The sequence below is a fragment of the Streptomyces sp. NPDC004609 genome (assembly GCF_042873655.1).
Lineage (GTDB): Bacteria > Actinomycetota > Actinomycetes > Streptomycetales > Streptomycetaceae > Streptomyces.
Window position 1 is genome coordinate 57,672 of record NZ_JBIALS010000024.1, and the last position, 84,065, is coordinate 141,736.

At 70.8% G+C, this 84,065-nt stretch carries 61 protein-coding genes, 1 tRNA gene and 1 pseudogene (1 of these 63 only partly in view); 24 read left to right on the forward strand and 39 right to left on the reverse strand.

The window, feature by feature from the left end; translation table 11 throughout:
* A protein-coding gene (locus ACFYT4_RS23215) for a TetR/AcrR family transcriptional regulator (protein ID WP_389272104.1) crosses the window boundary here: on the reverse strand, positions 1 to 236 show its 5' end (the start). The gene continues 391 nt to the left of window position 1, outside the view; only the first 236 of its 627 coding nucleotides appear in the window; it begins with the start codon at positions 234 to 236; its stop codon lies beyond the left edge, outside the window.
* A gap of 118 nt (positions 237 to 354) precedes the next feature.
* Here ACFYT4_RS23215 and ACFYT4_RS23220 point away from each other — a divergent pair, with 118 nt between their 5' ends.
* Positions 355 to 1,908: an MFS transporter gene (locus ACFYT4_RS23220; RefSeq protein WP_389272107.1), complete on the forward strand. Its 1,554-nt coding sequence runs from the start codon at positions 355 to 357 to the stop codon at positions 1,906 to 1,908.
* A 255-nt stretch (positions 1,909 to 2,163) separates the two neighbouring features.
* Here the strand turns inward: ACFYT4_RS23220 and ACFYT4_RS23225 are convergent, their stop codons facing one another.
* The 3 genes from ACFYT4_RS23225 to ACFYT4_RS23235 all read right to left on the reverse strand — a co-directional run bounded on the left by ACFYT4_RS23225 (position 2,164) and on the right by ACFYT4_RS23235 (position 4,534).
* Entirely contained in the window at positions 2,164 to 3,072 is a 909-nt protein-coding gene (locus tag ACFYT4_RS23225; RefSeq protein ID WP_389272110.1) for an ADP-ribosylglycohydrolase family protein, read from the reverse strand.
* Positions 3,073 to 3,084: 12 nt separating this feature from the next.
* Complete coding sequence (locus ACFYT4_RS23230; protein WP_389272112.1) at positions 3,085 to 3,744, reverse strand: histidine phosphatase family protein; 660 nt, start codon at positions 3,742 to 3,744, stop codon at positions 3,085 to 3,087.
* Between the two features lie 184 nt (positions 3,745 to 3,928).
* Positions 3,929 to 4,534: a YdbC family protein gene (locus ACFYT4_RS23235; RefSeq protein WP_389272115.1), complete on the reverse strand. Its 606-nt coding sequence runs from the start codon at positions 4,532 to 4,534 to the stop codon at positions 3,929 to 3,931.
* Positions 4,535 to 4,738: 204 nt separating this feature from the next.
* On the opposite strand from ACFYT4_RS23235, the gene ACFYT4_RS23240 reads away from it, so the two are divergent.
* Positions 4,739 to 5,263: a TerD family protein gene (locus ACFYT4_RS23240; protein ID WP_389272118.1), complete on the forward strand. Its 525-nt coding sequence runs from the start codon at positions 4,739 to 4,741 to the stop codon at positions 5,261 to 5,263.
* A 150-nt stretch (positions 5,264 to 5,413) separates the two neighbouring features.
* A complete protein-coding gene (locus ACFYT4_RS23245) occupies positions 5,414 to 6,328 on the forward strand; it encodes an ankyrin repeat domain-containing protein (RefSeq protein WP_389272274.1) in 915 nt (304 codons plus the stop codon).
* A gap of 331 nt (positions 6,329 to 6,659) precedes the next feature.
* Here ACFYT4_RS23245 and ACFYT4_RS23250 read toward each other — a convergent pair whose 3' ends face one another.
* Together ACFYT4_RS23250 and nrdR are read right to left on the reverse strand one after the other, a co-directional pair.
* Positions 6,660 to 9,548 carry a vitamin B12-dependent ribonucleotide reductase gene (locus ACFYT4_RS23250; RefSeq protein ID WP_389272121.1) on the reverse strand — a complete coding sequence of 963 codons (2,889 nt, stop codon included), beginning with the start codon at positions 9,546 to 9,548 and terminating at the stop codon, positions 6,660 to 6,662.
* 170 nt (positions 9,549 to 9,718) lie between these two features.
* Entirely contained in the window at positions 9,719 to 10,228 is a 510-nt protein-coding gene (gene nrdR, locus ACFYT4_RS23255; protein ID WP_389272124.1) for a transcriptional regulator NrdR, read from the reverse strand.
* A 674-nt stretch (positions 10,229 to 10,902) separates the two neighbouring features.
* Here nrdR and lexA point away from each other — a divergent pair.
* Positions 10,903 to 11,697 carry a transcriptional repressor LexA gene (lexA, locus tag ACFYT4_RS23260; protein ID WP_389272127.1) on the forward strand — a complete coding sequence of 265 codons (795 nt, stop codon included), beginning with the start codon at positions 10,903 to 10,905 and terminating at the stop codon, positions 11,695 to 11,697.
* A 198-nt stretch (positions 11,698 to 11,895) separates the two neighbouring features.
* Here the strand turns inward: lexA and ACFYT4_RS23265 are convergent, their stop codons facing one another.
* The 5 genes from ACFYT4_RS23265 to ACFYT4_RS23285 all read right to left on the reverse strand — a co-directional run bounded on the left by ACFYT4_RS23265 (position 11,896) and on the right by ACFYT4_RS23285 (position 20,229).
* The gene (locus ACFYT4_RS23265; RefSeq protein WP_389272130.1) at positions 11,896 to 13,866 is read right to left on the reverse strand and encodes an ATP-dependent DNA helicase; all 1,971 of its coding nucleotides are present in this window, start codon (positions 13,864 to 13,866) and stop codon (positions 11,896 to 11,898) included.
* A gap of 57 nt (positions 13,867 to 13,923) precedes the next feature.
* Complete coding sequence (locus tag ACFYT4_RS23270) at positions 13,924 to 15,792, reverse strand: IucA/IucC family protein (protein WP_389272133.1); 1,869 nt, start codon at positions 15,790 to 15,792, stop codon at positions 13,924 to 13,926.
* Positions 15,793 to 15,851: 59 nt separating this feature from the next.
* Positions 15,852 to 16,637 (reverse strand): GNAT family N-acetyltransferase, encoded by a 786-nt coding sequence (locus ACFYT4_RS23275; RefSeq protein WP_389272136.1) that lies wholly within the window; start codon positions 16,635 to 16,637, stop codon positions 15,852 to 15,854.
* A 153-nt stretch (positions 16,638 to 16,790) separates the two neighbouring features.
* Positions 16,791 to 18,731 (reverse strand): IucA/IucC family protein, encoded by a 1,941-nt coding sequence (locus ACFYT4_RS23280; RefSeq protein ID WP_389272139.1) that lies wholly within the window; start codon positions 18,729 to 18,731, stop codon positions 16,791 to 16,793.
* A gap of 142 nt (positions 18,732 to 18,873) precedes the next feature.
* Positions 18,874 to 20,229, reverse strand: coding sequence for a diaminobutyrate--2-oxoglutarate transaminase family protein (locus ACFYT4_RS23285; protein WP_389272142.1), 1,356 nt, complete (start codon positions 20,227 to 20,229; stop codon positions 18,874 to 18,876).
* A 370-nt stretch (positions 20,230 to 20,599) separates the two neighbouring features.
* On the opposite strand from ACFYT4_RS23285, the gene ACFYT4_RS23290 reads away from it, so the two are divergent.
* On the forward strand, positions 20,600 to 21,775 hold the full coding sequence (locus ACFYT4_RS23290) for a hypothetical protein (RefSeq protein ID WP_389272145.1): 1,176 nt from the start codon (positions 20,600 to 20,602) through the stop codon (positions 21,773 to 21,775).
* Positions 21,776 to 22,040: 265 nt separating this feature from the next.
* Here the strand turns inward: ACFYT4_RS23290 and hflX are convergent, their stop codons facing one another.
* The 6 genes from hflX to miaA all read right to left on the reverse strand — a co-directional run bounded on the left by hflX (position 22,041) and on the right by miaA (position 30,390).
* Positions 22,041 to 23,546 (reverse strand): GTPase HflX, encoded by a 1,506-nt coding sequence (hflX, locus tag ACFYT4_RS23295; protein WP_389272148.1) that lies wholly within the window; start codon positions 23,544 to 23,546, stop codon positions 22,041 to 22,043.
* A gap of 218 nt (positions 23,547 to 23,764) precedes the next feature.
* On the reverse strand, positions 23,765 to 25,420 hold the full coding sequence (locus ACFYT4_RS23300; RefSeq protein WP_389272151.1) for a M1 family metallopeptidase: 1,656 nt from the start codon (positions 25,418 to 25,420) through the stop codon (positions 23,765 to 23,767).
* Positions 25,421 to 25,486: 66 nt separating this feature from the next.
* Complete coding sequence (locus tag ACFYT4_RS23305) at positions 25,487 to 27,697, reverse strand: RelA/SpoT family protein (RefSeq protein WP_389272154.1); 2,211 nt, start codon at positions 27,695 to 27,697, stop codon at positions 25,487 to 25,489.
* A gap of 142 nt (positions 27,698 to 27,839) precedes the next feature.
* Positions 27,840 to 28,775: a diaminopimelate epimerase gene (dapF, locus tag ACFYT4_RS23310; RefSeq protein WP_389272157.1), complete on the reverse strand. Its 936-nt coding sequence runs from the start codon at positions 28,773 to 28,775 to the stop codon at positions 27,840 to 27,842.
* A 130-nt stretch (positions 28,776 to 28,905) separates the two neighbouring features.
* The gene (locus ACFYT4_RS23315; RefSeq protein ID WP_389272277.1) at positions 28,906 to 29,346 is read right to left on the reverse strand and encodes a hypothetical protein; all 441 of its coding nucleotides are present in this window, start codon (positions 29,344 to 29,346) and stop codon (positions 28,906 to 28,908) included.
* A 105-nt stretch (positions 29,347 to 29,451) separates the two neighbouring features.
* Positions 29,452 to 30,390, reverse strand: a complete 939-nt coding sequence (gene miaA / locus ACFYT4_RS23320; RefSeq protein ID WP_389272160.1) for a tRNA (adenosine(37)-N6)-dimethylallyltransferase MiaA — start codon at positions 30,388 to 30,390, stop codon at positions 29,452 to 29,454.
* Positions 30,391 to 30,572: 182 nt separating this feature from the next.
* Here miaA and ACFYT4_RS23325 point away from each other — a divergent pair, with 182 nt between their 5' ends.
* Together ACFYT4_RS23325 and ACFYT4_RS23330 are read left to right on the forward strand one after the other, a co-directional pair.
* Positions 30,573 to 30,779, forward strand: coding sequence for a gliding motility protein (locus tag ACFYT4_RS23325; protein ID WP_389272163.1), 207 nt, complete (start codon positions 30,573 to 30,575; stop codon positions 30,777 to 30,779).
* 54 nt (positions 30,780 to 30,833) lie between these two features.
* On the forward strand, positions 30,834 to 31,091 hold the full coding sequence (locus ACFYT4_RS23330; protein ID WP_389272166.1) for an antitoxin: 258 nt from the start codon (positions 30,834 to 30,836) through the stop codon (positions 31,089 to 31,091).
* Between the two features lie 347 nt (positions 31,092 to 31,438).
* Here ACFYT4_RS23330 and ACFYT4_RS23335 read toward each other — a convergent pair whose 3' ends face one another.
* Together ACFYT4_RS23335 and miaB are read right to left on the reverse strand one after the other, a co-directional pair.
* Complete coding sequence (locus tag ACFYT4_RS23335) at positions 31,439 to 32,143, reverse strand: class III extradiol dioxygenase subunit B-like domain-containing protein (RefSeq protein ID WP_389272169.1); 705 nt, start codon at positions 32,141 to 32,143, stop codon at positions 31,439 to 31,441.
* Between the two features lie 207 nt (positions 32,144 to 32,350).
* Positions 32,351 to 33,871 (reverse strand): tRNA (N6-isopentenyl adenosine(37)-C2)-methylthiotransferase MiaB, encoded by a 1,521-nt coding sequence (miaB, locus tag ACFYT4_RS23340; RefSeq protein WP_389272172.1) that lies wholly within the window; start codon positions 33,869 to 33,871, stop codon positions 32,351 to 32,353.
* Positions 33,872 to 34,065: 194 nt separating this feature from the next.
* On the opposite strand from miaB, the gene ACFYT4_RS23345 reads away from it, so the two are divergent.
* Complete coding sequence (locus tag ACFYT4_RS23345) at positions 34,066 to 35,064, forward strand: TAXI family TRAP transporter solute-binding subunit (RefSeq protein ID WP_389272175.1); 999 nt, start codon at positions 34,066 to 34,068, stop codon at positions 35,062 to 35,064.
* A gap of 224 nt (positions 35,065 to 35,288) precedes the next feature.
* On the opposite strand, the gene ACFYT4_RS23350 is transcribed toward ACFYT4_RS23345, so the two are convergent.
* Positions 35,289 to 36,701: a sensor histidine kinase gene (locus tag ACFYT4_RS23350; RefSeq protein WP_389272179.1), complete on the reverse strand. Its 1,413-nt coding sequence runs from the start codon at positions 36,699 to 36,701 to the stop codon at positions 35,289 to 35,291.
* Between the two features lie 9 nt (positions 36,702 to 36,710).
* A complete protein-coding gene (locus tag ACFYT4_RS23355; RefSeq protein WP_389272182.1) occupies positions 36,711 to 37,415 on the reverse strand; it encodes a response regulator transcription factor in 705 nt (234 codons plus the stop codon).
* Positions 37,416 to 37,688: 273 nt separating this feature from the next.
* Between ACFYT4_RS23355 and ACFYT4_RS23360 the strand changes: the two genes are divergently transcribed.
* The 8 genes from ACFYT4_RS23360 to ACFYT4_RS23395 all read left to right on the forward strand — a co-directional run bounded on the left by ACFYT4_RS23360 (position 37,689) and on the right by ACFYT4_RS23395 (position 44,205).
* Positions 37,689 to 38,474, forward strand: a complete 786-nt coding sequence (locus ACFYT4_RS23360; RefSeq protein WP_389272185.1) for an amino acid ABC transporter ATP-binding protein — start codon at positions 37,689 to 37,691, stop codon at positions 38,472 to 38,474.
* 60 nt (positions 38,475 to 38,534) lie between these two features.
* Positions 38,535 to 39,362 carry a glutamate ABC transporter substrate-binding protein gene (locus ACFYT4_RS23365; protein ID WP_389272188.1) on the forward strand — a complete coding sequence of 276 codons (828 nt, stop codon included), beginning with the start codon at positions 38,535 to 38,537 and terminating at the stop codon, positions 39,360 to 39,362.
* Positions 39,363 to 39,437: 75 nt separating this feature from the next.
* Positions 39,438 to 40,112, forward strand: coding sequence for an amino acid ABC transporter permease (locus ACFYT4_RS23370; protein WP_389272191.1), 675 nt, complete (start codon positions 39,438 to 39,440; stop codon positions 40,110 to 40,112).
* Positions 40,109 to 40,984 carry an amino acid ABC transporter permease gene (locus ACFYT4_RS23375; protein WP_389272194.1) on the forward strand — a complete coding sequence of 292 codons (876 nt, stop codon included), beginning with the start codon at positions 40,109 to 40,111 and terminating at the stop codon, positions 40,982 to 40,984. Before ACFYT4_RS23370 ends, ACFYT4_RS23375 begins: the two co-directional genes overlap by 4 nt.
* A 503-nt stretch (positions 40,985 to 41,487) precedes the next feature.
* Entirely contained in the window at positions 41,488 to 43,083 is a 1,596-nt protein-coding gene (locus tag ACFYT4_RS23380; RefSeq protein ID WP_389272197.1) for an FAD-dependent monooxygenase, read from the forward strand.
* Between the two features lie 47 nt (positions 43,084 to 43,130).
* Positions 43,131 to 43,202 (forward strand): putative leader peptide, encoded by a 72-nt coding sequence (locus ACFYT4_RS23385; protein WP_310851512.1) that lies wholly within the window; start codon positions 43,131 to 43,133, stop codon positions 43,200 to 43,202.
* Between the two features lie 71 nt (positions 43,203 to 43,273).
* Entirely contained in the window at positions 43,274 to 43,822 is a 549-nt protein-coding gene (locus ACFYT4_RS23390; protein ID WP_389272200.1) for a cysteine dioxygenase, read from the forward strand.
* Complete coding sequence (locus ACFYT4_RS23395) at positions 43,819 to 44,205, forward strand: rhodanese-like domain-containing protein (protein WP_389272203.1); 387 nt, start codon at positions 43,819 to 43,821, stop codon at positions 44,203 to 44,205. The genes ACFYT4_RS23390 and ACFYT4_RS23395 overlap by 4 nt, the downstream gene beginning before the upstream one ends.
* A 184-nt stretch (positions 44,206 to 44,389) precedes the next feature.
* On the opposite strand, the gene recX is transcribed toward ACFYT4_RS23395, so the two are convergent.
* Together recX and recA are read right to left on the reverse strand one after the other, a co-directional pair.
* Complete coding sequence (gene recX, locus ACFYT4_RS23400) at positions 44,390 to 44,956, reverse strand: recombination regulator RecX (RefSeq protein WP_389272206.1); 567 nt, start codon at positions 44,954 to 44,956, stop codon at positions 44,390 to 44,392.
* Between the two features lie 2 nt (positions 44,957 to 44,958).
* Positions 44,959 to 46,086 carry a recombinase RecA gene (gene recA / locus ACFYT4_RS23405; RefSeq protein WP_389272209.1) on the reverse strand — a complete coding sequence of 376 codons (1,128 nt, stop codon included), beginning with the start codon at positions 46,084 to 46,086 and terminating at the stop codon, positions 44,959 to 44,961.
* Positions 46,087 to 46,579: 493 nt separating this feature from the next.
* Between recA and ACFYT4_RS23410 the strand changes: the two genes are divergently transcribed.
* Positions 46,580 to 48,448 carry an HSP90 family protein gene (locus ACFYT4_RS23410; protein ID WP_389272212.1) on the forward strand — a complete coding sequence of 623 codons (1,869 nt, stop codon included), beginning with the start codon at positions 46,580 to 46,582 and terminating at the stop codon, positions 48,446 to 48,448.
* Positions 48,445 to 51,591, forward strand: coding sequence for a hypothetical protein (locus tag ACFYT4_RS23415; protein ID WP_389272215.1), 3,147 nt, complete (start codon positions 48,445 to 48,447; stop codon positions 51,589 to 51,591). The genes ACFYT4_RS23410 and ACFYT4_RS23415 overlap by 4 nt, the downstream gene beginning before the upstream one ends.
* Before the next feature lie 180 nt (positions 51,592 to 51,771).
* On the opposite strand, the gene ACFYT4_RS23420 is transcribed toward ACFYT4_RS23415, so the two are convergent.
* Entirely contained in the window at positions 51,772 to 52,974 is a 1,203-nt protein-coding gene (locus ACFYT4_RS23420; protein WP_389272280.1) for an AI-2E family transporter, read from the reverse strand.
* A gap of 412 nt (positions 52,975 to 53,386) precedes the next feature.
* Complete coding sequence (locus ACFYT4_RS23425; protein WP_389272218.1) at positions 53,387 to 53,581, reverse strand: DUF3046 domain-containing protein; 195 nt, start codon at positions 53,579 to 53,581, stop codon at positions 53,387 to 53,389.
* A 78-nt stretch (positions 53,582 to 53,659) separates the two neighbouring features.
* Between ACFYT4_RS23425 and ACFYT4_RS23430 the strand changes: the two genes are divergently transcribed.
* A complete protein-coding gene (locus ACFYT4_RS23430; RefSeq protein WP_389272221.1) occupies positions 53,660 to 54,589 on the forward strand; it encodes a hypothetical protein in 930 nt (309 codons plus the stop codon).
* A 13-nt stretch (positions 54,590 to 54,602) separates the two neighbouring features.
* Here the strand turns inward: ACFYT4_RS23430 and ACFYT4_RS23435 are convergent, their stop codons facing one another.
* The 3 genes from ACFYT4_RS23435 to ACFYT4_RS23445 all read right to left on the reverse strand — a co-directional run bounded on the left by ACFYT4_RS23435 (position 54,603) and on the right by ACFYT4_RS23445 (position 57,261).
* A complete protein-coding gene (locus ACFYT4_RS23435) occupies positions 54,603 to 54,911 on the reverse strand; it encodes an AzlD domain-containing protein (protein WP_389272224.1) in 309 nt (102 codons plus the stop codon).
* A complete protein-coding gene (locus ACFYT4_RS23440) occupies positions 54,908 to 55,840 on the reverse strand; it encodes an AzlC family ABC transporter permease (RefSeq protein ID WP_389272226.1) in 933 nt (310 codons plus the stop codon). Before ACFYT4_RS23440 ends, ACFYT4_RS23435 begins: the two co-directional genes overlap by 4 nt.
* Positions 55,841 to 56,418: 578 nt before the next feature.
* Positions 56,419 to 57,261 carry an AraC family transcriptional regulator gene (locus tag ACFYT4_RS23445; protein ID WP_389272229.1) on the reverse strand — a complete coding sequence of 281 codons (843 nt, stop codon included), beginning with the start codon at positions 57,259 to 57,261 and terminating at the stop codon, positions 56,419 to 56,421.
* A 108-nt stretch (positions 57,262 to 57,369) separates the two neighbouring features.
* Here ACFYT4_RS23445 and ACFYT4_RS23450 point away from each other — a divergent pair, with 108 nt between their 5' ends.
* From ACFYT4_RS23450 to ACFYT4_RS23460, 3 genes are all read left to right on the forward strand, one after another.
* On the forward strand, positions 57,370 to 62,028 hold the full coding sequence (locus tag ACFYT4_RS23450; protein ID WP_389272232.1) for an ATP-dependent helicase: 4,659 nt from the start codon (positions 57,370 to 57,372) through the stop codon (positions 62,026 to 62,028).
* A 168-nt stretch (positions 62,029 to 62,196) separates the two neighbouring features.
* Positions 62,197 to 63,009 carry an Fpg/Nei family DNA glycosylase gene (locus ACFYT4_RS23455; RefSeq protein WP_389272235.1) on the forward strand — a complete coding sequence of 271 codons (813 nt, stop codon included), beginning with the start codon at positions 62,197 to 62,199 and terminating at the stop codon, positions 63,007 to 63,009.
* 139 nt (positions 63,010 to 63,148) lie between these two features.
* On the forward strand, positions 63,149 to 63,922 hold the full coding sequence (locus ACFYT4_RS23460; RefSeq protein WP_389272238.1) for an SDR family NAD(P)-dependent oxidoreductase: 774 nt from the start codon (positions 63,149 to 63,151) through the stop codon (positions 63,920 to 63,922).
* On the opposite strand, the gene ACFYT4_RS23465 is transcribed toward ACFYT4_RS23460, so the two are convergent.
* Positions 63,885 to 64,169: a hypothetical protein gene (locus tag ACFYT4_RS23465; protein WP_389272241.1), complete on the reverse strand. Its 285-nt coding sequence runs from the start codon at positions 64,167 to 64,169 to the stop codon at positions 63,885 to 63,887. The two genes, ACFYT4_RS23460 and ACFYT4_RS23465, sit on opposite strands and share 38 nt — an antisense overlap.
* Before the next feature lie 652 nt (positions 64,170 to 64,821).
* On the opposite strand from ACFYT4_RS23465, the gene ACFYT4_RS23470 reads away from it, so the two are divergent.
* Positions 64,822 to 65,247 carry a hypothetical protein gene (locus tag ACFYT4_RS23470; protein WP_389272244.1) on the forward strand — a complete coding sequence of 142 codons (426 nt, stop codon included), beginning with the start codon at positions 64,822 to 64,824 and terminating at the stop codon, positions 65,245 to 65,247.
* A gap of 351 nt (positions 65,248 to 65,598) precedes the next feature.
* Here the strand turns inward: ACFYT4_RS23470 and ACFYT4_RS23475 are convergent, their stop codons facing one another.
* The 9 genes and pseudogenes from ACFYT4_RS23475 to ACFYT4_RS23515 all read right to left on the reverse strand — a co-directional run bounded on the left by ACFYT4_RS23475 (position 65,599) and on the right by ACFYT4_RS23515 (position 80,811).
* On the reverse strand, positions 65,599 to 66,069 hold the full coding sequence (locus ACFYT4_RS23475; RefSeq protein ID WP_389272246.1) for a Dps family protein: 471 nt from the start codon (positions 66,067 to 66,069) through the stop codon (positions 65,599 to 65,601).
* A gap of 550 nt (positions 66,070 to 66,619) precedes the next feature.
* Complete coding sequence (locus tag ACFYT4_RS23480) at positions 66,620 to 67,003, reverse strand: helix-turn-helix domain-containing protein (RefSeq protein WP_019889909.1); 384 nt, start codon at positions 67,001 to 67,003, stop codon at positions 66,620 to 66,622.
* A 109-nt stretch (positions 67,004 to 67,112) separates the two neighbouring features.
* Positions 67,113 to 67,634, reverse strand: a complete 522-nt coding sequence (locus ACFYT4_RS23485; protein WP_389272249.1) for a CinA family protein — start codon at positions 67,632 to 67,634, stop codon at positions 67,113 to 67,115.
* Positions 67,631 to 68,296 (reverse strand): CDP-diacylglycerol--glycerol-3-phosphate 3-phosphatidyltransferase, encoded by a 666-nt coding sequence (gene pgsA / locus ACFYT4_RS23490; RefSeq protein WP_389272252.1) that lies wholly within the window; start codon positions 68,294 to 68,296, stop codon positions 67,631 to 67,633. The genes ACFYT4_RS23485 and pgsA overlap by 4 nt, the downstream gene beginning before the upstream one ends.
* A 215-nt stretch (positions 68,297 to 68,511) precedes the next feature.
* Positions 68,512 to 69,978: pseudogene (gene rimO / locus ACFYT4_RS23495) on the reverse strand (30S ribosomal protein S12 methylthiotransferase RimO); the annotation flags it as partial.
* Between the two features lie 119 nt (positions 69,979 to 70,097).
* Positions 70,098 to 70,931: a helix-turn-helix domain-containing protein gene (locus ACFYT4_RS23500; protein WP_389272283.1), complete on the reverse strand. Its 834-nt coding sequence runs from the start codon at positions 70,929 to 70,931 to the stop codon at positions 70,098 to 70,100.
* 351 nt (positions 70,932 to 71,282) lie between these two features.
* Positions 71,283 to 74,054 carry a DNA translocase FtsK gene (locus ACFYT4_RS23505; RefSeq protein ID WP_389272255.1) on the reverse strand — a complete coding sequence of 924 codons (2,772 nt, stop codon included), beginning with the start codon at positions 74,052 to 74,054 and terminating at the stop codon, positions 71,283 to 71,285.
* 320 nt (positions 74,055 to 74,374) lie between these two features.
* Complete coding sequence (locus ACFYT4_RS23510; protein WP_389272257.1) at positions 74,375 to 75,058, reverse strand: two-component system response regulator; 684 nt, start codon at positions 75,056 to 75,058, stop codon at positions 74,375 to 74,377.
* A 275-nt stretch (positions 75,059 to 75,333) separates the two neighbouring features.
* Entirely contained in the window at positions 75,334 to 80,811 is a 5,478-nt protein-coding gene (locus ACFYT4_RS23515; protein ID WP_389272260.1) for a HAMP domain-containing protein, read from the reverse strand.
* A gap of 270 nt (positions 80,812 to 81,081) precedes the next feature.
* Between ACFYT4_RS23515 and ACFYT4_RS23520 the strand changes: the two genes are divergently transcribed.
* On the forward strand, positions 81,082 to 83,736 hold the full coding sequence (locus tag ACFYT4_RS23520) for a SpoIIE family protein phosphatase (RefSeq protein WP_389272263.1): 2,655 nt from the start codon (positions 81,082 to 81,084) through the stop codon (positions 83,734 to 83,736).
* 51 nt (positions 83,737 to 83,787) lie between these two features.
* On the opposite strand, the gene ACFYT4_RS23525 is transcribed toward ACFYT4_RS23520, so the two are convergent.
* Positions 83,788 to 83,860, reverse strand: a tRNA-Thr gene (locus ACFYT4_RS23525).
* Positions 83,861 to 84,065 lie beyond the last annotated feature (205 nt).

The following is an 84,065-nucleotide window of genomic DNA, read 5'->3' on the forward strand; positions in this document are numbered from 1 at the left end:
AGCCCGGCCCGCAGAGCATCGGCGACGAGATCGCCCTTCGACGGCCAGCGCCGGTAGACGGCGGCTTTCCCTGTCTGCGCCTGCGCCGCAACACCTTCCATGGTGAGCCCGTTCCAGCCGACCGTGCTCAACTGCTCCAGGGCGGCCTCAAGAATCGCACGCTCCAGCACCGGCCCTCGGCGGCGCGGCGCGGCCGGGGAACCCGCACCTGCGGCCTTCCAGCGCGAATTGACCATCGTCTTCTCTCCGTTGGGGACGGTTTTTCAGTGAACGCTTGCGTTCACTGAAGGGGGCTCTCTACGGTTGACAGGTCGGTGAACGCCTCCGTTCACTAAAACCGTGTGGGGGACCTCCGTGACAACCTCTCAGTTAACAACTCCGAGCAAACCAGGGGCAGCCCGCAGACAGGGACGCCCGGGTGTCGCGCTCGCCGTGATCGCCGCGCTGCAGCTCATGGTGGTCCTCGACACCACTATCGTGAACATCGCGCTCCCCCATATCCAGGGAGCACTCGAGTTCACCACGACCCAACTGTCCTGGGTGGTCAACGCCTACACACTGACCTTCGGCGGCCTCCTGCTGCTCGGCGGCAGAGCGGGCGACATCCTGGGCCGCCGCCGGGTCTTCATCTTCGGTGTGCTGCTGTTCACCTTCGCCTCGCTGCTGTGCGGTATCGCTCAGGAGCCGTGGCAGATGCTCGCGGCCCGTGCTCTCCAGGGCGTCGGAGGAGCGATCGCGTCCCCGACGGCTCTCGCGCTGATCACCACGACCTTCCGCGAAGGCCCGGAGCGCAACCGCGCCTTCGGCATCTTCGCAGCGGTCTCGGCCAGCGGCGCCGCCATCGGACTCCTGGCGGGCGGCATGCTCACCGAGTGGCTGGACTGGCGCTGGGTGTTCTATGTGAACCTGCCGATCGGCATCCTGATCGCCGTCCTCGCACCGATGTTCATCAATGAGTCCGAGCGCAACTCGGGCCGTTTCGACATCGTGGGCGCGCTGACGTCGACCGTGGGCATGGCAGCCCTGGTCTACGGCTTCATCCGCGCGGCCGAGGACAGTTGGAGCGACGGGCTCGCCCTGGCCGCCTTCGGCGTCGCCGTCGTGCTGCTCACCGCCTTCGTCCTGGTGGAACGCAGAGCGCGGGAGCCGATCACCCCACTGCGGATGTTCGCCGACCGCAACCGCTCGGGCACCTATCTGATCATGATGAGCCTCGCCGCGGCGATGTTCGGCATGTTCTTCTTCATCGTGCTGTTCGTACAGAACGTCCTGGGCTACAGCCCCATCAGTTCCGGGCTCGCGTTCCTGCCGGTCACGGCGATGATCGTAACCGCGGCCGGGCTCTCGTCCATGCTGCTCCCGGTGCTGGGTCCCAAACCCTTCCTGGCGTCCGGCGCGGTCCTCACCGGTGTGGGAATGGCGTGGCTGACGAATCTGCGGCCCGACAGCTCATACCTGAGCGGGGTGCTGGGACCGATGCTGTTCTTCGGCTTCGGCATGGGGCTGGTCTTCGTGACGGCGACGCTCACGGCTGTCTCGGGGGTGGCCCAGCACGAGTCGGGCGCGGCCTCCAGTCTGCTCAACGCGACACAGATGGTCGGAGGTTCCCTGGGCCTGTCGATTCTGATGACCGTCTTCAGCACCGCGGGCCGGGAGGAAACGGAACGGCAGCTCCCGTCGTTCCTCGCGGAATCCACACCGGCACAGAAGGCCGCCTTCGCCGAGACGGGGCAACTGCCGCCTCCCTGGGGACACCAGGTGCTCGCCGAGAGCATCGCGACCGCGTTCTGGGCAGGTGTGGGGCTCGTCGGCCTCGCCGTCGTCACGGCCCTGTTCGTCATCCGCGTCCGCAAGAGCGACCTCGATGCGCTCAGCGGCGGAACCGGGCCCGGCGGCCACGTCGCCTGATTCAGCGGTAAGGGCCGTGTTCCAGGCGCGCGGCCCTTACTCACGCAGGGAACAGTCGTTGATCACGACCGGTCCGGCGTCGCGCCCGAAAGGCCGTCGAAGCGCTCACGGCCACGCTCGGCACATGCCACCTGCCCGTCGGGGGAAGAGCGCGGCGAGCGGGACGCCTGCACGGCGGGAGCCCGTACCCACCGCACCGGATACGCACGGGGTCCACTGCCATCCGCACAGGATGCCCCTCGCCCCGGCCCACGGTCAGTGCGTGCCCCGCCCCAACCAGGCCGGCAAGTCCTCCGTCCGCTCCAGCCACCCGGCCGGAGGCCCACCCGCCTTGCCGGCCGCGATCACTCCGCAGGCAATGGCGCAGGTGGTGTCGACATCCCCGCCCACCTGCGCGGTCGTCCAGAAACCCCGCTCGAAGTCGTCGAGCGACCTGGCCGCGGACCACAGCGCGAACGGCACCGTGTCGTGAGCGCTCGTCCGCCGCCCACTGCCGAGAACGGCGGCGACGGTTCCCGCGTCGTCGTAGTCGAGCATGTCCCGCGCCCGCCGGAGCCCGGCGCCCACCGCGCTGCGCGGCACGAGCGCGACGACACCGTCGAGCAGCTCGCCGGGTCCGGGCGGGCCCGCCGGATCGGCGGCCAGCGCGGCCGCGGCCGCCACCGCCATCGCACCCACCACAGCCTCGCGGTGCTGATGCGTGGTGTACGAGGAGATCTCGGCCTGATGTGTGGCCTGCTCGGGGTCATCCGCGTACCAGGCACCGAGAGGGGCGATGCGCATCGCGGATCCGTTGCCCCAGGACCCCTGCCCCTGGAAGAGTTCCGCGGCGAGTTCTCGCCAGTCGCTCCCTTCCCTGACCAGGCGGAGCATACGGTTGACCGCAGGGCCGTAACCACGGTCGAAATCGTGGTGGTCGGCGAAGGAGCGGGCCAGCGCGTCCTGGTCCACCCGGCCGTGATCGGCCAGCACGGCCAACACGGAGCAGGCCATTTCGGTGTCGTCGGTCCACTGCCAGGTGCCCGTCGGCAGCTCACGCCGCTTCAGAAGGGGGTAATGCGACGGTACGAAGAACTGGGAGCCCAAGGCGTCTCCCACGGACAGTCCTCGCAGGCTGCCCAGGGCGCGTTCGAAGCGCCGGTCGCGAGTGGATTCAGCGGTCATCTTGCTGCCACTCTATCCGGTGACGCCGTACGGTTCGGGGGTGCGCCAGCGTTCGAACGGCCGGTCAAGGGTGTAGCGCCCGTCCTCGCCGAGCTCCAGCATCCGGATCTCCCCGTTGCCCGGGTTGGAGAGCGACTCGAAGTCCGCGACCGTCCAGTGGAACCAGCGCATACAGAACAGCCGCATGGTCAGTCCATGGGTCACCAGCAGCACATTCGGCGGATGGTCGGGCGACTCGAAGCTCCGGTGGAGGCTCTCCAGGAAAGCCCCGACCCTGTCGTACACATCGGCTCCGGACTCGCCCTGGGCGAAGCGGTAGAAGAAGTGCCCGTACGCGTCGCGATAGGTCTTCTGCAGCTCCACGTCGTTCTTGTCCTGCCAGTTTCCCCAGTCCTGCTCACGCAGGCGCGGCTCCTCCCGTACCCGCACGAGCGCGGGATCGAGGCCGAAGGCCCGGAAGGTGTCATGGGTCCGCCGGTAGGGAGAGACATAGACACTGACGCGCTCCCGCCCGAACAGCTCGCGCAGCCGTGCCCCGGCTTCCTCGGCCTGGGCTCGCCCGGCGCCGGTCAGCCTCAGGGCATGGTCGGGCTCGCGCTCGTACACGGTGTCGTCGGCGTTCCCCTCCGACTCTCCATGCCGGACGAGAACGATGCGTCGCGGTCTGGCCATACCTCGACCCTAGATCGAGCCGCATCCGGACGGGCGGCCGGAGCGCGCCCATACGCTGTAGAAGACCGGTGACATGCAGCACACCGGCGTCGTCCGGAGCGAACGACGCCCGGCACGGAGGTATGAGCCCCGTCCCGGCCGCTGGGGGACGGCCCCCCGGAGACCCCCTGCCGTGAATTGAGGTTCAGACCGTCCACGAGGGTTCGAGCTGCACCACGTCACCGGCGAGCGCCGCGACATCGGCCTCGGTCTGCGCACGGACGAGCAGACGTTCCACCCGCTCATGCCGGTACTTGCCGTGCTCGGCCTCGGACTGCCACATCGACATCACCAGGAACTCGTTCTCCGGCGCTTCACCGAAGAGTCCGCGCACCATGCCCGGCGATCCGGCCATCGCCGGATTCCACACCTTCGCCTGCATGAGCGCATAGTGCTCGACCCGGTCCTCACGGACCTTGCAGTGCGCGACCCGGACCACGTCGACTCCGGTGAACCGTGGTTCGAACCCCGTCTTCACATCGAATCGATGGTCGAACAGCTTGACCTGAATGTCCTTGTACGTTCCCGATTGGCCGGCCGCGAGCCGGTCATGGGACCGTGCCATGAAGGAGTCGTAGAACGCCCTGCTCTCCCAGAAGGCGAAGACATGGGCGACATGAGGCCGCGCCTTGCTCCATCCACCGCCCTGCCCCCGAAATCCCGGCTCACCCAGCAGCCCCGCCCATTTCCGCTGCCCCCGCTCGAACCCATGACGGTCCACCACGGTGCAGCGAATCCACTTGACCAGCACCGCGCTATCGTACGGCCCGGAACGTGGCCCCCGTCACTGTCCTGACGAGTGCACTCTTCACGGCGTCCGGAATCAGCAACCTCCACTTGAGAAGTGACCGGGCGCGCGGTGGCGTACACCGGACATCTCCTCGCGGCGCCCCCCGCACAGCGGATACGGTCAATCGACGGAGAACTCCTGGCAGTTACGGGGAAGGGAAAACTGGTGAGCAGCCTGAACAAGGGCGTCGGCACAGTGGAAGTGGCCCTCAGCTGGGATCCGAGCCCACTGGGCGAGGCACCCCACGACCTCGACATAGTCGCGGCGACCTACCGGACGGACGCCCGCTCCGGTGCCCCGGCGTACGTCGTCCACTTCGACAGCCGGTCACCCGACGGCACGATCACCCTGACCAGGGACAGCAAGACGGGGCAGGGATTCGGTTCGGACGAGGTCCTGAAGCTGGAGTTCCACCGGCTCTCGTCCGAGTACGGGCGGGTCGTGATCGGTGTTGTCATCCAGCAGCGAGACGGCCGCCGAGTGTTCAGCGATGTGGCGAACCCCCTGGTCAAAGTAGTGGAGGGACACACAGAGCTACGGAAGAACGATTTCTCGGAGGTAGCGGGGGCGACTGCGGCAGTCATAGGCGAGTTCGTGCGCTCCGAGTCGGGCGGCTGGCAGTTCAGCGAACTCGTCCGCGGATTCGACGCCGATCCCGGAGTCTTCATAGACCTGATGGGCCGCGACTGAGCACGGACGGTCCCGGCCCCTCGCAGAAGGATCACGAGAGCGGGGCGATGGGCGGGGTCGTCCGGATCGGCGGCGGTGGCCGGATCGGCGTGGGAGGGCTCGGTGACGCATCAGGACGACGGCTGGGCAGGTGTGGGCTGGGAAGGCTGGATGGACCACGACGGCATCCGGCGGCGCCTCGATCAGGGTGCCGATCCAGAGGTGTGGGGCGGAGGGCGACCCCTCCACCGGGCAGCGGCCCTCGGCTCGCCGGAGGTCGTCACGGAGCTGGCCGGACGCGTTGCGGACCCGGACGCCCTCGAAAACGGGGCCACGGCCCTGTGGGAAGCCGTCCTGTCCAACAGACCGGACAACGCGCGGGCACTCGCCGCAGCCGGAGCGGATCCCTGGCGGCCCTTGATCGGCGGCTGGTCACCGGGGCGGCTCAGCTTGGCCGGACCGACACCGGACCTGTTCCAGGTGCCTGAGGGCGAGCGCGGTCTGAGCGAGGCGGAACGCGCGGCGGTACAGGAGGCCCGGCGGCTCGTCGCGGCGCTGGGGAACATCCACTACGAGGGCACCGGGCTGGCGTGCGTGGCCGGGATCGACGCCGAGGAAGCGACGAGCCGCCTGGCGGCGACGCCGGCAAGCGACGAGGAAATGGAGGAACTGCTGAGGGATCCGTACGCCTGCGAACTGGACCAGGGCCTGCGGGTCGTCGGCGTGACGACCGTGCCGGGCGGTTGCGTCGTCACCCAGCCGTGGGGCTATGCGCCGTCGATGCCGGGTGTGCTGACCCGGCTGTCCGCCGGCACCGTCTGCTACGGCCTGTACGCCAACGCCAAGAGCGGCAACCAGGGCAGCGTCGCCCGTAACGGGGCCGTCGAAGGCTGGGACCTCTCCCCGGGCGCCGAGCCGGACCAGGGGGACGGCCCCGAGGAAGTGCTGGCCTCGTACCTCTACCAGTACCACGCGGTGGCGTACTCGTGTGCCTTCGCGGGCCTGCGACCGACCGATGCGCGCGCCGTCGTGGGGCCGCCCGACCTGTGGGTCGAGCTACCGCAGCGGGACTACTGGGCCCAGTGACGCCAGGGCCGTCACGAGCAGTCGGCGCCGATGACCCGAGGGGATTCTTGCCCACTGACGCGGGGCGGCCGTTGACAACGTTCCTGCCTTCCAACGATCGCCCGGTCTCCCTGCAAGGCCGGGCGGTCGTCGTTCCGGGACCATGCTCTGCCGGAACGATCTCCTCCCGCCTCCTCGGGGCGATGCGCGACCCCCGCCGTGGCTGTGGCTGGCCCGCCACCGTCCACGCGCGGGGAGGGGCGTCGGCCCTCGGCCGACGCCCCTCCCTTCAGAGATCACGCTTCGGGTTCAGCTGCGCCGGGTCCCGCATCCGGCGCCGTTCCGCCCGGTCTCAGCTGCAACCGCTGGTCGAGCCACAGCCCTCGCAGATGTAGCAGGAGCCCGCCCGCTGCATCTTCGTACCGCAGGAGAAGCACAGCGGAGCGTCGGCGCTGATGCCCAGCTGCATCTCGACCAGCTCGGCCGACGTGTGCGCCTGCTGGGGGGCGGGAACCGCCGCCGGCTGAGGGGTGGCCGCCGGGATCTCCTGCCGGCGCGGGGCGGACTGGGCGAGACCCTCGACGTCCACCTCGTCATCGTCCATGGACTGTTCGTACGAACCGGTCTCCAGGTGACGCTGGCGCTCCTCGGCCGAGTGGATGCCGAGGGCGGAGCGGGTCTCGAAGGGCAGGAAGTCCAGGGCCAGACGGCGGAAGATGTAGTCGACGATCGACTGCGCCATCCGCACATCCGGGTCGTCGGTCATTCCGGCCGGCTCGAAGCGCATGTTCGTGAACTTCGAGACGTACGTCTCCAGCGGTACGCCGTACTGCAGGCCGACCGAGACCGCGATCGAGAACGCGTCCATCATGCCCGCGAGGGTGGAGCCCTGCTTGGACATCTTCAGGAAGACCTCGCCGAGACCGTCGTCCGGGTAGGAGTTGGCGGTCATGTAGCCCTCGGCGCCGCCCACCGTGAAGGAGGTGGTGATGCCGGGACGGCCCTTCGGGAGACGCTTGCGGACGGGCCGGTACTCGACGACCTTCTCGACCGCGGCCCGGATGGTGTCCTCGGCCTTCTCCGTGATCTCCGCCTTCTCCTTCTCCTTGGTCTTCGCGGAGAGGGGCTGGCCGACCTTGCAGTTGTCGCGGTAGATCGCGAGCGCCTTGATGCCCATCTTCCAGGCTTCAAAGTAGATCTCCTCGACCTCTTCGACGGTCGCCGACTCCGGCATGTTGACCGTCTTGGAGAGCGCGCCGGAGATCCACGGCTGGATGGCGGCCATCATGCGGACGTGGCCCATCGCGGAGATGGAGCGCTCGCCCATGGCGCAGTCGAAGACCTCGTATTGCTCGGTCTTCAGCCCCGGCGCGTCGATCACATTGCCGTGCTCGGCGATGTGGGCGACGATCGCCTCGATCTGCTCGGGCTGGTAGCCGAGGCGGCGCAGCGCCTGCGGAACCGTGCCGTTGACGATCTGCATCGAACCGCCGCCGACCAGCTTCTTGAACTTGACCAAGGCGAGGTCGGGCTCCAGGCCGGTGGTGTCGCAGGACATCGCGAGACCGATGGTGCCGGTCGGCGCGATGACGGACGCCTGGGCATTGCGGAAACCGTTCTTCTCACCAAGGCGGAGCACATCCTGCCACGCCTCGGTGGCGGCGGCCCAGATCGGGGTGTCCAGGTCGTCGACGCGGATAGCGGCGGCATTGGCGTCGGAGTGCTGCTTCATGACGCGGTTGTGGGGGGAGGCGTTGCGGGCGTAACCGTCGTAGGGACCGACGACCGCGGCCAGCTCGGCGGAGCGCTTGTACGACCTGCCGGTCATCAGCGAGGTGATGGCGCCGGCCAGGGCCCGGCCGCCGTCGCTGTCGTACGCGTGGCCCGTGGCCATCAGCAGAGCGCCGAGGTTGGCGTAGCCGATGCCCAGCTGACGGAAGGCGCGGGTGTTCTCACCGATCTTCCGGGTCGGGAAGTCCGCGAAGCAGATGGAGATGTCCATCGCCGTGATGACCAGCTCGACGACCTGCGCGAAGCGCTCGACGTCGAAGGACTGGTGGCCCTCGCCGTCGTCCTTGAGGAACTTCATGAGGTTCAGCGAGGCGAGGTTGCAGGACGTGTTGTCCAGGTGCATGTACTCGCTGCACGGGTTCGAGCCGTTGATCCGCCCGGACTCGGGGCAGGTGTGCCAGTGGTTGATGGTGTCGTCGTACTGGATGCCGGGGTCGGCGCAGGCCCAGGCGGCCTCGGCCATCTTGCGGAAGAGGGCCTTGGCGTCGACCTCCTCGATCACGTCACCGGTCATCCGGGCCCGCAGTCCGAACTTCGAGCCCGATTCCACGGCCTTCATGAACTCGTCGTTCACACGGACCGAGTTGTTGGCGTTCTGGTACTGGACGGACGTGATGTCGTCACCGCCCAGGTCCATGTCGAAGCCCGCGTCCCGCAGCGCGCGGATCTTCTCCTCTTCCTTCACCTTGGTCTCGATGAAGCCCTCGATGTCCGGGTGGTCGACGTCGAGGATGACCATCTTGGCGGCACGGCGGGTGGCGCCACCGGACTTGATCGTTCCTGCAGAGGCGTCGGCCCCGCGCATGAAGGAAACCGGCCCGGAGGCATTGCCACCGGAGGAGAGCAGTTCCTTGGAGGAACGGATCCGGGAGAGGTTCAGGCCGGCGCCGGAGCCGCCCTTGAAGATCATGCCCTCTTCCTTGTACCAGTCGAGGATCGACTCCATGGAGTCGTCGACGGACAGGATGAAACATGCCGAGACCTGCTGCGGCTGAGGCGTGCCGACGTTGAACCACACCGGCGAGTTGAAGCTGAAGATCTGGTGCAGGAGGGCGTACGCCAGCTCGTGCTCGAAGATCTCGGCGTCGGCGGGCGAGGCGAAGTACTTGTGGTCCTCCCCGGCCTTCCGGTACGTCTTCACGATCCGGTCGATCAGCTGCTTCAGACCGGTCTCGCGCTGAGGCGTGCCGACGGCCCCCCGGAAGTACTTACTGGTGACGATGTTGACCGCGTTCACCGACCAGAAGTCGGGGAACTCGACGCCACGCTGCTCGAAATTGACCGAGCCGTCGCGCCAATTGGTCATGACGACGTCACGGCGTTCCCAGACCACCTCGTCGTACGGATGCACGCCGGGGGTGGTGTGGATGCGCTCGATACGCAGGCCCTTGCTCGCCTTGGCTCCCTTGGCGCGGGCCCCCCGTGCCGGACCGCTCGTCGTCTCTGTCATGCCGCCTCCCATATACGGGCAAAAACGCCCTGAAGTGCCCAGATCTTCCCGTGGCACGATCTCTGTGTGATGCCGCGGACGCCCCACAGCGCCCGTGACAGATGTGGTTGCCGCCCGACTGCCGACCGGAGATCCGGCCGGGCGGGCCCGCGCCGCCCCTTCGGGGTCGCTCAGTCGGCGGCGGTGGCGGGAACGGGGACCTCTTGGGCCCCGCCGGTCCCGCTCTCTGCGGGCAGCCGTTGCACGCGGAGCTCCGCGATGGCCGCCTCGAAGTCTTCGAGTGAGTCGAATGCCCGATACACGGACGCGAAGCGCAGGTAGGCGACGAGGTCGAGTTCCTGCAGAGGGCCGAGTATGGCCAGACCCACGTCGTGGGTGGTCAGCTCGGCGCTGCCGGTGGCACGCACCGCCTCTTCGACCCGCTGGCCGAGCTGGGCGAGGGCGTCCTCGGTGACCGGCCGCCCCTGGCACGCCTTGCGGACGCCGGAGATGACCTTGGTACGGCTGAAGGGCTCGGTCACACCGCTGCGCTTGATCACCATCAGCGAGGCGGTTTCCACCGTCGTGAAGCGGCGCGCGCAGTCGGGACACTGCCGACGGCGCCGGATCGACGTTCCGTCGTCGGTGGTGCGACTGTCGACGACGCGGCTGTCGGGGTGCCTGCAGAAGGGGCAGTGCATGGTTCCCAACCCTCCCTCATGGCACGACTGAATAGCCCCGACATAGCTGTCGAAGCCCTCCGAAGCAGCCCCAAGCATAGGCGATGACCACGATCCCGAAAGACCGGGGACCACAACTTCTGGGCGGCACTCACAATCCAACCACTAGATCTGGGGTTTGCGCGCGCTTTCGACCCTGAAGCGTGTCGTGGCGCCCGGCTCCGGATCGCGGACGGCGCACGGGCGGTGACGCCATGGAGCCGAGGGCCGGAACGGGTACGGGGACACCGCACCGCACCGCGCCCACGGCGGGTCAACCATGCCAGGGGGGACGGCTACGACAGTACGGGAAACACCCGGTTCCTCGGATTCTCGGGCTCCGGATGCGAGACTGGATCAACGGGACGGTACATGGACCCGGAGGCCACCGGCCCTCGGACGGCCGGGCACCTGCCGCTCCGTACAGAGGTCCGAGCAGTCACCCGGCCACCTCGGCCGGGAGGACCATCCCGTGACGGCCGCCGGCCCGTGCGCCTGTCCCGCGGTTCACCTTGCCGTGGGACCCTCACCGCATACACCCAAACGCATGTCCACGTAAAGCAATCCTTGATTTTTCACTCGAACGTGTGTTTGGCGCAACCTTTCGAAACCAACTACCGTTGTCCAGCCAGGGAGACCATTCGAGAGGGGCCGACGTGACCACCACCGCAGACAGTGCCATCATCACTGCCCAGGACCGCTCCCAGAACCGATTCGAGCCGGGGCACGCCATGAAAGACGCAGCCACGACCCCCGACGGGGCCGAGCCTTCCCGGCCCACGCGGTCGCTGCCCGGACGGCCTCCAGGCATCCGGGCGGACAGCACCGGGCTCACGGATCGGCAGCGGCGCGTCATCGAGGTGATCCGTGACTCCGTGCAGCGCCGGGGGTACCCGCCGTCGATGCGCGAGATCGGCCAGGCCGTGGGGCTGTCCAGCACCTCCTCGGTCGCCCACCAGCTGATGGCGCTCGAGCGCAAGGGCTTCCTGCGCCGCGATCCGCACCGGCCCCGGGCGTACGAGGTGCGCGGTTCCGACCAGCCCAGCACCCAGCCGACCGACACCACCGGCAAGCCCGCTGCCTCGTACGTACCACTGGTCGGCAGGATCGCGGCCGGCGGCCCGATCCTCGCCGAGGAGTCGGTCGAGGACGTCTTCCCCCTCCCCCGGCAGCTGGTCGGCGACGGGGAGCTGTTCGTTCTGAAGGTCGTGGGCGATTCGATGATCGAGGCCGCGATCTGCGACGGCGACTGGGTGACCGTGCGCCGCCAGCCCGTCGCTGAGAACGGGGACATCGTGGCCGCCATGCTGGACGGCGAGGCCACGGTCAAGCGCTTCAAGCGCGAGAACGGGCATGTGTGGCTACTCCCCCACAATGCCGCCTACCAGCCGATCCCCGGCGATGAGGCGACCATCCTCGGCAAGGTCGTCGCGGTGCTCCGGCGGGTGTGACCCACACCGTCGGCCCTGGCCGGCCCCGGGACCCACTGCGCCGGTCCCGGGGCCCTGTCGTATCCGCCCGCCCCGCCAGGGACGGGCAGGCATCCAGCCCGGCAATGCCACACAGCGCCTCCTTGCTCGCGCGCCCGCTTCTCCAGGCCCGAAGCACCGGTCCGAAGAAGCGGGCGATCGTCCGCGCGCCGTCAGCTGCTATGTGCCGTCCGCCTTCGCGGCGGCATCGATCGCGGCCAGTGAGCGGCGCACCTGGTTGCGGTCCGTGGTGTACCAGAAATCCGGCAGCGAGGCCCGCAGATAGCTCCCGTAGCGAGCGTTGGCCAGCCTCGGGTCGAGGACGGCGACCACCCCCCGATCGCCCGTCGCCCGTACCAGCCGCCCCGCGCCCTGGGCCATCAGCAGCGCGGCATGCGTCGCCGCGACCGCCATGAAGCCATTGCCCCCGGCCTCCTCCACCGCTTTCTGCCGGGCACTCATCAGCGGATCGTCGGGCCTCGGGAACGGAATCCGGTCCATCACCACCAGCTGACAGCTGGGACCGGGCACATCCACTCCCTGCCACAGGGAGAGCGTGCCGAAGAGGCAGGTCCCCGGGTCCGCGGCGAAGGCCTTGATCAGCTCACCCAGTGTCTCCTCGCCCTGCAGGAGAATGGGGTTCTCAAGCCTGCCCCGTAGTTCCTCGGCAGCCGCCTGAGCGGCCCTCATGGAGGAGAACAGCCCGAGCGTACGGCCGCCGGACGCCTCCACCAGCTCGGTCAGCTCGTCCATCATGTCGCCCCGCGACCCTTCACGGCCGGGAGTCGACAGATGGCGGGCGACGTACAGAATCCCCTGCTTCGGGTAGTCGAACGGGGAACCGACGTCGAGCCCCTTCCACCGCGGGATGTCGTCACCCTCGGTCCCCTCCGGGGACAGTCCCAGCGAAGCACCCACACCGTTGAAGTCCCCGCCGAGCTTGAGGGTCGCGGACGTCAGCACCACGGAGCGGTCGGTGAACAGCTTCTCCCGCAGCAGCCCCGAGACGGTCATCGGAGCCACCCTCAGCGAGGCGCCGAAGCGGTCGTGGCGCTCGTACCAGACGACGTCGTACTCGGACCCCTGGGTGATGCGTTCCGTCACGTCGTGGATGCTCTCGACGGAGGCCAGCGCCTGCTTGCGTACGGCGTCCTCGTCCTGGACGGACTTGTCGCGGGTGGAGCCGAGGGCCGAGATGACCGTGCGGGAGGCGTCCCGCAGCGCCAGGAGGGCATAGCCGAGGTCCTCGGGGATCTCCTCCAGCCGACCTGGGAGTGCCAGCTCCATGACCCGCTCGAAGGTCTCGGTGGCCGTCTGCAGGGAGTCGGCCGCCTTCTCGTTGACCAGCTTGGCGGCCCGTCGCACCGCGCGGTTGACCTGGCCCGGTGTGAGTTCGCCCGTCGCGGCGCCGGTGACCCGGGAGACCAGCTCATGGGCTTCGTCGATCACCAGGACCTCGTGCGGCGGGAGCACGGGGGCGCCCTCGATCGCGTCGATGGCGAGCAACGCGTGGTTGGTGACGACGACGTCGGAGAGCTTGGCCCGCTCCCTGGCCATCTCGGCGAAGCACTCCGCACCGTACTGACACTTGCTCGCCCCGAGGCACTCACGGGACGAGACCGAGACCTGGGCCCATGCACGGTCCGAGACTCCCGGCGTCAGCGCGTCGCGGTCGCCCGTCTCCGTCTCGTCCGCCCAGTCCCGCATCCGCAGCAGGTCCTGACCGAGTTTGCTCGTCGGCGCCGCGGCCTCGAACGGGTCGAAGAGCCCGTCCTCCTCTTCCTGGGGAACACCCTCGTGCAGCCGGTGCAGGCAGAGATAGTTGGACCGGCCCTTGAGCATGGCGAACTCCGGGCGGCGGCGCAGCAGCGGATGCAGCGACTCGACCGTACGCGGCAGGTCGCGCTCGACCAGCTGGCGCTGAAGGGCCAGGGTCGCCGTCGCGATGACGACTCGCTCTCCGTGCGCCAGCGCCGGCACCAGATAGCCGAGGGACTTTCCGGTGCCTGTACCGGCCTGGACGAGCAGGTGCGATCCGTCGTCGACGGCCTCGGCCACGGCCTCGGCCATGCTGACCTGACCTGGCCGTTCCACCCCGCCGACGGCGGTGACGGCGGCATGGAGAAGTTCGGGGAGGGTTGGCTTCGTCATAGGCCGACAACCCTACGGCTCAGCACTGACAATCCGATCCGATCACGCCAGATCCCCTCACGCCAGCGGATTGCGTACGGTGCCGTGGACGGCCGCGTGCGGGCGCCGGGGCCGGTCGCGGTAACCGTCCAGATGCAGTCGGTTACGGTTCAGACACAGCCGCTCGATGCGCGGAACAAGCAGGTCGAATGTCTCATAACGGCCCTTGAGCTCCGGAAAGCGTGCCTGGTACCGGAGGATCTCGGCCCGTACGAGCGACCAGAACACCACCTCCCGCACCCCGAGCTGCTCCTCGCACAGCGGTGCCAGATAGCGGAACACCCCGATGAAGAGTCCGGAGTGGATGAACTGCGTGAGGAAGGAAGGTTCCTCCGTGAGCAGCACCGCGCGCACGTCGTCGGGCATGGTTCCGTGCTCGGGCAGCGGACGGGCGCTGACGTTGACGTCGTCGACGAAGTCCTTGATCGCGAGGCGCACGGGCACGTCGTTGTCGTCGTAGACGACGATGGCGTTCTCGCCGTGAGGGGAGAACACCGTGCCGTAGCGGTAGAGGAAGTGCAGCAGGGGCGGGAGGACGGCTGCCAGGAGGTGCCGGAGCCAGACGTCGGGCGCCAGACGGGAGCGGCTGACCAGCTCTGCTGTGAAGGCGCGGCCCCCGGGATCGGTGTGCAGCAGCGCCGCGAGGGTCCGGGCCCGCTCCCCGGGGGCGAGACGGGGTTCCAGCGGCTCGCGCCAGATCGCGCCGAGGAGTTCCTTGTACTGGTACGGCACCTCGGGAAGGCGGTCGTACAGCGGGTGCTCGACGGTGACCGACGCGACTTCCCCGAGGAGAATCATCCCGCACTCGTCGCGCAGGAAGGGATCCTCGTCGCGCAGGCCGTGCATCCACGCGGTGACGGCGGGTGCGGCGAGGGTGCGTTCGGTGGGGAGGCCCCGCCACACCAGGGTGTTGAGGATGGAGAGCGGCAGCTTGACGGTGTGCCGGTCGGGGCGGTCCAGGTTGAGGAATGTCCGGATGGACTGCTGTGGCAGGCGCAGATCCCCGTCGGTGGGCAGGGGGACGATGTCGTCGCGGGCGACGGCGGGTGCGAACAGCGGGAGCAGGACCTCGTCCCACTGCCAGGGGTGTACGGGTAGGAGGAGATACCCGTCGGGGTCGAGCCCTTTGGAGCGCAGGGACGCGGAGAAGGACGCGTGTACGGGGGCGCTCAGCTCCCGGGCGTAGAGGTCAGCGGCGGTGGCGAGGGCGGGGACGCCGCGGTAGACGGCGAGGCCGGAGCGGACCGCGATCCAGGGGAGCGCGACCGGTGTGCGGGCCTCGGGTGCCCAGGTGGCGGCGTCCGTGGCGGAGAAGCCGACGCGGCCCTTGTTCAGTACGAGCCAGGGGTGGCCGTTCTGGTGGCCCTCCAGCTCCGCGTAGCCGAGGTCGGCGAGTTCCGCGGCGGTCAGCGCGGTGTGGTCGAGACCGGTGTCGGCGATGAGGGTGACAGTCAGTTCCCTGAGCAGATGGCCGAGGGTGGCGCCGTCGAGGCCGAGGAGCCGGCGGGCGCGGACGACGAAGTCCAGCGGGTCGCCGTAGGGGCGGCCGTCGCGGCGGACGGAGCCGGGGACGACACGCCAGCCGCCATACGCTCCGCGGCGGGCGAGGAAGGCCAGGTAGGTCTCGGCGTCGTCGAGTTCGAGGGTGTAGGTGTGGGCGGCGGATCGGCTGCTGGTACCCGGGGCGGGAGTCCGGTCGGCCCCGGCCGTGCCGCCGGGATCGACGCGGACGGGTTCGATGATCTCCTCGTACGCGAACTCACCGATGATCTTGGCGAGCAGGCGGCCCGCCGCCCGGTCCCAGATCCGGGCGCTCAGGCCGGGCGGCGTGTACAGAGCCGGGATGTGGTGCTCGTCGGAGTCGTGAGGGGGAGGGGATTTCGGCACGGGGACTCCTTGAGTGGAACCGATGCGGGGCGAGCGGTGTATGTAGGGCAGCGGGTGGTTCACAGCACGTTCCGGAGCGTGCGGTCGCGGACCATGAGAGCGGCTCGTCTGCCGGGGAGGTCCAGTTCGGCGGAGAAGCGGTATCCACCGCTCAGGAAGGCGGCGATGGAGGGGGTGTTGCGCAGGTCCGGTTCCGCGATCACGCGTGTGCAGCGCGGGCGCTTGTCGAGTACAAGATCGGCGACGGCTCCGAGCAGGGCGGAGCCGATGCCGCGGCCACGGTCGGCGACGCCGCCGATCAGGAGGTGAATGCCTGTGTCATGGGGGCGGGCGGGGTAGTGGCGTGCCAGGGGATCGAGATCGGCACGGTAGATCTCGAAGTAGCCGAGAGGGGTGCCGTCGAGCAAGCCCAGGCAGGGGACGCTGCGGCCGTCGCCGTCGAGTTGGGCGCGGAGATGGGCGGCGGTGACGGAGTCGGGTCCCGCCAGCTCCCAGAAGGCGGCCACGGCGGGGTCGTTCATCCAGCGGCTGATCAGCGGCAGGTCACGGTCGACGTGTACGGGGACGAGCTGGAAGGCTCCCGCCGCCGTGGGGGTGGGCCCCCATCGGGCGATGTCGTCCAGCAGTGCGCCGTGGGCGGAGCCGCTTCGGGAGGCCGGGGTGCCGGGTGGCTCGGTGTCCCGGAACCGGACGGGGAATTCCTCTGGGAGCCGGAGCTCCAGGGTGTCCTCGGCCTCCGAGGCCACGGTGCCACGGTGGTCCCCGGCATGCCCGGGGGCGGCGCCCTGGGCGCGCGGAGGGACGGAACCGGGTGGAGCGCCGGGGCTCACATCGGTGGGAGGCATGTGCGCACTCCTCTCTCACGGGGTCTGCGGGTGGTGGCTCACACCTGAGGTGACGGGCTGCACCAAGCGGAGGGAAAGGACGGAAGGCGACGGAAGCGAAGGAAGGGAACGAAGCGCGACGGAAGGCGACGGAAGGAATCGGAGGAGGCCGGTTCAGGAGTGGAGGGGGTTGGTGATGGTGACGTAGACGGACTGGGTGTCGACCGGGCCGACGAGTTCGTCGAGGCCGCGCAGCCGGGTGAGAAGGTTGGCCTTGCAGCGCAGGGTGGGTGCTTCCAGGAGCAGGGCGGGGAGCGGGGAGCCCAGGCGCGCCGCGGACGCGAGAAACCGCCGGCAGGCGGCGATGAGTACGCGCTCGTCGGCGAGGCGCTGTGCCCCGAAGGCTCCGATCAGGCCGAGCACGTTGTTGATGCCGAGGTAGTAGGCGAACCGCTCGTCGGTGACCTCGTCGGAGACGAAGGTGTCGCTGAGTGAGCCGATGCCGGGAAGGCGGTGTTCGAGTTCCGCGCGACGGGACTCGCGGAAGTAGTAGCCCTGGTTGTCCCGGTAGCGGCCGCCGGCGGGCCAGCCGTCGGGGTCGAGGAGTACCAGCGTGTTCTGCTGGTGTGCTTCGAGGGCGACGCCCGCGATGGCGTCCAGCCGCAGGACGGGGCGTACAACCTGGTCGAGGTAGCGCAGGAACCACTCGGTGGCGACGGCTCCGATCGGCCGGCCCGTGCGTGCGGCCAGGTGGGTCACGATGTCGGCGAGGCGTGAGTGCATGTCGTCGCGGCCGGGCCAGGGCCGGAGCGCGGTCAGTCCCGCGATGCAGACGGCGTCGTCCCGCGCGCCGAACGGATTGTGGCGCAGGACCACATCGAGTCCGGTCACCGGCTCGGGGGCGCCGCCCTCGGCCGTCCCGTCGCCGGCGGGGTTGTCGACGGCGAGCCAGGCGGGGTCGCGGACGATGTCGAAGCCGGGGTGGGCCGCGCGCCACTGTTCGGCGAGGCCGGTCCGCAGCAGGCGGTGGACCTCGACACCGCGGTGGAGTTCCTTGCGGAGGTTCTCACGACGGGAGTTGGTGATGCGTACACCGAGGGAGAGTTTGAGCATGGCGGGTGCGCCCGGGCGGTGCACGGTCCGGACGGAGGAGGTGGGATACCAGAGGTCACCGTGCGGACCGAGGTCGTGGAGCAGCCCCGCGTCGAGGAGGGACGCGACGGCGGGCCGGTGCCGCAGCTCTCGGGCCTGCCAGGGGTGCAGGGGAAGGGCGACGGTACGGGCGGGGCACGGAAGGTCCCCGGCGAGCCGGGCGGTGAGCTGCTCGGCGGGCAGGACTCGGCCCTGTTCGGTCCAGGCCGACTCGGTGGCCAGGACGGACCGGTCGACCGCCATCCAGTGCAGGGGGAAGGAGCCGTACAACTCCGGGGCGTAGCGCCGGGCCTCGGACTCGGAGAGCCCTTCGCGGCTCTTGGGCGTGGGATGCAGGGGGTGGCCGAGCAGGAGGGACTGCTCGGCGGTGAGAAAGAGGTCCGCCTCGGGCGAGGGTCCGGGATGGGTACGGCGTTCGGCGATGAAGGCGGCCGTATGACGTACGGAGTCGGCGACCCGGCCGACGAGGTCGGTTCCCGCGCTCTGTCCGGCCTCCCGGCTGATGAGGGCCGCGACCGTCACGGCATCGGCGGCGGGTGCGTCGCGCAGCGCCTCCTCCAGTACCGGTGCGCCGAAGCGGTGCCAGCCGCCGGTCGACCAGTAGCGGACGGGGACGAGCAGCGCCGTGCCGCTGGTGTGCAGCGGGATGCGGAGGGTCGGCCCGTAGGGCCGGTCGATGCCGTTCTCCCGCACCCAGCAGCGCAGCAGGTTCTCGACGGCTGCCGCGTCCGCGGCACGGTGGGGGTCCGGATGGTCGAGAAGCTCGCCCGCCGGGGCTTGCGAGCCCGGGATCGCCATGGGGGGGCGCTGTTCACCGTGGGTCCCCGTGTGCTGGCGCGGCACCGTCGGCGCACCGGCCGTAGCGGGGCCGTGGGTCTGGCCCTGGCTTCGGTCGTGGGCCGCCGGGCTGTGGGCGCCGACGGCCCGGGACGCGTCGGGTGCGGGGGTGGGGGTGGCGTTCACGGAGAGCTTCCTTGTTGTGTGTGGATCACGGAGGGGCCGGCTGCTGTCATCGCCGCTTCGGCCCCGCCGGGCGTAAGGGGTGATCGGATCAGCCGCGCCGGACGCGTCCGGCGCGACGATGGCTCCGGCCGCGCCGGGCCCGTCAGCGCTTCGGCCGGGTGGAGCGTTCGGCCGCGGCCAGAGCGTCGGCGAAGCGGTCGAGGACGGCCGCGGCCTGTTCATCGGTGAGCGTGAGAGGCGGAAGGAGGCGTACGACAGCGGAGTGGCGTCCGCCGAGTTCGACGATCAGCCCGCGGTCCAGGCACTCCTGCCGGACGGCGGAGGCCAGCTGGGGCGCGGGCGGCGGGATCGGAGGATCGGCCGGTTCGGCGAAGGGATCGACGAGTTCGACGCCGAGCATGAGGCCCCGGCCCCGTACGTCGCCGACGACGGGGTGTGCCGCTGCCAGTGCCCGCAGTTGGCCCAGCATCCTGGCGCCGAGGGTCGCGGCGCGTGCGGCGAGCCCCTGAGTGCGTACGAAGGCGAGAGTGGCGGCACCGGCCGCCATGGCGAGCTGGTTCCCGCGGAAGGTGCCGGCGTGGGCACCGGGCTGCCAGGCGTCGAGTTCGGACCTGTAGACGATCACCGCGAGGGGAAGGGAGCCGCCGATCGCCTTGGACAGCACCATCACATCGGGCACGATCCCGCTCTGTTCCACGGCCCAGAAGGTGCCGGTGCGTCCGACCCCGGTCTGCACCTCGTCGGCGATCAGGGGGATCGCGCGGTCGGCGGTGATCCGCCGCATCCGGCGCAGCCAGGTGTCGGGGGCCGGGAAGACGCCGCCCTCCCCCTGCACCGGTTCGAGGATCATCCCGGCCGGCGCGGGGACCCCGCTCTTTGGGTCGTCCAGGAGGTTCTCGGTCCAGCGCGCACCCAGTTCGGCACCGCGCTCGCCGCCCACGCCGAACGGGCAGCGGTAGTCCTGCGGGAACGGCAGCCGGGTCACACGGACGTCGGTGGCGCCGCCCGAGGCGTCGAGGGCGCCCGCCGTCATGCCGTGGTACGCGCCGGTGAAGGCGAGGAGCCCACGGCGCCCGGTCGCCGTGCGGACGAGCTTGAGCGCCGCTTCGACGGCGTCGGTGCCCGCCGGTCCGCAGAACTGGATCCGTGCGTCATCGGCGAAGGCCGGGGGCAGGGTGGCGTACAGCTCGGTCGTGAAGGCGTCCTTCACCGGAGTGGCCAGGTCCAGGACGTGCAGGGGTGCCCCGGAGTCGACGACTTTTCTGATCGCTTCGAGCACCACCGGGTGGTTGTGTCCGAGGGCGAGCGTCCCCGCGCCGGAGAGACAGTCCAGATACCGGCGTCCGTCGGCGCCCTCGATCGTGAGCCCCTTCGCCCGTACGGGAACGATGGGCAGCGCGCGGGCGTAGGTCCGGGCGGCGGACTCGCGCAGCGACTGGCGCAGCAGGATCCCCTCATGCGTGGACGGCGGCGCGGGAGCAGGTTCGGTCACGGCCACGGCTGTTGGACCTCCAGCGGTAACTGTTGCGCTGTAACAGGTGCGTCGCACATCGGTACGGCGTCCCCCAAGCCGCCCTCCCGGGCTGCACGCTGTCTCTGCGACTCCCGTATCCCCGTACCTACCAACGACGGTGGACGCCGGGGATCACGGGCGCGGAAAAGATCGTTCCCGGCGGCGGAGCCGTGGCTGCCGCGGAACCGACGAGCCGCCGGGAACCGTCCCCATCAGCACCGGAACAGTGGGGGGCCTCGTCCGGGAAGTGCTCGGGCTTGTAGGGTTCCCGGCGGTTCCGGCAGTTGCGCGGTCAACCAGTGCGGTTCCACCGTTCAGAAGCTCAGAAGCACCGATGTCCCAGGGGGATCACGACATGCGACCCATTCGCCCAATGCTGGCGGCGGCTTCCATGGCCGCTGTACTCGCGCTGACGGCCACCGCCTGCGGTCCGAGCGAGGACAACGCGGGCGACAAGCCGAGCGCCCCCGCGAGCCTGCCCACCGACGGCGGGATCACGATCCCGGACGACATCAAGGACAGGCTCAAGGAGCACGGGATCGATCTGGACAAGTGGCGCAACGGCGAGTGGAAGAACTGGGACCGGGAGAAGTGGCTCCGCGAGGCCACGGACTACATCAACCCGATCATCGAGGGCCTGTGGGACCCGGACCGGATGCGGGACGCCGAGAAGCCCCCGGAGCAGCCGGTCGACAACGACATATCCGGTGACGAGGCTGTCACCGACCCGACGCCCGCCGCTGTCGAGGCACAGCCGGTGAAGGCTCCGTACCGGACGAACGCCCCGGCGGCGGGGAAGGTCTTCTTCGACGGCCCCCAGGGCTCGATGGTCTGTTCGGCAACCGTCGTCCAGGACCCGGCCAACCCGGGCAAGTCCAACATGGTGTGGACGGCGGGCCACTGCGTCCACGCGGGCAAGAAGGGCGGCTGGTACCGCAACATCGCCTTTGTTCCCTCGTACAACGACACCGCCAGGCCCACCGCGCAGTTGGAGGGCGCGCCCAAGGAGGAGATCGCTCCGCACGGCGTGTGGTGGGGCGACTGGGCACAGACGTCGGACCAGTGGATCAACCAGGGTGCGCCGACCGGTGGCCAGGGCGCTCCCTATGACTTCGCCGTGATCCATGTCACTCCCGAGAAGGGCGGTTCGGGCAAGTCACTGGAGGAGACGGTCGGTTCGGCGCTCCCGGTGGACTTCAACGCCCCGGCGGCACCGGAGATCGACAGCATGAGCGCGACCGGCTACCCGGCCGCGCCGCCGTTCGACGGCCAGCGGATGTTCCAGTGCGGGGACAAGCCCGGACGCCTCTCCGTCACGGCCGATCAGCCGACGATGTACCGCATCGGCTGCACCATGACCGGCGGATCGTCCGGCGGCGGCTGGGTGGCCAAGGGCCAGGACGGCAAGCCCGCCCTGGTGTCCAACACCTCGATCGGCCCGGTCTCCGCCGGCTGGCTCGCCGGACCGCGCCTCGGCCCGGAGGCCAAGGGCATCTACGACGCCGTCAGCAAGAAGTTCGCGGGCCGGTAGCCCGCCGGGCGGTTCACCGGGCACCTTCCTTCGGGTCCCGTGCAGGACGCCTCGGGGCGGACCGGCACGGGACCCGGACATGCGCGAGGTCCACCCAGCGATCGGGGCGGGGCAGGCGCCCCCGGCAGATGTCCCGGCACAGCACAGCGCCCGCCCCTCACCTGGAGGAACGGACGCAGTGGTGTCGTTCGGAACCGCGCCGGGCACGGAAGGAAACCCGTCACCCGGCGCGGTTCGCGCATTCAGTACCCGCCGTACGGACCCGTCAGCCGGCCACCGGAAGATACGGCGCCAGCGCGGCGGCCAGCTCAGAATGGACACGCGCCTTGAGCAGGGTGCCCTCCGTGGTGTGTTCTTCGGAGAGAACCTCGCCGTCGGCATGCACCCGCGAGACCAGTCCGCCCTGGGTGTACGGAACGAGAGCCTCGATCTCGACCTCGGGCCGGGGCAGTTCGACATCGATGAGCGCGAGCAGTTCGTCGATGCCCTGGCCGGTCCGCGCCGATACCGCGATCGCGTGCCGCTCGATGCGCAGCAGCCGCTGGAGCACCACAGGGTCGGCCGCGTCCGCCTTGTTGATCACCACGATCTCGGGCACGTTCACCGCGCCCACATCGCGGATGACCTCGCGCACGGCGGCCAGCTGCTCTTCCGGCGCGGGATGGGCACCGTCCACGACATGCAGGATCAGATCGGAGTCCCCGACCTCCTCCATGGTGGAGCGGAACGCCTCGACCAGGTGGTGCGGCAGATGCCGCACGAACCCGACGGTGTCGGCCAGGGTGTAGAGACGGCCGCTCGGCGTCTCGGCCCGGCGGACGGTCGGGTCCAGGGTGGCGAACAGCGCGTTCTCCACAAGGACTCCGGCGCCGGTCAGGCGGTTGAGGAGCGAGGACTTTCCGGCGTTGGTGTACCCGGCGATCGCGACCGACGGCACCTTGTTGCGCCGGCGCTCCTGCCGTTTGATCTCACGGCCGGTCTTCATCTCCGCGATCTCCCGGCGCATCTTCGCCATCTTCTCGCGGATCCGCCGCCGGTCCGTCTCGATCTTGGTCTCACCGGGTCCTCGGGTGGCCATCCCGCCACTGCCGCCGCCACCCATCTGCCGGGACAGCGACTGGCCCCAGCCGCGCAGCCTCGGCAGCATGTACTGCATCTGCGCGAGTGCGACCTGCGCCTTGCCCTCTCGGGACTTGGCGTGCTGGGCGAAGATGTCGAGGATCAGGGCGGTGCGGTCGACCACCTTGACCTTGACGACGTCCTCAAGGTGGATCAGCTGGCCGGGGCTCAGCTCTCCGTCGCACACGACGGTGTCGGCGCCGGATTCGAGGACGATGTCCCGCAGCTCCTGCGCCTTGCCCGAACCGATGTAGGTGGCCGGGTCCGGCTTGTCACGGCGCTGGATGACGCCGTCGAGCACCAGCGCGCCCGCCGTCTCGGCGAGGGCCGCGAGCTCCGCGAGGGAATTCTCCGCGTCCTGCGCCGTCCCCGAGGTCCAAACGCCGACCAGCACCACACGCTCCAGGCGCAGCTGTCGGTACTCGACCTCGGTGACGTCCTCGAGCTCGGTGGAGAGGCCCGCCACGCGCCGCAGCGCGGCACGCTCGGAGCGGTCGAACTGATCGCCGTCCCGCTCTCCGTCGATCTCGTTGCTCCAGGCGACGTCCTCTTCCATCAGGGCATCGGCCCGAAGGCTCTCGGTGCGCGTCTCGGCGAAGCTCTGCTTGTCGAAGCTCTGCTCGTCCTGGGAAGGGGATGAAGAGGAGGTCATTGGATCCTTACGTCGATGGGAGATCTGCACTGCCGGTCGCGCCGGAGGAAGCAGCCTCCGGAACGGCCTTCTTCCGTCACAACGTGTGACGGTCCGGAATGATTCCCGTATCGCGTGCGCGATGCTGTCGCACCTCGTACGAGGCGGAAACCCGGCACCGGACTGCATCGCCCGACATCTCGATGGTCGCACGGTGCCGCCGGGGCCGTCATCCCGGTTTACGAGGCCGGGGACGTCCGCCCGCCGCGCTCCGCGGCCCCCGCTCCACCGGCCTTCGGCACCTCGGCCCACCGGCCCTTGCGGACCTCGTCCTGCAGCCGCCCCGGAGCCTTGGCCCCGGCTCTCGGGGCGGTGCTCCGCCAGTCCGGATGGCCGGGCATCGGCGGCGTGCGCTCCTCGTACAGCCACGCCCGGAGGAAGGCCGTGAGGTCGCGTCCCGCGATCCGGGAGGCGAGTCGTGTGAAGTCCGCCGTGCTCGCCGTCCCGTCGCGGTACTCCCGCACCCAGGCCCGCTGCAACCGGTCGAACGCTTCCGTTCCGATCGTCTGCCGCAGCGCGTACAGGACGAGCGCGGAGCCGTCGTACACCACCGGCCGGAAGAGGCTGATCTTCTGCCCCGGCGCCGGGGGCTTCGGGGCCGCGGGCGGGCCGCCGTCGGCTCGCCACTGGTCGGAGCGCCGGTACGCCTCACGCATCCGCCACTGAAGGGTGTAGCCGTCGTTCTCCTCGGCGTGGAGGGCCTCGTACCAGGTGGCGTGTCCCTCGTTCAGCCACAGATCCGACCAGGAACGGGGGGAGACGCTGTTGCCGAACCACTGGTGGGCCAGCTCGTGGACCATGATCGAGTCGACGTACCACTCGGGGAGGGACGCACTGGTGAAGAGGGGGCGCTCGAACAGGGACAGGGTCTGCGTCTCCAGCTCGAAACCGGTACGGGCGTCGGCGACGAGCACTCCGTACGTCTCGAACGGGTAGCGGCCCACCTTCCGCTCCAGCCACTCCAGCTGGGCCGGTGTCTTCCTCAGCCAGGGTTCCAGCAAGGCGGTGTCCTCGGCCGGGACCACATCGCGCACGGGGAGCCCGCGGGGGCCCTCGCGGGTGAGGACGGCGGAGCGGCCGATGGAGACCTGGGCGAGTTCGGTGGCCATGGGGTGACGGGTGCGGTACGCCCAGGTGGTGGTCGCACCGTTCCGCTTCCGCCACTTCCGTACGCCGTTGGCCACGGCGGTCAGCTCGCTGGGGGCGGTGATACGGAAGGTGAAGTACGCCTTGTCCGCGGGGTGGTCGTTGGACGGGAAGACCCGGTGAGCGGCGTCGGCCTGGTTCGCCATGGCGAGCCCGTCACCGGTCCGCAGCCAGCCGCCGGCTTCGTTCGTGCCCCGGGGGTCGCTGGTGTGCTCGACGGTGATGCGCGCGCGTGAGCCGCGCGGGAGGGTGATGACCGGCCGCACCACCAGATCCTCCCCCGCGGTCGCGAAGCCGGCGCGGATTCCGTTCACCCTGACCGTGCGTACCGTGCCGTGGGTGAAGTCCAGGTTGATCCGTTCCAGCCGTTCGGTCAGGCGCGCGTCGATCGTGGTCACGGCGTCCAGGGGCGTGGTGTTGCTGCCGTGGTAGGTGAGGTCGATGTCGTAGGCCAGGACGTCGTATCCGGGATTGCCGAGCTGGGGGAAGAGCGGGTCGCCGATGCCGAGTGCGGTCGGTGCGGGCGGCGGCGGGGCCGCGGCGACGAGGACGGCGGACGCGAGAGCGAGCAGGGCCGCGCGCAGCGGACGCCGTCGCCCACCGCGACGCGCGGGGAGAGGCGGCTGAGAGCCCTGCGGGGGCTCGGGCCGTGTGCGCGAGACGGAGGGAGCGGGGGGTTCGGGCAGCATGCACTACCGCTATCAGCGCGCCACGGCGCCGGACCCGGCGGCGCGCGCCGTACCACCCGAACGAGGTCAGCCGGTGGCCGCTGGATGCTGGGTGCGGCTGACGTCGTACACCCCCGGCACATCGCGCATGGCACGCATCAGCGAGGGAAGCCCGGCCGCGTCCGGGAGTTGCAGGGTGTACGTGTGCCGTACGCGCTGTTCGCTGGGCGGTTCGACGGTGGCCGAGACGACGGCCGCGCCCTTGGCGGCGATGGCCTCGGTGAGATCGGCGAGCAGTCTGGGACGGCCGAACGACTCGGCGACCAGGGTCACCCGGCAGCCGGCGGCGTCCCCCCAGCGCACCGGGACCGGCTCGCGTTCAAGGGACTTCATCCGGGAGGCGGCGGGGCACTCCTCGCGGTGCACGGTCACCACGCCGCCGCGTACCGCGAAGCCGGTGACCGGGTCGGGCGGCACGGGCGTACAGCACCCGGCGAGCCGTACGGTCGCGTCGGGCACGTCGACGACGGCGTTGGCGGTGCTGGGACGACCGGCGGCGACGGGGGCGGGCCTGCGGCGCGTCACCGCCGGCACGTCCTCCCCCGCCGGGTTGGCGTCGAGCCACGCCGTGATGGCGATGCGCGCGGCGGGCGTACGGGCGTGGTCGAGCCAGTCGGGCGACGGCCCGGAGACGGTGCCGGGGTTGCCCTGCGAGCCCTCGCCGTCAAACGGGGGCCGGGCCTCGTGGGCGCCGCTGCGGTTGCCGGAGGCGTGCCGGGGGCTCTCGTTCCGGGGGCCGGGGCCCTCGTGGGTGGTCCGCGCGTCGTTCGCGAGCAGCAGATGGACGGTGTCGCCGTCCTTGAGGACGGTGCTCAGCGTCGCCAGGCGGCCGTTGACACGGGCGCCGATGCAGGCGTGGGCCAGTTCGCCGTACTGCGCGTAGGCGGCGTCGACACAGCTCGCGCCGGCGGGCAGCCCGAGCATCCGGCCGTCGGCGCGGAAGACGGTGATCTCGCGGTCCTGTGCGAGATCGGCGCGCAGCGACGTCCAGAAGGTGTCGGAGTCGGGGGTGGACTCCTGCCACTCCAGCAGGCGGGAGAGCCAGCCGGGCCGTGTCGGGTCGGCGCGTTCGCCGTCGGCGGGCTCGGCCCCGGCGCCTTCCGCGGGCGGGTACGGATTGCCGAGCGCGATCACTCCGGCCTCGGCGACCTTGTGCATCTGGTGGGTCCGGATGAGGACCTCGGCGACCGCGCCGTCCGGCCCGGCGACGGCGGTGTGCAGCGACTGGTACAGATTGAACTTGGGTGCGGCGATGAAGTCCTTGAACTCGGAGATCACCGGTGTGAAGCAGGTGTGCAGCTCGCCGAGCACCCCGTAGCAGTCGGCGTCCTCGCCGACCAGGACGAGCAGCCGCCCGAAGTCGGTGCCGCGCAGTTCGCCGCGCTTTTGGCTGACGCGGTGCACGGAGACGAAGTGCCGGGGCCTGATCAGGACTTCGGCGGTGATTCGGGCGTCCCTCAGCACCGCCCGGAAGCGTTCGGCCGTGGAGTCGAGCGCGGCGTCCGCCGTGGTGTTCCCGGCGATCAGGGCGCGGGTGCGCTCGTACTCCTCGGGATGGAGGATCGCGAAGACGAGGTCCTCCAGCTCGGTCTTGAGCGCCTGTACGCCGAGCCGTTCGGCGAGCGGAATGAGGACCTCGCGGGTGACCTTGGCGATACGGACCTGTTTCTCGGGGCGCATCACCCCGAGGGTGCGCATGTTGTGCAGCCGGTCGGCGAGCTTGATGGACATCACACGGACGTCGTTGCCGGTGGCGACGAGCATCTTGCGGAAGGTCTCGGGCTCGGCCGCCGCGCCGTAGTCGACCTTCTCCAGCTTGGTGACCCCGTCGACCAGATACGCGACTTCGGCCCCGAACTCGGTCTTGACCTGTTCGAGCGTCACTTCGGTGTCCTCGACGGTGTCGTGGAGGAGTGACGCGGTCAGGGTCGTGGTCTCCGCGCCCAGTTCGGCGAGGATCAGGGTCACGGCGAGCGGGTGGGTGATGTACGGCTCGCCGCTCTTGCGGAACTGCCCCCGATGGGACGTCTCCGCGAGGACGTACGCCTTGTGCAGGGTCGCGAGATCCGCGTCGGGGTGGTGCGCCCGGTGGACGTCGGCGACATGTCCGATCGCGTCGGGGAGACGGTCCCGGCCTGCCGGGCCGAGGAGCGCGGCGCGGCCCAGCCTGCGGAGGTCGATCCTGGGACGGCCGCGTCTGCGGCTGTGGGCACCAGGGTTGGCGGCCTCTGCACTCATGGGGCACCTCCGGGCGGCATTCGACCGGCGGTGGGAAGAGCAGGTGTGCCCTCCGGGCCGGTGCTTGATGCTACCGAGCCCACCACGTGGAGCAGTCCGGCTCTCGCCGAGCGTGAACCGGATCACCCATTCGAGCGAAGCTCTATCCGGTGGCGGTTCCGGAGTGCGCGAGAAGGGCAGGCGCGAGGTGACCCTCCGCGACGATGACCGCCGGTCCCGTCATCTCGATCCCGCCGTCGGGCCGTTCCGTGATCACCAGCCGTCCGCCGGGCAGATCCACGGTGTACGTGACGGGGGTGCCGGTCGCCGAGGGGTCGGTACCGTCCCTGCGGGCCGCGGCGACGGCCACGGCACACGCGCCCGTGCCGCAGGAGCGCGTCTCGCCCGAGCCCCTTTCGTGGACCCGCATGGCGACATGGCGCTCGCCGCGGTCGACGACGAACTCGATGTTGACTCCGTCCGGGTAGACGGCCGTCGGGGTGAAGGAGGGCTCGGAGCGCAGATCGCCCGCGTGGTCCAGGTCGTCGACGAACACGACCGCGTGCGGGTTGCCCATGCCGACATTGCGCGCGGGCCAGGCGCGGCCGTCCACGGTGACGGTGACGCTCTCCCCGGGGAGGGTGGCGCGGCCCATGAAGACGGTGATGTCGCCGTCCTCCTCAGGCGTCGCGCTCTTCGCCAGGTGCACCTTCTTCACGCCGCCGCGGGTGGCCACGGCCAGATCACCGGCCCCGGTGTGGCCCGCGCGCTGGAGGTAGCGGGCGAAGACGCGGACGCCGTTGCCGCACATCTCGGCGATCGATCCGTCCGCGTTCCGGTAGTCCATGAACCACTCGGCCTCGTCCGCCATGGCCCGGGCCTCCGGGTGCGCCGCGGACCGGACGACATGCAGCAGACCGTCGCCGCCGATGCCCGCGCGCCGGTCGCAGAGCCGGGCGACGGCGGAGGCGGACAGGTCCAGGCCGTTGTCGGGGTCGGGGACGATCACGAAGTCGTTCTCGGTGCCGTGGCCCTTGAGGAAGGCGACGGCACCGGTCGACGCGGTCGGTGAGGACTGTGCGGTGGTCACGTCGTCCATCGTACGAGGAGGGTCCGACAGCGGCCCCCGCACCGCGACGGGGACCGCGGGTGGCCGACCGGCCGACGGCGCCCTGTGCCGGGGGGTGACGGGGCATCCGGCGAAGGAACGCACGGGCGGGTGCGGGACGTCAGCGGAGGCGGGCCACGCGCCAGACGGCCAGGGCGACGATCAGGAGGCCCACCCCGACGTAGAGGGCGAGAACACGCCAGTCCGGACGCTCCCCGGAGCCGCGTGCCGGCAGGCCCGGCCAGGTGTGGCCCACGCGGCGGGCGGCCATCACGCCCCAGCCGGCGGCACAGCAGCTGATCAGCAGGCCCAGCATGGCGACGACGGCGCCGCCGTCACCCGTACCGAAGGCGAGGGGGAATGCGAACATCAGGGAACCGACCGCGGCGAGCGTCACAATGGGCGCGAGCTGCCAGATCCGCAGCCTGCGGGCGGGACGCAGCTCGACCTCGACCTCGTCCGTCAGCAGGTCCTGGTCGTCCGGGCCGTCCGGGCTCAGACGGGCCAGACCGTCCACGGCGTCCCGTGGCTGCTGCTCGGTGTCGTGAGGGCCGGCCTCCATCGCCACGCGCCCTCCCAACTCGGACTCCACGTCGATCGATGCTCGATGATGGCACGGTCGGGGGCGCCTGATTGACGGGCATGGCGTCCCGATGCCATCACGTGATCAGGCTGTAACCGCTCGTTCGATCAACGTCAGCGCCAGTCGCGGAAGTTCCCCGCGGTCCGCGACCGCCCCACTCAACCAATGCACCCGCGGATCGCGTCTGAACCACGAATCCTGACGGCGCGCGAAGCGCTTGGTGGCACGGACGGTCTCGTCGCGCGCCTCCTGCTCGGTGCACTCCCCCGCGAGCGCTGTGAGGACCTGCTGGTAGCCGAGGGCGCGTGATGCCGTACGCCCCTCGCGCAACCCCCGCGCCTCCAGGGCACGCACTTCGTCGACGAGCCCCGCCTCCCACATCCGGTCGACACGCCGGGCGATGCGCTCGTCGAGCTCGGGGCGGGCGACATCGACGCCGATCTGGACCGTGTCGTAGACGGCGTCGTGGCCGGGGAGATTGGCGGTGAAGGGCTTGCCGGTGATCTCGATCACTTCCAGCGCCCGGACGATCCGGCGCCCGTTGCCGGGCAGGATCGCGCGGCCGGCCTCGGGGTCGGCCGCTGTGAGGCGCGCGTGCAGAGCCCCCGAGCCTTCGGTGACGAGTTCCGCCTCCAGCCGGGCGCGGACGGCGGGGTCGGTGCCGGGGAATTCGAGGGCGTCGATGGCGCCGCGTACGTAGAGCCCCGAGCCGCCGACGAGGACCGGTGTACGGCCTTCGGCGAGGAGCCGGTCGATCTCGGCCCGGGCGAGTCTCTGGTACTCGGCGACGCTGGCCGTCTCCGTGACGTCCCAGATGTCGAGGAGGTGGTGCGGGACGCCACCTCGCTCCCCGGGCGTCAGCTTGGCGGTGCCGATGTCCATCCCCCGGTACAGCTGCATGGAGTCGGCGTTGACGACTTCACCGCCCAGCTGCTGGGCGAGGAAGACACCCAGATCGGACTTTCCGGCCGCTGTGGGGCCGACGACGGCGATGACCCGCGGAGCGGGAGCTGCACTTCTCACCGTCCCAGTCTCCCAAACCCCCGGAGGTGTCCCCGAACGAGCGAGGTGACGGCGGAGCGGGGGCTTCGTTGCCTGTTCCGAGGTTTCGCGCGCCGGTTTCGGACCGGCGTTCCCGGGGAGACGCAACAGGGCGCACCGGGCGGCGCGGAACTTCGGCCGCACGAGTACGCTATGGAGTAAATATGGGCGTTTTCTCATGGTTCAGCCGTAAGTCCCGGGCGACGGTCGAGGCATCGGCCGACACCGGAAGCGGCGAAACGGCCGCGGCTCCCGAGGCCACGGAGGCCGAGGGTGTCGTGGCCGCGGTCGCCGAGGGCGTGGAGATTCCCCGGCAGCAGTCGGCCGGGGACGCCGCGGACAGCGAGACCGGAGAGGGCGCCCGAAAGTAGTAGGTACGGGTGGCAGCCGCCGGTTGCCGCCGTCGCCACGAGGGAAGGTGGCCCATGGGTCTCATGGACACGCTGAAGGCCAAGCTCGCCCCGGCCAAGGACAAGGTCTCCGACCTCGCGCAGCAGCACGGGGGCAAGATCGAGAGCGGTCTGGACAAGGCAGCGAAGGCGGTCGACTCGCGGACCAAGGGCAAGTACAGCGGGAAGATCGAGTCCGGTACCGGCAAGGCCAAGGAGGCACTGGACCGCATCGCCCACAAGGACGACGGCGGCACCCCGCCGCCTCCCGCCTCGCCGCCTCCCGCCGCCTGAGCGGAGCCGCGGCACAGCGCCGGACGGCCACGGAACACCTGGTTCCGTGGCCGTCCGGCGTATGCGGCCCGGTACCGGTCCCGGGCCCGCCCGGTCCACCCCGAAGTCGTGCCCGGCGTATTCCGCCGAGGCGGCGGGTTCCGTGAGCACGGCAGCCGCTGTGGCCGTGGCGGCTGGGGTCTTTGGTTTGGGATCGGGCCGGGTGGGGAGAGCCCCCACCCCGGCCCAAGGGCCGTGGGGGCCATCAGCAACCGACGACAACGCAGCAGGACGCCCATGCCCGCAGGGCTACGGGGACACGTGCGGTGCCAGGGCACGCAAGCCCGGCGGGATCCGGACGGGAGGCCCTAGGACCAGGCGGCCACGAAGTAGCCGACGCCGTAAGGAGCGCCCTCGTAGAGAAGACGGCCGGTGAGCCCCGCGCCCTCGGCGGCCCCGGCCAGCACCTGCCAGGGGGCCCGGCCCGCTGCCTTCAGTTCGTCCGCCGGCGACACATCAAGGCCCGCGAGTGTTCCGATGTCGGCGTTCCCCAGGGCTCGGGCCGCCAGCGCGTCGAAGCCCGCGGCGCGCTCGTCCAGGTAGCCCGGGGCCTTGAATGTGCGGCAGGCGCTGCCGTCGCCCATGGCGAGCAGCGCCACCCGGTCGGCCCGCCCGGCGATCTCCCGGCCCGTTTCCCGGCAGAGCGCGGGCGCGAGCGATTCGGCGATCCCCAGGCCCTCCGCCGGGGAGCCCCAGCGGCCGCGGTCGAGCAGCCACGCCCCGACGGCGAGGGACGGCGGCAGCTGCCGTTCCGTGCGCCCCCCGGCCCCGAGGCGTACCTCCAGATCGACGCCGAACCCCCGGAACGAACCCGTCGCTCCGGCCGGGTGCGCGCCGCGCTCCTTCTGCCCGGCGGGCCCGACCACGACGAGCAGATCGGGCCGTGCGGCGGCGAGCACCGCGAGCGCGTCGGAGCATGCGGTCCGCGCCGCGTCGAGTTCGGGCGCGGCACCTGCTGCGACCTCGGGCACGAGCAGAGGCGGACAGGGGCACACGGCGGCGGCGACAAGCATGATCGTCACCCTAATGCGTGATCGGCGGCCCGACGCGGATGCGACGGCCCGGGGAAGGGAACGGGGGACGGCAGGCGGAATGCTGACGGTGGGCTTACGGACCACAGCCGGGACCCGCGCGGGAGGCGGGACCCGGCGGTCCGGGCCACGACCGCGTCCGCGGCCGATCCTGGACCGGGATCGCCCGCGGAAGGCCCCGGTGAACCGTCAGTCGCAGCCGCAGCCGGGAGTGGTCGTGGCGGGCAGCGGAGCCGGGACGCCGATCTTCGGCAGACCCAGCAGGACTCCGGTGGGCTTAGCGGCCTCCGCCGCGTTCCGCTTCTCCCAGGCATCGCCCGCGCGGGTTCGGCGTACCGACGTCGTCGTGCCCTCCGCCAGCAGATGGTGCGGCGCCGCGTAGGTGATCTCGACGGTCACCACGTCGCCCGGCCGCACCTCGTCGGCCGGCTTGGTGAAGTGGACCAGGCGGTTGTCGGGCGCGCGGCCGGACAGACGGTGGGTGGTGCCGTCCTTGCGGCCCTCGCCCTCGGCGACCATGACTTCCAGGGTGCGGCCGACCTGCTTCTTGTTCTCGTCCCAGGAGATCTCCTCCTGGAGGGCGACCAGCCGCTCGTAACGCGCCTGTACGACCTCCTTCGGGATCTGGCCCTCCATGGTCGCGGCCGGGGTGCCGGGGCGCTTGGAGTACTGGAACGTGAAGGCGTTCGCGAAGCGGGCCTCACGGACCGTGTGCATCGTCTGCTCGAAGTCCTCCTCGGTCTCGCCGGGGAAGCCCACGATGACGTCGGTCGAGATCGCGGCGTGCGGGATCGCGGCGCGCACCTTCCGGATGATTCCGAGGAATCGCTCCTGGCGGTAGGAACGGCGCATCGCCTTCAGGACGGTGTCCGAACCTGACTGGAGCGGCATGTGCAGCTGGGGCATCACATTCGGCGTCTCGGCCATCGCGGCGATGACGTCGTCGGTGAAGTCGCGGGGGTGCGGGGAGGTGAAGCGGACGCGCTCCAGACCGTCGATCCGCCCGCAGGCCCGCAGCAGCTTGCCGAATGCCTCGCGGTCGCCGATGTCGGAGCCGTACGCGTTCACGTTCTGGCCGAGCAGGGTGATCTCGGAGACGCCCTCGTCGACGAGGGCCTCGATCTCGGCCAGGATGTCGCCGGGGCGCCGGTCCTTCTCCTTGCCGCGCAGCGCGGGCACGATGCAGAAGGTGCAGGTGTTGTTGCAGCCGACGGAGATGGAGACCCATGCGGCGTACGCGGACTCCCGGCGGGTCGGCAGGGTCGACGGGAACGCCTCCAGCGACTCCGCGATCTCGACCTGAGCCTCCTCCTGAACGCGGGCGCGCTCCAGCAGGACGGGCAGCTTGCCGATGTTGTGCGTGCCGAAGACGACGTCGACCCAGGGCGCGCGCGTGACGATGGTGTCGCGGTCCTTCTGGGCGAGGCAGCCGCCGACGGCGATCTGCATGCCGGGCCGCCTGGTCTTCATGGGGGCGAGCCGTCCGAGGTTGCCGTACAGCTTGTTGTCGGCGTTCTCGCGGACCGCGCAGGTGTTGAAGACGACGACGTCGGCGTCACCGTCGGCGCCCTCGGGGGCGCGGACGTACCCGGCAGTCTCCAGCAGGCCCGAGAGGCGTTCGGAATCATGGACGTTCATCTGGCACCCGTAGGTGCGCACCTCGTACGTTCGCTTGACGTCCACTGCTCCGCTCCGGTCCCTGCTGCTCATGCATCAAGAGTAGGCGGTGGTACGAGTGCCTCCGGCCCGGTACCCCGGACCCGTATCCACGGGGGCGATCGGGCCGGTGGCCGCGGCCCGGTTCCGCGAGAAGGGAGCAGGTGTTCGGAGGACACGGTTCCACCTGTGGCGTCCACTGGACAGGGCCTGGCCAGCACAGTGAGCGGACTGGCAGGATCGCAAACATGTTCCAGGCCCTGACCCGCATCAGCCGCCGTCGCACCCTCACCGGGGCCACGGCGCTCGTCGTGGTGCTCGGCCTGCTCGGGTGGTGGATCCTGCCCCTCGGGGACTCCGCGCCCCGCGGCCGGATCACCTTCAGCACAGGCGTCCAGAACGGTGTGTACCAGCGGTACGGGGTTCTGCTGGAGGAGGCCCTCGCCCGCGATCTGCCGGATGTCGACATAGACCTGCGGCAGAGTGAGGGCTCGCAGGAGAATCTGGCCCGGGTGGCCTCGGGCGAGGCCGATTTCACCATCGCCACCGCCGACGCCGTGGCGAAGTACCAGCTGGAGGGCAAGCCGGGGGCCGATCGCCTGAGGGGCTGCGCGCGGCTGTACGACGACTATGTGCAGCTGGTGGTACCCCGGGACTCACGGGTGCAGAGAGTCAAGGACCTGCGCGGCAAGAAGGTCGGCGTCGGGCAGGAGGGGTCCGGCGTCCGGATCATCGCCGAGCGGCTGCTCATCGCCGCGGGGCTCGACCCGGACAAGGACGTCACACCCGTGCCCCTGGGGATAGACACCGTCCCTGACCGGCTGGAGCAGGGCAGGCTCGACGCCTTCTTCTGGTCGGGCGGGCTGCCGACCAGCGCCGTCGAAAGGCTGTCGGAGCGTTTTGCGATACGGCTGGTGCCGCTGGAGTCCGGATTGGTGAAGGAGGTGCACACTACGAGCGACGCGACGAACTACTACCGTCTGGCCGTGATGCCGCCCGACGCCTATGTCCAGGTGCAGAGCGGTCTCCCGGTGGCGACGATGGCCGTGGCCAATCTGCTGGTGACCACGGACACCATGGACAAGGCGATGGTCGAGGGCTTCACCCGGACCGTGATCAAGAGCAGGGACCGAATAGGCCGCACGGTCCACCCGGCCCAGCTGGTGGACCTGCGGACCGCGATCTATACGGCACCGCTTCCCCTGCACAAAGGGGCGAAGCGCTACTACAGCTCGGTCAAGCCGTAGACGGCGGACTTCCGCCCCCGGCGGTGACGAGTCCCGCGGCCCGCACCGGGCCGCGGTCCCGATGCCGGACCCGTGGCCTGCGCCGACCGGTGGTCCCCGTGCCCGGCCGGAGCCCGCAGGTTCGCATGACTCATGGCGGGCGGCCACCGGTGGCGGCGCGTCGGCAGGCCGGTGCGTCACGACGGGAGGGGACCGTGACCAGACTTCAGGGGGCGCTGGACCGTTCAGTCCGCGCGGGGCAGCGCCGCCGGGGGTGTACGGGGGACGCTGAGGGTCACCGTCAGGCCCCGCGGCTCATGGTGGTCGTACGAGATCGTGCCGCCACCCGCCGAAAGGAGGGCACGGGAGATGGAGAGGCCGAGTCCGGAGCCCTTGACGTTCTGGTGGCGGCCACTGCGCCAGAAGCGGTCGCCGATGCGGACCAGTTCCTCGTCCGACAGCCCGGGGCCGCCGTCGGTGATCACAATCGTGGAGGTGTTGCCGTGGGAGGCGACCGCGACGGTCACCACCTCGTCCGGCGGGGTGAACTTGAGCGCGTTGTCGACGACGGCGTCCAGTGCGCTGGAGAGGGCGATCGGATCCACCCACGCGGTGACGGCGGAGGTGTTCCCGGTGAGCCGGACACCCTTCTCCTCGGCGAGGGGACGCCAGGCCGCGACGCGCTCGGCGGCCAACTCGCCGATGTCGGTGAGTTCGAGGGCAGCGGAGGTGTGCTCGGCCAGCGCCAGGTCGAGCAGATCGTCGAGGACCTGGCTCAGGCGTTTCCCCTCGGTGCGGACGGAGGCGATCTCCTCATTGCCGTCGGGCAGTTCGAGCGCGAGGAGTTCGATACGCAGCAGCAGAGCGGCCAGGGGGTTGCGGAGCTGATGGGAGGCATCGGCGACAAAGGCCCGCTGCTGCTCCAGCACCTCTTCGACGTTGTCGGCCATCTCGTTGAAGGAACGGGCCAGGCGCCGCAGCTCCGGAGGGCCGCCGGCCACCGCGACCCGCGAGTTCAGCTGTCCGGTCGCGATGTCGTGGGTGGCCGCGTCCAGGACACGTACGGGCCGCAGCACCCAGCCGGTGAGCCGGAAGGCCGCGCCCACGGCGAGCAGCATCGCCGCGCTCTCCCCCGCCGCGATCAGCAGCCAGCCTCTCAGGACCCCGGCCCGCAGCTGCCCGGTGGGCGAGTCGGTGAGGACGACGGCGACGACGTCCCCGTCCCGGACGACGGGCGAGGCGACGACGAGGCGGCCGTCGTCCTGCCAGGGCCAGACCTGCGGCGGATCCTGGCTGCGCCGTCCCGACAGGGCTTCCCTGAATGCCTGCCGGCCGGCGCCGCCCAGGGGCACGGTCCAGTTCTCGGGGGACCGGGCCATGAAGCGCCGGCCGTCGCGGTAGAAGACGCCCGCGTTGATGCCGTAGGTGTCGTGGTACCGGTTGAGCTGGTCCTTGAGCGTGGAGCCCCGCTCATTGATCCTGCCCGGTTCCTCGGTGACGAACTGCGCGAGTGCGGCGAACCGTACGGTGTCGTCGATCCGGTCGACGACCACTTTCTGCTGGTGCGCGGCGGCAATGCTCACGGCGAGCGGGAAGCCCAGGGCGAGCAGTACCCCCGCCATGAGGACGATGAGCAGCGGGAGAAGTCGGGTACGCACAGGGGCCGGTCACGCGCTCGGCACGACGAGCCGGTAGCCGACACCGCGCACGGTCTCGATCAGCGCGGGCATCCGCAGTTTGGAGCGCAGGGAGGCCACATGGACCTCCAGAGTGCGGCCGGTCCCTTCCCAGCTGGTGCGCCACACCTCGCTGATGATCTGCTCCCGGCGGAAGACGACCCCCGGCCGCTGGGCGAGCAGCGCCAGGAGATCGAACTCCTTGCGCGTCAGCTGCACATCGTCACCGCCGACGCTGACGCGCCGGGTGGGCAGCTCGATGATCATCGGGCCGAGCCGCAGCGAGTGGTCCGGGGCAGCGGCCTGCGTCTCCTCGTTGTGGGAGGTCCGGCGGGCGACCGCGTGGATACGGGCCAGCAGCTCACCGGTGTCGTACGGCTTGACCACATAGTCGTCGGCACCGAGGTTGAGGCCGTGGATCCGGGACCGTACGTCGGACCGCGCGGTCACCATGATCACGGGCGTCGATGTGATCTTGCGGAGTTTTCCGCACACCTGATAGCCGTCCTGATCGGGCAGCCCCAGATCGAGCAGCACGACTCCGAAGGGCGCCTTGCCCGGGTGCGCGGCGGGCAGCACGGCGTGCAGCGCCTCCTCCCCGTTGCGGGCGTGCACCACCTCGAACCCGTGCCGGGCGAGCACCGCGGACAGGGCTGCGGCGACATGGTCGTCGTCCTCGACGAGCAGCAGTCTCATGGCCCCCCTCCGGTGGTGTGGTCCTGCTCGGTGATCGGCGTACCCACTCCGGCGTACCACGGCATCTAGGCCGATTTCCCACCGGGCAGTCAAGAGGGATTCAGCCCCTCCCGGCTTCCGTTATCCACCCGGTACTACACCCCTCAAACCCCTTCACGGAAAGTACCCGCCAGAGGCCGGATCGTTATCCTCAAGTTCCGCTCAGATGTAATGACGCTGGTCGCACCGCGTCACTAAGGTCCTCCCAATCGAGGAGGACGGAGCTGTAGGCCGATGAGCGGAGTATCAGTGTCCAAGGCCGTCGGGGATGCCGTTCCCCCCGCGGGCGACCTGGTCGTACTGAGCAACGTCAACAAGCACTTCGGCGCGCTGCATGTGCTCCAGGACATCGATCTGACCATCGCCAGAGGCGAGGTCGTGGTCGTCATCGGGCCCTCCGGGTCGGGTAAGTCCACGCTGTGCCGCACCATCAACCGCCTGGAGACGATCGACTCCGGTGCCATCTCCATCGATGGAAAGCCGCTTCCCCAGGAGGGCCGCGAACTCGCCAGGCTGCGCGCTGATGTCGGCATGGTCTTCCAGTCGTTCAACCTCTTCGCGCACAAGACCGTGCTGGAGAACGTCACCCTGGGCCAGGTCAAGGTCCGCAAGACCGACCGAAAGGCCGCCGAGCAGAAGGCGCGCAAGCTGCTCGACCGGGTCGGCGTCGGTTCACAGGCCGACAAGTATCCGGCCCAGCTCTCCGGCGGTCAGCAGCAGCGTGTGGCGATCGCACGGGCACTGGCGATGGACCCCAAGGTCATCCTTTTCGACGAACCCACCTCGGCACTCGACCCCGAAATGATCAACGAGGTTCTCGAGGTCATGCAGCAACTGGCGCGGGACGGAATGACGATGGTCGTCGTCACCCATGAGATGGGATTCGCCCGTTCCGCCGCGAACCGCGTGGTCTTCATGGCCGACGGCCGGATCGTCGAAGAGGCCACGCCCGACGCGTTCTTCAGCAACCCGCGCAGCGACCGGGCCAAGGACTTCCTGTCGAAGATCCTCCACCACTGACGTAGGGGCCGGTGCCACCGGCCGGCGTATCGGCGAACCACGACACAAGGGATGTTCCCCATGAAGCTTCTCAAGGTATCTGCGGCCGTCGCCTCGGTTCTGACCCTCTCTCTGGCCGCCACGGCGTGCGGCAAGAGCGACGACGGCGGCAGCGGTGGCGACAAGATCACCATCGGCATCAAGTTCGACCAGCCGGGCGTCGGACTGAAGACACAGGACGGCAAGTACACCGGCTTCGACGTCGACGTCGCCACCTACGTCGCCAAGGAACTGGGCTACGAGGCCGGGGACATCGTCTGGAAGCAGACGCCCAGCGCCGCGCGCGAAACCATGATCGCGGACGGCGATGTCAAGTTCATCGCCGCCAGCTACTCGATCAATGACAAGCGCAAGGCGAAGGTCGACTTCGCCGGTCCCTACTTCCTGGCCCATCAGGACCTGTTGCTCCGCGCCGACGAGACCTCCATCACCAAGGCCGGGGACCTCAACAGCAAGAAGCTCTGTTCGGTGACCGGCTCCACCTCGGCGCAGAACATCAAGGACGAGCTCGCACCCAAGGCGGACCTCCAGGAGCTCGGCGGCTACTCCGAGTGCCTGAACGGTCTGGAGAACAAGGCCGTCGACGCCCTGACCACGGACGACTCCATCCTGGCCGGATACGCCTCTCAGAAGGAGCACCAGGGCAAGTTCAAGCTCGCCGGGCTCAAGCTGAGCGACGAGAACTACGGCATCGGTCTCAAGAAGGGCGACAAGGAACTCCGGGACAAGATCAACAAAGCCCTGGAGAAGATGAAGTCGGACGGCTCCTGGGAGAAGTTCGTCAAGGCCAACTTCGGGCCGGCCAACTACAAGTACGAGCCCGCGCCGGCGATCACCGAGACCAGCTGACACCAGCGGTGACGTGTCACCGGCCCCGGCCGGTGACACGCGCCACGATCCGACCAGGAGAGATCGCGGGTCAACGTGTTCGATTTCCTTGATTCCGGGCAGTACGACCTGCTCGACGCGTTCTGGGTGACGGTCAAGCTCACCCTCTACTCGGCCATAGGCTCCCTGATCTGGGGGACGCTGCTGGCCGGCATGCGAGTCGGCCCCGTCCCGGTGATGCGGGCCTTCGCGACCGGCTACATCAACGTCGTCCGCAACACCCCTCTGACAGTCGTCATCGTCGCCTGCTGGCTGGGCCTCAACCAGACACTGGGGATCACGCTCGGCGGTGGCACCTTCAAGGACATGGGCTTCCGGATGGCCGTCTTCGGCCTCGTCGCCTACACCGGCACCTTCGTCTGCGAGGCACTGCGCTCCGGCATCAACACCGTTCCGGTCGGCCAGGCGGAGGCCGCCCGCGCGCTGGGGCTCAGTTTCCCGCAGGTGCTCACGCTGATCGTGCTCCCCCAGGCGTTCCGCTCCGTCGTGGCCCCGCTGGCGAATGTCCTGATCGCCCTGACCAAGAACACCACGATCGCCTCGGCGATCGGTGTGGCGGAGGCGTCGGCTCTGATGAAGACCATGGTCGAGAACGAGGCGGACGCGCTCTTCGCCGTCTTTGCGGTCTTCGCCTTCGGATTCATCGTTCTGACCCTTCCGACGGGCCTGTTGCTCGGCTGGGTCTCCAAGCGTGTGGCGGTGAAGCGATGACCTCCGTTCTGTACGACGAGCCGGGGCCCCGGGCCAAGCGGCGGAACCATCTGTACACCGTGCTGTTCCTCGTGGTCTTCGCGCTGACCGCATGGTGGGTGTTCAACGCCATGTCCGACAAGGGCCAGCTGGAATCGGACAAGTGGAGTCCCTTCGTCACGGACTCGAAGGTGTGGACCACCTTCCTGCTGCCGGGGCTCTGGGAGACGGTCAAGGCGGCCGCTCTCGCCGTCGTCATCGCCCTGCCGCTCGGCGCGGCACTCGGGATCGGCCGGCTCTCCGACCACGCCTGGGTCCGGGTACCCGTCGGGGCCGTGGTCGAGTTCTTCCGCGCCATTCCGGTACTGCTGCTGATGGTGTTCGCCAGCGCGGCGTTCGTGCAGTTCACCGACATCGAGTCGGACGTCCGCCCGATGTACGCCGTGATCACCGGACTGGTCCTCTACAACGCGTCCGTGATCGCCGAAATCGTACGGGCGGGAATCCTCTCCCTCCCGAACGGCCAGTCGGACGCCGCGAAGGCGATCGGCATGCGCAAGGGCCAGACGATGTCGTACGTCCTGCTGCCGCAGGCCGTCACCGCGATGCTGCCCGCGCTGGTCAGCCAGTTGGTGGTCATCGTCAAGGACACGGCCCTCGGTGGCGCGATCCTCGGCTTCTCCGAACTGCTGTACCAGAACCGCGCGATCACCGCCAACTACGGCGCCAACACCATCGCCACGCTCACGGTGATCGCGTTGATCTACATCGCCCTCAACTTCGTGCTCACCGGGTTCGCGAGCTGGCTGGAAGGCCGGATACGGCGGGCGAAGAAGAGCACGGGGGCGATCGTCGACATCGAGGAGATGGAGTCGGGCATCAGCAAGGTCTGACGAAGGTCCCCGGCGCGGAGCCCCGGACGACCGGCCGACGGGACTTCTCTTCCGGCCGATCGAGGTTGGCGGCGAACCGGCGGAGGCTTCCCGGCCGGTGACGGTTTCGCGGACCGGTCGTGGCGGGCCCTCCGGCCCCGCCGGACGGCAACAGACACTCCGGTCCGCGGGTGACCACGGCAGGCACCCCGGGCAGCCGGAGGCCGTGGCGAGTACGCCGGCCAGAAGGAGGCGGTGGCGCATCGGCGCCACCGCCTCCTTCTGCGCCCGGCGTGGCACCCCTGCCGCGCTCCCCCGCCCGTCTACGCTCTCCCTCCCACCCCTTTTCCGCCTCTTTCCTCCACCCAACCGCCCCATTTCGCTTCGGCCGGATCAGTGGCCGCCATGCCACTCCCGCGTCACTTGACGCAGGCACCCCCAGTCGGTTGCATACGTTCTGTGATCGCGTACCGGGGCTCCACCGCACCCAGCCGTACGACCGTCCGAGCCCGAGGAGTCACGCCGTGGACCCGGTGATCGTCATCGGCGCCGGTCCGGTCGGACTCGCGCTCTCGCTCGCCCTCGCCCAGCAGAGCGTGCCCTCCGTCGTGCTCGACGAGAGCGGCGGAAGGGACGAACCGAGGCCCGCCCGCACGGTGGTGCTCCGCCCGGACACGGCGGCCCTGGTGGAGCGGCTGGGCTGCACCACGGTGCGTGACGAAGGGGCCCGCTGGACAGGCTGGCGCTCCCTGCGGCGCAAGCAGGAGGTACGGCAGCAGGCACTGGGCGCCGACACCGTGCCGTCCCCCCTGCACATCCCCCAGCACGCCCTGACCCGTGGGCTGAGGGACGCGGTCGCCACCCAGCCGTTGATCGAACTGGTCACCGAGAGCCGGCTGGACTCCCTGGAGCAGGACGCCGACGGAGTCACCGCCCACACCCGCGGCCCGAGGGCGACCTGGTGGCGCGGCAGCCATCTGGTGGGCTGCGACGGCGCTCGTTCGACGGTCCGCAAGCTCCTCGGTATCCGCTTTCCCGGGCGGACGGCCGTGGAACGGCATGCCGTCGCGACCCTGCGGACCGAACTCCCCTGGCCCGACGAAGCGTTGCTGCACCGACAGCCGCCGTGGCGCTCGGGCGGCGAGGAGGCCACGGCACGGCCCCTCCCCGACGACGTGTGGCGGCTGGACTGGCTGCTGCCGGCCGGGGGCGAGCTGGTCACTCCCGACTCCCTGGTGGCCCGCGTCCGCGACACCCTGGCCGGCTGGTGCGACGGCACACCTCCCTATGAACTCCTCGACACCGGCGTCTACACGGTCCACCACCGTCTCGCGCGGCGCTGGCGCGTGGACCGGGCCTTCCTCGCGGGCGACGCGGCCCATCTGCTCGGCGCGCTCGGCACACAGGGGCTCGACGAGGGCCTGCGCGACGCCGACAACCTGGCGTGGAAGCTCGCCCTCGCCTGGCACCACGGTGGGTCCCCCACCCTGCTCGACAGCTACCAGGCCGAGCGCCGGGCCTGTGTGGCGGCCCGGCTGCGCGCCGCCGACCAGGCGCTGCCGATACTGCGCGGCGGCAGCGCCCTGCGCACCTACCTGCCGGGCGCGACGCGCGGGCACGACACCCTCCTCGCCGACGGCCATCTGGGGCAGGGCCCCCTGGGCGCGCCCCCCGTCTACGCGCACTCCCCCCTCGCACCCGAATACGCCCCCTCGCAGACAGCCGTCGGCACGGAGGCGGGCGCTCCGGTCGAGGACGTACGGGTGACGGCACCCGACGGGACGAGCGCCCGGCTGCGGGACCGGCTGGGGCAGGGCCGGTTGCTGGTCCTGCTGGTCGCGCCCGGCACGGGGGTGTGGGACCGCCGGCACTGGCAGAGCGCGGGGGTGATGCCGAGACTGGCGGCGGCGGTGTCCGCGCTGCCGGTACGCGCCGAGTTGCTGGTGACGGAGAACTACCCGGGCGCACCCGCGCACGCGGTCCTGCTCGTACGCCCGGACGGGCACCTCGTCGCCGCGTTCAGCGGTGTACGGCCCGCGGAGTTGTACGCGGCGGCCGACGCGGCGCGCGGCGGCGCGCCCTCCTCGGCGCGCAGTGACCGTACCGCGGACGTCAATTGACCACGGAGAGTCCCCGTGGTGTACTCCGGAGCGTGACCGACACCGATGTGCGCCTGTGGCGGAGGGTCCATATGGATCTCCTCCGCTACGCGGGCTGCGTGTGTCGACCGTCCTGCTGAATTCGCCCCTTCCCCGCGCCGCCACCTGCCGTGACCGCGCGCGCCCCAGCGAACTTCCAGGACGGTTCTCCATGTCCCCATCTGTCTTCCCGTCTCCCGGCACGTCCGCCGCGTCTTCTCCGGCCGCGTCACCGACCGCGGCCGAACTGCTCGACTTCGTACGGGAGGCCGCGGCCGACGCCGAGTTGGTCGCCTCCCTTCCCCTCGATCCCGAGGGCCGCACCTGGGTACGCCTCGAAGGGCCGGGCGGCAGTGAGGCGTGGCTGATCGGCTGGCCGCCCGGGACGGGCACCGGCTGGCACGACCACGCCGAGTCCCTGGGCGCGTTCGCCGCGGCGGCGGGCGAGTTGACCGAGAACTCCCTCTCCGTACGGCTGCCCGCGAGTGGCTGGAAGACCCTCGAACTGCACGAGGACCTGGACCGCGAGCGGCGGGTGGCGGCGGGCCAGGGCCGCGCGTTCGGCAGGCACCATGTGCACGAGGTGCTGAACGAGTCAACCTCCGAACACGCCGTATCGGTCCACGCCTACTACCCGCCGCTGCCGCTGATCCGGCGCTTCAGCCGGACCGGTGCGGTGCTCCGTTTCGAGCAGGTCGAGCGTCCGGAGGACTGGCAGTGAGCGAGCCGATCGGAATCGACGAACTCCTGGAGCAGGTCCGCGGGGAGCTGGACCGAATAGGGCCCGTGCAGGCATTCGGCGAGGCCGCCGACGGAGCCCTTCTCGTGGACATCCGCTACGCGGCCCTGCGCGAGCGCGACGGTCTGATCCCCGGCGCCCTGGTCGTGGAGCGCAATGAACTGGAGTGGCGGCTGGATCCACTGGGCAGTCATCGCGCTCCGGAGGCGGTCGGCCATGACCTCCGCGTCGTGGTCGTCTGCAACGAGGGCTACGCCTCCTCCCTGGCGGCCGCCTCCCTTCGCCGGCTGGGGCTGCACCGTGCGACCGATCTCATCGGCGGCTTCCAGGCATGGAAGGCGGCGGGTCTTCCGACACAGGGCTGAGCCGACCGCGTACCGCCGTCGGGCGGTTGGGGCCTCGGTGCTGGTCGGTGACAACTCCTCGACGCAGCACCCGCCGGTGCCAGCCGGAGCGGGCACCCGGCATGTGCTCCGGGCGGGGAGCAGACGCTTCGGGCAGGGGCGGAGGGCCCGCCCGGAGGGTGTGCCCGGCCGCCCCGCGGCGTCCCTAGAAACCTTCGGGTATGTCCTCCATGTCCTCCCCCTCTTCCTCCAGCGCCCGTCTGACCACGCGGAGGGCCATCCCCTCCCCGTATCCCTTGCGGGCGAGCATTCCCGCGAGCCGGCGGATGCGGCGGTCGCGGTCGAGGCCGCGGGTGGCGGGGAGTCTGCGGGCAACGAGCGCGCGGGCGGTCTCCTCCTCGCGCTCGGAGTCCAGTCGCTCGACCGCCTCGTCGATCAGGGCCGCGTCCACGCCCTTGGTCCGCAGCTCGCGCGCCAGCGCGCGTCTGGCGAGGCCCCGGCCGTGGTGCCGGGACTCCACCCACGCACCGGCGAAGGCCGCGTCGTCGATGAGACCCACGTCCTCGAAGCGGGAGAGGATCTCCTCGGCGACCTCCTCGGGGATCTCCCGCTTGCGGAGCGCGTCCGCGAGCTGCTTGCGGGTGCGCGGGGTGCCGGTGAGCAGGCGCAGGCAGATCGCCCGCGCCCGCTCCGCCGGATCCTGGGGCGACAGCTCCTTCCCGGCCCTCGACGGGTCGGAGCTGTCGCCCGGCCATTCGGTGCGCCGGGCCATCGTCAGCTCTTGGTCGCCGCCGCCTTGGCCACCTTGGCCTTGCCGGCGGGCGCGGGCACGGACTTCGCCGGCTCATCGGCGGGAGCCGCGGCACCCTCCGCGTCGGCCCCCGGCTCGGCGGCCGGAGTCTCCACCTTGACGCCCACGCCCAGCTTGTCCTTGATCTTCTTCTCGATCTCATCGGCGAGATCGGGATTGTCCTTCAGGAAGTTGCGCGCGTTCTCCTTGCCCTGGCCGAGCTGGTCGCCCTCATACGTGTACCAAGCACCGGCCTTGCGGACGAAGCCGTGCTCCACACCCATGTCGATCAGACCGCCCTCGCGGCTGATGCCCTGTCCGTACAGGATGTCGAACTCGGCCTGCTTGAAGGGCGGCGCGACCTTGTTCTTGACGACCTTCACACGCGTGCGGTTGCCGACCGCGTCGGTGCCGTCTTTCAGGGTCTCGATACGACGGATGTCCAGACGCACCGAGGCATAGAACTTGAGCGCGCGGCCACCGGTCGTGGTCTCGGGCGAGCCGAACATCACGCCGATCTTCTCGCGGAGCTGGTTGATGAAGATCGCGGTGGTCTTCGACTGGTTCAGAGCGCTGGTGATCTTCCGGAGCGCCTGGCTCATCAGCCGCGCCTGAAGACCGACGTGCGAGTCGCCCATCTCCCCCTCGATCTCCGCCCGCGGCACCAGTGCGGCGACGGAGTCGATGACGATCAGGTCGAGCGCGCCGGAGCGGACCAGCATGTCGACGATCTCGAGCGCCTGCTCACCGTTGTCCGGCTGGGACAGGATGAGGGAGTCGATGTCGACGCCCAGCTTCTTCGCGTACTCCGGGTCGAGGGCGTGCTCGGCGTCCACGAAGGCGACCGAGCCGCCCGCCTTCTGCGCATTGGCCACGGCGTGCAGGGTCAGGGTCGTCTTGCCGGAGGACTCGGGGCCGTACACCTCCACCACGCGGCCGCGCGGCAGGCCGCCGACGCCGAGCGCGACGTCGAGCGCGGTCGATCCGGTGGGGATGACCTCGATGGGCTCGTTCGGCCGCTCGCCGAGCCGCATCACCGCGCCCTTGCCGAATTGTCGTTCAATCTGTGCGAGCGCGGCGTCGAGCGCCTTCTCGCGGTCGGTTCCTGCCATGGGTTCCACCCGATTTGCTTGAGTCGATCGCTTCACGTCAAAGACGCTAACCCCTGCCACTGACAATGGGCCCCGACGCCCTCCAGCCTGTGGACAACTCCAGGAATCCCGAAGCGCCGGAACCCTCATAAGAATGGATGTTCGATTTCAGTGTCAAGCGCACCCCCCGGCGCACCGCCGACCGTTCCCACCCGCCCGTGCGCCCCTCCGTCGGGGCCGCGGAGCCTTCCCGCCACGCCGCCGCCCCGGCCGAACGCGCCACCATCCACCGCCGCCCACGCCGCCGGGCCGTGCCGCCGACCACAACGAACGCACCGCGGACCGCGGACCGCACCAAGCCGACCCGGGCCGCGGTCCGCCGCCGGGTCCCCGTCCCGCGGGAGAATCGGCAGGAGATTTGTCAGTCACCCCCCTTACGCTGTGTGTCACTTCGTGATCTGTGAGGGGGGACCTCGCGATCGCCCGTTCATGTGTGTACGCGAGGTGATGTGCCGTGACTTCCGCCGCCGGGGCCGAAAAGACCCCACCCGGCCCCAGCAGCTTCCAGGTGGATCTGCGAGGCCTGGTCGACCTGCTCTCCCACCATCTGTACTCCAGCCCCCGGGTCTACGTCCGGGAGCTGCTCCAGAACGCGGTGGACGCGATCACCGCGCGCCACGCGCTCGACCCCGGCGCGCGGATCCGCATCCGGCTCTCCTCCGTGGGCGGCCGGGTCTCGGTCGAGGACAGCGGCATCGGTCTGACCACCGACGAGGTCCACACCCTGCTCGCCACCATCGGCCGCAGCTCCAAGCGCGGCGATGAGCAAGGCCTGGAGTCCGCCCGGAGCGAGTTCCTCGGCCGGTTCGGCATCGGACTGCTCGCCTGTTTTGTCGTGGCACGCCGGATCCGGGTGGTCACCCGCTCGGCCCGTACGCCCGACGCGCTCCCCGTGGAGTGGCTGGCCTCCGACGACGGCTCGTACACCGTCAGGGTCCTGCCGGCCGAGGCGCGGCCCGAGCCGGGCACCACCGTGTATCTGGAGCCGCGCCCCGGTGCCGAGGAGTGGACCCGGGCGGACCGGGTCGAGGAGCTGGCCCGCGACTTCGGCTCGCTGCTCCCGTACGACATCGCCTTCACCGCCGGTGACGGCGTCGAGCGTCCCGTCACCGACCGGCCCGCGGTCTGGGACCGTGACTATCCCACCCCCGTGGCCCGGCGGGTGGCGCTCGCGGAACACTGCTCGGAGCTCTTCGGGTTCAGTCCCCTCGACTCGATCGACCTCGATCTGCCGGTCGCCGGGGTGCGCGGGGTGGCGTACGTCCTGCCGGAGCCGACCAGCCCCGCCCACCGGGCCGGACACCGCGTCCATCTCAAGGGCATGTTCCTCACCGACCGCGCGGACAGCCTGCTGCCGGACTGGGCCTTCTTCGTCCGCGCCGTGGTGGACACCGACTCGCTGCGCCCCACCGCCTCCCGCGAGAACCTGTACGACGACGAGACGCTCGCCGCCGTCCGCGACGCCCTCGGCGCACGTGTGCGGCAGTGGCTCGGGGAACTGGCGGCGGGCGACCCCCAGCGGCTGGCCACCTTCCTCGGCGTCCACCACCTGGGTGTGAAGTCCCTGGCCAGATATGACGCCGAGCTGTTCGAACTGATGCTTCCCTGGCTGCCGTTCGAGACCAGTGACGGACAGCTGAGTCTGGAGGAGTTCACCGCCGCGCACCCGGAGATCCACTTCACCCGGACCGTCGAGGAGTTCCGGCAGATCGCCCCGATCGCCGCCGCTCACGGCCTGGGCGTGGTCAACGCCGGATACACCTACGACGCGGATCTGCTCGCGCTGCTGCCCGGTCTCCGTCCCGCCCTGAAGGTCACCGAACTGGACGCCGGAGCCGTCACCGAGCGGCTGGACCCCGTCTCCACCACCGCGGAGCTGGCCCTGGCCTCCTTCCTCGCGACCGCGCGCACCCGCCTGGATCCGCACAGCTGCGACGTGGCACTGCGCGCCTTCCAGCCCGTGACGGTGCCCGCGCTGTTCCTCGACGACCGGCAGGCACGGCACGAGAGGGACCGTGCCTCGGCCCAGGAGAGCGCCGACTCGCTGTGGAACGACCTCCTCGGCTCCCTGCGCGGTTCCGCCCCTCGCGCCCGCCTGGTGCTCAACCACAACAATCCGCTGATCCGCAGGATCGCCTCCCTGCCCGACCCCGAGCTGACCGCCACCGCGGTCGAGGCGCTGTACGGGCAGGCCCTGCTGATGTCGCAGCGTCCGCTGCGCCCCGCCGACTCCACCCTGCTCAACCGGGCCTTCCTCGGGCTGCTGGAATGGGCGACCCACTCCGCCGCCCGGACCGCCGATCCCCAGGAGGACCAGCAGTGACCGCACCGACCCCCGAGGAGATCCTCCAGGGCCTGAACGAGAACGCGGGCGCTCCCTACGGGACGGCGCGCAACGCCCGGGCGGAGGCGCTCAGCGCGGCCGCCGAGGCCACCAAGGACCCCGCGCTGTACCGCCGGGCCCTCAACGACCTGATCGACGCGTACGAATGGAGCTCGGAGCGCACCAGGATGGTGGTGCCCTTCGCCCGTCTCGTCCAGGAGTACGACCGCGACCCGTCGTCCTTCGCCCCTCACGAGGTCCACAACCTGTACTGGCAGTTCAAGTGGGTGGCCGGGCGGATCGTCGAGTCCCCGGAGATCCCGCTGGAGACGGTCGACCGGTGGCTGGCCGACATGCGGCGCCGATACCGGCTGGCCGGGTTCAGCGAGAGGGCGGTCCACCAGGCCGAGTTCCATCTCGCCGACGCGACCGGCGACGAGGCGCGCATGGAGCGGTCCATGGCGGGCTGGACCGCCGCCGACCGCGACGGGATGAGCGACTGCCACGCCTGCGAGCTGAACACCCAGGGCTGGTTCTCCTCGCGCACGGGCGACGACGACCGGGCGATCGAGATCTGGGAGCCGGTGCTGTCCGGCGGGATGTCCTGCATGGAGGAACCGCACCGGGTGCTCGCGCACTCGCTGCTGCCGCTGGTCCGGCTCGGCCGGCTCTCGGACGCCCGCGCCCACCATCTGCGCGGATACCGCCTGGCCCGCGGCAAGGAGAGTCTGCTGCGCTCGGTCGGCGAGCACATCGAATTCTGCGCCCTGACCGGGAACGAGTCGCGCGGTCTGGAGATCCTCGCCGAGCACGCCTCACACCTCGGCCCGCTCGCGGACGTCGAGGCGCAGATGGAGTTCGCCGCCGGAGTCCTGGTCCTGCTGCGCCGTCTGCGCAACCTCGGGCTGGGCGACCGGCCCGCGGCCCTCTACCAGGGCACGGGCCGCACCGCGGACGAGCTGTACCACCTGCTGTACGAGGGCGCGACGGCCATCGCCGCCCGGTTCGACGCCCGCAACGGCACCACGCTCGTCTCGGAGCGGCTCGCCGAGCGTATCGGCAGAGAGCCGCTGGTCGAGACGCTGCCGCTCGGGGTGCGCGGCGCTGATCTCCCCGGCCCGGCGCCCGCGTCCGCGCCGGGCGCGGCCGTACGGGGAGGGGCACCGGCCTCGGGGACGTCCGGCGCGGGGTCGGGCGGTCCGTTCCGCGCCGGCCGGGACGCCGGCCTCACGGGCCCGGACGACGGTGACCTGGCCGGGCTGATCGAGCAGGCGCGGGAGGCGCGGCGGAGGGGCCGTCCGGCCGCCCGGACCCTCTGGGCGGAGGTCGTCCGGCGCACCGGCGCGGGTGAGGAGGTCGCCGACCCGGAGCTGGCCGGGGACCTGCTGGAGTACCGGGCCACGGCGGCGACGGACGCCGACGACCCGGAAGGGCGGGAGCTTTTCGCCCGGGCAATCGAGGCCCATCGGGCGGCAGGCCGGCCCAGCAGGGCCGCCTACGCCCTGCTGGCCGACGCGGGGGCCGCGACGCGCCTCGGCGCGGAGCCCGAGGAGATCCGCGCGCTGCTCACCGCTGCGGTGCGGGCGGCCGGGGACCTGGACGAGACGGAGCCGGAGCGTCCCCGCCGTATGGCCCAGGCCGAACTGGCCCGGATCCGGATCGAGTCGTTCCTGCTGGACCGGGAGCGTGCCGAAACCACCCGGGAGGAGCCGGAGAACAGCCGGTCGGCAGCCGCACTCGAAGCCTTCGTCACCGCCCTGTCCAGCGACCCCGGGGTGGCGGTCACCGGCCCGGGCGGCCACGCGGACGTCCTCGCCCAGGCGGAGCTGACCCTGGCGAGGCTGGCTCTCTCGACGGGTGATCTCGCCGCGGCCGACACCCTGCTCACCGCTGCCGCCCGGGGCTTTCTGACCGCGGAGCGGCCCTGGCTCGCTGTGGAGCCGCTGGGGCTGCGGGCGAGTGTGCTGGCGAGCGGAGGAGATCTCGACGGCGCCGAGTCCACCGCCCGGACGGCGCTCGGCCATGCCGCCGAGTCGGACGACGTCGGGGAACAGGCCGGGATACGGCTGACGCTCGCGGAGATCCTGCTGTGCAAGGGCGGTCAGGCCGAGGAGGCCGCCCGGCACGCGCTCGACGCGGCGCACCGGCTCGACCGCGCGGGCCTGGCCGCGACCGGGGGCACCCGGGCGCGTGTGCTGCTGTCCCGTGCGTACGCGGAGGCGGGGCGCACGGCCGAGGCGGCCGAGATCCTGCTGTCCGCGCTCCCCGATCTGGTGGAGCACGACGAGGAGGGGGCCGTCGAGGCCCGGCAGACGCTCGGCGGGCTGCTGCGCGAACTGCACGACCCCGAGGCGGCGGCCGAGCAGTATCTGCTGGCCGCGGAGACCGCGAGCACATGGGACAACCCCCGTCCCCAGGCGGTCCTGGCGCACGCGGCGGCGGAAGCGCTGGCCGCCGCGGACATGCTCGCGGAGTCCCGGTCGGCGTACGCGCGCGCCCTGGAGCTGTGGCAGCGGGCGGGTGACAACCCGGTCGGCGAGGTGCGGGTGCTGCGTTCGATGGCCTGGCTGGCGGTGGAGGGCGAGCCGGGCGAGGAGGACTACGGGCGGGCCCGCGCCCTGATGGACCGGGCGTTCGCCGTCGTCCAGGACTCCGACAGGCCCGAGCTGCGCTACGAGTGGGCGCAGACCTGCCAGCAGCTCGCCCACCTGCTGGAGAACTCCCTCCACTGCGACGCGGAAGAGGCGTTCGGCGGACCCGTCCGACCCGGTGACCACACGATGTCCCGCGACTCCGGTGACTCCCGTGACTCCGGTCCGGAGGACTTCCACGACGGGGGTGAGGCCCGGGAGAACGCGGCAGAGGTCCTGTCGGGGACCGTCGACCGCGAGGACGCGGCGGTACGCGAACAGACGGTCCGGTTGCTGGACCAGGCGGCCTCGGTCTACCGGGAGCTGGGCGGGAGCACCCTGCCCGACCGCTTCCAGTGCCTGGTCCGCGCGGCTGAGGCGGAGCGCGAGTTGGGCAGGGCACCGGACGGGGCGGCCCGCATCGCGGCCCTCATCTCCGAACTCGACGGCATGGAGGGAGACACCGCGGCCGGGCTGCTGCGCCGGGCCGAGCTGATACACGACCGGATGTGACGCCCACCGGGGTGGCCGCTTCCAGAGGCGTCCCCGGGGCCGCTCCCGGACGTGGCCACCCCGGAAGCCTTGGCCGGGACCCGCGCCCGGTGACCCGTGAGGGGTGCCCCTGGGCCGCTGCCGCGGCACAGGGCACCGGGGCAGCTCATGCGCGCCCCGGCGGCGGGTCGGCCCGGTACGTCAGCCCCGGTCCGGAGGATCCGTGGGAGTACCGGGGGAGTCCGGTGTGTCCCGGGTGCCAGGAGCTCCTGGTTCATCCGGAGTGTCCGGGGCGGGGCGCCGTATCCCCGGCACCGCGCGCATCCGGTTCAGCAGCCGGCCTCCGCGCCGCCGGTGGCCGTGGACCCGCGGGTCGTCGGTCACGTCGTACCGCTTCACATACGCCCCCAGGAACGCCTGGAGGGTGGCGACCGCGGGGATCGCGATCAGCGCGCCGACCGCGCCCAGCAGCGCCGTGCCCGCGACGACCGAGCCGAAGGCCACCGCGGGGTGGATGTCGACGGTCTTCGAGGTCAGCTTGGGCTGGAGCACGTAGTTCTCGAACTGCTGGTACACCACGACGAATCCGAGCACCCACACCGCGTACCAGGGATCGACGGTGAAGGCGATCAGCATCGGCAGGGCACCCGCCAGATAGGTACCGATCGTCGGGATGAACTGCGAGACCAGACCGACCCAGACGGCGAGCGCGGGGGCGTAGGGCACCCCCAGGATCTCCAGCAGGACAAAGTGGGCGACGCCGGAGATGAGTGCCATCAGTCCGCGTGAGTAGAGGTAGCCGCCCGTCTTGTCGACGGCGATCTCCCAGGCGCGCAGCACCTCGGTCTGCTTGGCCGGCGGCAGTACGGAGCAGATCGTGCGGCGCAGCCGCGGCCCGTCGGCCGCGAAGTAGAACGAGAACAAGAAGATCGTCAGCAGCTTGAACAGCCCGCCGAGCACGGTCGCGGAGACGTCCAGGACCCCGCTCGCGCTGTTCTGGACGTACTTCTGGAGCCAGTCCGAGCGCAGCAGGCTGTCCTGGACCTCCACCCGGGACAGCTCGGTCCTGAAGGTCTGGTTGATCCAGTTGATCACCGAGTCGAGGTACTGGGGGAAGTCCTCGACCATGGTCACGATCTGGTCCGCGAGCATCGAGCCGAGCAGGACCACAAAGCCGATCCCCGCGACCAGGATTCCGAAGAAGACCAGGAAGGTGGCGATTCCCCGCCGCATTCCCCGGGCCGCCATCCTGCCCACGGCAGGCTCGATGGCCAGCGCCAGGAAGAAGGCGATGAGGAGGTTGATCAGCAGCCCGATGAGCTGGTGGAAGGCCCAGCTGCCCAGTTGGAAGCACGCGTAGAGGGCCAGCGCGAGCACGATGGCGCGCGGCAGCCAGCGGGGCATCCGGGCGGATCCGGAGGCTCCGGCCGCCGAGGAGGGCGGCGGGACGTTCGGCGGGGTCACGCCTTCCGAGGGCACACCCGGTGCGGCGCCCCCTCCGGGCGCGTTCACGGGGGTGCCGTCGGCCGACGGGCTCGGGGTCACACCTTGCGCAGGCACGGTTCTCCGGTCGGTTCTGTCCTGATCACGTCTGTCGCTCGTCGGGGCCACGGTGAAAGTGTCGCCCACGTCCGGCGCCTGCGAGGAGCCGCCCCGCACTCTCCCGTGGAGCGGAGCGGTCGCGTTCCGGGTGCCCGGCGAGGACCGGATACCCGGAACCTCCCGAGCGCCCGAGGCGTTCCGGGTGCCCGAAGATTTCCGGGTACCGGGCGCCGGCCCCGGGAAACGTCGGGTCCGGGGATACCCTCCGGGCCGTTCACCGCTTGTCGGCGGGAATGTCGACGGCGGCGCAGACGGCGCGCCACACGTCCTTCGTCTCCCAGCCCGCGTCCAGCGCCTCATGGACCGTACGGCCGCCGAGCTCGGCCATCACATGGTCCCGCGCAAAGGATTCCGCGTACGCCGGACCGAAGTGGTCCGCCATCCGCTCCCAGAAAATCGTCAACCGCATGACGTCAGTATCCCGCCCCAGGGGGTGCGACCCGCCTCTTCCGTGTCGTGCAAGCCCTTTCCGCCGTACGGTCGGAACATGGCCGGATCCGGAACAAGCCTCTCATCTGCGTCGCCCCTCGCCCGTGCCGAGCGTTTCGTCTGGCTCACCGCCCGGGTGCTGGAGCAACGGCGCTTCGCGTTCCACTTCCTGGAGGGCGCCCCCGATGCCGTGGAGGCGGCGCTCTCCCCGTATCTCAATGAGGACGGCGGCTACGGCCACGCCCTGGAACCGGATCTGCGCGGTCCGGTCAGTCAGCCCCTGCACACGGCTCACGCGCTGCGCGTCCTGGACTCCATCGGCCGCTGCAGCGGACTGCGCGTGGAGCGGATGTGCCGCTACTTCACCGATGTGTCGACATCCGACGGCGCGCTGCCGGCGATCCACCCGTCGCAGCGCGGCTATCCGGCGGCGCCGTTCATCCCCGTCGTGGACAACCCGCCGGGAGAGCTGCTGGCGACCGGCCCGGTGGTCGGGCTGCTGCACCGCAACGAGGTGTGGCACGCCTGGCTGTTCCGGGCCACGGACTTCTGCTGGGCGGCGGTGGAGTCGCTGGAGAAGTCCCACCCGTACGAGATCGAGGCCGCCGTCGCCTTCCTGGACGGCGTCCCGGACCGTGCCCGTGCCGAGGCCGCCGCCGACCGGCTCGGGCGGCTGGTGCGCGAGCAGCGCCTCGCCGTGCTGGACCCCGCCCGGCCGGGCGACTTCCCGGTCGCCGACGGTTACGCGCCGGGCGAGCACCACCATCCGTACGACTACGCCCGCACGCCCCGGTCGCTGGCCCGGCGCTGGTTCACGGACGAGGAGATGGAACGCTCGCTGGAGCACCTGGCGGGCGAGCAGCGGGAGGACGGCGGCTGGCCGGTCAACTGGCGTCAGTGGGCACCGACGATCGCGCTGGAGGCGCGGCCGATGGTGACGATCGAGGCGCTGCGCACACTCGGTGCGTACGGACACCCCATCGGCTGACCGGCACGCGCCCTCAGCCGCCGATGGCCCGCACTCCCGCCGTGACCACCACCGCCGTGGCGACGACGACCAAGAAGGGCGCCCGCAGGACCAGCGCCAGCGCGGCCGCGGCCAGGCCGACCACACGGGCGTCGAGTTCGAGGCCGCCGTGCGTGCCGAAGGTCTGCTCCGCGGTGAGTGCGGCCAGCAGGGCGACGGGGAGGAGGGCCGCCAGCCGCTGGACGAGCGGGCGCTCCAGGGCGTTGGCGGGGACGAGCAGCCCGGCCAGCTTGACGAGATAGCAGCCGACGACGGTCGCTCCGATCGCGATCCAGACACTCACCGGTTCTCACCCTTCTCCCGCTTCTCCCGGCGGTTCTTCACTCCGCCGTCCCCCGCGATGTCGGCGTCGTCCGTCGTGACCTCCCCGTCGTCCGCCGCGCTGTCACGGCGGTCCGCCGCCGAGGGGGCGCTGCCCTCCCCGGTTGTTCCGAAACGTTTCGCCCCGGCGGTGCCGACCCCGGTCCCCCGCCCCTTGAGCCACAGCACGGCGGGGGCGGCCAGCGCGGCGACCAGCACGGGCACTCCGGCGGGCAGCACAGGCAGCAGGCCCAGTACGAGGACGACGGCGAGCCCGGCCACCGCCCGCTCGGTGGCGGTACGCAGCATGGGCGCGAGCAGCGCCAGGAAGACGGCGGGGCCGGCGGCGTCCAGCCCCCAGGCACCGGTGTCGCCGATGGCCTCGGCGCCCAGCGCACCGAGGAACGTGGTCAGGTTCCACAGCACGTACAGCGTCGCGCCGGTCACGGTGAAGCCGAGGCGCACGGCCCGCCGTGTCGGCTGGGCGAGGGCGACGGCGGCGGTCTCGTCGATCACCCAGTGCGCGGCGAACGGCCGCACGAAACGGGGCAGGGCGAGCAGCTGGGACAGCCGCAGCCCGTAGAAGGCGTTGCGCACGCCGAGGAAGAAGGCCCCCGCGGCGGCCGTGAGCGGATTGCCGCCCGCCGCGATCGCTCCGACCAGGGCGAACTGCGACGCTCCGGTGAAGACCAGCAGGCTCAGCGCACAGGTCTGGAGAAGGCTGAGCCCGGACCCGGCGGAGGTCACGCCGAACGCGAACCCGGAGAGCCCGACCGCCACACCCACGCCCAGCGCGTCACGGACGACGGCGGAGTCCGGCTTGGACACGGGCTCCGCGGTGCGCGCCGCCCTCGGTGAGGACGCCGGGCGGTTCGGTGGAGGGCTCTCTGTGTGAGCTGTCTTCTCTGCCATTCGGCGCAGGCTACGCGGAAAGCGGCTCACCGGTCTTGTACGTTATTGCGCCCGGCACCCGGTATCCCGTGCCCGTCCCGATAAGGCACGGCGTCACGGCTCCCGGCCCTCCCTGGGCAGCGGTTCCCCGTCCCGGGCACCGCCCGGCACCGCGCCCCCGGAGCCGCCCGGTCCGGGCCCGGGTCCACGCGCGGGCTCGCGCTCCGGGTGCCGGTGACCGGCCCCGGCTCCCCGCGCCGCCGGCCCGGCCGCGGATCGAGACCTCGCCGGGGGCCTCCGCCGGGACCGGGACCGGCGCCCGGGCCGGGGCGCCGCGCCAGGCCCTGTCCGGGCGGCACGGAGGCGCCTGGAGCGTTTCTGATGGGTCAGGCTGGGTCAGTGAGCGGGGTCTGGTGCCGTGGATCGCAAAGCGGAGGAGGAAGCCACTGCGGTGGGGGTACCCCCATACCTGCAGGGCACAGGGGGCCATCGGCGACCGACGACAGACAACGCCGGGGGCACCACCCGTGCCCGCAGGGCTGCGGGGGAGAGGCGCGGTACCAGGGCACGCGAGCCCAGCAAAACCCATCAGAAACGCCCTAAGAGCGCGCTCCAGCGCGCTCCTTGCGGTACGCGCCGGGTGGCACACCCACGATCCGGGTGAAATGGCGGTTCAGATGCGGCTGGTCGCTGAAGCCCACGGCGACCGCGACATCGGAGGGCGCGGTCCCGGAGTCCAGCAGGCCACGGGCACGGCGTACGCGGGCGTCGGTGAGCCAGGTGTGCGGCGGCATCCCGTACTGCGCCTTGAAGGCGCGCAAGAGCGCGAAGGGGCTCGTGCCGAGCTCCAGCGCGAGCCCTTCCAGGGAGGGCGGCTCGGTCATGCGCTCCTCCAGCAGTGCCCTGGCCAGGGCCGCCGTACGCGCACCGGACGCCCTGGGCGTACGGGAGGAGGCCAGGCTCCCGCCGTGACTGCCGAGCAGCCGGGCCACGGCGACCCTCAGGAGACTGTCGGCGGCGAGCGCGTTGCCCGCTTCGGCCGCCTGGTAGACGCCGGGTATCAGCGCGGCGGTTCCGGGGTCGTCGACGAGAACCTCGCGGAAGCCGGGCGTCCCGCGTACGGTGCTCACCTCGCGCGCGATCTCCCGGACCAGGTCCGCCGAGGGGTAGAGGGCGACGTACGCCCAGCCGTCGGGAGTTCCCGACCGGGCGGAGTGCGGCACCTCGGGATTGAACAGGATGACCTCACCGGGCCCCGCGTCGACGACGCCCTCCCACACACGCATCCGCTCCACTCCGCTGATCACGGAACCGAGGAGGAAACTGTCGTGGCTGTGGCGGGGAAAGGCGTGCCGGACATAGCGGGCGCTGAGCAGTTCGAGGCCCGGCAGCTCGTCGTACCGCCAGTGCCTCGCCGATTCGCTCCGCGCCGGACCGCTCATGCGGCCATTGTGCCTCGCACGGCGCCGCATCTTCCGCCGAACCCCTTCTGACCTGCACCTTCTCGATGCAGGCGTCGATTGTCAGTGGTGCGGTGCACGATGGGGGACATGGCCAGGACTGCGCTCGACTCCTTCTCTCCCGCGACCCGGAGCTGGTTCACGGGAGCGTTCAGCGCGCCCACCGCCGCGCAGGAAGGGGCCTGGCGGGCGATCGGGGAGGGCTCGGACGTCCTGGTCGTCGCCCCGACGGGCTCGGGGAAGACGCTCGCGGCCTTCCTCGCCGCCCTGGACCGGCTGGCGTCCACGCCCCCGCCCGCCGAGGCCAGGATGCGCTGTCGCGTGCTGTACGTATCACCGCTGAAGGCCCTGGCGGTCGATGTGGAGCGCAATCTCCGCAGCCCGCTCACCGGTATCCGCCAGGAGTCGGTGCGGCTGGGGCTGCCCGAGCCGGAGGTCCGGGTCGGTATCCGCTCGGGGGACACCCCGGCCGCCGAGCGCCGGACGCTGGCCACCAGACCGCCGGACATCCTGATCACCACACCCGAGTCGCTGTTCCTGATGCTCACCTCCTCGGCCAGGGACGCGCTCGCGGGTGTGGAGACGGTGATCCTGGACGAGGTGCATGCCGTCGCCGGGACCAAGCGGGGCGCCCACCTCGCCCTGTCGCTGGAGCGGCTCGACGAGCTGCTGCCGCGCCCTGCCCGCCGTATCGGTCTGTCCGCGACGGTGCGTCCGGTGGACGAGGTGGCCCGCTATCTGTCCCCCCGGCGGAAGGTGGAGATCGTCCAGCCGCGGTCGGGCAAGGAGTTCGATCTGTCGGTGGTGGTGCCGGTGGAGGACCTGGGGGAGCTGGGCGGGTCGCCGGCCTCCGAGACCTCGCCGGCCCCGTCCGGCGGCGACAAACCCTCGATCTGGCCGCACGTCGAGGAGAGGATCGCCGATCTCGTCCAGTCGCACCGCTCCACCATCGTCTTCGCCAACTCCCGCCGCCTGGCCGAGCGCCTGTGCAACCGGCTGAACGAGATCGCGTACGAGAGAGCCACCGGCACCCCGTTCGACTCGCCCGGCTCCGCCACCGCCGCGCCCGGGGCGGCCGTCCCGGCCGAGATCATGGCCCAGTCGGGGGCCGCGCAGGGCGCCCCGCCCCTGCTCGCCCGCGCACACCACGGCTCGGTCTCCAAGGAGCAGCGCGCCCTGGTGGAGGAGGATCTCAAGGCGGGCCGGCTGCCCGCCGTGGTGGCCACCTCCAGCCTGGAGCTGGGCATCGACATGGGCTCGGTGGATCTCGTCGTCCAGGTCGAGTCGCCGCCGTCCGTGGCATCCGGCCTCCAGCGGGTGGGCCGTGCGGGCCATCAGGTCGGCGCGGTCTCCACTGGGGTCGTCTTCCCCAAGTACCGGGGCGATCTGGTCCAGGCCGCCGTGGTCACCGAGCGAATGCGCACGGGCTCTATCGAGGCGCTCCGGGTTCCGTCGAATCCGCTGGACGTGCTGGCGCAGCAGCTGGTCGCCATGGTCGCGCTGGACACCTGGCAGGTGGACGACCTGCTGGCGCTGACGCGCCGGGCGGCGCCGTTCGCCTCGCTGCCGGAGTCGGCCTTCACGGCCGTCCTCGACATGCTCGCCGGACGCTATCCCTCCGACGCCTTCGCCGAGCTGCGTCCCCGTGTCGTCTGGGACCGGGTGGCGGGCACGGTCACGGGCCGGCCCGGCGCGCAGCGCCTCGCCGTGACCTCGGGGGGCACGATCCCGGACCGCGGACTGTTCGGCGTCTTCCTCGCGGGCGCGGACCCCAAGAAGGGCGGGGGCAGGGTCGGGGAGCTGGACGAGGAGATGGTGTACGAGTCGAGGGTGGGCGACGTCTTCACCCTGGGCACCACCTCCTGGCGCATCGAGGACATCACCCGCGACCGGGTCCTGGTCTCCCCCGCCCCCGGGGTGCCGGGCAGGCTGCCGTTCTGGAAGGGCGACCAGCTGGGCCGCCCGCTCGAACTGGGGCGCGCGGTGGGCGCGTTCCTGCGGGAGGTGGGCGCCCTCTCCGCCGAGGACGGCAGGCTGAGACTGCTGGCCGCGGGCCTGGACGCCTGGGCCGCCGACAATGTCCTCGCCTATCTCGACGAGCAGCGCCGGGCGTGCGGGCATGTGCCCGACGACCGGACGATCCTGGTGGAGCGGTTCCGCGACGAGCTGGGCGACTGGCGGGTGGTGATCCACTCCCCCTTCGGCGCCCAGGTGCACGCCCCCTGGGCGCTGGCCCTCGGCGCCCGCCTCGCCGAGCGGTACGGCATGGACGCGCAGGTGATGCACGCCGACGACGGCATCGTGCTGCGGCTGCCGGACGCCGACCTGATGGGCCTGGACCTTCTCGACCAGGACCCGGTCCATGTGGACACGGCGTTCGACAGCGAGCAGGCCCCGGTCGGCGCGGCCGACGCCCTCTTCGACAAGGGCGAGATCGCCTCGATCGTCACGGACCAGGTGGGCGGCTCCGCGCTGTTCGCCTCCCGGTTCCGCGAGTGCGCCGCGCGTGCCCTGCTGCTGCCCCGGCGCAGTCCCGGCAAGCGCACCCCGCTGTGGCAGCAGCGCCAGCGCGCGGCCCAGCTGCTCCAGGTGGCGAGCGAGTTCGGGTCCTTTCCGATCGTCCTCGAAGCGGTACGGGAATGCCTCCAGGACGTCTTCGACGTGCCGGGGCTCACCGAGCTGATGGGCGACATCGAGTCCCGCAGGGTCCGGCTGGTCGAGGTGACCACACCCGAGCCCTCGCCGTTCGCCCGCTCGCTGCTGTTCGGCTATGTCGCCCAGTTCCTGTACGAGGGGGACTCACCGCTCGCCGAGCGGCGCGCGGCCGCCCTCTCGCTGGACTCCCGGCTCCTGTCCGAACTGCTGGGCCAGGCCGAGCTGCGCGAGCTGCTCGACCCCGATGTCCTCACCGAGCTGGAGCGGGAGCTGCAGTGGCTCACCGAGGACAGAAGGATCAAGGACGAGGAGGGGGTCGCCGATCTGCTGCGGGTGCTGGGCCCGCTGACCGACGCCGAACTGGCCGAGCGCGGCTCGGATCCGCGCTGGCCGAAGGAGCTCGCCGCGTCCCGCCGGGCGATCCGGGTCAGGGTCGCGGGCGAGGACCGCTGGGCGGCGGTCGAGGACGCCGGCCGGCTGCGGGACGCACTGGGGACCGCGCTGCCGGTGGGGGTCCCGGAGGCGTTCACCGAGCCCGTCAAGGATCCGCTGGGCGATCTGCTGGCCCGGTTCGCACGCACCCACGGCCCCTTCACCTCGGCACGGGCCGCGGCGCGCTTCGGTCTCGGTGCGGCCGTCACGGACGGGGCGCTTCAGCGGCTGGCCGCGGGGGGCCGGGTGGTGCAGGGCGAGTTCCATCCCTCCGGGATCGGCCAGGAGTGGTGCGACGCGACCGTGCTGCGCCGACTGCGCCGGCGTTCCCTGGCGGCGCTGCGCCATGAGCTGGAACCCGTCCCGCCGGCCGCGCTCGCCACCTTCCTCCCCCAGTGGCAGCATCTGGGAGGCCACGGTCTGCGCGGGATCGACGGGCTGGCGCGCGCGATCGAGCAGCTCCAGGGTGCCGCGGTCCCCGCCTCCGCACTGGAGAAGCTGATCCTGCCCTCCCGTGTCCAGGGGTACGGCCCGGCGCTGCTGGACGAGTTGACCACCACCGGCGAAGTCGTCTGGGCGGGCGCGGGAGCACTGCCCGGCAAGGACGGCTGGATCTCCCTCTATCTCGCCGATGCCGCGCCGGTGCTCCTCTCCCGGCCCCACCCCCTGGAGCTCACCGCGCTCCACGAATCCGTACTCACCGCCCTCGGGCCCGGGTACGGCCTGTTCTTCCGTCAGATCGCCGACCAGGTCCGGGCCACCACCCACCCGGACGCGACGGATCCGCAGCTGGCCGACACCATCTGGGAGCTCGCCTGGTCCGGACGGCTCACCAACGACACGCTGTCACCGCTGCGTTCACTGCTCGGCTCGGGTCGCACCGCCGGCTCCACCGCCCACCGGGCGAAGCGGACCGTGCCACGGGGGAGGTACGGAAGCCTGACGGCGGCCGCCCGGCCCGCCTCCCGCAGCGGTCCGCCGACCGTGAGCGGCAGATGGTCGCTGCTCCCGGCCGCCGAGCCCGATCCGACGCATCGCGCGCACGCGCTGGCCCACACCCTGCTGGACCGCCACGGGGTGGTGACCCGGGGCGCCGTGGCGGCCGAGGGGGTCGAGGGCGGGTTCTCGGCGACGTACCGGGTCCTGTCCGCCTTCGAGGACAGCGGCCAGGCGCGCAGGGGCTATGTGGTGGAGGGGCTGGGGGCGGCCCAGTTCGCCATGGACGGCGCGGTGGACCGGCTGCGCGCGGCGGCGACCGCGCGGGAGCGCGGCGACGGCCGTGCGGCACCGCAGGCGGTGGTCCTGGCCGCCGCCGACCCCGCCAACGCGTACGGGGCCGCCCTGCCCTGGCCCGAGCCCCCGGACGGCGCCGGTCACAAGCCCGGCCGCAAGGCCGGCTCCCTGGTGGTCCTGGTCGACGGCGAGCTGACGCTGTACATGGAGCGCGGCGGCAAGACACTGCTGGCCTGGTCGGCCGACCCCGGCTCCCCCGCGCTCCCCGCGGCGGCCGAGGCCCTGGCGGAAGCCGCCCGGGCGGGCGCGCTGGGCACCGTGACGGTCGAGCGGGCCAACGGCGTCCCGGCGCTGTCCTCGCCCCTCTCCCGGCTCCTGGAGGCCGCGGGCTTCCACGCCACACCCCGGGGGCTGCGGCTGCGTCCCTGACGCATCGGAGCCGCCGGGCCGGACCGCCCGTCCCGGGTACCGCTCGGCAAACCCCCTCCGCCCGAAGACACCGGCCCGGGGCTCCCACCCGTCCACGCCCGGACGTCCCCGGCCCACCCGGACCTCCTCACCCGGCCCGGACGGCCCGCGTCGCGCATCATGGATGCCATGCCCGAAGGAGACACCGTCTGGCAGACCGCGAAGCGACTGCACACCGCCCTCGCCGGGCGGAGCCTCACCCGGTTCGATCTGCGGGTTCCCCGGTTCGCCACCGCCGACCTCACCGGCAGGACGGTGCTGGACGTCACCCCGCGCGGCAAGCATCTCCTCACCCGGATCGAGGGCGGCTTCACCCTCCACTCCCATCTGCGGATGGACGGCGCCTGGCGCGTCTTCGCAGCGGGCGAGCGGTGGCGCGGCGGCCCGGCACACCAGATCAGGGCCGTCCTCGGCAATGTCTCCTACGCGGCCGTCGGCTACCGGCTGCCCGTGCTGGAGCTGCTGCGCACCGATGACGAGGCGAAGGCCGTGGGCCATCTCGGCCCGGACCTGCTGGGCCCCGACTGGGACGCGGGAACAGCCCTGGCGAATCTGCTCTCCGATCCGGGCCGCGCGCTCGGCGAGGCGCTCCTCGACCAGCGCAATCTCGCCGGGATCGGCAATGTGTACAAGTCGGAGCTGGCGTTTCTGGCACGGGTGACGCCCTGGCTCCCGGTCGGCGGCCTGCCCGAAGGGGTTCCCGAGCGGCTGGTCGTCACCGCCCACCGGCTCCTCGAAGCGAACAAGAACACCTTCGACCGCCGGACCACGCCCGGGGGCACCGCCGCCACCCGCCGTTCCAGGCTGTATGTCTACGGCCGCGAGGGCCTGCCCTGTCTGCGCTGCGGAACCCTCGTCCGCAAGGCGGCCCAGGGCGACGGCGGGGGCGGCGAGCGCGTCACCTACTGGTGCCCGGGGTGTCAGACCGGACCGGCCGTCTGACGAACCTCCCGAGAGGCCGACGGACGGCACGGCCGACCGCCCGGTGGGCGAACTCCCCAGCCGGGCAGACCTGTCGGTCCGTCGGCGGGCGCCGGCAGCATGGTTGACGGTCCGTCAGATATGGTCGTACGGTCCCGGCATGCCACTCAAGGCGTACGACCTCACGGGCCGGACCGCGTTGATCACCGGAGCGGCCGGCGGGATCGGCAGAGCATCCGCCGTACTGCTCGCCGAGGCCGGGGCCACGGTCCACTGCGCCGACGTCGACGAGAAGGGCCTGGCCGGGACGCGCAGACTGATCGCGGACGCGGGCGGAACGGCGTACGTCCACCCGCTCGACGTGACCGACCGCGCGCAGGTGAGGGCCACGGTCGCCGCCGTAACCGCGGCGGCACGGCTCGACATCCTCGCCGCCATCGCCGGGATCATGCACAGCGGCACGGTTCTGGAGACCCGGGACGAGGACCTCGACCGCGTGCTGGCCGTCAACTTCAAGGGGGTTCTGTACGCATGCCAGGAGTCGGCCCGCGCCATGATCGCGGCGGGTACCCCCGGCTCCCTCGTCACCATGGCCTCCGGGGCCGTGGACGCCGCGAACGCCGGTCTGCTCTGTTACAGCGCGGCCAAGGCGGCGGTGGTCCAGCTGACCCGGACCCTCGCGACCGAACTGGGCCCGCACGCCATCCGGGTGAACGCCGTCGCCCCCGGCTGGGTCCGTACGCCCATGACCGACCGCCATGACGCGACGCTCCAGCGGCAGGCCGAGGCGGCGATGGTCCGGATCTCCCCGCTCCGCCGTGTCGGCGAGCCCGAGGACATCGCCCACACGGTGCTGCATCTGGCCTCGGACGCGTCCTCCTTCACGACCGGTCAGATCATCCGCCCGAACGGCGGCGTCGCCATGCCCTGGTGACACCGCCGTCCACAGCGCCCGCGGTGCCCCCGGCACCCGCGGAAGCGCCCCTGAAGGCGGTCACGTGGACCGGCAGCAGGCTGAGCCCCCATCCGCCTGCCGCCACGGCTCCCTCCACGAGCCCGGTCCGCTCCGGGACGAGTACGAGCCTCATGACGGCCCACCACCACAGCCCGCCGCCCGCCAGCGCGGCCAGCACGAGCCCGCGGGCGGCCGCTGGCACAAGGACGGGTTCGCGTCGCACCATGGCTGCCTCCCTCCGGTCCACGCTAGCCCGGCGCCACCCCACCGAGGGAGGCGCACCGGATGCAAGCCCGGCGCACGGGACCCGGGCGCGCGCGGCGACCCACGCGCCTGTCCAGGGGCCCGGTTCAACAAGCCGGCCCGTTCACCGGGCCGAACCACCGACCAGGCACCAGCAGACACGCATCAGGGCCCGGCACCGGCACGGCAGTCGTGCGCCGGCACCGGGCGCCGGGCCCGTCCACGGGGTTACGCGGCCCGTACGCTCCCGGTCCACGCACATGTACCCGGGACATCCACCGGAAGTCTCCCCCGGGACCACCCGGGCCGCATCCAGAACCGCACACAGCGGGCTGGGCGCCCGTTCGAGGGCGATCCGGCTCAAACCCCCCATCCACCTCGCCGGCACTCTCCTGGCCGCACCACGCACATACGCACATACGCACCCACAGGCACACGCCGCACGCACCACACCCGCACCCGCACCCGCAGGCACTTCACCCGCACGCACCCGCTCGCCGCGCCGCCAAAGGCATGACAAGTCCGGTGTGCCCGGACACCGGTGACGCCGCGCAGGTGCGCGCTTCGCCGTTTCCCCCACACCGTGCGCACAGGTGCTCGATGATGACGGTCCCAACAACCGTCCCAGGAGAAACATGCGTACCCGCTTCACCACGGCCGCCGTCATCAGCGTGCTCCTGGCTCTCACCGCCTGCGGTGCGAAGCCCGAGCCGGACAAGCAGGCCTCGGACAAGCCGACACCCCCCGGCGGCAGCGCCGCCGAGGCGGTGACCCCGGAGCAGCAGGCGAGTGCGCGCAAAGCCGCCGGCGTCCCGGAGGAGCCCACCGGGGCCAAGCGCGCCGAACTGCTCGCCACCATCGGCAAGGTGGCCCCGGACGCGGCCGAGCACGAGGAGAAGGCCGTCCTCGCCGCACTGAACCAGTGCGCGGCGATCCACGCGAAGGCCCCCAAGCTGGACTGGCTCGCCTCGCAGCGCTTCAGCTACAAGGGCGTGAACACGAGTGAGACACAGGGCAAGAAGCTCAACCAGGCCCTGAAGGACGGCTTCTGCAAGGTGTAGACACGCCTCCCGGACACCGGACACCGCTCGCCGGCCACCTGCCACGTACCGGCCGCGCCGCCCGGACGGCCCACCGCTGGTCCGCCACCGGCAGACCCCCGGCACGCGCTCGGGCAGGACCGGTACGCGGGACGGCCCCCGAGGAGTGACTCACTCCTCGGGGGCCGTCTCCCCTGCCGCCAGGGGCCAGCGCCCGACGCAACACACCCGGACGCGGCACAACCGCACGCCGCACACCGGTACGCGGCACATCCACGGCCGACCGCGACGGTGGGCGACGACCGCCCGCCACCGGCCCGTTGATCGATCAGGCCACGGGACCGCCACGCCATCGGGCGGCCACCGACCGGGTCAGGCGCTCTCCGCCTGGAACATCCACGCGTGCTTCTCCAGGTCGGCCGTGAGCCCGATCAGGATGTCCTGGCTCACCGGGTCCGGGTCCCCGGTCACCGCGATGCGCTCGCGCATACGGGCGATCACCGCGCCGAGCGCGTCCACCAGGGTGCGGACGGCGTCGACGTCCTTGATCCAGCCGTCGGGGGTAGTGCCGATCGCGCTCTGGGCCGCCACGGTGGCGGCCCGCCCGTCAGGGGTCACTCCGATCGCCGAGCAGCGCTCGGCCACGGTGTCGGAGTGCAGCCGGGCGGTGTCGACGACCTCGTCGAGCTGGAGATGCACGGAACGGAACCGCGGCCCCATCACGTTCCAGTGGACCTGCTTGGCCACGAGCCCGAGGTCAACCAGATCGACGAGCGCGCCCTGAAGTGCTTCTCCGACCGTCTTCAGGTCGGCGTCGGACAGCGGGCTCTTCACGACAGACATGCGTTCCTCCACTCGGTTGCAAGACCATTTCCCACCATGACATATCGACCCGAGCGGAACATTTCGGGGATGGTGCGCAACGCCCTCCACCGGGCTCATCCGGTCGGCCACTCCTGCGGACCGAAGCGGAAGCCGCCAGGTCAGGACCGCCTCGCACCGAGCACCCGGCCCGCAGAGCACCGCACGGCCACCGCGCCCCGGCCACGGCACCCCTCACAGGCCACCGGACCCGTGAACCGGCACCCCACCGGCACCCCGGGACACCGCGGGTACACCGCACCCCGGGAAACCCCGGCCGCCACCGGCACACCGCACATCCAGGAGCCACGGCCCCGGCGCCGCGTACACCGCGCACCGCCGTCGATGTCCGGGTCGCGGCAGCGGGTACCCGCTCCCGGACGGGCAACACAAAAACCCCGGCCCGCCGCCCTCACCGGGGCAGCGACCGGGGCTCGGCCCGTATCACAACGGCTCGGACCTGAACCGAGCCGCTCGAACCGGACCGCTCCGAACCTCGTACCGACGGCACACCGGCCGTACGGACGACGGGTCAGGCGGCAACGACGTCGACAGCCTCCGCCGGCGCCTTGATCGTCACCCGCTCCGTCGGCACACCCGCCACCGACGTCACGGAGACGGAATTGAGCATCGGGCGTACTGGCGCAGGCACCGGCTCACTGGCCGCTGCCGACTCGGCCAGCTCGGCCAGCGAGAGTTCGTCGCTCACTTCACGCATGAGCTCGGACATCCGTACGTCAAGCGCGTCGCAGATCGCGGAGAGCAGCTCGGAGGAAGCCTCCTTCTGCCCCCGCTCCACCTCGGAAAGATAGCCGAGCGAAACTCGGGCGGACGAGGAGACTTCGCGCAGAGTACGGCCCTGGCGCTGGCGCTGCCGACGCAGCACGTCACCCAGCAGGCGACGGAGCAGAATCATCGGTGGCTCCCTCCTCGGACCGCGTAGCCGCATCCTTCACGCCCCACCGTACCGCCTCGCGCTGCGGCCGTGCGGGGAGCGATGTCGTGTTCACTCAGGGCTGCAAACATCAATTCCCCCCGTTCTGTTCCGTATCCTGTGCCCGCGCATTTTCCCGCAGTTCGCCGGAGAGCAGCGCGAGCACGCTCCGTACACTCTCTCTACGGATTTCCGCCCGGCTCCCGTTCAACCTCAGCGCGGCCACTTTCTCACCTCCGCAGGGTCGCGATACGGCCACGAAGACCGTTCCGACCGGGCGGCCGTCCTGGGGCTCCGGGCCCGCGACGCCGGTGGTGGCGATGCCCCAGTCCGCCCCCAGGGCCGTACGGGCTCCCGCCGCCATCTGCCGCGCCACCTCGGGGTCCACCGCGCCGCGCTCCGCCAGAAGGGCCCTGTCGACACCGAGAACGTCCCGCTTCAGGGCCGTCGCGTAGGCCGTCACGGACCCGCGGAAGGCCGTCGATGCTCCGGGTACGGAGGTCAGCTCCGCGGCCACCAGACCGCCCGTGAGGGACTCGGCGACGGCAAGGGTCTCGCCACGCTCCGCAAGCAGCGCGAGAACCCGCGCCGCCGCTGTACGGACCTCGGTCACCGTTGGTCCAGGGCGGTGCCGCGCTCCTTGGCCAGCCCCCTGCGCCGCAGCACGATCGCCTGGCGCACATAGTCCAGCCCCGTGACGACCGTCAGCACCACGGCGAGGGCCATCACCCAGAAGCGGAGGGTCGCCAGCCCCCCGGTGAGCGCCAGGACGTACATCCCGACCGCCGTGCCCTGCGCGAGCGTCTTCAGCTTGCCGCCGCGGCTGGCCGGAATGACTCCGTGCCGGATCACCCAGAACCGCATCAGCGTGACCCCCAGCTCACGGAAGAGGATCACACCGGTCACCCACCACGGCAGATCGCCGAGCGCGGACAGGGTGATCAGACCGGCCGCCATGATCGCCTTGTCGGCGATCGGGTCGGCGATCTTCCCGAAGTCCGTGACGAGGTTGTACGCGCGCGCGAGATGGCCGTCGAAGACATCGGTGATCATGGCGACGGCGAACGCGGCCCACGCCCAGGCCCGCCAGACCGGGTCGTATCCGCCGTCCTGGAGCATCAGGACCACGAACGCGGGCACCAGCACCAGCCGGATCATGGTCAGGATGTTGGCGATGTTCCAGAGGCTGGCCTGGTTGACGGCCGCAGCGCCCAGCTTGCCGCCGGGTGCGGGCCTTCCGGTCCCGCCCCCCGCGGACGCCGGCACTCCGGTCATCTGCCCGCCTCCTCGCCCCGCCCGCGGCGGCCGCCCTCCGGCCCGCCGAAGGCATGCGAGGCCGCCAGGGCCGCCGTGTGCCCGGCCTCGGCCGGCGCCTTCCGCGCCTCACGGGCGTCCGGAGCCGCGGTGCCGGTACCGGCCGCACCGGCACCCGCCGGAACCGCGCGATCCGAGCCCGGAGCGACCGCGCCCACCAGAACCTGATGGTCCGCTTCCGGAAGACCGCGGTACTCGGCCACCAGGTCGACCCCCTCCGTGCCGACGGCCACGGCCCTGACCATGCGCCCGGGCACCAGGCCCTCGCGGGCGGTGAACACGATCTGGCCGTCCGTCTCCGGCGCCTGGTGAGCGGCCCGGCCGATCGCGCCGTCCTCACCGTCGACGGACTCGACGAGCACCTCCAGGCTCTCCCCGATCCGCTCCTCGGCGCGCTGCGCGGTCAGCTCCTCCGCCAGCCGGGACAGATGCGCGAGCCGCTCGGCGACGATCTCCCCGTCCAGCTTGTTCTCGTACGAGGCCGCTTCCGTGCCCTCCTCGTCGGAGTAGCCGAACACACCGATGGCGTCCAGCCGCGCTCCGGTGAGGAAGCGCTCCAGCTCGGCGAAGTCCGCCTCGCTCTCCCCAGGGAAACCGACGATGAAGTTGGAGCGCACACCGGCGTACGGGGCCTTGGCCCGGATGGTCTCCAGCAGTTCGAGGAACCGCTCGGTGTCGCCGAAACGCCGCATCGACCGCAGCACCCCGGCCGCGGAGTGCTGGAAGGAGAGGTCGAAGTAGGGCGCGACACCGGGCGTGGAGGTCAGCACGTCGATCAGCCCCGGCCGCATCTCGGCGGGCTGGAGGTAGCTGACCCGCACCCGCTCGATGCCGTCGACCGCCGCCAGCTCCGGAAGCAGGGTCTCCAGCAGCCGGATGTCGCCGAGGTCCTTGCCGTAGGAGGTGTTGTTCTCCGATACGAGCATGACCTCCTTCACGCCCTGCTCGGCCAGCCAGCGCGTCTCGCCGAGCACATCGCCGGGGCGCCGGGAGATGAAGGAGCCCCGGAACGAGGGGATGGCGCAGAAGGTGCACCGCCGGTCGCAGCCGGAGGCGAGCTTGACGGACGCGACCGGGCTGGTGCCGAGCCTGCGCCGCAGCGGTGCGCGCGGACCGGAGACGGGCGCGACGCCCTCGGGGAGATCGGCGGGCGCCTCGGGAAGCGCGACGGCCTCCCCGTGCCCGGGGAGGGCCACATCGGTTGCCCCCTGGCGCTCGACCGGGCTGAGCGGAAGGAGTTTGCGCCGGTCACGGGGGGTGTGCGAGGCGTGGACACCGCCGCTGAGGATGGTCTGGAGCCGGTCGGAGATATCGGAGTAGTCGTCGAAGCCCAGAACGCCGTCGGCCTCGGGCAGCGCGTCGGCCAGTTCCTTGCCGTACCGCTCGGCCATGCAGCCGACGGCGACCACGGCCTGGGTGCGGCCGTGGTCCTTGAGATCGTTGGCTTCGAGGAGGGCGTCGACGGAGTCCTTCTTGGCCGCTTCGACGAAGCCACAGGTGTTGACGACCGCGACATCCGCGTCGGCGGCTTCCTCGACCAGCTCCCAGCCGTCCGCTGCCAGACGGCCTGCTAGCTCCTCCGAGTCCACCTCGTTACGGGCGCAGCCAAGAGTGACAAGGGCGACGGTACGGCGTTCGGGCATGGGCTCAACACTACTTCGTCCAGGCGGGCGCCCTTGCCCGAGGCTCCCGGCCTTGCGGCGCCGGGGCCCCTGCGACCTGCGGTGTCAGCCGTGTGAACCGGCCCTGGGAATCGCTCGTCCTAGCCTGCCTCGGGGTCTCCCCTGGTGTACGAGAGCCGCTCGACCTGGCCGGGCTCGAACTCGTCCTGGACCTTCTTGCCGTTCACGAACAGCTCGATCGCCCCCGCGTTCCCGAGGATGAGGTCGATGCGCCGGTCGTCCTGGAAGATCTTGGACTCGCCCTTGGCGAGCGTTCCGTCGAAGATCTGCTTGCCGTTGTGGGACTTGGCCGAAATCCAGCTCTTGTCCTTGAGCACGGTCAGCTTGACCGTCACCTTGTCCTTGGGGACGGCCGCGATGGCGTCGCTCCCGGTCGGGGCGGGCTCGGGGCCGGCGGGCTTGTCCGTGGACGGCTTCTTCGTACCGGCCGACTTGCCGGCCGTCGGTCCCTCCGCGACCTGGCCGCTCTTGTTGCCCTCGTCGCCGTCGCCGCTGAAGAGGGTGAAGCCGACGAAGCCGACCACGGCGACGATCGCGGCGACCATCGCCGCGGTCCAGTTGGGGCGGCGCGGCTCGGGCCGGATCCGCTCGGCCTCGAACAGCGGCGCGGCGGGGGTCGGCGCCGGCCGCCCGCCGTGCTCGGCGTCGTACTGCTCGACCAGCGGGCCGGGGTCGAGGCCGACGGCCCTCGCGATCATGCGGATGTGCCCGCGCGCGTAGACATCGCCGCCGCTGCGGGTGAAGTCGTCCTGCTCGATGGCGTGGACGATCGGGACGCGTACGCGGGTGGTGGCACTGACCTCGTCGACGGTCAGGCCGGAGTCGATACGGGCCTGCTGGAGCACGTAGCCGATCGAAGGCCGGTCGTCCTGGTCGGAAGGCCGGTCGTCTTCGGGGGAGTTGCCGATGGACACGAGGGCGCCTTTCGAGCGTGTAACCACCTGCCGGAGGTTCAGTCTATGGGTGGTACGAAAGGGTGGGGCAACCGGGCGGAGGGACTTTGTACGCCATCGGAATGGCCGGCACATCCGTGATGGTGGAACACATTTTTCCGTCCCCTTCTCCAACTTGACGTAGCGCCGGGGGAAACGGTTGCTCTGCCTCCCTTACGGGTGAGTCCGGCCCGCCCGAATGGCGGGACGCGCCTCTCCCACGGGGGTGGAGCTCCCCCGGAGCCGAAGCCGGACCGGTGCCGAGGCCCGGACCGGAGCGGAAGCCGAGGCCCTGACTCCGCCTCCTCGCTCCGGTCCTCGGCACGTGACGTCCTAGGAAGGAGACTCCCCCCGGATCACGGCCAGCACTCCATCCAGCTCGTCGGGCTTCACGAGAACGTCACGCGCCTTGGAACCCTCGCTGGGACCGACGATGTTCCGGGACTCCATCAGGTCCATCAGCCGGCCCGCCTTGGCGAAGCCGACGCGCAGCTTGCGCTGGAGCATGGACGTGGACCCGAACTGGGTGGAGACCACCAGTTCGGCCGCCTGGCACAGCAGGTCGAGGTCGTCGCCGATGTCCTCGTCGATCTCCTTCTTCTGCTTGCTGCCGACCGTGACGTCGTCGCGGAAGACGGGGGCCATCTGGTCCTTGCAGTGCTGGACGACGGCCGCGACCTCCTCCTCGGTCACGAAGGCGCCCTGCATACGTGTGGGCTTGTTCGCGCCCATCGGCAGGAAGAGCCCGTCACCCTTGCCGATCAGCTTCTCCGCGCCGGGCTGGTCCAGGATGACCCGGCTGTCGGCGAGCGACGAGGTGGCGAAGGCGAGCCGCGAGGGCACGTTCGCCTTGATCAGACCGGTGACCACGTCGACGGACGGCCGCTGGGTGGCCAGCACCAGATGGATGCCGGCCGCGCGCGCCAGCTGGGTGATCCGGACGATCGCGTCCTCCACATCGCGCGGGGCGACCATCATCAGGTCCGCCAGCTCGTCCACGATGACCAGCAGATACGGGTACGGCTGGAGCTCGCGTTCGCTGCCCTCCGGCAGCTTGACCTTGCCGTTGCGAATGGCCTGGTTGAAGTCGTCGATGTGCCGGTAGCCGAAGGCCGCGAGGTCGTCGTAGCGCAGATCCATCTCGCGCACGACCCACTGGAGCGCCTCGGCGGCGCGCTTGGGGTTGGTGATGATCGGCGTGATCAGGTGCGGAATGCCCTCGTACGCGGTCAGCTCGACCCGCTTGGGGTCCACGAGAACCATCCGGACGTCCTCGGGGGTCGCCCTTATCATGATCGAGGTGATCAGGCAGTTGATGCAGGACGACTTGCCGGATCCGGTCGCTCCCGCGACGAGCACATGCGGCATCTTCGCGAGGTTGGCCATCACATAGCCGCCCTCCACGTCCTTGCCGAGCGCCACCAGCATCGGATGGTCGTCCTCGGCCGCGTCCGCCAGCCGCAGCACATCACCGAGGTTGACCATCTCGCGGTCGGTGTTGGGGATCTCGATGCCGACCGCGGACTTGCCGGGGATCGGGGAGATGATCCGTACGTCGGGGCTCGCGACGGCGTACGCGATGTTCTTGGTGAGCGCGGTGATCCGCTCGACCTTCACGGCCGGGCCCAGCTCCACCTCGTACCGTGTGACCGTCGGCCCCCGGGTGAAGCCGGTGACGGCCGCGTCGACCTTGAACTCCATGAAGACCTGCGTCAGCGAGGCGACCACCGCGTCGTTGGCCGCGCTGCGGGTCTTGCCGGGGCCGCCGCGCTCCAGCAGATCGAGCGAGGGCAGGGAGTACGTGATGTCCCCGGCGAGCTGGAGCTGTTCGGCACGCGGCGGGAGCGGCTGGGTCTCATCGGGCGCGGGCTTGGTGAGATCCGGTACGGACGGCTTCGCCCCGGGTTCGGCGGGGGGCCGCTCCGGCTCACGCGCGGACGGCACCGGGGACGCGGCACGCTGCCGGTCGGCCGTGACGTCCTTGGTCAGATCGGCGACCAGCGGGGACGGGGGCAGCCCGTTGTACACGGCGCCGTCGAGGGCCGCCGCCGCTGCCGCCGCCACGTCCACGGCGTCCATCGGGCGGTCCATGGCGGGCTGCACGGACCCCCGGCGGGGCCTGCGGTGCTGAAGGGCCTCGGACTCAGCCTGGTCGGGGTCGTACTCCGGCGCATCGCTCCGGCGCGCGGAGCGCCGTCCGCGCGCGGGTACGGCGCCGCGCCACTGCTCCTCGTAACGCTCGTCGTCGCCGGCGGCCTCGGCGTCCGCGCCGGGCTCGTACACGGGCTGGACGAGACCGAGTCTGACGCCGAGCTGCCGCAGGCGCTGCGGAATGGCGTTCACGGGCGTCGCCGTGACGACGAGCAGACCGAACACGGTGAGCAGAAGGAGCAGCGGTACGGCGAGCACCTCGCCCATGGCGAAGATCAGCGGCTTGGAGGCGGCCCAGCCGATCAGACCGCCGGCATCCTGTATGGCCTCGGTGCCCTCGCCGCGGCCCGGGGAGCCGCAGGCGATGTGGACCTGGCCGAGGACGCCGATGGTGAGGGCCGAGAGGCCGATCACGATCCGGCCGTTGGCGTCGGGCTTCTCGGGATACAGGATCAGGCGCACGGCGATGGCGCCCAGCAGTATCGGCACCAGCAGGTCGAGCCGGCCGAAGGCGCCGGTCACCAGCATCTCGACCAGATCGCCGACCGGGCCGCGCAGATTGGACCAGGTGCCGGCCGCGACGATCAGGGAGAGGCCCAGCAGCAGCAGGGCGAGGCCGTCCTTGCGGTGGGCGGGGTCGAGTCCCTTGGCTCCGCGCCCTATGCCGCGGAACATCGCTCCCACGGCGTGCGCGACACCGAGCCAGAGGGCGCGCGCGAGGCGGTACACGCCCCCTGTGGGGGACGGTGCCGGTTTGGGCGCGGGCTTCTTGGCCGCCGCTTTTCTGGGCGGCCTGGTGGCCGCCTTCTTGGCGGGTGCGGTCTTCTTGGCCGCGGCCTTCTTCGCGGGAGCCGCCTTCTTCGCGGCCGCGGAGGCGCCGCTCGTACGCCCGGGGCGCGGCTTCGCGGTGCCGGCCGTGCCCTGGGAACCCTTGCCGGACGTACGTGAGGCCATGATGGTGAGGTTACCGGTGCGAGAGGCGGGGGACACGTGTGCTTACGGGTTCACCCCCACGTGTCGCCTCGGGGAGGCGCCGAGGTGACGCTCCTTCAACCACGGAGGGTGAGCGGGGCCGTTCCGTGCGGCGTGGCCTGTTCCGTCCGGTCGGTGCCCGCCCGGTGAACCGGGCGCCGGGTTCCTTCCGGCGGATCGGGCCGGACGAGGTGAGCGTGATCGGCGGTGCCGGGGACACCGCCCGCCACGGCCGGGCCCCCCACCGTGCCCGAAGGGGCTACGGAGGACCCGCGAGCCCGGCAGGATCCCGAACGAGAGGCTCAGTTCTGCGAGGGAAGCGTGGGCGCTCCGCCGGTGCCGGGCTCCAGCGCGTCCAGGGCCCTGCGCAAACCCGTGAGTTTGCGTTCGAGATGGGCGGCGGTGGCGACGGCCGCCGCGTCGGCGGAGTCGTCGTCGAGCTGTTTGGACAGCGCTTCCGCCTGCTCCTCGACCGCCGCGAGCCGCGCGGACAGCTCGGCGAGCAGTCCGGCCGGCTCCTTGTTGTTGGAGCCCGCGGCGGGCCGGCCGCCGCCTTCGAGCTGGAGCCGCAGCAGGGCGGCCTGCTCACGCAGTTGGCAGTTCTTCATGTACAGCTCGACGAAGACCGACACCTTGGCGCGCAGCACCCAGGGGTCGAACGGCTTCGAGATGTAGTCGACCGCGCCCGCCGCGTAACCCCGGAAGGTGTGGTGGGGGCCGTGGTTGATCGCGGTGAGGAAGATGATCGGGATGTCCCGCGTCCGCTCCCGCCGCTTGATGTGCGCGGCCGTCTCGAATCCATCCATTCCGGGCATTTGCACATCAAGCAGAATGACCGCGAAGTCGTCTGTCAGCAGCGCCTTGAGCGCTTCCTCCCCTGACGATGCCCGCACCAGCGTCTGATCGAGCGCGGAGAGAATGGCCTCCAGCGCCAGCAGATTCTCCGGCCGGTCATCGACCAGGAGGATCTTGGCCTTCTGCACCATGCCCCGTCCTCCTCGCCCCGGCTTGGGGTCTCCCCGGCTCCATGAGCACGGGGGACGCACCGGGCGCCGCCCCAGGGGACGACTCCCTTGCGCCGCCCGTCCTTGTGCCGGTCATGGTAGCCGCACCCTGCCCGTCGACACACCCTGTCACCAGGATGTCACTGTGCACGGAGCGGAAACGTAGCGGGAGACCGAAAGGTTCCCCGAAAGCCACCGTCTCACACACCTTCAGCCACAGTCAGTCAACAACTGACAGAGATCCGAACACAATTCGCTCACTTTCCGCGCATCCACTGCTCCATCACCGAGAGCAGATGGTCGGGATCCACCGGCTTGGTCACATAGTCGGAGGCACCCGACTCGATGGCCTTCTCCCGGTCGCCCTTCATCGCCTTGGCGGTCAGCGCGATGATCGGCAGCCCCGCGAACTGCGGCATCCTGCGGATCGCGGTCGTCGTGGCGTACCCGTCCATCTCCGGCATCATGATGTCCATCAGCACGACCGTCACATCGTCGTGCTGCTCCAGGACTTCGATGCCCTCCCGTCCGTTCTCCGCGTACAGCACGGAAAGACCGTGCTGCTCCAGCACGCTGGTGAGCGCGAAGACATTGCGGATGTCGTCGTCGACGATCAGCACCTTCTCGTTGTCGAAGCTGAACGTCCGCCTCGGCTCCGGGACCGCCTCCTGCTGCCCCGCGTCCCGGCCGCCCCGGCCCTTCCCGGTGGTGCCCTCCGGTGCGGCCCCGGCGTCACCTCCGCCGTCCCGCTGCCCGGGCGTGGGCAGCGCCGCCTTCTCCCGCGTAGCGCTCAGCGCCTTGCGGCGACGGCGGAAGAGCGCGGCCGGACCGGACTCACCCGGCACCATCCGCTCGGGCCGCTCGGTCGGAGCGCTGACCTCCATCCCCTGTTCCGCCCCGCCCGTCCCCGAACCTCCGGCAGGCGCTTCACTCGGGTGAAGAGGCAGATAGAGCGTGAACGTCGAACCACGGCCGGGTTCGCTCGCCGCGTGGATCTCACCGCCGAGCAGCCGCGCGATCTCCCGGCTGATCGAGAGCCCCAGCCCCGTACCGCCGTACTTGCGGCTCGTCGTCCCGTCGGCCTGCTTGAACGCCTCGAAGATGACCCGCATCTTGCCCGCCGCGATCCCGATCCCCGTGTCGGTGACCGAGAAGGCGATCAGATCGGCGTCCGGGTCCTGGAGCGAGCCGACCTCCAGCAGCTGCTCCCGGATCGACTGCGGCACATCCGCGCTCGCCGGCCGGATCACCAGCTCCACCGCACCGGAGTCGGTGAACTTCACCGCGTTCGACAGCAGGTTGCGCAGCACCTGCAGAAGCCGCTGCTCGTCGGTGTGCAGGGTCGCGGGCAGTTCCGGGGAGACCCGTACGGAGAAGTCGAGCCCCTTCTCCGCGGTCAGCGGCCGGAAGGTGGCCTCCACATAGTCGACCAGCTGCACCAGCGCGATCCGGGTCGGGCTGACGTCCATCTTGCCCGCCTCGACCTTCGACAGATCGAGGATGTCGTTGATCAGCTGCAGCAGGTCCGAACCGGCGCCGTGGATCGTCTCCGCGAACTCCACCTGCTTGTGCGAGAGATTCCCCTCCGCGTTGTCCGCGAGCAGTTTCGCCAGGATGAGCAGCGAGTTCAGCGGCGTCCGCAGCTCGTGCGACATGTTCGCCAGGAACTCGCTCTTGTAGCGCATCGAGACCGCCAGCTGCTCGGCCCGCTCCTCCAGCACCTGCCGGGCCTCTTCGATCTCGGTGTTCTTGACCTCGATGTCACGGTTCTGCTGCGCCAGCAGCTCCGCCTTCTCCTCCAGCTCGGCGTTGGACGACTGGAGCGCCTTCTGCCGGTTCTCCAGCTCGGCCGACCGCTCGCGCAGCTGCTCGGTCAGCTCCTGCGACTGCTTCAGCAGCACCTCGGTCTTGGTGTTCACACTGATGGTGTTGACGCTCGTCGCGATCATCTCGGCGATCTGGTTCAGGAAGTCCCGCTGGATCTGGGTGAACGGCTGGAACGACGCCAGCTCGATCACTCCGAGCACCTTCCCCTCGAAGAGGACCGGCAGCACGATCACATGCGCCGGAGACGCCTCCCCGAGCCCCGACGAGATCTTCAGATACCCCGGCGGCACATTGACCTGGATGGTCCGCTTCTCCTCCGCCGCCGTCCCGATGAGCGTCTCGCCCGGCCTGAACGACGTGGGCATCAGCCCGGCGGAGTAGCCGTAACTGCCGCGCATGCACAGCTCGTACGAGATCTCACCGGTGCCCGAGACGTCCGAGCTGCCGCCCGTCGGCAGGGCCAGGAAGAACGCGCCGTGCTGCGCCGAGACCACCGGCGTCAGCTCGCTCATGATCAGGGACGCCACATCGTCGAGATCGCGCCTGCCCTGCATCAGACCGGAGATCCGGGCCAGATTGCCCTTGAGCCAGTCCTGCTCCTCGTTGGCGAGGGTGGTGTCGCGCAGATTCGCGATCATCGTGTTGATGTTGTCCTGGAGGACCTGGATCTCGCCGGCTGCGTCCACGTCGATCTTCAGATTGAGATCACCGCGTGTCACCGCGGTGGCGACGGCGGCGATCGCGCGCACCTGCCGGGTCAGGTTCCCGGCCATCTCGTTCACGGACTCGGTCAGGTCGCGCCAGGTGCCGTCGACGTCCCGTACCCGGGCCTGCCCGCCCAACTGCCCGTCCGTACCCACCTCGCGGGCCACCCGGGTGACCTCCCCGGCGAACGAGGAGAGCTGGTCGACCATCGTGTTGATCGTGGTCTTCAGCTCCAGGATCTCGCCCCGGGCATCGATGTCGATCTTCCTGGTGAGATCGCCCTTGGCGATCGCGGTGGTGACGGTGGCGATCTGCCGCACCTGCCAGGTCAGATTGGACGCCATCGAGTTCACGGACTCGGTGAGGTCCTTCCAGGTGCCGGAGACCCCCGGGACCTGTGCCTGACCGCCCAGTTCGCCCTCGGTGCCCACCTCGCGCGCGACCCGGGTCACCTCGTCCGCGAACGACGACAGGGTCGTCACCATCGTATTGACGGTCTCGGCCAGCTCCGCGAACTCACCGCGGGCCTCGACCGTCACCTTCTTCGTGAGATCGCCGTTGGCGACGGCCGCCGAGACCCGGGCGATGTTGCGCACCTGATTGGTCAGGTTGTTGGCCATCAGATTGACGTTGTCGCTGAGGTCCTTCCAGATGCCGGTGACACCCCGCACCCGCGCCTGACCACCCAGGACACCCTCCGTACCCACCTCGCGCGCGACCCGGGTCACCTCGTCCGCGAAGTCGGACAGCTGATCGACCATCGTGTTCACGGTCGTCACCAGTTCGAGGATCTCGCCCTTGGCGTCGACGGTGATCTTCTTCGACAGATCGCCCTTGGCGACGGCGGTGGTCACCTCGGCGATGCTGCGGACCTGGGACGTCAGATTGTTCGCCATGAAGTTGACGGACTGGGTGAGGTCCTTCCAGGTGCCGGAGACCCCCTGCACCTCCGCCTGCCCGCCGAGCATGCCCTCGGTGCCGACCTCGCGGGCGACCATGGTGACCTGCTCGGCGAAGTTGGAGAGCTGGTCCACCATCGTGTTGATGGTGTTCTTCAGCTCCAGAATCTCACCCCGCGCGTCCACATCGATCTTCTGCGACAGATCACCCCGCGCCACCGCCGTGGCGACCTGCGCGATGTTACGGACCTGGGCGGTGAGGTTGCCCGCCATGCCGTTCACGGAGTCCGTCAGATCGCGCCACACACCGGCGACGCCCGGCACCTGCGCCTGACCGCCCAGCCGGCCGTCGGTGCCCACCTCACGGGCCACCCGCGTGACCTGCTCGGCAAAGGCGGAGAGCTGGTCCACCATCGTGTTGATGGTGTTCTTCAGCTCCAGAATCTCACCCCGCGCGTCCACATCGATCTTCTGCGACAGATCACCCCGCGCCACCGCCGTGGTCACCTGGGCGATCTGGCGGACCTGCGACGTCAGGTTCCCCGCCATGAAGTTGACGGAGTCGGTCAGTTCCTTCCACGTACCGCTGACACCGTCGACACGGGCCTGACCGCCGAGACGGCCCTCCGTGCCCACGTCCCGAGCCATGCGCGTGACCTGGTCGGCGAACGAGGACAGCTGCGCCACCATCGTGTTGACGGTGTTCTTCAGCTCCAGCATCTCCCCGGCCACATCGACCGTGACCTTCTGCGACAGATCGCCGTTCGCGACCGCCGTCGTCACCTGCGCGATGTCCCGCACCTGGCCGGTCAGATTACGGAAGGCCGTGTTCACCGAATCGGTCAGGTCCTTCCAGGTCCCGGCCGCACCGGGGACCCCCGCCTGCCCACCGAGGCGCCCCTCGACACCGACCTCCCGTGCCACACGCGTCACTTCGGAACCGAACGACTGCAGCTGGTCCACCATCGTGTTGACGGTGTTCTTCAGCTCCAGCATCTCCCCGGCCACATCGACCGTGACCTTCTGCGACAGATCGCCATTGGCGACCGCCGTCGTCACCTGCGCGATATCGCGGACCTGCGTGGTCAGATTGCGGAAGACGGTGTTGACGGAGTCGGTCAGGTCCTTCCAGGTCCCCGCCGCGCCCGGCACCTGCGCCTGGCCGCCGAGCAGCCCCTCCCCGCCGACCTCGCTCGCCACCCGGGTGACCTCGTCCGCGAACGTACGCAGCGTCTCGGTCATCTGGTTGACGGTCTCGGCGAGTTGGGCGACCTCCCCGCGCGCGTTCACCGTAACCTTCTGCGACAGATCACCGTTCGCCACCGCGGTGGTCACCTCGGCGATGGCCCGCACCTGCGACGTCAGATTGCCGGCCATGGTGTTGACCGAGTCGGTGAGGTCCTTCCACACACCGGCCACACCGGGCACCTCGGCCTGACCGCCCAGCTCGCCCTCCGTGCCGACCTCGCGGGCGACCCGGGTGACCTCGGAACCGAGGGACTGCAGCTGGTCCACCATCGTGTTGACGGTGTTCTTCAGCTCCAGCATCTCCCCGTCGACATGGACGGTGACCTTCTGCGACAGATCCCCCTTGGCGACCGCCGTGGTCACCAGCGCGATGTCCCGCACCTGCGCGGTCAGCCGCTGAGCCATCGTGTTGACGGAGTCGGTCAGATCCTTCCAGGAACCGGACATTCCGCGCGCCTGCGCCTGCCCGCCGAGCTTGCCCTCGGTACCGACCTCCAGCGCCACCCGCGTCACCTCGTCGGTGAACGCCGACAGCTGGTCCACAAGGCTGTTGACCGTACGGGCGACCTTGAGGAATTCCCCGCGCAGCGGGCGTACGACACCGTCCCCGCCCTGGGAACGCAGTTCCATCCGCTGGTCCAGATCACCGTCGGCGACCGCGGAGAGCACCCGGCCCACCTCGGACACCGGCCGCGCGAGATCGTCCACCAGCGCGTTCGAGGCGTCCACCGCGGCCGCCCAGGAGCCCTCACAGGCGCCCGTCTCCAGCCGCTCGGTGAGCTTCCCCTCCCGGCCGACCACTCTGCGGACCCGGGCCAGCTCACCCGTGAGATGCAGATTCCGGTCCGCGACCTCGTTGTAGACGGCCGCGATCTCGGCCATCACATCGTCGCCCGACACGGTCAGACGCCTGCGGAAGTTCCCGTCACGCATGGACACCAGGGCGGCCAGCAGCTTGTTCAGAGCCGCCGTCTCCACCTCGGTTGTCCCATTGCTCCGGGATCGTCCGCCTTTCGCGCGCGTGGTTTGTGCACGCGCCGTCACGCCAGACTCCACCGTGTCCCTCCCGCAGGGGTTGACCGTACTGCCCGGGGCTCCCACCGGCAGCCTGCCCAGTGTTTCACCCGCGCCGAACCAGGCCATAACAGTTCGGCAGCTTCGCATAGCGTCCCCGCCCCCGGAGGGCGGAAACAGCGGCAACCGGCATCCGCTCGGACTGCGAAGGTAAGTAACCTGGCATCCGGCTGTCCAACCGCCCCGGTCCGCCCGGCCTGGGCGACACGGGCGCGAGCACAACGACCGGGCACCGGGAGGGACAGGCCGATCATGGCAGAGCCGGGCGTCGAGACGCGTACGAGGAGTTCAGTGATCACCGCTCGGGCGGCCGCCAGCTTCGACCCCGTCGGGCGGTCCGTGGCGACCGCCCGCGCCTTTGTGAGGGACACTCTCCAGGGCTGGGGGTACAGCGACGTCGTCGACGACGCGGTCGTCCTCACCAGCGAACTGGTCACCAACGCCGTCGTCCACGCTGGCACCGCCGCCGATGTGCTCTGTCTGCGTACGGAGGACAGCGTCCGGGTCGAGGTCGCCGACCGCTACCCGGAGCGCGAGGTCCCCATCCAGGGCACCGGCCACGCCTTCGCCTCCCTCGACAGCGAGAACGGCCGCGGACTTCTCCTGTGCTCCGCCCTGGCCTCCCGCTGGGGCGTCGAGTACACACCCACGTTCAAGCAGGTGTGGTTCCAGCTCGACCTCCCCCAGCGCCCGGTCGGCACCCGCTCCGCGGGCCCGGTGCTGCCGACCCAGATGCTCCCCGTCGCCGACGAGCGCGTCCGCGTCGCCGTCGCCCAGATCGACAGAACCGGCTCGATCTCCGTCTGGAACGAGGACGCCGAGCATCTCTTCGGTTACGCGGCGGAGCAGGTCATCGGCAAACCGCTGACCGACTTCGCCGCCTGGCCGCACACCCCCGGCATCGGCACGGGCATCGCCGAGGCGCTCCAGCTGTCCCGCTGGGAGGGCAGCTACGGCATCCGCGACCACGACGGCCGGGTCATCCCCGTGTACGCCTCCCACCTGCGGGTCCGTGACACCCAGGGCGAGCCCTCCACGGTCTGCCTGCTCGTCAAGGACGACGAGCGCGCCGTCCTCCAGACCCCGCAGCGCCACCCCGTCACCGAGTCCGGCTCGGAGAGCCACACCGCGGACCCCTTCGAGGTCTTCATCGGCTCCCCCGCCCCCGACGATCTCGACGGCCTCCTCCAGCGCACCGTCGAGCGCGCCCGTGACATGCTCGACGGCGACTCTGCCTTCCTGCTGCTCGCCACCGACGACGAGACCGAGTTGGAGGTACGGGCCACCACCGGGCTCCCCTCGGCCCGCCAGCGCTTCGCCCGCGTCCCCGTCGAAGCCGGCACCGGACGGTACGGCTCCGCCAGGATGCCCGCCGTCCACGAGGACCTCGCCTCGGTCCCCGGCGCGGTCCCTCTGCTCAGCTCCACCGGGATGCGCTCGGTCGTCACCGTGCCGCTCAAGGTCGAGGGCCGGCTGACCGGCTCCCTCGGGGTCGCCGCTGAATCCGCCGGCCGGTACACGAACGAAGAGGCGCTGCGACTGCAGTTCGCCGCCGACCGCATCGCCCTCGCCGTCGAATCCGCCCGCCTCGGCGAACTGGAACGGCTGCGCCGCGGCTCGCTCTCCTTCCTCGTCGAGGCGTCGGACCTGCTCGCGGGCACCCTCGACCGGGACCAGACCCTGGCCCTGATGGCCCAGATGACCGTCCCCACCCTGGCCACCTGGTGTGCCGTCTACACGATCGCCGACCAGGCGTCCGACCCGTACCTCAGCTTCGTGCTCCACGAGGACGAGGACCGCATCGACGGGCTCAAGGCCCTGCTGTCCAAGGTCGCCCCGCCCGACCCGGTCCCCACCCCCGGTGCCCGTGTCTGGACGGCTCCCGCCGAGGCCGCCCAGCGGGCAGCCCTCCTCGCCTCCAAGCGGGAACTCGGCCTCGGCTCCACGACGCCCGTCTCCTCCGGTATCGGCACCACGCTCGCCACCGCCGCGGCGGTCGGCGGCGAGACGGTCGTCCTGCCGCTGGTCGCGCGCAACCGTGTGATCGGCATGCTCACCCTCGGCAAACCCTCGGACGACCACTTCCGCCAGGAAATCCTGGAACTCGCGGAGGATCTCTCCCGGCGAGCGGCCCTCGCCCTGGACAACGCCCGGCTCTACTCCGAGCGCATGGCCATCAGCCAGTCCCTCCAGCGCAGCCTGCTCCCGCCCGAGTCCCCGCAGATCCCCGGCGTCGAGGTCGAGGTGATCTACCGCGCGGCCGGCGAGGGCAACGAGGTGGGCGGCGACTTCTACGATGTCTTCCCCATCCGTGACGGCGCGTACGGCTTCGCCATCGGCGACGTCTGCGGTACGGGCCCGGAGGCGGCCGCCGTCACCGGTCTGGCCCGCCACGCCCTCCGCCTGCTGGCCCGTGAGGGCTTCGGCGGCCCCGCCGTCCTGGAGCGGCTGAACGCCGCCATCCTCGACGAGGGCGCCCGCAGCCGCTTCCTCACGCTGCTCTACGGCGAACTGTGGCCCCAGGAGGACGGCAGCGCCCAGCTCAAGCTCGTCTGCGCCGGCCACCCTCTCCCCCTGCGCCTCCGCCAGGACGGCACGGTCGAGGCGGCGGCCGAGCCACAGCCCCTGCTCGGTGTCATGGAGGACCTGGAGCTGTACGAGCAGATGGTGACCCTCGCCCCGGGTGACGTCCTCCTCTGTGTGACCGACGGCGTCACCGAACGCCGCGAGGGCACCCGCATGCTCGGCGACGAGGGCCTCACCGAAGTTCTCACTGGCTGTACGGGCCTCACGGCGGGCGCGGTCGCCTCCCGCGTCCTGCGCGCGGTCGAACGCTTCGCCGCCGAGCCGGCCTCCGACGACATGGCCATCCTGGCGCTGCGTATCCCGGAGCCCCACAAGAACTGACGCAACACAAAAAGGCCCCCGCCACAAGGCGGGGGCCCTTTCTCTGTACCGAGCCCCAATACGGAATCGAACCGTAGACCTTCTCCTTACCATGGAGACGCTCTACCGACTGAGCTATTGGGGCCTGCTGCCCTGCGGCAACGAGGAAAAGCATACCCCGAGTCGACCCCTGCTTTGAACCAGCCCGGCGAACCAGAACCAGCTCCTGCGGATCGACCCCCGCATTGCCCCTTGAACGCAAAAATGCCGTGGTTCCCGGACTGTAAACAATCCAGGAACCACGGCCAACAATTGTTCGGCGGTGTCCTACTCTCCCACAGGGTCCCCCC

Coding starts and splice junctions, on each gene's coding strand:
- ACFYT4_RS23225 (WP_389272110.1), bottom strand. CDS start 3,072: ATGACCGCTGAATCCACTCGCGACCGGCGCTTCGAACGCGCCCTGGGC.
- ACFYT4_RS23230 (WP_389272112.1), bottom strand. CDS start 3,744: ATGGCCAGACCGCGACGCATCGTTCTCGTCCGGCATGGAGAGTCGGAG.
- ACFYT4_RS23245 (WP_389272274.1), top strand. CDS start 5,414: ATGGACCACGACGGCATCCGGCGGCGCCTCGATCAGGGTGCCGATCCA.
- ACFYT4_RS23250 (WP_389272121.1), bottom strand. CDS start 9,548: ATGACAGAGACGACGAGCGGTCCGGCACGGGGGGCCCGCGCCAAGGGA.
- nrdR (WP_389272124.1), bottom strand. CDS start 10,228: ATGCACTGCCCCTTCTGCAGGCACCCCGACAGCCGCGTCGTCGACAGT.
- ACFYT4_RS23265 (WP_389272130.1), bottom strand. CDS start 13,866: ATGACGAAGCCAACCCTCCCCGAACTTCTCCATGCCGCCGTCACCGCC.
- ACFYT4_RS23275 (WP_389272136.1), bottom strand. CDS start 16,637: ATGCCTCCCACCGATGTGAGCCCCGGCGCTCCACCCGGTTCCGTCCCT.
- ACFYT4_RS23290 (WP_389272145.1), top strand. CDS start 20,600: ATGCGACCCATTCGCCCAATGCTGGCGGCGGCTTCCATGGCCGCTGTA.
- hflX (WP_389272148.1), bottom strand. CDS start 23,546: ATGACCTCCTCTTCATCCCCTTCCCAGGACGAGCAGAGCTTCGACAAG.
- ACFYT4_RS23300 (WP_389272151.1), bottom strand. CDS start 25,420: ATGCTGCCCGAACCCCCCGCTCCCTCCGTCTCGCGCACACGGCCCGAG.
- ACFYT4_RS23305 (WP_389272154.1), bottom strand. CDS start 27,697: ATGAGTGCAGAGGCCGCCAACCCTGGTGCCCACAGCCGCAGACGCGGC.
- dapF (WP_389272157.1), bottom strand. CDS start 28,775: ATGGACGACGTGACCACCGCACAGTCCTCACCGACCGCGTCGACCGGT.
- ACFYT4_RS23315 (WP_389272277.1), bottom strand. CDS start 29,346: ATGGAGGCCGGCCCTCACGACACCGAGCAGCAGCCACGGGACGCCGTG.
- ACFYT4_RS23325 (WP_389272163.1), top strand. CDS start 30,573: ATGGGCGTTTTCTCATGGTTCAGCCGTAAGTCCCGGGCGACGGTCGAG.
- ACFYT4_RS23330 (WP_389272166.1), top strand. CDS start 30,834: ATGGGTCTCATGGACACGCTGAAGGCCAAGCTCGCCCCGGCCAAGGAC.
- ACFYT4_RS23335 (WP_389272169.1), bottom strand. CDS start 32,143: ATGCTTGTCGCCGCCGCCGTGTGCCCCTGTCCGCCTCTGCTCGTGCCC.
- miaB (WP_389272172.1), bottom strand. CDS start 33,871: ATGAGCAGCAGGGACCGGAGCGGAGCAGTGGACGTCAAGCGAACGTAC.
- ACFYT4_RS23345 (WP_389272175.1), top strand. CDS start 34,066: ATGTTCCAGGCCCTGACCCGCATCAGCCGCCGTCGCACCCTCACCGGG.
- ACFYT4_RS23355 (WP_389272182.1), bottom strand. CDS start 37,415: ATGAGACTGCTGCTCGTCGAGGACGACGACCATGTCGCCGCAGCCCTG.
- ACFYT4_RS23360 (WP_389272185.1), top strand. CDS start 37,689: ATGAGCGGAGTATCAGTGTCCAAGGCCGTCGGGGATGCCGTTCCCCCC.
- ACFYT4_RS23365 (WP_389272188.1), top strand. CDS start 38,535: ATGAAGCTTCTCAAGGTATCTGCGGCCGTCGCCTCGGTTCTGACCCTC.
- ACFYT4_RS23375 (WP_389272194.1), top strand. CDS start 40,109: ATGACCTCCGTTCTGTACGACGAGCCGGGGCCCCGGGCCAAGCGGCGG.
- ACFYT4_RS23390 (WP_389272200.1), top strand. CDS start 43,274: ATGTCCCCATCTGTCTTCCCGTCTCCCGGCACGTCCGCCGCGTCTTCT.
- recX (WP_389272206.1), bottom strand. CDS start 44,956: ATGGCCCGGCGCACCGAATGGCCGGGCGACAGCTCCGACCCGTCGAGG.
- recA (WP_389272209.1), bottom strand. CDS start 46,086: ATGGCAGGAACCGACCGCGAGAAGGCGCTCGACGCCGCGCTCGCACAG.
- ACFYT4_RS23420 (WP_389272280.1), bottom strand. CDS start 52,974: ATGCCCCGCTGGCTGCCGCGCGCCATCGTGCTCGCGCTGGCCCTCTAC.
- ACFYT4_RS23425 (WP_389272218.1), bottom strand. CDS start 53,581: ATGCGGTTGACGATTTTCTGGGAGCGGATGGCGGACCACTTCGGTCCG.
- ACFYT4_RS23430 (WP_389272221.1), top strand. CDS start 53,660: ATGGCCGGATCCGGAACAAGCCTCTCATCTGCGTCGCCCCTCGCCCGT.
- ACFYT4_RS23440 (WP_389272226.1), bottom strand. CDS start 55,840: ATGGCAGAGAAGACAGCTCACACAGAGAGCCCTCCACCGAACCGCCCG.
- ACFYT4_RS23445 (WP_389272229.1), bottom strand. CDS start 57,261: ATGAGCGGTCCGGCGCGGAGCGAATCGGCGAGGCACTGGCGGTACGAC.
- ACFYT4_RS23450 (WP_389272232.1), top strand. CDS start 57,370: ATGGCCAGGACTGCGCTCGACTCCTTCTCTCCCGCGACCCGGAGCTGG.
- ACFYT4_RS23455 (WP_389272235.1), top strand. CDS start 62,197: ATGCCCGAAGGAGACACCGTCTGGCAGACCGCGAAGCGACTGCACACC.
- ACFYT4_RS23460 (WP_389272238.1), top strand. CDS start 63,149: ATGCCACTCAAGGCGTACGACCTCACGGGCCGGACCGCGTTGATCACC.
- ACFYT4_RS23465 (WP_389272241.1), bottom strand. CDS start 64,169: ATGGTGCGACGCGAACCCGTCCTTGTGCCAGCGGCCGCCCGCGGGCTC.
- ACFYT4_RS23470 (WP_389272244.1), top strand. CDS start 64,822: ATGCGTACCCGCTTCACCACGGCCGCCGTCATCAGCGTGCTCCTGGCT.
- ACFYT4_RS23475 (WP_389272246.1), bottom strand. CDS start 66,069: ATGTCTGTCGTGAAGAGCCCGCTGTCCGACGCCGACCTGAAGACGGTC.
- ACFYT4_RS23480 (WP_019889909.1), bottom strand. CDS start 67,003: ATGATTCTGCTCCGTCGCCTGCTGGGTGACGTGCTGCGTCGGCAGCGC.
- pgsA (WP_389272252.1), bottom strand. CDS start 68,296: ATGACCGGAGTGCCGGCGTCCGCGGGGGGCGGGACCGGAAGGCCCGCA.
- ACFYT4_RS23505 (WP_389272255.1), bottom strand. CDS start 74,054: ATGGCCTCACGTACGTCCGGCAAGGGTTCCCAGGGCACGGCCGGCACC.
- ACFYT4_RS23510 (WP_389272257.1), bottom strand. CDS start 75,058: ATGGTGCAGAAGGCCAAGATCCTCCTGGTCGATGACCGGCCGGAGAAT.
- ACFYT4_RS23520 (WP_389272263.1), top strand. CDS start 81,082: ATGGCAGAGCCGGGCGTCGAGACGCGTACGAGGAGTTCAGTGATCACC.